Origin of the sequence: Rhodococcus sp. 14-2470-1b (genome assembly GCF_002259415.1) — a bacterium.
GTDB lineage: Bacteria > Actinomycetota > Actinomycetes > Mycobacteriales > Mycobacteriaceae > Rhodococcoides.
Genome location: NZ_NPFY01000035.1, coordinates 115,344 through 230,686 on the forward strand (window position 1 = coordinate 115,344; position 115,343 = coordinate 230,686).

General features: G+C 65.2%; 102 protein-coding genes and 2 pseudogenes (2 of these 104 cut by a window edge). 22 read left to right on the top strand and 82 right to left on the bottom strand.

Going from position 1 to position 115,343, the window contains the following annotated elements; all coding sequences use genetic code 11:
- Both CH293_RS23725 and CH293_RS23730 read left to right on the top strand, forming a co-directional pair.
- A protein-coding gene (locus CH293_RS23725; RefSeq protein WP_094721662.1) for a lycopene cyclase family protein crosses the window boundary here: on the top strand, window positions 1-885 show its 3' portion. The gene continues 234 nt to the left of window position 1, outside the view; 885 of the gene's 1,119 nt are visible here — the last part of the coding sequence; the start codon falls outside the window, past its left edge; it ends in the stop codon at window positions 883-885.
- Window positions 886-938: 53 nt separating this feature from the next.
- Complete coding sequence (locus tag CH293_RS23730) at window positions 939-1,883, top strand: Ku protein (RefSeq protein ID WP_094721663.1); 945 nt, start codon at window positions 939-941, stop codon at window positions 1,881-1,883.
- A gap of 57 nt (window positions 1,884-1,940) precedes the next feature.
- Here CH293_RS23730 and CH293_RS23735 read toward each other — a convergent pair whose 3' ends face one another.
- From CH293_RS23735 to CH293_RS23765, 7 genes and pseudogenes are all read right to left on the bottom strand, one after another.
- Window positions 1,941-2,330 carry a metal-sulfur cluster assembly factor gene (locus CH293_RS23735; protein WP_037113210.1) on the bottom strand — a complete coding sequence of 130 codons (390 nt, stop codon included), beginning with the start codon at window positions 2,328-2,330 and terminating at the stop codon, window positions 1,941-1,943.
- Between the two features lie 11 nt (window positions 2,331-2,341).
- Window positions 2,342-2,833: a Fe-S cluster assembly sulfur transfer protein SufU gene (gene sufU / locus CH293_RS23740; protein WP_037113209.1), complete on the bottom strand. Its 492-nt coding sequence runs from the start codon at window positions 2,831-2,833 to the stop codon at window positions 2,342-2,344.
- Window positions 2,834-2,952: 119 nt separating this feature from the next.
- Window positions 2,953-4,209: pseudogene (locus tag CH293_RS23745) on the bottom strand (cysteine desulfurase); the annotation flags it as partial.
- A 2-nt stretch (window positions 4,210-4,211) separates the two neighbouring features.
- Window positions 4,212-4,988, bottom strand: coding sequence for a Fe-S cluster assembly ATPase SufC (gene sufC, locus CH293_RS23750; RefSeq protein ID WP_020110107.1), 777 nt, complete (start codon window positions 4,986-4,988; stop codon window positions 4,212-4,214).
- 29 nt (window positions 4,989-5,017) lie between these two features.
- Window positions 5,018-6,235: a Fe-S cluster assembly protein SufD gene (gene sufD, locus CH293_RS23755; protein ID WP_094721664.1), complete on the bottom strand. Its 1,218-nt coding sequence runs from the start codon at window positions 6,233-6,235 to the stop codon at window positions 5,018-5,020.
- Entirely contained in the window at window positions 6,236-7,681 is a 1,446-nt protein-coding gene (gene sufB / locus CH293_RS23760; protein ID WP_019666341.1) for a Fe-S cluster assembly protein SufB, read from the bottom strand.
- Window positions 7,678-8,502: a metalloregulator ArsR/SmtB family transcription factor gene (locus tag CH293_RS23765; protein WP_094721665.1), complete on the bottom strand. Its 825-nt coding sequence runs from the start codon at window positions 8,500-8,502 to the stop codon at window positions 7,678-7,680. Before CH293_RS23765 ends, sufB begins: the two co-directional genes overlap by 4 nt.
- A gap of 269 nt (window positions 8,503-8,771) precedes the next feature.
- Between CH293_RS23765 and mptB the strand changes: the two genes are divergently transcribed.
- Genes mptB through CH293_RS23785 form a run of 4 tightly spaced genes read left to right on the top strand, consistent with a single transcriptional unit; the run spans window position 8,772 to window position 13,223 of the window.
- On the top strand, window positions 8,772-10,427 hold the full coding sequence (gene mptB, locus CH293_RS23770) for a polyprenol phosphomannose-dependent alpha 1,6 mannosyltransferase MptB (protein WP_241483930.1): 1,656 nt from the start codon (window positions 8,772-8,774) through the stop codon (window positions 10,425-10,427).
- Window positions 10,424-11,386, top strand: coding sequence for an ABC transporter ATP-binding protein (locus tag CH293_RS23775; RefSeq protein ID WP_241483920.1), 963 nt, complete (start codon window positions 10,424-10,426; stop codon window positions 11,384-11,386). Before mptB ends, CH293_RS23775 begins: the two co-directional genes overlap by 4 nt.
- Window positions 11,383-12,183 carry an ABC transporter permease gene (locus tag CH293_RS23780; protein WP_094721666.1) on the top strand — a complete coding sequence of 267 codons (801 nt, stop codon included), beginning with the start codon at window positions 11,383-11,385 and terminating at the stop codon, window positions 12,181-12,183. Before CH293_RS23775 ends, CH293_RS23780 begins: the two co-directional genes overlap by 4 nt.
- A 56-nt stretch (window positions 12,184-12,239) precedes the next feature.
- Window positions 12,240-13,223 carry a heme A synthase gene (locus CH293_RS23785; protein ID WP_052059557.1) on the top strand — a complete coding sequence of 328 codons (984 nt, stop codon included), beginning with the start codon at window positions 12,240-12,242 and terminating at the stop codon, window positions 13,221-13,223.
- 119 nt (window positions 13,224-13,342) lie between these two features.
- Here the strand turns inward: CH293_RS23785 and CH293_RS23790 are convergent, their stop codons facing one another.
- Window positions 13,343-13,726: a hypothetical protein gene (locus CH293_RS23790; protein WP_094721667.1), complete on the bottom strand. Its 384-nt coding sequence runs from the start codon at window positions 13,724-13,726 to the stop codon at window positions 13,343-13,345.
- A 73-nt stretch (window positions 13,727-13,799) separates the two neighbouring features.
- Between CH293_RS23790 and CH293_RS23795 the strand changes: the two genes are divergently transcribed.
- Entirely contained in the window at window positions 13,800-14,765 is a 966-nt protein-coding gene (locus CH293_RS23795) for a quinone oxidoreductase (protein ID WP_176460099.1), read from the top strand.
- A gap of 7 nt (window positions 14,766-14,772) precedes the next feature.
- Here CH293_RS23795 and CH293_RS23800 read toward each other — a convergent pair whose 3' ends face one another.
- Window positions 14,773-15,804, bottom strand: a complete 1,032-nt coding sequence (locus CH293_RS23800) for a heme o synthase (protein ID WP_037113199.1) — start codon at window positions 15,802-15,804, stop codon at window positions 14,773-14,775.
- A 293-nt stretch (window positions 15,805-16,097) separates the two neighbouring features.
- On the opposite strand from CH293_RS23800, the gene tkt reads away from it, so the two are divergent.
- The 5 genes from tkt to pgl are packed head-to-tail and all read left to right on the top strand — an operon-like array spanning window position 16,098 to window position 22,532.
- A complete protein-coding gene (gene tkt / locus CH293_RS23805) occupies window positions 16,098-18,197 on the top strand; it encodes a transketolase (protein ID WP_094721669.1) in 2,100 nt (699 codons plus the stop codon).
- Between the two features lie 3 nt (window positions 18,198-18,200).
- Window positions 18,201-19,325, top strand: coding sequence for a transaldolase (gene tal / locus CH293_RS23810; RefSeq protein ID WP_094721670.1), 1,125 nt, complete (start codon window positions 18,201-18,203; stop codon window positions 19,323-19,325).
- Between the two features lie 3 nt (window positions 19,326-19,328).
- Window positions 19,329-20,885, top strand: coding sequence for a glucose-6-phosphate dehydrogenase (gene zwf, locus CH293_RS23815; RefSeq protein ID WP_037113194.1), 1,557 nt, complete (start codon window positions 19,329-19,331; stop codon window positions 20,883-20,885).
- Window positions 20,882-21,790: a glucose-6-phosphate dehydrogenase assembly protein OpcA gene (opcA, locus tag CH293_RS23820; protein WP_342585482.1), complete on the top strand. Its 909-nt coding sequence runs from the start codon at window positions 20,882-20,884 to the stop codon at window positions 21,788-21,790. The genes zwf and opcA overlap by 4 nt, the downstream gene beginning before the upstream one ends.
- Complete coding sequence (gene pgl / locus CH293_RS23825) at window positions 21,783-22,532, top strand: 6-phosphogluconolactonase (protein WP_037113191.1); 750 nt, start codon at window positions 21,783-21,785, stop codon at window positions 22,530-22,532. The genes opcA and pgl overlap by 8 nt, the downstream gene beginning before the upstream one ends.
- Before the next feature lie 262 nt (window positions 22,533-22,794).
- Here the strand turns inward: pgl and ppc are convergent, their stop codons facing one another.
- From ppc to CH293_RS28675, 19 genes are all read right to left on the bottom strand, one after another.
- A complete protein-coding gene (ppc, locus tag CH293_RS23830) occupies window positions 22,795-25,626 on the bottom strand; it encodes a phosphoenolpyruvate carboxylase (RefSeq protein WP_094721671.1) in 2,832 nt (943 codons plus the stop codon).
- Window positions 25,627-25,716: 90 nt separating this feature from the next.
- Window positions 25,717-25,950 (bottom strand): preprotein translocase subunit SecG, encoded by a 234-nt coding sequence (gene secG, locus CH293_RS23835; RefSeq protein ID WP_019666357.1) that lies wholly within the window; start codon window positions 25,948-25,950, stop codon window positions 25,717-25,719.
- Window positions 25,951-26,076: 126 nt separating this feature from the next.
- On the bottom strand, window positions 26,077-26,862 hold the full coding sequence (tpiA, locus tag CH293_RS23840; protein ID WP_094721672.1) for a triose-phosphate isomerase: 786 nt from the start codon (window positions 26,860-26,862) through the stop codon (window positions 26,077-26,079).
- 3 nt (window positions 26,863-26,865) lie between these two features.
- Entirely contained in the window at window positions 26,866-28,077 is a 1,212-nt protein-coding gene (gene pgk, locus CH293_RS23845) for a phosphoglycerate kinase (protein WP_094721673.1), read from the bottom strand.
- 4 nt (window positions 28,078-28,081) lie between these two features.
- Window positions 28,082-29,101 (bottom strand): type I glyceraldehyde-3-phosphate dehydrogenase, encoded by a 1,020-nt coding sequence (gap, locus tag CH293_RS23850; protein ID WP_019666360.1) that lies wholly within the window; start codon window positions 29,099-29,101, stop codon window positions 28,082-28,084.
- Between the two features lie 157 nt (window positions 29,102-29,258).
- Window positions 29,259-30,242 carry a DNA-binding protein WhiA gene (gene whiA, locus CH293_RS23855; RefSeq protein ID WP_094721674.1) on the bottom strand — a complete coding sequence of 328 codons (984 nt, stop codon included), beginning with the start codon at window positions 30,240-30,242 and terminating at the stop codon, window positions 29,259-29,261.
- Window positions 30,233-31,231 carry a uridine diphosphate-N-acetylglucosamine-binding protein YvcK gene (gene yvcK / locus CH293_RS23860; protein ID WP_094721675.1) on the bottom strand — a complete coding sequence of 333 codons (999 nt, stop codon included), beginning with the start codon at window positions 31,229-31,231 and terminating at the stop codon, window positions 30,233-30,235. Before yvcK ends, whiA begins: the two co-directional genes overlap by 10 nt.
- Window positions 31,228-32,079 carry an RNase adapter RapZ gene (rapZ, locus tag CH293_RS23865; protein ID WP_241483929.1) on the bottom strand — a complete coding sequence of 284 codons (852 nt, stop codon included), beginning with the start codon at window positions 32,077-32,079 and terminating at the stop codon, window positions 31,228-31,230. Before rapZ ends, yvcK begins: the two co-directional genes overlap by 4 nt.
- Window positions 32,080-32,231: 152 nt before the next feature.
- Complete coding sequence (gene uvrC, locus CH293_RS23870; RefSeq protein WP_094721741.1) at window positions 32,232-34,358, bottom strand: excinuclease ABC subunit UvrC; 2,127 nt, start codon at window positions 34,356-34,358, stop codon at window positions 32,232-32,234.
- A gap of 41 nt (window positions 34,359-34,399) precedes the next feature.
- Complete coding sequence (locus tag CH293_RS23875) at window positions 34,400-34,855, bottom strand: PH domain-containing protein (RefSeq protein ID WP_037113419.1); 456 nt, start codon at window positions 34,853-34,855, stop codon at window positions 34,400-34,402.
- Window positions 34,852-35,349, bottom strand: a complete 498-nt coding sequence (ribH, locus tag CH293_RS23880) for a 6,7-dimethyl-8-ribityllumazine synthase (protein WP_094721677.1) — start codon at window positions 35,347-35,349, stop codon at window positions 34,852-34,854. Before ribH ends, CH293_RS23875 begins: the two co-directional genes overlap by 4 nt.
- Window positions 35,346-36,599, bottom strand: a complete 1,254-nt coding sequence (locus CH293_RS23885) for a bifunctional 3,4-dihydroxy-2-butanone-4-phosphate synthase/GTP cyclohydrolase II (protein ID WP_019666367.1) — start codon at window positions 36,597-36,599, stop codon at window positions 35,346-35,348. Before CH293_RS23885 ends, ribH begins: the two co-directional genes overlap by 4 nt.
- Before the next feature lie 81 nt (window positions 36,600-36,680).
- Window positions 36,681-37,295 carry a riboflavin synthase gene (locus tag CH293_RS23890; RefSeq protein WP_037113179.1) on the bottom strand — a complete coding sequence of 205 codons (615 nt, stop codon included), beginning with the start codon at window positions 37,293-37,295 and terminating at the stop codon, window positions 36,681-36,683.
- A gap of 25 nt (window positions 37,296-37,320) precedes the next feature.
- Window positions 37,321-38,346 carry a bifunctional diaminohydroxyphosphoribosylaminopyrimidine deaminase/5-amino-6-(5-phosphoribosylamino)uracil reductase RibD gene (gene ribD / locus CH293_RS23895; protein ID WP_094721678.1) on the bottom strand — a complete coding sequence of 342 codons (1,026 nt, stop codon included), beginning with the start codon at window positions 38,344-38,346 and terminating at the stop codon, window positions 37,321-37,323.
- A complete protein-coding gene (rpe, locus tag CH293_RS23900) occupies window positions 38,346-39,023 on the bottom strand; it encodes a ribulose-phosphate 3-epimerase (protein ID WP_037113176.1) in 678 nt (225 codons plus the stop codon). The genes ribD and rpe overlap by 1 nt, the downstream gene beginning before the upstream one ends.
- A 132-nt stretch (window positions 39,024-39,155) precedes the next feature.
- Complete coding sequence (locus CH293_RS23905) at window positions 39,156-39,491, bottom strand: MmcQ/YjbR family DNA-binding protein (protein ID WP_170945366.1); 336 nt, start codon at window positions 39,489-39,491, stop codon at window positions 39,156-39,158.
- Between the two features lie 51 nt (window positions 39,492-39,542).
- Entirely contained in the window at window positions 39,543-41,018 is a 1,476-nt protein-coding gene (locus CH293_RS23910) for an RsmB/NOP family class I SAM-dependent RNA methyltransferase (protein WP_037113172.1), read from the bottom strand.
- Window positions 41,015-41,938, bottom strand: coding sequence for a methionyl-tRNA formyltransferase (gene fmt, locus CH293_RS23915; protein ID WP_176460100.1), 924 nt, complete (start codon window positions 41,936-41,938; stop codon window positions 41,015-41,017). The genes CH293_RS23910 and fmt overlap by 4 nt, the downstream gene beginning before the upstream one ends.
- Before the next feature lie 87 nt (window positions 41,939-42,025).
- Window positions 42,026-42,667, bottom strand: coding sequence for a PadR family transcriptional regulator (locus CH293_RS28675; RefSeq protein WP_255122968.1), 642 nt, complete (start codon window positions 42,665-42,667; stop codon window positions 42,026-42,028).
- A 158-nt stretch (window positions 42,668-42,825) separates the two neighbouring features.
- Between CH293_RS28675 and CH293_RS23925 the strand changes: the two genes are divergently transcribed.
- Window positions 42,826-44,580 (top strand): GGDEF domain-containing protein, encoded by a 1,755-nt coding sequence (locus CH293_RS23925; RefSeq protein WP_094721680.1) that lies wholly within the window; start codon window positions 42,826-42,828, stop codon window positions 44,578-44,580.
- Here CH293_RS23925 and CH293_RS23930 read toward each other — a convergent pair.
- The 17 genes and pseudogenes from CH293_RS23930 to CH293_RS24010 form a co-directional block, all read right to left on the bottom strand.
- Window positions 44,496-45,347 (bottom strand): cyclase family protein, encoded by an 852-nt coding sequence (locus CH293_RS23930; protein WP_094721681.1) that lies wholly within the window; start codon window positions 45,345-45,347, stop codon window positions 44,496-44,498. The genes CH293_RS23925 and CH293_RS23930 overlap by 85 nt on opposite strands.
- A gap of 92 nt (window positions 45,348-45,439) precedes the next feature.
- A complete protein-coding gene (locus CH293_RS23935; protein ID WP_176460109.1) occupies window positions 45,440-47,476 on the bottom strand; it encodes a primosomal protein N' in 2,037 nt (678 codons plus the stop codon).
- Window positions 47,473-48,690, bottom strand: a complete 1,218-nt coding sequence (gene metK / locus CH293_RS23940) for a methionine adenosyltransferase (RefSeq protein WP_094721683.1) — start codon at window positions 48,688-48,690, stop codon at window positions 47,473-47,475. The genes CH293_RS23935 and metK overlap by 4 nt, the downstream gene beginning before the upstream one ends.
- A gap of 97 nt (window positions 48,691-48,787) precedes the next feature.
- Entirely contained in the window at window positions 48,788-50,062 is a 1,275-nt protein-coding gene (gene coaBC / locus CH293_RS23945) for a bifunctional phosphopantothenoylcysteine decarboxylase/phosphopantothenate--cysteine ligase CoaBC (protein WP_094721684.1), read from the bottom strand.
- A gap of 22 nt (window positions 50,063-50,084) precedes the next feature.
- The gene (gene rpoZ, locus CH293_RS23950) at window positions 50,085-50,390 is read right to left on the bottom strand and encodes a DNA-directed RNA polymerase subunit omega (protein WP_019666381.1); all 306 of its coding nucleotides are present in this window, start codon (window positions 50,388-50,390) and stop codon (window positions 50,085-50,087) included.
- Between the two features lie 64 nt (window positions 50,391-50,454).
- A complete protein-coding gene (gene gmk / locus CH293_RS23955; protein ID WP_037113157.1) occupies window positions 50,455-51,051 on the bottom strand; it encodes a guanylate kinase in 597 nt (198 codons plus the stop codon).
- Between the two features lie 18 nt (window positions 51,052-51,069).
- Window positions 51,070-51,390: an integration host factor, actinobacterial type gene (gene mihF, locus CH293_RS23960; protein ID WP_019666383.1), complete on the bottom strand. Its 321-nt coding sequence runs from the start codon at window positions 51,388-51,390 to the stop codon at window positions 51,070-51,072.
- Window positions 51,391-51,550: 160 nt separating this feature from the next.
- Window positions 51,551-52,375, bottom strand: a complete 825-nt coding sequence (pyrF, locus tag CH293_RS23965) for an orotidine-5'-phosphate decarboxylase (RefSeq protein ID WP_170945339.1) — start codon at window positions 52,373-52,375, stop codon at window positions 51,551-51,553.
- Entirely contained in the window at window positions 52,372-55,713 is a 3,342-nt protein-coding gene (gene carB, locus CH293_RS23970; protein WP_094721685.1) for a carbamoyl-phosphate synthase large subunit, read from the bottom strand. The genes pyrF and carB overlap by 4 nt, the downstream gene beginning before the upstream one ends.
- Complete coding sequence (carA, locus tag CH293_RS23975; RefSeq protein ID WP_094721686.1) at window positions 55,713-56,849, bottom strand: glutamine-hydrolyzing carbamoyl-phosphate synthase small subunit; 1,137 nt, start codon at window positions 56,847-56,849, stop codon at window positions 55,713-55,715. The genes carB and carA overlap by 1 nt, the downstream gene beginning before the upstream one ends.
- Window positions 56,846-57,358 carry a transporter gene (locus tag CH293_RS23980; protein ID WP_094721687.1) on the bottom strand — a complete coding sequence of 171 codons (513 nt, stop codon included), beginning with the start codon at window positions 57,356-57,358 and terminating at the stop codon, window positions 56,846-56,848. Before CH293_RS23980 ends, carA begins: the two co-directional genes overlap by 4 nt.
- Complete coding sequence (locus CH293_RS23985) at window positions 57,358-58,695, bottom strand: dihydroorotase (RefSeq protein ID WP_094721688.1); 1,338 nt, start codon at window positions 58,693-58,695, stop codon at window positions 57,358-57,360. The genes CH293_RS23980 and CH293_RS23985 overlap by 1 nt, the downstream gene beginning before the upstream one ends.
- The gene (locus tag CH293_RS23990; protein WP_094721689.1) at window positions 58,692-59,672 is read right to left on the bottom strand and encodes an aspartate carbamoyltransferase catalytic subunit; all 981 of its coding nucleotides are present in this window, start codon (window positions 59,670-59,672) and stop codon (window positions 58,692-58,694) included. The genes CH293_RS23985 and CH293_RS23990 overlap by 4 nt, the downstream gene beginning before the upstream one ends.
- A gap of 119 nt (window positions 59,673-59,791) precedes the next feature.
- Window positions 59,792-60,388, bottom strand: a pseudogene (gene pyrR, locus CH293_RS23995) (bifunctional pyr operon transcriptional regulator/uracil phosphoribosyltransferase PyrR); the annotation flags it as partial.
- Window positions 60,389-60,519: 131 nt separating this feature from the next.
- Window positions 60,520-61,008: a transcription antitermination factor NusB gene (nusB, locus tag CH293_RS24000; RefSeq protein ID WP_037113414.1), complete on the bottom strand. Its 489-nt coding sequence runs from the start codon at window positions 61,006-61,008 to the stop codon at window positions 60,520-60,522.
- Between the two features lie 43 nt (window positions 61,009-61,051).
- Entirely contained in the window at window positions 61,052-61,615 is a 564-nt protein-coding gene (gene efp, locus CH293_RS24005; RefSeq protein WP_019666392.1) for an elongation factor P, read from the bottom strand.
- A gap of 48 nt (window positions 61,616-61,663) precedes the next feature.
- Window positions 61,664-62,767 carry a Xaa-Pro peptidase family protein gene (locus tag CH293_RS24010; protein ID WP_094721691.1) on the bottom strand — a complete coding sequence of 368 codons (1,104 nt, stop codon included), beginning with the start codon at window positions 62,765-62,767 and terminating at the stop codon, window positions 61,664-61,666.
- A 73-nt stretch (window positions 62,768-62,840) separates the two neighbouring features.
- Here CH293_RS24010 and CH293_RS24015 point away from each other — a divergent pair, with 73 nt between their 5' ends.
- A complete protein-coding gene (locus CH293_RS24015) occupies window positions 62,841-63,491 on the top strand; it encodes a B-4DMT family transporter (protein ID WP_094721692.1) in 651 nt (216 codons plus the stop codon).
- Window positions 63,492-63,572: 81 nt separating this feature from the next.
- Here CH293_RS24015 and aroB read toward each other — a convergent pair whose 3' ends face one another.
- From aroB to CH293_RS24080, 13 genes are all read right to left on the bottom strand, one after another.
- Window positions 63,573-64,685 carry a 3-dehydroquinate synthase gene (gene aroB, locus CH293_RS24020; RefSeq protein ID WP_037113142.1) on the bottom strand — a complete coding sequence of 371 codons (1,113 nt, stop codon included), beginning with the start codon at window positions 64,683-64,685 and terminating at the stop codon, window positions 63,573-63,575.
- 5 nt (window positions 64,686-64,690) lie between these two features.
- Window positions 64,691-65,221, bottom strand: a complete 531-nt coding sequence (locus CH293_RS24025; RefSeq protein ID WP_019666396.1) for a shikimate kinase — start codon at window positions 65,219-65,221, stop codon at window positions 64,691-64,693.
- Window positions 65,218-66,405, bottom strand: coding sequence for a chorismate synthase (gene aroC / locus CH293_RS24030; RefSeq protein ID WP_037113412.1), 1,188 nt, complete (start codon window positions 66,403-66,405; stop codon window positions 65,218-65,220). Before aroC ends, CH293_RS24025 begins: the two co-directional genes overlap by 4 nt.
- 13 nt (window positions 66,406-66,418) lie before the next feature.
- Complete coding sequence (locus CH293_RS24035; RefSeq protein ID WP_170945340.1) at window positions 66,419-66,850, bottom strand: A24 family peptidase; 432 nt, start codon at window positions 66,848-66,850, stop codon at window positions 66,419-66,421.
- A 145-nt stretch (window positions 66,851-66,995) separates the two neighbouring features.
- Window positions 66,996-67,805 (bottom strand): shikimate dehydrogenase, encoded by an 810-nt coding sequence (locus CH293_RS24040; RefSeq protein ID WP_037113139.1) that lies wholly within the window; start codon window positions 67,803-67,805, stop codon window positions 66,996-66,998.
- A gap of 3 nt (window positions 67,806-67,808) precedes the next feature.
- Window positions 67,809-69,134, bottom strand: a complete 1,326-nt coding sequence (mltG, locus tag CH293_RS24045) for an endolytic transglycosylase MltG (RefSeq protein WP_037113138.1) — start codon at window positions 69,132-69,134, stop codon at window positions 67,809-67,811.
- A complete protein-coding gene (gene ruvX / locus CH293_RS24050; protein WP_094721693.1) occupies window positions 69,131-69,703 on the bottom strand; it encodes a Holliday junction resolvase RuvX in 573 nt (190 codons plus the stop codon). Before ruvX ends, mltG begins: the two co-directional genes overlap by 4 nt.
- Before the next feature lie 2 nt (window positions 69,704-69,705).
- Window positions 69,706-72,375, bottom strand: a complete 2,670-nt coding sequence (gene alaS, locus CH293_RS24055) for an alanine--tRNA ligase (protein ID WP_094721694.1) — start codon at window positions 72,373-72,375, stop codon at window positions 69,706-69,708.
- 55 nt (window positions 72,376-72,430) lie between these two features.
- Entirely contained in the window at window positions 72,431-73,837 is a 1,407-nt protein-coding gene (locus CH293_RS24060; RefSeq protein ID WP_037113134.1) for a replication-associated recombination protein A, read from the bottom strand.
- 7 nt (window positions 73,838-73,844) lie between these two features.
- Window positions 73,845-75,035 carry a kinase gene (locus CH293_RS24065; protein WP_094721695.1) on the bottom strand — a complete coding sequence of 397 codons (1,191 nt, stop codon included), beginning with the start codon at window positions 75,033-75,035 and terminating at the stop codon, window positions 73,845-73,847.
- Window positions 75,036-75,115: 80 nt separating this feature from the next.
- A complete protein-coding gene (locus CH293_RS24070; RefSeq protein WP_094721696.1) occupies window positions 75,116-76,024 on the bottom strand; it encodes a transglutaminase family protein in 909 nt (302 codons plus the stop codon).
- Window positions 76,021-78,756 (bottom strand): circularly permuted type 2 ATP-grasp protein, encoded by a 2,736-nt coding sequence (locus CH293_RS24075; RefSeq protein WP_094721697.1) that lies wholly within the window; start codon window positions 78,754-78,756, stop codon window positions 76,021-76,023. Before CH293_RS24075 ends, CH293_RS24070 begins: the two co-directional genes overlap by 4 nt.
- 48 nt (window positions 78,757-78,804) lie before the next feature.
- Window positions 78,805-82,203 (bottom strand): DUF2126 domain-containing protein, encoded by a 3,399-nt coding sequence (locus CH293_RS24080; RefSeq protein ID WP_094721698.1) that lies wholly within the window; start codon window positions 82,201-82,203, stop codon window positions 78,805-78,807.
- Window positions 82,204-82,409: 206 nt separating this feature from the next.
- Here CH293_RS24080 and CH293_RS24085 point away from each other — a divergent pair, with 206 nt between their 5' ends.
- From CH293_RS24085 to CH293_RS27980, 3 genes are all read left to right on the top strand, one after another.
- Window positions 82,410-83,063, top strand: coding sequence for an RDD family protein (locus CH293_RS24085; RefSeq protein WP_249300158.1), 654 nt, complete (start codon window positions 82,410-82,412; stop codon window positions 83,061-83,063).
- Window positions 83,064-83,207: 144 nt separating this feature from the next.
- Window positions 83,208-84,137: a hypothetical protein gene (locus tag CH293_RS24090; RefSeq protein ID WP_094721699.1), complete on the top strand. Its 930-nt coding sequence runs from the start codon at window positions 83,208-83,210 to the stop codon at window positions 84,135-84,137.
- A 144-nt stretch (window positions 84,138-84,281) separates the two neighbouring features.
- Entirely contained in the window at window positions 84,282-85,418 is a 1,137-nt protein-coding gene (locus CH293_RS27980; protein WP_141217215.1) for a hypothetical protein, read from the top strand.
- 63 nt (window positions 85,419-85,481) lie between these two features.
- Here the strand turns inward: CH293_RS27980 and aspS are convergent, their stop codons facing one another.
- Window positions 85,482-87,293 (bottom strand): aspartate--tRNA ligase, encoded by a 1,812-nt coding sequence (gene aspS / locus CH293_RS24105; protein ID WP_037113122.1) that lies wholly within the window; start codon window positions 87,291-87,293, stop codon window positions 85,482-85,484.
- A gap of 177 nt (window positions 87,294-87,470) precedes the next feature.
- Here aspS and CH293_RS24110 point away from each other — a divergent pair, with 177 nt between their 5' ends.
- Window positions 87,471-88,397 (top strand): neutral zinc metallopeptidase, encoded by a 927-nt coding sequence (locus tag CH293_RS24110; RefSeq protein ID WP_094721702.1) that lies wholly within the window; start codon window positions 87,471-87,473, stop codon window positions 88,395-88,397.
- Between the two features lie 18 nt (window positions 88,398-88,415).
- Here the strand turns inward: CH293_RS24110 and CH293_RS24115 are convergent, their stop codons facing one another.
- Window positions 88,416-89,447, bottom strand: coding sequence for an Rv2578c family radical SAM protein (locus tag CH293_RS24115; RefSeq protein WP_037113119.1), 1,032 nt, complete (start codon window positions 89,445-89,447; stop codon window positions 88,416-88,418).
- 98 nt (window positions 89,448-89,545) lie between these two features.
- Between CH293_RS24115 and CH293_RS24120 the strand changes: the two genes are divergently transcribed.
- Complete coding sequence (locus CH293_RS24120) at window positions 89,546-90,013, top strand: DUF3237 family protein (protein ID WP_037113116.1); 468 nt, start codon at window positions 89,546-89,548, stop codon at window positions 90,011-90,013.
- Between the two features lie 3 nt (window positions 90,014-90,016).
- Here the strand turns inward: CH293_RS24120 and CH293_RS24125 are convergent, their stop codons facing one another.
- The 3 genes from CH293_RS24125 to CH293_RS24135 are packed head-to-tail and all read right to left on the bottom strand — an operon-like array spanning window position 90,017 to window position 92,599.
- Entirely contained in the window at window positions 90,017-90,643 is a 627-nt protein-coding gene (locus CH293_RS24125) for a hypothetical protein (RefSeq protein ID WP_094721703.1), read from the bottom strand.
- Window positions 90,633-91,904, bottom strand: coding sequence for a histidine--tRNA ligase (gene hisS, locus CH293_RS24130; protein WP_094721742.1), 1,272 nt, complete (start codon window positions 91,902-91,904; stop codon window positions 90,633-90,635). The genes CH293_RS24125 and hisS overlap by 11 nt, the downstream gene beginning before the upstream one ends.
- Window positions 91,905-91,906: 2 nt before the next feature.
- Window positions 91,907-92,599 carry an MBL fold metallo-hydrolase gene (locus CH293_RS24135; protein WP_037113112.1) on the bottom strand — a complete coding sequence of 231 codons (693 nt, stop codon included), beginning with the start codon at window positions 92,597-92,599 and terminating at the stop codon, window positions 91,907-91,909.
- 220 nt (window positions 92,600-92,819) lie between these two features.
- Between CH293_RS24135 and CH293_RS24140 the strand changes: the two genes are divergently transcribed.
- Both CH293_RS24140 and CH293_RS24145 read left to right on the top strand, forming a co-directional pair.
- Window positions 92,820-93,677, top strand: coding sequence for a peptidylprolyl isomerase (locus CH293_RS24140; protein WP_037113111.1), 858 nt, complete (start codon window positions 92,820-92,822; stop codon window positions 93,675-93,677).
- Entirely contained in the window at window positions 93,674-94,471 is a 798-nt protein-coding gene (locus tag CH293_RS24145; RefSeq protein ID WP_255122969.1) for a peptidylprolyl isomerase, read from the top strand. Before CH293_RS24140 ends, CH293_RS24145 begins: the two co-directional genes overlap by 4 nt.
- Before the next feature lie 51 nt (window positions 94,472-94,522).
- On the opposite strand, the gene CH293_RS24150 is transcribed toward CH293_RS24145, so the two are convergent.
- The 12 genes from CH293_RS24150 to CH293_RS24205 form a co-directional block, all read right to left on the bottom strand.
- Window positions 94,523-96,916, bottom strand: coding sequence for a bifunctional (p)ppGpp synthetase/guanosine-3',5'-bis(diphosphate) 3'-pyrophosphohydrolase (locus CH293_RS24150; RefSeq protein ID WP_037113108.1), 2,394 nt, complete (start codon window positions 96,914-96,916; stop codon window positions 94,523-94,525).
- A gap of 119 nt (window positions 96,917-97,035) precedes the next feature.
- The gene (locus CH293_RS24155) at window positions 97,036-97,581 is read right to left on the bottom strand and encodes an adenine phosphoribosyltransferase (RefSeq protein WP_037113106.1); all 546 of its coding nucleotides are present in this window, start codon (window positions 97,579-97,581) and stop codon (window positions 97,036-97,038) included.
- Complete coding sequence (locus CH293_RS24160) at window positions 97,578-99,290, bottom strand: ABC transporter substrate-binding protein (protein WP_094721704.1); 1,713 nt, start codon at window positions 99,288-99,290, stop codon at window positions 97,578-97,580. Before CH293_RS24160 ends, CH293_RS24155 begins: the two co-directional genes overlap by 4 nt.
- A complete protein-coding gene (secF, locus tag CH293_RS24165) occupies window positions 99,290-100,483 on the bottom strand; it encodes a protein translocase subunit SecF (RefSeq protein ID WP_037113102.1) in 1,194 nt (397 codons plus the stop codon). The genes CH293_RS24160 and secF overlap by 1 nt, the downstream gene beginning before the upstream one ends.
- 1 nt (window position 100,484) lies before the next feature.
- The gene (gene secD / locus CH293_RS24170) at window positions 100,485-102,254 is read right to left on the bottom strand and encodes a protein translocase subunit SecD (RefSeq protein ID WP_170945341.1); all 1,770 of its coding nucleotides are present in this window, start codon (window positions 102,252-102,254) and stop codon (window positions 100,485-100,487) included.
- A 142-nt stretch (window positions 102,255-102,396) separates the two neighbouring features.
- The gene (gene yajC, locus CH293_RS24175) at window positions 102,397-102,813 is read right to left on the bottom strand and encodes a preprotein translocase subunit YajC (RefSeq protein WP_037113099.1); all 417 of its coding nucleotides are present in this window, start codon (window positions 102,811-102,813) and stop codon (window positions 102,397-102,399) included.
- Between the two features lie 150 nt (window positions 102,814-102,963).
- Entirely contained in the window at window positions 102,964-104,040 is a 1,077-nt protein-coding gene (gene ruvB / locus CH293_RS24180) for a Holliday junction branch migration DNA helicase RuvB (protein ID WP_037113098.1), read from the bottom strand.
- Complete coding sequence (ruvA, locus tag CH293_RS24185) at window positions 104,037-104,645, bottom strand: Holliday junction branch migration protein RuvA (RefSeq protein ID WP_037113097.1); 609 nt, start codon at window positions 104,643-104,645, stop codon at window positions 104,037-104,039. Before ruvA ends, ruvB begins: the two co-directional genes overlap by 4 nt.
- The gene (ruvC, locus tag CH293_RS24190; RefSeq protein ID WP_037113096.1) at window positions 104,642-105,271 is read right to left on the bottom strand and encodes a crossover junction endodeoxyribonuclease RuvC; all 630 of its coding nucleotides are present in this window, start codon (window positions 105,269-105,271) and stop codon (window positions 104,642-104,644) included. Before ruvC ends, ruvA begins: the two co-directional genes overlap by 4 nt.
- A gap of 92 nt (window positions 105,272-105,363) precedes the next feature.
- Window positions 105,364-106,119 carry a YebC/PmpR family DNA-binding transcriptional regulator gene (locus CH293_RS24195; RefSeq protein ID WP_019663995.1) on the bottom strand — a complete coding sequence of 252 codons (756 nt, stop codon included), beginning with the start codon at window positions 106,117-106,119 and terminating at the stop codon, window positions 105,364-105,366.
- A 101-nt stretch (window positions 106,120-106,220) separates the two neighbouring features.
- Window positions 106,221-106,823 (bottom strand): pyridoxal 5'-phosphate synthase glutaminase subunit PdxT, encoded by a 603-nt coding sequence (pdxT, locus tag CH293_RS24200; protein WP_037113095.1) that lies wholly within the window; start codon window positions 106,821-106,823, stop codon window positions 106,221-106,223.
- Window positions 106,820-107,671, bottom strand: coding sequence for an acyl-CoA thioesterase II (locus tag CH293_RS24205; protein ID WP_094721705.1), 852 nt, complete (start codon window positions 107,669-107,671; stop codon window positions 106,820-106,822). The genes pdxT and CH293_RS24205 overlap by 4 nt, the downstream gene beginning before the upstream one ends.
- 121 nt (window positions 107,672-107,792) lie before the next feature.
- On the opposite strand from CH293_RS24205, the gene CH293_RS24210 reads away from it, so the two are divergent.
- Complete coding sequence (locus CH293_RS24210) at window positions 107,793-108,359, top strand: hypothetical protein (RefSeq protein ID WP_094721744.1); 567 nt, start codon at window positions 107,793-107,795, stop codon at window positions 108,357-108,359.
- Window positions 108,360-108,363: 4 nt separating this feature from the next.
- Here the strand turns inward: CH293_RS24210 and pdxS are convergent, their stop codons facing one another.
- The 7 genes from pdxS to thrS form a co-directional block, all read right to left on the bottom strand.
- Window positions 108,364-109,311 carry a pyridoxal 5'-phosphate synthase lyase subunit PdxS gene (pdxS, locus tag CH293_RS24215; RefSeq protein WP_052059556.1) on the bottom strand — a complete coding sequence of 316 codons (948 nt, stop codon included), beginning with the start codon at window positions 109,309-109,311 and terminating at the stop codon, window positions 108,364-108,366.
- A gap of 117 nt (window positions 109,312-109,428) precedes the next feature.
- Complete coding sequence (locus CH293_RS24220) at window positions 109,429-110,454, bottom strand: NUDIX hydrolase (protein ID WP_094721706.1); 1,026 nt, start codon at window positions 110,452-110,454, stop codon at window positions 109,429-109,431.
- A complete protein-coding gene (locus CH293_RS24225) occupies window positions 110,454-111,578 on the bottom strand; it encodes a glycosyltransferase family 4 protein (RefSeq protein WP_094721707.1) in 1,125 nt (374 codons plus the stop codon). Before CH293_RS24225 ends, CH293_RS24220 begins: the two co-directional genes overlap by 1 nt.
- A complete protein-coding gene (locus tag CH293_RS24230; RefSeq protein WP_094721708.1) occupies window positions 111,575-112,480 on the bottom strand; it encodes a phosphatidylinositol mannoside acyltransferase in 906 nt (301 codons plus the stop codon). Before CH293_RS24230 ends, CH293_RS24225 begins: the two co-directional genes overlap by 4 nt.
- The gene (gene pgsA / locus CH293_RS24235) at window positions 112,477-113,163 is read right to left on the bottom strand and encodes a phosphatidylinositol phosphate synthase (RefSeq protein WP_094721709.1); all 687 of its coding nucleotides are present in this window, start codon (window positions 113,161-113,163) and stop codon (window positions 112,477-112,479) included. The genes CH293_RS24230 and pgsA overlap by 4 nt, the downstream gene beginning before the upstream one ends.
- Before the next feature lie 25 nt (window positions 113,164-113,188).
- Complete coding sequence (locus CH293_RS24240; protein WP_037113086.1) at window positions 113,189-113,731, bottom strand: HIT domain-containing protein; 543 nt, start codon at window positions 113,729-113,731, stop codon at window positions 113,189-113,191.
- Window positions 113,732-113,733: 2 nt separating this feature from the next.
- Window positions 113,734-115,343: the 3' portion of a threonine--tRNA ligase gene (gene thrS / locus CH293_RS24245; protein WP_037113085.1), read on the bottom strand. Its footprint extends 451 nt past the window's final position; 1,610 of the gene's 2,061 nt are visible here — the last part of the coding sequence; its start codon lies beyond the right edge, outside the window; its stop codon occupies window positions 113,734-113,736.

Here is a 115,343-nt window from a genome sequence, read left to right on the forward strand (position 1 = left end):
TCGATCGAACGCCCGTATTGCGTTCTCGACACTGCTGCACTGCAACGCAGCCTCCGCTCCGACGCCGTTCAGGAGGTGCAGGCTCACGCCGAGTCCGTCCGTGCGCATTCGGTGACCCTCGCCGACGGCACGCTGCTCGGTGCCGGAACCGTCGTCGACGCCCGCGGAACGATCGGCGAGATCGGCCTCGCCGAACAGACCGCGTTCGGAATCATGGTGCCGAGAGACATCGCGGCACCGGCACTCGACGGCGTCGACGCGTGGTTCATGGACTGGCGCCGCGACAACGGTGCGGCACCGACGGATGTCCCCAGCTTCCTGTACGCGGTGTCGACCGACCCCGAGACCGTATTGCTGGAGGAGACCTGTCTGGTGGGACGTCCGGCGTTGAGCTTCGCCGTCCTCGAAGAGCGCCTACGGACTCGTTTGCGGAACAGAGGCGTAGTCGTCTCGGGCACAGAACCTGTCGAGCGGGTCAGATTTCCCGTCCAGCCGCCACCGGCGAACGGTGCGGAACGCGGGGTGGTTCGATTCGGAGCCCGATCGTCGATGATGCATCCTGCAACCGGCTACAGCGTCGCGGCCTCGCTCACCGCAGCCGACGAGGTGGTCGACTACATCAGGCGAGGTGAGCGCGTCGGCTCGCTGTCGATCTGGGCGGTACAGAAGCTGCGCAACCTCGGACTTCGAACCGCCCTCGGACTCCAACCGGAGCTCGTTCCACACTTCTTCGCAAGCTTCTTCGATCTGCCGGTGGCGCTGCAGCGCGCCTACCTGTCCGGACGGGCGGACCCCAAGGGCACCGCACTGGCGATGACCCGCATGTTTCCAACGCTGCCCACCGAGGCCAGGATTGCGATAGCGCGAACAGTTGCAGGCCGATAGTTTTCTGCCCATTGGGGTCGACTGACGCACGTATCTCGTGAATCATGAACCCCATGCGTTCCATTTGGAAGGGATCGATCGCCTTCGGGCTCGTCAACGTCCCGGTGAAGGTCTACTCCGCGACCGAGACACACGACATCAGGTTCCACCAGGTGCACGCGAAGGACGGCGGCCGCATCAAGTACGACAGGGTGTGCTCCGAGTGCGGTAACTCGGTGCAGTTCGCGGACATCGACAAGGCCTACGACTCCCCCGACGGTGAACGCGTCATCCTCACCGACCAGGATTTCGACAAGCTACCTGCCGCGGAGAAACACGAGATCCCCGTGCTCGAGTTCGTTCCGACGGAGCAGATCGATCCGATTCTGTTCGACAAGAGCTATTTCCTCGAACCCGATTCGTCGTCCCCCAAGGCGTACGTTCTGCTGCGCCAGACCTTGCTCGAAACCGAGCGAACCGCGCTCGTGCATTTCACTCTCCGGCAGAAGACGCGTTTGGCCGCCCTGCGCGTACGCGACGACGTTCTGGTGATCCAGACGCTGCTCTGGCCCGACGAGGTTCGAGCCGCCGAGTTCCCGTCGCTCGACGACGCCCCCAGTGCGCGCCCGCAAGAAGTGAAGATGGCGACGTCGCTGGTGGAAAGCATGTCGTCGGATTTCGATCCCACCGAGTTCACCGACGACTACCAGATCGAACTCCGCAAGCTCATCGACGACACCATCGCCAACGGTGGGGAAAAGGTAATACAGACCGACGAATCGTCGTCCGACGACGGCGAGGACGCCGAGGTGGTGGACCTGGTCGCCGCGCTACAGCGGAGTGTCGAAGCTGCGGGCAAGAACGCGAAGAGTTCCAGCAGTTCGTCGCAACCCGCTGAGAAGACAGCCGGGAAGAAGGCTCCGGCCAAAAAAGCGGCAGCCAAGAAGGCACCCGCAAAGAAGGCGGCTGCTGCAAAGAAGACCGCCGCCAAAAGTACTCAGGCACGCAAAGGAGCCTGAGTACTTCCTGCTCCGTGAACTTCGTTCGCCGCGAGCTCGGTCCTCGGAGCGCTGTCGCTACACCGTGAAGCCGAGCGCCCTGAGCTGCTCTCGACCGTCGTCGGTGATCTTGTCCGGGCCCCACGGCGGCATCCAGACCCAGTTGATCTTCAGGTCCGAACACAGTCCGCTGCGGACGAGCGCACCGCGCGCCTGATCCTCGATCACGTCGGTCAACGGGCATGCCGCCGACGTCAAGGTCATGTCGATCGTGACGATCTCCTCGTCATCGATCTTGATGTCGTACACGAGACCCAGGTCGACGACATTGATGCCCAGTTCCGGGTCCACGACGTCACGCATCGCTTCTTCGAGATCCTCGAGGACCTTGATCTCCTCCGGGGTCAACGGTGCAGGCACCTGGTCGGTCTCGGTCGTCTCTGTCACCGTGGTGTCAGTTTCGGTCATTCTTGCCGTCCCTACGATCGTGCGGGTTCAACAGGCCCCGCTGTGTTCTCGTTCTGTGTCGGGCTCTCGTCCACTATTCGAACAACCGCGTCCTTGAAAGCCATCCATCCCAGCAACGCGCACTTCACACGCGCGGGATACTTCGACACTCCGGCGAAAGCGATTCCGTCACCGATGACCTCCTCGTCACCTTCGACGGTACCCCGGCTGCCGACCATCTCGTTGAACGATTCGACGATCTTCAGCGCGTCCCCCACCGACTGCCCGACGACCTGATCGGTCAGCACAGACGTCGACGCCTGACTGATCGAGCACCCCTGACCGTCGTAGGACACATCGTCGACGGTGCCGTCATCGGAGATGTGCACGCGGAGCGTCACTTCGTCACCACACGTCGGATTGACGTGATGGACCTCGGCACCGAACGGCTCACGCAGGCCGCGGCCGTGCGGATGCTTGTAGTGATCCAGGATCACCTCTTGATACATCTGCTCCATTCGCATCAAGCACCCCCAGCCTCTCGAGCCACTCCTGCAGGCTCCGCTCCCACCCCACTACGGGTCACTCCTGCAGGCTCCGCTCCCACCCCACTACGGGTCACTCCTGCAGGCTCCGCTCCCACCCCGAAGAACGTCTGCGCCCGGCGTATTGCATTCGCCAGGACAGCGACCTCGTCCACAGTGTTGTACAGAGCGAAGGACGCCCGTGCGGTCGCGGCGACGCCGAACCTGCGGTGCAGGGGCCAGGCGCAGTGGTGACCGACTCTGATGGCAACACCCTCGTCGTCGAGGATCTGCCCCAGGTCGTGGGCGTGGATCCCGTCCACGACGAACGAGACTGCGGAACCTCGGTTCACGTTCTCGGTCGGCCCGATCACTCGGACGCCGTCGATCGCTGCGAACTCGGCCAAAGTAGCTGCCACGAGGGTCTTCTCGTGCGCCGCAATGGCGTCGATACCGATGCGCTCGATGTACTGCACTGCCGCACCGAGTCCGACGACCTGCGATGTCATCGGCACGCCCGCTTCGAACCGCTGCGGCGGCGGCGCGTACGTCGTCTTCTCCATCGTCACGGTCTCGATCATGGAACCACCGGTGATGAACGGCGGCATCGCTTCGAGTAGCTCACGTCTGCCGTACAACACACCGACCCCGGACGGTCCGAGCATCTTGTGCCCGGAGAACGCCGCATAGTCGACGTCGAGCGCGTGGAAATCCACGCTCATGTGGGGCACCGACTGGCATGCGTCGAGTACGACGAGCGCACCTACGGCCCGCGCTCGCCGCACCAGCTCGTCGACCGGCGCCACTGCGCCGGTGACATTGGACTGGTGGGTGAACGCGACGACCTTCACGCGCTCGGTGAGCTCGAGTGAATCCAGGTCGATTCGTCCGTCCTCGGTCACGCCGTACCACCGCAGTGTCGCACCGGTTCGTCGTGCGAGTTCCTGCCACGGAACGAGATTGGCGTGGTGCTCGAGCTCGGTGATCACGATCTCGTCGCCAGGACCGACCCGTCGATCGAACCGGTCGTCACCGAGCACGTGCGTCACGAGATTCAACGACTCGGTCGCGTTCTTCGTGAACACGACCTCGTCCACGTCGGAACCGACGAAGGATGCGATCAGCGCCCGGGCACCCTCGTACGCATCGGTGGCTTCTTCGGCGAGTTGGTGTGCGCCGCGGTGTACGGCAGCGTTGCACGTGACGAGGAAGTCCCGCTCGGCGTCGAGAACCTGCACCGGGCGCTGCGAGGTAGCCCCGGAATCCAAGTACACCAACGGTTTGTCGTCACGAACGGTCCTCGCCAGGATCGGAAAATCCGCGCGGATCGACGTGACGTCGAAGGCGCTGTCTTTCAGAGCAGCCGGCGCGACCATCCTCACGCTCCTGTCGGTGCAGCCTGAGTGAACCCTGCGTATCCGTTGGCCTCGAGCTCGTCGGCGAGCTCTGCTCCGCCGGACTGAACGATCTTGCCGCCGACGAACACGTGCACGAAGTCCGGCTTGATGTAGCGCAGGATGCGGGTGTAGTGGGTGATCAGCAGCACGCCGCCGTCCTCGCGCTCCTTGTACGTGTTCACGCCCTCGGACACGACACGGAGGGCATCGACGTCGAGCCCGGAGTCGGTCTCGTCGAGGATCGCGATCTTCGGCTTGAGCAGGCCGAGCTGCAGAATCTCGTGGCGCTTCTTCTCGCCGCCGGAGAATCCTTCGTTGACACTGCGCTCGGCGAATTCTTCCTTGATCTCGAGTTCGCCCATCGCGGTCTTGACCTCTTTGACCCAGTGACGGAGCTTGGGTGCGTCGCCACGCACGGCAGTTGCCGCGGTACGAAGGAAGTTGGACATCGAGACGCCGGGAACCTCGACGGGGTACTGCATCGCGAGGAAGAGTCCGGCGCGAGCACGCTCGTCGACGCTCATCTCCAGAACGTCCTCGCCGTCGAGAGTGATCGTTCCCGACGTGACGGTGTACTTGGGGTGGCCTGCGATGGCGTAGGACAGCGTCGATTTGCCGGATCCGTTGGGACCCATGATGGCGTGCGTCTCACCGGAACGCACCGTGAGATCGACGCCATTGAGAATGTCGATCGGCTCTGCAGTGGCATCGGAGTTCGCGACGCTGACGTGGAGGTCGCGGATTTCGAGCGTGGACATGAAAATTCCTTACGAAGTTCGATGAATGACTAGGCGCCGGTGACAGCGAGTTCGGTCTCGATCGCAGCGTCGAGACGCTCGCGGACCGCAGGAACCGGGATGCGGTTGATGATCTCGTGGAAGAAGCCGCGCACGATCAACCGTCGTGCGGCGTCCTCGGAGATGCCACGAGCGCGCAGGTAGAACAGCTGCTCGTCGTCGAAACGGCCGGTGGCGCTTGCGTGCCCGGCACCGAGGATTTCACCGGTCTCGATTTCCAGGTTCGGCACCGAGTCGGCGCGTGCACCGTCGGTGAGTACGAGGTTGCGGTTGAACTCGAACGTCGAGGTGTCCTCGGCTTCGGCGCGAATGAGGACATCGCCGATCCAGACTGTGTGTGCGTCGACTTTCCCCGGGCCTGCTTCGCCTTGCAGAGCGCCCTTGTAGAGCACGTTGGACTTGCACTTGGGTGCAGTGTGATCGACCAGCAGTCGCTGCTCGAGGTGCTGACCGGCATCTGCGAAGTAGAGACCGAGCAGCTCGGCGTCGCCGCCCGGCGCGTCGTAGTGCACCGTCGGGCTGACCCGAACCAGGTCGCCGCCGAGGCTGACGTTGAAATGTCGCAGCACTGCGTCACGACCGAGCCGGGCGTGGTGCGCCGCGACATGCACTGCGTCGGATTCCCAGTCCTGGATCAGCACGACCGTGAGCTGCGCGCTGTCGTCGACAACGAATTCGATGTTCTCGGCGTACGTTCCGCTACCGACCTGGTCGATGACGACGGTCGCGACGGCGAACTTCTCGAGCCGAATCTGCAGGTGCCCGTACGCGATCGCGTCGGCACCGGGGCCGGTGACGGTGATCTCGATGGGCTCGGCGACTTCGTTCTCCGAGGCGACGGTCACGACCGTCGCGTCGGAGAACGACGAGTACGCCTGCGCTGCAATGCGATCGGCCGGCACGCCGGCCACACCGATCCGAGCGTCGTCGCGGGCCACGGTCTCGACAGTCACGCCGGCGGCGTCGGACACCGTGATGTTCGCACCCGCCGTGGCAACCGCCGAGCCGTCGTGGAGCCCGCGAAGGCGCCGCAGAGGCGTGAACCGCCACAGCTCGTCCCGACCGGACGGAATTTCGAACGCGTTCACGTCGTAGGAGGTGAACTGGGCGCCCTTGTTGGCGACCAGCTTGGACTTGTCTTCACGAGCCGGATTCTCCGACGTCACTGCGTCGATCACACCGTTCGCGGGTACCGCTGGGTTGCTCACTTAACCGACCGATCCTTCCATCTGAAGCTCGATGAGCCGGTTGAGCTCGAGCGCGTATTCCATGGGTAGTTCGCGGGCGATCGGCTCCACGAAGCCGCGGACCACCATCGCCATGGCCTCGTCCTCGGTGAGACCGCGGCTCATCAGGTAGAAGAGCTGATCGTCGCTGACCTTCGACACTGTCGCCTCGTGGCCCATCGACACGTCGTCTTCACGGATGTCGACGTACGGGTAGGTGTCCGAGCGCGAGATCGTGTCGACCAGCAGCGCGTCGCACTTCACCGTCGAACGCGAGCCGTGCGCACCCTTGTTGATCTGGATCAGACCTCGGTACGAGGTACGTCCGCCACCGCGGGCCACCGACTTGCTGACGATGTTCGACGACGTGTGCGGCGCGAGGTGCAGCATCTTGGAACCGGTGTCCTGGTGCTGGTCCGGTCCGGCGAACGCGACCGACAGAACCTCACCCTTGGCGTACTCGCCGGTCATCCACACGGCCGGGTACTTCATGGTGACCTTGGAGCCGATGTTGCCGTCGATCCACTCCATCGTCGCGCCTGCCTCTGCCTTGGCGCGCTTGGTGACCAGGTTGTACACGTTGTTGGACCAGTTCTGGATGGTCGTGTAGCGGCACCGACCGCCCTTCTTCACGATGATCTCCACGACCGCCGAGTGCAGCGAGTCCGACTTGTAGATCGGCGCCGTGCATCCCTCGACGTAGTGCACGTATGCGCCCTCGTCGACGATGATCAGCGTCCGCTCGAACTGCCCCATGTTCTCGGTGTTGATGCGGAAGTAGGCCTGCAGCGGAATGTCGACGTGCACGCCGGGCGGCACGTAGATGAACGATCCGCCGGACCACACTGCGGTATTCAACGCGGAGAACTTGTTGTCACCGGCAGGAATCACGGTGCCGAAGTACTCGCGGAACAGCTCGGGCTGTTCCTTCAGCGCCGTATCGGTGTCGAGGAACAGGACACCCTGCGCCTCGAGATCCTCACGAATCGAGTGGTAGACGACCTCGGACTCGTACTGCGCCGCAACTCCGGACACGAGGCGCTGCTTCTCTGCCTCGGGGATGCCGAGCTTGTCGTACGTGTTCTTGATGTCCTCGGGCAGGTCGTCCCACGTCGCCGCCTGCTTCTCGGACGAACGCACGAAGTACTTGATGTTGTCGAAGTCGATGCCGTCGAGATCGGAACCCCAGTTGGGCATCGGCTTACGGTCGAAGGTCTTGAGCGCCTTCAACCGAGCCTCCAGCATCCACTCCGGCTCGCTCTTCTTCGCGGAGATGTCCCGCACGACGGCCTCGGACAGGCCTCGCTGCGCGCTCGCGCCTGCGACGTCCGAGTCCGACCAGCCGTAGCCGTAGTTGCCGAGCGAGGCAATGGTCTCGTCCTGAGTCATCGGCACTGCTGGTGTCACCTGATCTGGTGTGACGGTCATGCGAGCTCCTTCCGGAGGCTTGTGCGATGTCCGGTACTGGGCTGAGCACCGGACGGGGTGGAGGGGGTGGACAGATCGACTGGGTTGGTCAAGGGCACGTGCGTGGTGCAGGCGCAGTCACCGTTGGCGATGGTGGCCAGACGCTGCACGTGAGTACCGAGCAGCTCGGCGAAGGCCTCGCGCTCGGCGTGGCACAACTCGGGGAATTCGGATGCCACGTGCGACACCGGGCAGTGGTGCTGGCAGATCTGGACGCCGTTACCCACCACCCGCGTCGATGCAGCGAAGCCGGCCGCGGTGAACGCGTCGGCGATGCGATCTGCGGCCTCCTCGATGTCCGACGGCTCGTCGCCGCTGATCGGTTCGAGGTCCGCGACGATCGCGTCGACTCGCTGGCGCGCGAAAGTTTCGATCGCTGCGTCTCCGCCGATCTTTCGCAGCTGCCGCATCGCGGCACCGGCCAGATCGTCGTACGTGTGTCCCAGCTTGTTCCGCCCGGCCGCTGTCAACTGGAAGTGCTTGGCAGGGCGGCCTCGGCCTCGCTGCCGGAGGGCAGCGGCGGGCGCGACCCGAGCTTCTCCGTTGTCGATCAGGGCTTCGAGGTGACGGCGAACACCGGCGGCGCTCAGACCGAGCCTGGTACCGATGTCCGACGCGGTGATCGGGCCCTCTTCGAGAAGTAGAGTCACCACAGCACTCCGGGTTTGACCTTCGTGGCCGACGCCGGAAGTGCCGACACCACCAGCAGGCGTGTGAGCAGGAGCGATTGTGCCGTTGCCGGCGCTTTCGCGTGCGCGCGCCGCGGTAGTCGTGGTTTTCACAACACCAGTGTGACGGAATTGATTGCACTGGTCCAGCAAGGGTGCCCTTCTTCACCTGGTGGCGTCACCAGGGAATATCGCAGGCCGAGCTCGTGTTGAGGTGCCGCTCTCATCCGAGAGGTCGAGTCGTTCGAGTGGCATGCATCGCGGCCGCGCGGCACCGCTACGCTCTTTTGGTGCCACCGACCGCTGACGAGCAGAACATCGAACCGAAGTCCGCGGTCTCCTCCGTCGACGTCGTGCGTCCGGTATCCGGTGTCGAGCGACGCGTGGTGCGGCCACTGCGTCGCCTGGTCGGGCTCGATGCCGATCAGCGTCAGTCGAGTGTGTCGATCCTTCACGGGGACGAGGCCGAATCACCCGGCCTGAATGCCACCGAGACCGGTCAGCTCCGCAGTATTCGCAGGTTCGGTGCTGCCGGCGCAATTCTGATGGCCGTGGGTGCTCTCGGCGCGGGAGCGCAGCCGGTGCTGCAGAACCCGGTTGTCGGCGTTCGAATCCTCAGCCTGCCGTCCCGGATGGCCACCACTGCGCTGACCGTGACGATGACCGGCACGGTGATGGTGGTGTTGGCCTGGCTGCTACTCGGCCGGTTCGCCGTCGGACGCCTGCGCGGCGGCACGGCTCCGCGGCGCTTGACGCGATCGCAGTTGGACAGAACCCTGCTGCTGTGGATTCTTCCGTTGTGTGTCGCTCCGCCGATGTTCAGCCGCGACGTCTATTCCTACCTCGCGCAGAGCGAGATCACTGCTCGAGGCCTCGACCCCTACGAGATCGGCCCTGCCGGTGCATTGGGCGTGGACAACGTTCTCACGAGAACTGTCCCCAACATCTGGCGTGAGACGCCTGCGCCGTACGGTCCGCTGTTTCTCTGGATGGGCCGCGGGATCACGTGGTTGACCGGTGAGAACATCGTGGCCGGGATCTTCCTGCATCGACTTCTGGCGATCGCCGGTGTCGCGCTGATCGTCTGGGCACTGCCCAGGCTCGCGAAACGGTGCGGTGTGGCTGCGGTGAGCGCCCTGTGGCTGGGCGCGGCGAATCCTCTCCTGTTGTTCCACCTGGTGGCGGGTATTCACAACGAAGCGCTGATGATCGGATTGATGCTGGCGGGTACCGAGCTCGCGCTGCGCGCCATCGAGTCCGCGGATCCATTGAAGAAGACATCCCTGCTCCTGTTGTTGTCCGGCGCTGCTCTGATCGCGCTTTCCTCGACGGTGAAAATCCCCTCGCTCATCGCACTGGGGTTCGTGGGCATGGCCCTCGCTCGCAGGTGGGGAGGCAGCTTCCGGGCGGTCGCGTCGGCTGCCGCTCTGCTGGGAGCGGTGAGCGTCGTCATCATCGTCGGCGTCAGCGCGGTCAGTGGTCTCGGATTCGGGTGGGTGCACACCCTCGGCACCGCGGGAGTCGTGCGGAGTTGGATGTCCATCCCCACCATTCTCGGCCTGGGCACTGGGTTCGTCGGCGTACTTCTGGGGCTCGGTGACCACACCACCGCAGTGCTCAGCCTCACGAGACCGATCGCAGCGCTCGTCGCCGGCTTCATCGCACTGCGAATGCTCGTCGCCGTGCTGAAGGGACGCCTGCATCCGGTCGGCGCCCTCGGAGTGTCGCTCGGTGCCCTTGTGTTGCTTTTCCCCGTCGTTCAGCCCTGGTACCTGCTGTGGGCGGTCACTCCCCTTGCCGCCTGGGCGACGACACGGGCGTTCCGCGGGCCCGCCATCGTCTTCTCGTCGATCGTCAGCGTCATACTGATGCCGAACGGCAGCGAGTATCTTCCGTTCCAGATCGTTCAGGCTGCACTGATGACCATCTTGACCATCGGCATCCTGTTCCTGCTCACACGTTCACGGCTGCCGTGGCGAGGCGAGACCGGACCACCGGAACCCGGTCGACCGGTCGGGGAATACGCTGGTTCCTCGTGATCGCCGGTGCGCAGACCAGAAGCGGGGCGTCGAACTCGACGCAGCCCGCAGTGCAGCTGACAGACGTGACCAAGACGTACGACGGCACCGTAGCCGTGGACGGACTCGGATTCACCGTCGAGCGCGCCCAGGTACTCGCCCTTCTCGGACCCAACGGCGCGGGCAAGACGACGACGGTGGAGATGTGCGAGGGTTTCGTCGCACCCGAGTCCGGCTCCGTGCGCGTGCTCGGCCTCGATCCGATCACTCAATCGGCACAGCTACGGCCCCGCATCGGAGTGATGCTCCAGGGCGGAGGCGCCTACCCGGGTTCGAAAGCCGGCGAGATGTTGAAGCTCGTCGCCTCGTACTCGAACGACCCGCTGGACCCCGACTGGTTGCTGGACTGCCTCGGCCTCACGCAAGCGACGAAGACACCGTATCGGCGGCTGTCCGGTGGTCAGCAGCAGCGCCTCGCGCTGGCTTGTGCCATCGTCGGCCGCCCCGAACTGGTGTTTCTCGACGAGCCGACGGCCGGTCTCGACGCGCAGGCACGTCTGCTTGTCTGGGAACTCGTCGACGCACTTCGTCGTGACGGAGTCAGCGTGTTGTTGACCACACATCTGATGGACGAGGCCGAGCAGCTCGCCGACGAACTCGTCATCATCGACAACGGCAAGATCGTCGCGTCCGGGACGGCATCGGAACTGACGAAGCAGGGAGCGGAGGGGCGACTGCGATTCAGCGCGCCCGCCGGACTCGAATTGTCTTTGCTCGACGCGGCACTTCCGGCCGGGTACCACCCGGTCGAGGAAAGTGCCGGTTCGTACGCGATCGAGGGCGTGATCGAACCGTCGATACTGGTGACGGTGACGTCGTGGTGCGCCGAACAGAACGTACTGGCAACGGAACTGCAGGTGGATCAGCGACGGCTGGAAGACGTCTTCCTCGAATTGACCGGCAGGGAGCTCAGGAAATGACAGCTCGCAAAGACGTGCGGCTCGCGAGCAACAGGTTCGCCGAGGGACTGTTCGCACCGAAACCCGAACCCAGCTCGCCGATCACGATGTTGTCCGCTCAGGCGATGCTCGAGCTGAAGTTGCTTCTGCGCAACGGCGAACAACTGTTGCTGACGATGTTCATTCCGATCACCCTGCTGATCGGGCTCACGCTGCTGCCACTGGGTGCGATGGGCAACGAACCGGTGAATCAGGTCGTGCCCGCAGTGATGATGGTCGCGGTGATGTCCACGGCGTTCACCGGCCAAGCCATCGCCGTCGGATTCGATCGCCGCTACGGAGCACTCAAACGACTGGGTGCGACCCCACTGCCCAAGTGGGGAATCATCGCCGGAAAGTCCATCGCCGTTCTGCTCGTGGTGATTCTGCAGTCCGTGGTTCTCGGCGGAATCGGGCTGGCCCTCGGCTGGCGGCCGGAGGTCACCGGCCTGCTGCTCGGCGCCGTCGTGATCGCGCTGGGTACGACGACGTTCGCCACCATGGGTCTGCTGCTCGGCGGCACCCTCAAGGCAGAGATCGTCCTGGCTCTCGCGAACATCCTGTGGTTCGTGATGCTGGGAATCGGCTCTCTCGTCGTTCTCGCCGACGACCTGCCGACGACCCTGCACACGATCGCACGATTGGTGCCGTCGGGCGCGCTCGCGGAAGCACTCGGCCAGGCGGTCACCGGTTCCGTCGACGGGTTCGGAATCGCCGTTCTTCTCGGCTGGGCAGGACTGTGCGGCGTGTTCGCGAGTCGCTCGTTCCGCTTCACCTGAAATACCCCGCCGGGGTCAACGACAGCGTGTAGTTGATCGCCGTCTACCATCGCTACGTGCTGTATCGAGCGTATTTGCGCATTGTCGACCGCTTGCCGCTGCCCTCGGTGCGAGCGCAGAAGATCCTGGCGTTCGTCGTCATCCTGACTCAGGGCGGCATCGCCGTGACCGGCGCTGTAGTGCGTGTCACCGCGTCGGGTCTTGGTTGCCCGACGTGGCCGCAGTGCTTTCCCGGTAGCTTCACTCCCGTCGGAGTGTCCGAGGTCCCTGTACTCCACCAGGCCGTCGAGTTCGGCAACCGGCTTCTGACATTCGTCGTCGTGCTCGCCGCGGCAGCCATCGTTCTCGCTGTCACCCGGGCGCGCAGACGCAACAACGTGATCCTGTTCGCGTGGTTCATGCCACTGGGAACGGTCGTTCAGGCGATCCTGGGCGGTATCACAGTACTGACCGGCCTTCTGTGGTGGACTGTCGCCATCCACCTCTTGGCCTCGATGGCCATGGTGTGGCTCGCGACCCTTCTGTACTTCAAGGTTGCCGAATCCGACGAGGACACCGTAGTCGTCAAGACTGTCCCCGAACCGCTACGCCTGTTGACGGGCCTCTCCGGCGTCGTCATGGCAGGTGTGTTGGTGGCTGGGACGATGTTGACGGGCGCAGGACCGCACGCCGGCGACAAGAGCATCGACGAACCCGTCCCTCGTTTCGAGGTGGAGATCGTCACACTCGTGCACCTGCACGCGCAGCTCCTCGTGGCGTACCTCGCACTCCTGGTCGGTCTCGGGTTCGGCCTGTACGCAGTCAAGGCGACGCAGAACGTGACGACGCGGTTGAAGGTCCTGATCGCCATCGTGGTGGCGCAGTCTCTCGTGGGGGTTGTCCAGTACCTGAACGACGTGCCTGCCGCGCTCGTGGCCATTCACGTTGCGGGGGCGGGCGCGACGACTGCTGCTACCGCCGCCGTCTGGGCGGCCTGCAGGGTACGTACACCCGGCGAGGGCCGGACCGCCGAACACGCCGAAAACCTCGGCCCTGCATGACCCCGAACTAACGAGAGGAGAGGTAGCCGGTCTCCCCCTCAGACGACCGACTACCTCTCCCACTTAGATTTGACGGACCCGAACCCCGATCGGTTCCACCTCCACCGAAATCTTTCGAACTATTTCTCCAGAGCCGCGTTACGCGCCTTCGGGTATCGAGTCTGGCGAGCAACCCATCCCGCCATTTTGCGGTAATGCCCGGGAGCAGGGGTGACTGCGCTGACGAGTTCGCGATCCCACTCCGATTCGGTCAAACCGTCGACGGCGGCGACGAGGGCGTGCGCGACGTCGTTGTTCTCGACGACCTGATCGCCCAGCACGCCGTCGGCACCGACCAGGGTGACGCGCGTTCCGGCACGTCCGATCGGTTGGATCACGACATTTCCGGTTCCGCCGTGCTCTCCGACGAACGCCTTGACTGCCGAGAGGGCACCCGCGGGCACCTCGACCTTCGGCTCGGCCGCGTCGGTCTCACGCGATGTTGTCTCTGTTTCGGTCGCCATACCCGAAGACGATACCGCTCGGTAACTTCGCGTGGCCAGAACCCCTGGGAATCGGCAGGTGTACAAAGACACCATGCGTGCACTGGAGATCCGTGAACATGGTGGACCGGAGGTCCTCGTCCCCGTCGACATCGCCGAGCCGACTCCCGGCCCCGGCCAGTTGCTCGTGCGGCTCGAAGCCGCAGGCGTCAACTACATCGACACCTACTACCGCACCGGCCTGTACAAGCGCGAACTGCCGTACGTGCCCGGAGACGAGGGCTCGGGGGTGGTGGAGTCCGTCGGCGACGGGGTCGGCGAGTTCGTCGTCGGTCAGCGCGTTGCCTGGGCGACCGCGCCGGGTAGCTACGCCGAGAAAGTGATCGTTCCGGCGTCGGCCGCGGTAGCGGTACCCGATGGTGTTCCAGCCGAGCAGGCCGCATCCGCACTCCTGCAGGGCATGACGGCCCACTATCTCCTGAACTCGACCTACCCGGCCGCTGCGGGCGACACCGTGCTCGTGCACGCGGGAGCGGGTGGCGTCGGGCTCATCCTCACCCAACTCGCCGTCGCGGCGGGTGTTCGCGTGATCACGACGGTATCGACGGACGCCAAGGCCGAGCTGTCCCGACAAGCGGGTGCTTCGGAGGTCCTGAAATACAGCGACGACGTCGCAGCGAAAGTACGAGAATTGACCGACGGGGACGGCGCACACGCGGTGTACGACGGTGTCGGCGCCGCGACGTTCGAGCAGAGCCTCGCCTCGCTGCGCATACGTGGGACGCTCGCACTGTTCGGCGCAGCCAGCGGCGCGGTTCCGCCGTTCGATCCGCAGCGGCTCAACGGCGCCGGATCACTGTTCCTCACCCGGCCGACGCTGGCCCATCACTTACGAGATCGCAGCGAACTCGAATGGCGTGCGGGCGAGGTGTTCAAAGCGATAGCCGACGGAATTCTGACCGTTCGGGTGGGTGCGGTGCACCCGTTGTCCGACGCAGCGACGGCGCATACCGAGCTGGAAGGTCGCCGCACCACCGGCTCGGTCGTACTCGTTCCGTGAAAACGGCTCAGGAAAGGAGCTGGCTCACAGTGTCCCACCCGACGACCGAGTCCACGGCCAGACCACAGAACACCAGCGCCAAGTACTCGTTCGACAGGATGAACAACTTCAGCGGCTTGACCGGGGTGCCCGCGCGCACCCCGGCATACAGCCGGTGCGCCACGACGAGGAACCAGATTCCCGACGCGAGAGCGACCGCCGCGTAGATGACTCCCGAACCGGGCGCGAGTGCAAACGTCGCGACGACGGTGGCCCACGCGTACAGGACGATGTGCTTGGTCACCTTCGTTTCCGACGCCACTGCAGGCAGCATCGGGACATTGGCCGCCTGGTAGTCCTCCTTGTACCGAAGCATGAGGGCCCAGGTATGCGGCGGGGTCCAGAGGAAGATCACGAGGAACATGACAACGGCCTGCCAGCCGATAGTCCCGGTGACCGCGGACCAGCCGATCATCACGGGCATGCAGCCCGCGGCGCCGCCCCAGACGACGTTCTGAGACGTACGACGCTTGAGGACGAGGGTGTAGACGAAGATGTAGAAGCAGATCGTGACGACCGCGAGGATGCCGCTGAGCAGGTTTGTCGTGAACCACAGCCAGAAGAACGAGACGATTCCCAGGGTGACACCGAACACGAACGCGTGCGACACCGGCATCGCGCCACGCGCGAGCGGGCGTTTGGCTGTGCGAGCCATCACCTTGTCGATGTCCGCGTCGGCGACCATGTTGAGACAGTTGGCCGACGCGGCGGCCAGCATTCCACCGAACAAAGTGGTCAGGATCAGACCTGGCTGTACCTGGCCGCGATCGGCAAGAAGCATTGCCGGGATGGTTGTGACGAGCAGAAGTTCGATGACACGAGGCTTGGTCAGCGCGACGTACGCCATGACGAGAGCAAGCGCCCGCCGAGAAGCCGACTTCGCCGGCTCAGCTGAACCGTCCCGATGCCCGTCCTCGGTTCCACCAGCGGATCCGTCGTGCTCGGGATGACTGGGACCGCCTGCGAATCCGTGGCCGCCCGGCTGCTGCCCAATTCGCACTACGTCTCCTTGCACGGGCTCGACACTCATGAACGAGCAGCACGCACACCGGCACAAGACGTGAGGCGAGCGCACTACTAAAAGCGATGGTAGACGTGAACCACCTGCACTCCAATTCTCAGGGCACCCAAAGTGAAGAGACAGAGCCCCGTGACGACACAGCCCGGGGCTCGATGGGGGGAAGGCACGACAGCCGACGCGGACGGAACTAGGCTGGTAGTCGACGTGTTTCGATCTGCGACTGATCGAGCGCGTTCTGCCTCACTCGTACGAATGTCAGGAGATCTCTGCTCGTGTCGATCACAGACGATATTGACGTCCTCATTACAGCGCACCATCCCAGCGACTGGACGGACCTGGACACCAGGGCGGTCGACACTGTCAGAGTCCTCGCTGCCGATGCAGTGCAGAAGGTCGGCAACGGCCACCCCGGTACAGCGATGAGCCTCGCCCCGCTGGCCTACACCCTGTTCCAGCGGACCATGCGTCACGACCCGAACGACACGCACTGGATCGGGCGCGACCGATTCGTTCTCTCCTGTGGACACTCGAGCCTGACGCTGTACCTGCAGCTGTACTTGGGTGGCTTCGGCCTCGAACTCGTCGACATCGAGTCGTTGCGCACGTTCAAGTCCAAAACTCCAGGTCACCCGGAATTCCGCCACACGGATGGCGTGGAGATCACCACCGGACCTCTAGGCCAGGGATTGGCCTCCGCGGTGGGTATGGCCATGGCGTCGCGTCGCGAGCGTGGCTTGTTCGATCCCGAGCCCGCGCTCGGGACGAGTCCGTTCGACCATTACATCTACGTCATCGCATCCGACGGCGACATCGAAGAAGGTGTGACCTCGGAGGCGTCGTCGCTCGCCGGCACCCAGCAGCTCGGCAACCTCATCCTGTTCTACGACGACAACAAGATCTCCATCGAACACGCCACCGACATCGCGCTGTCGGAGAACACCGCCGCACGTTACGAGGCGTACGGCTGGCACGTCCAGGTAGTCGAAGGCGGCGAGAACGTCACTGCCATCGAGGAAGCAATCGAGGCTGCGAAAGCCGTGACCGACAAGCCGTCGATCATCGTGCTGCGCACCATCATCGGCTACCCGGCGCCGACGATGATGAACACCGGCGCTGTACACGGCGCCGCCCTCGGCGACGAGGAAATCGCCAAGGTCAAGAAGGCACTCGACTTCGACCCGGAAAAGACCTTCGAGGTCACCGACGAGGTCATCGCCCACACGCGCGGCCTGCAGGAGCGCGGCCGCAAGGCACACGCGGAGTGGAACACGGAGTTCGACGCGTGGGCTGCACGTGAGCCCGAGCGTAAGAAGTTGCTGGATCGCCTGACCGCGGGCGACCTCCCCGAGGGCTGGACCGACGTCCTGCCGACGTGGGAGCCCGGCAGCAAGGCAATCGCGACCCGCGCCGCGTCCGGCGACGTTCTGAGCGCGGTCGGACCTGTTCTTCCGGAACTCTGGGGCGGATCCGCCGACCTTGCCGGCAGCAACAACACCACGATCAAGGGCGCGAAGTCCTTCGGGCCGACGTCCATCTCCACCGACGATTGGGATGCCGAGCCCTACGGACGGACTCTGCACTTCGGTATCCGTGAGCACGCGATGGGCTCGATCCTGTCCGGCATCGTCATGCACGGGCCGACTCGGGCGTACGGCGGAACCTTCATGCAGTTCAGTGACTACATGCGTCCCGCTGTCCGGCTCGCGTCGTTGATGGACATCGACCCGATCTACGTCTGGACGCACGATTCCATCGGCCTCGGTGAAGACGGCCCGACGCATCAGCCCGTCGAGCACCTTGCCGCCCTGCGCGCCATTCCCAACCTGTCCGTCGTCCGCCCGGGTGACGCCAACGAAACGGCGTACGCCTGGCAGTCGACCCTCGCTCGATCCAGCAGCAGCGGACCCGTCGGCCTGGCGCTGACACGTCAGGGCATCCCGGTTCTCGAGGGCACCAGCTACGAGGGAGTCTCGAAGGGCGGGTATGTCCTCGTCGAGTCGTCGAAGGCTGCTCCGGACGTGATCCTGATCGGAACGGGTTCCGAGCTCCAGTACGCGGTCGAGGCACAGAAAACTCTGGAAGCCCAGGGAATCGCCGCACGGGTCGTATCCATGCCGTGTGTCGAGTGGTTCAACAGCCAGGACCAGAACTACCGCGACCAGGTGCTTCCGCCCACGGTCAAGGCGCGCGTCTCCATCGAGGCGGGCATCGCGATGCCGTGGTACCCGATCGTCGGCGGCTTCGGCGAGATCATCTCGCTCGAGCACTACGGCGAATCGGCCGACGCCAAAACGCTCTTCCGCGAGTACGGATTCACGGCCGACGCAGTGGTCGCCGCCGCGCAGCGCTCCATCACCAATGTGAAGGGATAACCCATGACCCAGAACAAGAACCTCGCAGACCTGTCCGCAGCAGGCGTATCCGTCTGGCTCGACGATCTGTCCCGCGACCGCATCACCTCCGGGAACCTGAAGGAGCTCATCGACAGCAAGAGCGTCGTCGGTGTCACCACCAACCCGTCGATCTTCCAGGCGGCTCTCAGCAAGGGTGATGCGTACGACGCTCAGGTCACCGAGCTCGCCGAGCGCGGAGCGGACGTCGACGCGACGATTCGCACCGTCACCACCGACGACGTGCGCAACGCCTGCGACATCTTTGCTCCGATCCACGAGTCCTCAGCAGGCGTCGACGGACGAGTATCGATCGAGGTCGATCCGCGTCTGGCCCACGACACCGAGAAGACGATCGCGCAAGCCGTCGAGCTGTGGAAGATCGTCGACCGGCCCAACGTGCTGATCAAGATCCCCGCGACCGAGGCAGGTATCCCTGCGATCGCCAAGGTCATCGGCGAGGGCATCAGCGTGAATGTCACGCTCATCTTCTCGGTCGAACGCTACGAGGCCGTCATCGGCGCGTATCTGGAGGGCTTGGAAGCTGCACGTGCGGCCGGCCACGATCTGTCGAAGATTCACTCCGTCGCCTCGTTCTTCGTCTCACGCGTCGACACCGAGATCGACGCTCGGCTGGACAAGATCGGCACGCCCGACGCCGAGGCGCTCAAAGGCAAGGCCGCACTCGCCAACGCTCGCCTGGCGTACGTCGCCTACCAGCAGGCGTTCGAGGTCGGGCCCCGCTTCCACGAGCTCGCAGGCTCGGGAGCACGCCCGCAGCGGCCGCTGTGGGCCTCCACCGGGGTCAAGAACCCGGCCTACCCCGACACGCTGTACGTGACCGACCTGGTATCGCCCAACACGGTCAACACGATGCCGGAGAAGACTCTGGATGCCGTCGCCGACCACGGCGAGGTATCGGGAGACACCATCTCCAGTAAGGGCCCCGAATCCCAGGAGGTCTTCGACCAGCTGTCCGCGATCGGAATCGACGTGACGGATGTGTTCCTCACTCTCGAGAACGAGGGCGTGCAGAAGTTCGAGGCGTCTTGGAGCGAGTTGCTCGAAGCCACCGGCGAGCAGCTGCGTCAAGCAGGCCAGAAGAGCTGAGACGTGGCCACCGCAGAAACCGATCAGAAGGATTCCGCGGAGTGGCACAACCCACTTCGCGATCCACGTGACAAGCGTCTTCCGCGGATCGCGGGGCCCTGCAGCCTCGTGATCTTCGGTGTCACCGGCGACCTCGCCCGTAAGAAGCTCATGCCTGCGGTGTACGACTTGGCGAACCGGGGGCTCCTGCCCCCCGGTTTCGCCCTCGTCGGATTCGCGCGGCGAGAGTGGGAGAACGAGGACTTCGCGCAGATCGTGCACGACGCGGTCCGCGATCACGCCCGCACGCCGTTCAGCGAGGAGGTGTGGAACACCCTCGCGGAGGGATTTCGATTCGTTCAGGGATCGTTCGACGACGACGCGGCGTTCGACAGCCTGTCGGCCACGCTCGCCGAACTGGACGAAACCCGCGGCACCGGGGGAAATCACGCCTTCTACCTGTCGATCCCTCCCGGCGCCTTCCCTGTCGTTCTGGAACAGCTCTCCCGCTCCGGCCTCGCTCAGCGTGAGGAAGGCAAGTGGCGCCGAGTCGTCATCGAGAAGCCGTTCGGGCACGATCTGGACAGCGCCAAGGAACTGAACGCGGTCGTGAACAGGGTGTTCCCCGAGGACACCGTCTTCCGCATCGATCACTACTTGGGCAAGGAAACCGTCCAGAACATTCTGGCTCTGCGCTTCGCGAATCAGTTGTTCGATCCCATCTGGAATGCCCACTACGTCGACCACGTGCAGATCACGATGGCCGAGGACATCGGATTGGGCGGTCGCGCAGGGTATTACGACGGTATCGGCGCGGCCCGGGACGTCATCCAGAATCACTTGCTGCAGTTGCTGGCGATCACGGCGATGGAAGAACCGGTGAGCTTCAGCCCGTCGGAGCTGCAGTCGGAGAAGATCAAGGTTCTCTCCGCCACCAAGGCCGCCGAACCGTTCGCCGAGACCACCGCCAGGGGTCAGTACGCAGCCGGGTGGCAGGGCAGCCAGAAGGTCAAGGGGCTCAAGGAGGAAGAGGGATTCGACCCCGAGTCGAACACCGAAACCTACGCCGCCATCACACTCGAGGTCGACACGAGACGCTGGGGCGGAGTTCCGTTCTATCTGCGGACCGGAAAGGCTCTGGGACGCAGGGTCACCGAGATCGCCATGGTGTTCAAACGCGCGCCACACCTGCCGTTCGATGCCACCATGACCGAGGAACTCGGCCAGAATGCGCTCGTCATCAGGGTCCAGCCCGACGAGGGCGTGACCATGCGATTCGGTTCGAAGGTGCCTGGGTCGAGCATGCAGGTCCGCGACGTCAGCATGGACTTCAGCTACGGTCAGGCCTTCACCGAATCTTCACCGGAGGCGTACGAACGGCTCATCCTCGACGTACTGCTCGGCGAACCGTCATTGTTCCCCGTCAATGCCGAGGTCGAGTTGTCCTGGAAGATCCTGGATCCGATCCTCGACTTCTGGGCGTCGGGCGGCACCGCTGAGCCGTACGAGGCGGGCACCTGGGGTCCGGAGACAGCCGACGAGATGATGCAACGCACCGGACGCGAATGGAGAAGGCCGTGATTGTCGACATTCCTTCGACGACGACAGCCGAGGTGGGAAAGCAACTGGTCTCCCTCCGGGAGTCGGGCGGTGCCGTGACCATCGGGCGTGTGCTGACGCTGATCGTCGTCAGCAAGGACGCCACGAAGGCGGAGTCCGCGATCGAAGCGGCGAACGAGGCGTCACGGGAGCATCCGTGCCGCGTCATCGTGCTGATCCACGGAGACCGGTCCGCGGAGTCGAGCCTCGACGCGCAGATTCGTGTCGGGGGCGACGCAGGAGCGTCCGAGGTCGTCGTCCTTCGCCTCAACGGCGAACTGGCGGATCACGAACACAGCGTCGTCATACCGTTTCTGCTGCCGGACACCCCGATCGTCGCCTGGTGGCCCAACGAAGCACCTGCCGTTCCTGCTCAGGATCCCTTGGGCCGGCTCGCAATTCGCCGTATCACCGATGCGACCAATGCACCGGACACGACGGCGGCGATCAAGAGCAGGTTGTCCAGTTACACCGACGGAGACACCGACCTGTCGTGGAGCCGAATCACGTATTGGCGTGGGCTACTCGCCACGGCCCTGGATCAGGCACCGCACGAATCCGTCGTCTCCGCGGTGGTCTCGGGTCTGGCCGAGGAGCCTGCACTGGACATTCTCGCCGGTTGGCTCGCTGCCAAGCTGGAGGTACCGGTCCATCGTCGAACGGGCGAGCTGAAGGTCGTGTTGGATCGCGAGACCACCAGCATCTCGATCACCCGTCCGCAGACCGGAAAGACGGCCACGCTGCGCAGAACCGGCCAACCCGATGCGGAGGTCGCGCTCGCTCGACGTGGCACCCGCGAGTGTTTGGCCGAGGAGCTCAGGCGCCTCGATACCGACGAAATCTACGAACTGGCCTTGAAGGGTCTGTCGAAGGTGAGCTATGAGTAAGAAATCCGTCCTGCAGTTTCTCGACGCCCAGTCACTGGTCGACGCAGCTCGATCCCGCTTCGTCGACGTGGTCGTGGCGGCTCAGGCCGAACGCGGCGTCGCGTCGGTCGTGCTGACCGGCGGCGGCACCGGCGTCGCGCTTCTGGAGGCTCTCCGCGCGGATTCCGGAGCCATCGACTGGGGACAGGTCGACGTCTACTTCGGCGACGAACGTTTCCTTCCCGCAGGCGATTCCGAACGCAACGAGGTGCAGGCCTCGCAGGCTCTACTAGATCATGTGGGTGTGCACCCGGACCGAGTGTTCCGCATGGCGGCGTCGGACGGTCCACACGGCAGCGATCCCGAGGTGGCTGCGGCAACGTACGCGCAGATCCTCGGCGCCCGCTCCAACGGTGAGCACACACCGGAATTCGACGTGCACCTGCTCGGTATGGGCGGTGAGGGACATATCAATTCTCTGTTCCCGCACACCGACGCCGTTCGCGAACAGCATCGGTACGTGGTGGCCGTCGAGGATTCTCCGAAACCGCCGCCGGTACGAATCACGCTGACGTTGCCTGCCGTCCGACGTGCGAAGCACGTGTGGCTGTTGGTCTCCGGGGACGCCAAGGCGGACGCGGTGGCCGCAGCGGTCGGCGGCGCCGACTCCGACGACGTCCCGTCGGCGGGGGCGGTCGGATCGGAATCGACCGTGTGGTTCCTCGATGCAGGTGCGGCGTCGAAGCTGGAGAACAGCAACTAGATTCGAGCAGCGGCAGACGACCCGGCGGCGCCGGTACCCGATTCGTCACGGGGTACCGGCGCCGTCGGCGTCCGAGTCGCGTGTGCTCGCTGTGTCGTCCGCGTCCTTCGCTGTCGGTGGTGTCCGACGCGCCGACCGGGCAGAACGGTACGCCGAGCCGTCGCGCCAGGACTTGGCGTCAGTTCTGCACTGCCTCATACCTAGTCAGACGCAGCCGACACGGCGCCGGTTCCAGACTCGATCAGGACTGAGCCGTACGTGACTAGCCGCTGTTGCGCAGGGCCGTCGCCAGACCGTTCATCGTCAGCAGGATGCCGCGTTTGACTCGCTCCTCCTCGTCACCGGCACGGTAGCGTCGCAGCATCTCGACCTGCATCTGGTTGAGGGGCTCGAGGTACGGGAACCGGTTGTGCACCGACCGTTCCAGGGCAGGATTGTCCTCGAGCAACCTCGAGTGACCGGTGATGGAGAGGTACATCTCGATGGTTTTCGCGTGCTCTGCTTCGATCATTCCGAAGATCCTGGTGCGCAGTTCCGTGTCCGGGACGAGTTCGGAGTAACGAGCAGCGATCCCCAGATCCGATTTGGCCATGACCTGCGCGAGGTTCGACAGCACCGTTTGGAAGAACGGCCACTTCCGGTACAGGTCCGTCAGTACCGCCAGCTTGTTCTCGTCGCCGCCGACCCATTCCTCGAACGCCGTACCGGTTCCGTACCAGCCGGGCAGCATCACACGGCACTGGCTCCAGGACATCACCCATGGGATCGCGCGCAGATCGTACACCGAGTTGGTCGGCTTGCGTGAGGCGGGGCGGCTTCCGATGTTGAGCTCCCCCACCTCCGCAACCGGAGTGGACATTCGGAAGTACTCCACGAATCCAGGCTCCTCGTGCACGAGCCGACCGTACGCAGCGCGGGCTTTCGCCGCCAGGTCGTCGAGCACCTCGTAGGCAGGCTCGGCACCGTCGCCGAGACCTTCCACATCGAGCAGGGTCGATTCGAGCGTGCCTGCCACCAGCGATTCGAGGTTGCGACGAGCCATGGACGGCTCGGCGTACTTGGCGGCGATGATCTCGCCCTGTTCGGTCAGACGCAGGGACCCCTGCACGACGCCCGGAGGCTGCGCGAGGATGGCGTCGTAGCTCGGGCCGCCACCGCGGCCGACGGTGCCACCTCGACCGTGGAAGAGTCGCAACCGAATTCCGGTCTTGCGCGACGCCTCGAGCAGATCCAGTTCGGCGCGGTACAACGCCCAGTTCGCCGCGAGGTACCCGCCGTCCTTGTTCGAGTCGGAGTACCCGAGCATCACTTCCTGGTTCATACCGCGGCCCGCGACGAGAGCTCGGTAGACCGGAACGTCGAGAGTGGCCACGAGTGTGGCTGCGCCTTGCTGCAGGTCCTCGATGGTTTCGAACAGAGGCACTACGCCCACAGTCGACGTCGGCGCGGATCCGTCGGTGCCGGGGTCGAAGATTCCGGCTTCCTTCAGCAGCAGGGCGGCTTCGAGCATGTCGCTCACCGACTGGCACATGCTGATGATGTAGTTCTGGATCGTGTCGGGCCCGAGGTGATCGATGGCTATCTTCGCAGCGCGGACGATGCCGAGTTCCTTGGTCGCGAGTTCGCTCAGCTGGGCCGTCGGGCCCACGAGGGGTCGTCGAGTGGTCAGCTCCCGTGCCAGCAGAGCGACCCGTTCGTTCTCGTCGAGCGAGGCGTAATCGGAGTGAACACCGGCCCATGCCAGGAGTTCGGCAACGACTTCCTCGTGCGTCTCCGAGTTCTGGCGCATGTCCAGTGCCTGCAGGTGGAAGCCGAACGTCTCGACTGCTTGGCGCAGCGCCAGTAGACGGTCGTCGGCGATGAGAGCATCACCGTCGGCACGCAGCGCTCGGTCGATCGTGTCGAGATCGTTCAGTACGTCCTGGGGCGCGGCGTACGGGGTGGACCCGACATCGAGGCCGGCGACGGGAACGGAGTCGAGAACCCGCGCGGCGGTGGCCGTCAGCCGTGCTCGGATGCCGCGCACGGCGACGCGATACGGTTCGTCGTTGCGGGTGTCGGCCGGATCGCCGGATTCTGCCGCCAACGTCAGCAGTTCGTCGCTGACCGCGACGAGTCGCGCGGACATCGACAGTTCCCTCTCGAGCGCGACGAGCTCGTCCAGATAGTGGGCGAACGCGGTGTACCCGGCCTGATGTGTGGCGGTGTGTACGACCTCGGCTGTGACGTTCGGATTTCCGTCGCGGTCTCCGCCGATCCACGAACCGGGACGAAGAATGGGCTGCGGCAGCAGGTCACTCGACGGCCACCTCTGCCGCAGGGCCTGACGTACGTCGGCGTTGAGTGCCGGAATGACGTCGAACAGTGACGTCTCGAAGTAGCGGAGGCCAACCTCGATCTCGTCCTGGATACGGAGCCTGGACAACCTGATCAGGGCCGTCTCCCACAGAGTGAGGACCTGGCGACGGATCTGAACATCTACCGCAGCAAGCTCTTTGGCAGCGCTCGACGCGTTGTTCGCTGCCGCGGACGAGGCAACCTCGCGCCGCCGCATGAGCTCGGTGATCCTGGATTGAACGTCGAACACCGTGCGTCGACGCGTTTCCGTCGGATGCGCAGTGATGACCGGCGCCACGAGCGCATCGGTCAGTGCATCGGCCACTTGCTGCTGAGTGAGGTCGGCAGTATCGAGTTTGATCCACGTCGCGTCGAGACTGCTGTCCTGCGGCGGATCCTCGCGATCGAGGTGAATTGCGCGGCGACGCTCGCGGTGCAGATCCTCGGCGAGATTGGCCAGCAGCGAGAAGTGGCTGAACGCGCGGATGAGCGGGACTGCCTGCGCCACATCGAGGTCGGCGTAGATCCCGAGCGAATCGTCGCGCTCACCCTCCGAGCGACGGACGGCGAAGGATTCGACTCGGGCACGCTCGACGAGGTCGAACACGGCTGGGCCCTCGTGCTCGCGGATGATGTCGCCCAGAATGCCACCGAGGTATCGAATGTCTTCCCGCAGCGGCTCGGTCAACTCACGACCTTGCGTCGTGGGTGTGACGAAGGCGGGAGATCCTGACGACTCCAAAGGGGTTTCGCTCATCCCCCGATTATCGTGCACCCACCGGCGTCATGCAGCCCGAGGTCCTGTACGGGCCCGGTACCGCAACATGATATGTAAGGACAAACCGGATCAGGAGAACTTGATCTCCAGACCGATTCCGAGGATTGCGATCAGCCACACGACGCCGGTGAAAATGGTCAACCGATCCAGGTTCTTCTCCACGACCGTCGAGCTCGACAGAGACGACTGGACACCACCGCCGAACAGACTGGACAGGCCGCCGCCCTTGCCCCGGTGCAGCAGCACCAGAAGAATCAGCGCCAAACTGGTGACCACCAGCAAAATATCCAGGAACAGTTCCATGTCCGCCTCACAATAGTCTCAGCTCACAACCCGTGACAGCCTACCTGCACGACGCACACTGCCGTGCCACCGCCTCGGTGGCGGTAACACGGCAGTGTCCGATCTGTTGCTCGATCAGCTGTGCGATCAGGGCAGAGGGCCACCCGCGGCGATGGCCGACAATGTGGCGAACTCGTCCGCTTTGAGGGAGGCTCCACCGACGAGTGCACCATCGACGTCGGGCTGGCCGACTATCTCACCCACGTTCTTCGCGTTGACGGAGCCGCCGTAGAGGACTCGAACGCCTGCCGCCACCTCGGCGGAGGCGAGCGTCTTCAGCTCATCGCGGATTGCCGAGCACACTTCCTGCGCGTCCGCGGCACTGGCAACTCGGCCGGTGCCGATGGCCCACACCGGCTCGTACGCGACCACGATCTTCGCGATGTCCTCGGCCGACAACCCGGCCAGCGAACCGCGAAGCTGCGTGATGTTGTACGAGACGTGCTCGCCCGCCTCACGGATGTTGAGACCTTCACCGATGCACACGATCGGTGTGAGTCCGTGCTTCAGCGCGGCCTTGGTCTTGGCCGCGACCGCGGCGTCGTCCTCGCTGTGCAAGGTGCGACGCTCGGAATGCCCGACGACGGCGAACGTGCAACCGAGCTTCGCGAGCATCGACCCACTGATCTCACCGGTGTATGCGCCGGACTCCTGTGCGGAGACGTCCTGGGCGCCGTAGGTGAGCAGGAGCTTGTCGCCCTCGATGAGCGTCTGCACACTGCGGATGTCCGTGAACGGCGGAATGACCGTCACGTCCACCTTGTCGAAGTACTTCGCGGGCAGCGAGAACGCGATCTTCTGCACCAGCGAGATGGCCTCGAGGTGGTTCAGATTCATCTTCCAGTTGCCTGCGATGAGCGGCTTACGTGCCATGGTTCATCCCTCCAGCGCTGCGATGCCGGGAAGCTGCTTGCCTTCGAGGTACTCGAGGGATGCTCCGCCTCCGGTCGAGATGTGCGAGAAGCCGTCGTCGGACAGTCCGAGTGCACGGACGGCGGCTGCGGAGTCCCCGCCGCCGACGACACTGAACGCGCCCTTCTCGGTGGCACCGACGATTGCCTCGGCGATTCCACGCGTTCCTGCGGAGAACTTCTCGAACTCGAAGACACCGGCTGGGCCGTTCCAGAAGATCGTCTTCGCGTTCGCGAGTACGGCGGTGAATCGGCTGACGGACTCCGGTCCGATGTCCAGTCCCATCCAGCCGTCCGGGATCTCCGATGCGGCAACGGTCTCGGCTTCCGCGTCCTTGGAGAACGAGTCACCCACCACGATGTCGACCGGCAGGTGGATGACGTCGCCGAATCGCTCGAGCAGGTCCTTGCAGACGTCGATCTGGTCTTCCTGCAGAAGCGAAGAACCGACCGAGTAGCCCTGTGCGGCAAGGAAAGTGAACGCCATTCCGCCGCCGATGACCAAGGTGTCGACCTTGGGTGCGAGCGCCTCGATGACACCCAACTTGTCCGAGACCTTCGACCCGCCGAGCACGACCGCGTACGGGCGTGCCGGATCCTCCGTCAACTTGGCCAGCACGTCGACCTCGGTGGCGACCAGACCACCTGCGTACGACGGGAGCAGCTTCGCCACGTCGTACACCGAAGCCTGCTTGCGGTGCACGACGCCGAAGCCGTCGGACACGAAAGCACCATCACCATCGGTGAGCGCGACCAATTCGGCTGCCAGCTGAGCACGCTCGGCCTCGTCCTTGCTGGTCTCGCGCGGATCGAACCGGATGTTCTCCAGCAGCAGTACGTCGCCGTCGGTCAGCCCTTCGGCACGAGCCTGAGCATCTTGGCCGACGACGTCGCCCGCCAACTGAACGTGGCGACCGAGCAGTTCCCCGAGCTTCGACGCCACCGGCGCGAGCGAGTACTTCGCCTCGGGCTTGCCGTCCGGCCGGCCGAGGTGCGCGGTGACGATGAGCTTCGCACCGGCGTCGAGCAGTGCGTTCAACGTCGGAAGCGACGCGACGATGCGACCGGGATCGGTGATGACACCGTTCTCGATCGGCACGTTGAAGTCAGAGCGCACCAGAACCGGGCGACCCGACACACCGGCGTCGATCAGGTCCTGCAGAGTCTTGACTGCCATGTGATCAGAGGGACTTTCCGACGAGACCGATGAGGTCGGCCAGGCGGTTGGAGTAGCCCCACTCGTTGTCGTACCAGGACACGATCTTGACCTGGTCGTCGATGACCTTGGTCAGCGGTGCGTCGAAGATCGACGAGTGCGGGTCGGTGACGATGTCCGAAGACACGATCGGGTCGGTGCTGTACTTCAGGATGCCCTTCAGCGGGCCTTCCGCTGCTGCCTTCATGGCGGCGTTGATCTCGTCGACGGATGCCGACTTCTTCAGGTTCGCCGTGAGGTCGGTGACCGAGCCGGTCGGGATCGGCACACGCAGTGCGTATCCGTCGAGCTTGCCGAGAAGCTGCGGGAGCACCAGGCCGATGGCCTTTGCTGCGCCGGTGCCGGTGGGGACGACGTTGAGGGCCGCTGCGCGTGCGCGACGCAGGTCGCTGTGCGGGCCGTCCTGCAGGTTCTGGTCCTGCGTGTAGGCGTGCACCGTGGTCATGAGGCCCTTGACGATGCCGAACTCGTCGTCGAGAACCTTGGCGATGGGGCCGAGGCAGTTGGTGGTGCACGACGCGTTGGAGATGATGTTCTGGCTGCCGTCGTACTTGTCGTCGTTGACGCCCATGACGATCGTGATGTCCTCACCCTTGGCAGGTGCGGAGATGATGACCTTCTTGGCGCCTGCGTCGAGGTGGCCCTTGGCCTTCGAGGCGTCGGTGAAGATACCCGTGGACTCGACGACGACGTCGACGCCCAGGTCGCCCCACGGAAGAGCAGACGGTCCCTCGCGCAGCGACAACGCCTTGATCTTCTGATCGCCGACGACGATGGTGTCGTCGCCTTCGAGGCTGACGTCGTGCGGCAGACGGCCCAGGATCGAGTCGTACTTCAACAGGTGCGCCAGGGATGCGTTGTCGGTGAGGTCGTTGACAGCCACGATCTCGATGTCGGTGGTGCCCAGAGCTTTCTGCGCATCGACTGCCCTGAAGAAGTTACGTCCGATGCGGCCGAAGCCGTTCACGCCTACCCGGATCGTCACTGTTCGCTCCTAAGTTGTTGAACCGATTGTCGTATTTCACGCATGGGGCAAGTCCCTACGTGCGTTTTCCACCCTAGTGTGCGCACTGCGTTCGCGCGCGCATCGCCCTCCACCTGCAGATATCCGAGCAGTCGCGTCGTCAGCTCTCGCCGGTGCCTCAGGCCTCGTCGAGTAATTCGGCGGTGACGGCGGACTCGGTGTCCGGAATGCCGGTGTCCTTCGCCTTTCGATCGGCCATGGACAGCAACCTGCGGATACGCCCGGCGACCGCATCCTTGGTCATCGGTGGGTCCGCGAGTTGGCCGAGTTCCTCCAGCGATGCCTGCCGATGCTGGACGCGCAGCGACCCGGCCGCGGCCAGATGATCCGGCACGTCGTCGCCGAGAATCTGCAGCGCTCGTTCGACCCGCGCCGCCGCGGCCACGGCTGCCCTCGCCGACCGGCGCAGGTTGGCATCGTCGAAGTTGGCAAGCCGGTTGGCGGTGGCACGCACCTCACGACGCATGCGCCGTTCTTCCCAGACGAGCCTGGTGTCCTGCGCTCCCATCCGAGTGAGCAGCGCGCCGATGGCCTCTCCGTCGCGCACGACGACCCGGTCGGTGCCTCGTACTTCTCGTGCCTTGGCGACGACGCCGAGTCGGCGCGCCGCACCGACCAGCGCCAGCGCTGCCTCGGGCCCGGGGCAGCTGATCTCGAGCGCCGAGGACCTACCCGGCTCCGTCAGAGAACCGTGAGCCAGGAACGCCCCGCGCCACGCCGCTTCGGCGTCGCCGACCGTGCCGCCGACCACCTGGGCCGGCAGCCCTCGAACGGGACGACCACGCATGTCGAGAAGTCCGGTCTGGCGGGCGAGGGCCTCCCCGTCCTTGGCGACTCGGACGACGTACCGCGAACTCTTTCTCAGACCACCGGCGCTGAGAACGTGCACGTCGGACGCGTATCCGTACAGGTCCAGGATCTCGCGGCGCAACCGGCGTGCCGTCGAACCGAGGTCGATTTCAGCCTCGACGACTACTCGTCCGGCAACGATGTGAAGCCCGCCGGCGAAACGCAGCAGCGCCGACACTTCGGCCCTCCTGCAGCTCACCTGGGTGACAGCCAGCCTGCTCAGCTCGTCCTTCACCTCAGCTGTCATGGCCACGAAGTGATCCCCTCTCTGCGCGGCCCGTCGGACGCGTCGTTCTCCTGCGAGGAGACGATGCTACCGAGTGCCGCAGCCAACTTTCCGAAATGATGTGCGTGGGTGCCCGGTTCCGCGACGTCCACGTAGACGACGTCTGCTCCCAACCGTGCTGCCGCTCGGGCGAGATGTTCGCGTTCGCCACCGACCGGTACGAACGCGGAGTCGACGACGATGTGGTCGACCCTGAAATCCGGTGCGTGCTGGGACAGTACGTGCAAGTGCCGCTCGGCGGAGAATCCGGTCGTCTCCCCCAATTCCGGTGCCAGATTGAGTACGAGCACCTTGACCGCGGACGACCGCGCCAATGCGTCCAGCAGATCCGGGACGAGTACGTGGGGAATCACACTGGAGAACCACGAGCCCGGTCCCAGTACGACCAGATCGGCCTCGTCGATCGCGTGGACGGCTTCCGGGGTCGCGGGCGGATCCGATGGCAGTAGTCGCACGCGCCGTACCTTGCCCGGTGTCGTCGCGACGGCGACCTGTCCGCGGATGACACGCGAGACCCGTGGATCGTCTTCCAACCCCGAGACGTCGGCCTCGATGTCCAGCGGGATCGGAGCCATCGGCACGACGCGGCCCTCGATTCCGAGCAGGCGTGCTGCTTCGTCCAACGCGAGCACCGTGTCGCCGAGGACCTTTGTCAGGCCCGCGAGGATCAGGTTCCCGACGGAATGGCCCGCGAGCGCACCCGATCCGCCGAACCGATGCTGCATGACATCTGCCCACATGCGCGTGCGTGGTTCCTCCGACGACAGCGCTGCCAACGCCATACGGAGGTCACCCGGCGGAACCAGCCCGAGCTCCGCGCGGAGCCGACCCGATGACCCTCCGTCGTCCGCGACGGTCACGATTGCCGTCACGTGGGATGCGAGCCTCCGAGCCGCACTGAGGGTTGCATACAGGCCGTGTCCGCCGCCGAGGGCAACGACTTTCATGTCGCTCATTCGCGGCCCGCGTCTCGGTGCAACACCCGCACCGACAAGTCGTTCTCTCGCGCCAACATGTCTGCCAGCGCTTCTGTCATTGCCACACTTCGATGCTTGCCACCCGTACACCCGACCGCGACGGTCATGTAGCTCTTGCCCTCCCTGCGATACCCGTCGACGGTCAACTGCAACAAGTGCCGAAAGGTCTGCAGATAGTCTTGGGCACCGTCTTGACCCAGGACGTAATCACGCACTGCAGGCTCTTTGCCAGTATGTTCGCGTAGCTCCGGGACCCAGTGCGGATTCGGTAGAAATCTCACGTCGCACACGAGATCGGAATCGATCGGCAGACCGTACTTGAAGCCGAAGGACTGGACGGTCACACCGATCACCGCGATGTCGGTTCCTCCGAACGAGGCCTCCACTCGGCGACGCAATTGATGCACCGAGAGCGACGTCGTGTCCACGACCACGTCCGCGACGGATTTCACCTCGGCGAGCCGGGCACGTTCGGCGTGTATCCCCTCGGACAAGGTGCCGTCCTGGCCGTCGTTCTGCAGTGGGTGGCTTCGACGGTTGGACTCGAATCGTTGAATCAGCACAGCATCCGCAGCTTCCAGGAACAGGACTCGATTCCGAATCCCCCGCGAGTTCAGTTCACGGACGACCCATCCGAGATCACCGGTGAACAGGCGACTACGGACGTCCATGACCAACGCGAGGCGTTCGAGCGGAGGTTCCGACTCGAGCGCCACGTCGATCATCTTCGAAATCAGCTCGGGTGGCAGATTGTCCGCCACGTACCACCCCAGGTCCTCCAGCACCTTCGCGGCCGTGCGCAGACCCGCACCGGACAGACCGGTCACGAGCGCAACCTCGAAGGAGTGAACTGCGGTCGCTTGAACCGCGGTCGCCTGAACTGCGGTCGCTCGAACCGCACGCACGTCCTGAACGGCATCTACGTCTCGAACCGGATCGTTCACCTGAACTTCGTCGTCCTGCCGAACATCCGGTTCGCTCACGTCACAACCTGCCCTGTCGAAGTCGTTTCCTCCAGATCTTCCCCCACCGGCGCCGCCGATGCCGACATATCGCCCTCGACCTCGGTCGACGACACGTCGTCGACAGCTCCCCCTGTCTGGTCGACTCTCGTCTCGGCCGCACCCGCTCCCAGCGCGTCCAGAACCGCCCTGGCGGTGGTGGCTCCGATTCCCGGGACCTCGACGATGTCCTCCACCGTCGCCTGTTTGAGTTTCGCGACGGATCCGAAGTGCGTCACCAACGCTGTCCGCCTGGTCTCGCCGAGACCTTTCACGGAGTCGAGGGCCGACGCGGTCATCCTTCTGGAGCGCTTGCTGCGGTGGAACGTGATGGCGAACCGGTGTGCTTCGTCTCGAACCCGCTGGAGCAGGTACAGCGACTCGCTGGTTCGAGGAAGGATAACCGGGTCCGATTCGCCGGGAACCCACACTTCCTCCAGTCGCTTCGCGAGGCCGACCACCGCGACGTCGGTCACACCCAACTCGTCGAGTACCTCGGACGCGGCAGCGACCTGCGGCGCTCCACCGTCGACGACGAACAGGTTGGGCGGATACGCGAATCGTCGTGGACGCCCGGTCTGAGGATCCAATGCGGCCTCCGGCGACAGGTCGCCGCCGGACTCGTTTCCCGAGGCGTCGGAGCTATGGCGTAGAAAGCGTCGCCGAGTGACCTCGGCGATGCTCGCGACGTCGTCGGAATGCCCGTCTCCTGCGGCTTCCTTGATCGCGTAGTGCCGGTAATCACTCTTGCGCGGCAAACCGTCCTCGAACACGACGAGCGACGCGACGACATCAGTGCCCTGGACGTGCGAGATATCGATGCACTCGATGCGCAGCGGCGCGGAATCCAGATCCAGAGCCTCCTGAATTCCCTGCAGCGCAGCAGATCTCGATGTGAAATCACCAGCTCGCTTCAGCTTGTGCTGTTGCAGAGCTTCTTTCGCGTTTCGTTCGACGGTTTCGGCGAGCGCCTTCTTGTCTCCGCGCTGCGGAACCCTCAACTGCACGTTCGATCCGCGCAGTTCGCTGAGCCACTGCTGCACCTCGTCCGCGTTGCCCGGTAGTACCGGAACGAGCACTTCCTTCGGCACCGCGTTGGCTCCCGCGTCGTCGACGCCGGGAGTGCGTGAGGACAACGCTGCTTCCTGACCGTAGAACTGGGTGAGAAACTGCTCGACCAGAGCCGGAAGGTCGGACTGATCGTCCGCCACCGTCTCGATGACCTCACCAGCCTTCTCCACGACCCATCCGCGCTGTCCGCGAACCCGGCCGCCACGCACGTGGAAGACCTGCACTGCAGCCTCCAGCGGGTCGGTCGCGAAGGCCACCAGGTCTGCGTCGGTTCCGTCACCGAGCACCACGGCCTGCTTCTCCAGCGCACGCTTCAATGCGCCCACGTCGTCGCGGAGGCGGGCCGCGGATTCGAAGTCCAGGTTCTCCGAAGCGTCCTGCATCTTCTTCTCGAGCTGCCGAACGAGCTTGTCCGTCTTGCCGGACAGGAAGTCGCAGAAGTCCTCGACGGTGCGGCGATGCTCGTCGGCCGACACTCGTCCTGTGCACGGCGCGGAACACTTGTCGATGTAGCCGAGCAGACACGGACGGCCGATCTGCTTGTGCCGTTTGAGGACTCCTGCCGAACACGTACGGGCCGGGAACACACGCAACAACAGATCGAGAGTCTCGCGAATCGCCCACGCGTGTGCGTAGGGACCGAAGTATCGAACGCCCTTACGCCTGGGCCCGCGGTAGACGAACAACCGCGGGTACTCCTCGTTCATCGTGACTGCGAGCATCGGGTAGCTTTTGTCGTCGCGGTACCGGACGTTGAATCGAGGATCGAACTCCTTGATCCAGTTGTACTCGAGCTGCAGCGCCTCGACCTCGGTCGTGACCACGGTCCATTCGACGGATGCCGCCGTGGTGACCATCTGACGAGTGCGCGGATGCAGGGACGCGACGTCCGCGAAGTACGAATTGAGGCGGCTTCGAAGGCTTTTGGCCTTGCCTACGTAGATCACGCGTCCGTGAGGATCACGAAATTTGTACACGCCGGGCTCCACCGGGATGGTTCCGGTAGCCGGGCGATATGTAGCTGGGTCGGACACGGTGTCCAGGTTAGCCGCAGCCACCGACCGGCTTCGGCGAGCTAGCGGTCCGAGCCCGCATACTTCGCTTCCAGGCTGCGAAAGGACCGGACCGCGGCGACCGCGTGATCCCGATCGTTCGACTGGATGGCCATCACCGGAATGAACTCGTCATCCGGAATGTCCACGCGCGCCCACATGGCCCCGTCCGGGAACGACAGACCTCGAACCAGGTCCCATTCGATGAGGCGCTCGGACAGGATGTTCCTGACCGCAACGCCCTTCTTGCCGACCCGCACGCGTGGTCGCGTCAACAGCAGTGCGATACCCGCCAACAGCACACCGATTCCGGCCAACGCCAGTTGATCGGCAGTACGGAAATACACCCCGGTGGGCGAGACCCGCAGCAGAATCGCGACGGTCGTGTGCGCCACTACCAGCAGTACAGCGGCGGCGATCGCGTAGCGTGCGGACTTCTTGGACCGGACCTCGAGATCCCAGTCTGCGTTCTCCGTCATCGGAATTCCTGGTTCGTCCACGGTTGCCGCAGATGCTTGAGGGTCAACGCGGTGTCGATCGCCGCCGCCGCAGCCTGACCGCCCTTGTCCTCCTTCGAACCGGGAAGACCGGACCGATCGAGAGCCTGCTGCTCGTCGTCCGTCGTCAGCACGCCATTGGTCACAGGCGTGCTCTCGTCGAGCGACACTCGCGTCAGACCGGCCGTGACGGCGTCGCACACGTACTCGAAATGCGGAGTACCGCCTCTGATCACGACACCGAGGGCGATCACGGCATCGTGGTCGCGGGCCAAGGTCTGCGCGACGACCGGAAGCTCGATCGCGCCCGCCACACGAACAACAGTGACCTCTGTGACGCCGGCTTCCTCGACCTTCTTGCGTGCGCCGTCGAGCAGAGCATCGGAGATGGTGCGGTGCCACTGACCCGCGACGATGGCGACCTTCAGGTCACTCGCGCCCTCGAGTTGTAGCTGCGGTTCGCCTTCCCCGCTCATGAATGCTGCCCCTTCTCGTACTCGTCCAGCCCGGCCAGGTCGTGGCCCATGCGGTCGCGCTTGGTGCGCAAGTAGGTCAGGTTCTCCGCATTCGCCCGCAGCGGCATCGGGACGCGCTCGGTGACGTGAAGGCCGTATCCGTCGAGACCGACCCTCTTGGCTGGATTGTTCGTCAGCAACCGCATCGAGGAGATGCCGAGATCCACCAGTATCTGAGCGCCGATTCCGTAGTCCCGCGAATCGGCGGGAAGCCCGAGCTGAAGATTGGCGTCGACGGTGTCCGAGCCTGCGTCCTGCAGCTGGTACGCCTGCAACTTGTGCAACAGACCGATGCCGCGGCCTTCGTGGCCTCGCATGTACAACACGACGCCTCGCCCCTCGGTGGCGATCATGTCGAGCGCGGCATCGAGCTGAGGACCGCAGTCACACCGGAGCGAACCGAAGACGTCGCCGGTCAGGCACTCCGAGTGAACGCGGACCAGAACGTCGCTGCCGTCACCGTCCGGCCCGGCTATATCTCCGCACACCAGGGCGACGTGCTCCACCTCGTCGTACACGCTCTGGTAGCCGACGGCGCGGAATGTGCCGTGAGCGGTGGGAATCCGAGCATCCGCAACGCGCACGACGTGCTTCTCGTGCTTGCGACGCCACGCGATGAGATCGGCGATGGAGATGAGCGCAAGGTCGTGATCGTCCGCGAAGACCCGCAACTCGTCGGTCTGCGCCATCGAGCCTTCGTCCTTCTGGCTGACGATCTCGCAGATCACGCCCGCAGGCCGCAGATCGGCCATCCGCGCCAAGTCGACGGCCGCCTCGGTGTGACCGGGTCGACGCAGGACTCCGCCGTCCTTCGCGCGCAACGGAACCACATGCCCCGGCCGTGTGAAATCGCCCGCGCCCGTGGTCGGATCCGCCAGCAGCCGCATGGTCGCAGCCCTGTCCGACGCGGAGATTCCGGTCCCGATGCCCTCCCGGGCGTCGACCGTCACCGTGTAGGCCGTGCCGTGCTTGTCCTGGTTGGTCGCGTACATGGGAGGAAGGCCCAGGCGGTCGCAATCGTCACCGGACAGCGGTACGCAGAGGTACCCCGAGGTGTATCGCACCATGAACGCGACGAGTTCCGGCGTCGCCTTCTCGGCCGCGAAGATGAGGTCGCCCTCGTTCTCACGATCCTCGTCGTCGACCACAACCACAGCTTTACCTGCGGCGATGTCCGCAACCGCACGCTCGATACTGTCGAACCTTGTCACGTCCTACGCTCCATACGTCTTGTTCACACCCCAGACGAATTCAGGCATGAATACTTCTTCAACAGTAACTTTCCGGCATTCCTACTCCGCGGCGAGGGTCTGCAGCCGTTCGACGTATTTGGCGATCACGTCGACCTCGAGGTTCACCGGCGTCCCGACGTCCGAACTGCCGAGCGTGGTCAGGTCGAGCGTCGTCGGAATGAGCGAGATCTCGAACCAGTGCCCTCCGTCGTCGTCGCGACCCAGCGCGGAGACCGTCAGAGACACTCCGTCGACCGTGATGGAGCCCTTTTCGACGACGTAACGCGCGACCGAGGTGGGCATCGCGATCCGAACGACCGTCCAATTGTCCGAAGGAGATCGGTTCACGACCGTTCCGGTGCCGTCGACATGCCCCTGAACAAGGTGACCACCCAGCCTGCTGTTGAGCGCTGCCGCACGTTCGAGGTTGACCCGGCTGCCCACCTCCAAGCGCTGCAAGCTGGACCGATTCAACGTCTCCTGCATGACATCGGCCGTGAACGCGCCGTCGGCCAGCACATCGACGACCGTCAGGCACACACCGTTGACGGCGATCGAGTCGCCGTGCCCTGCATCCGACGTGACGAGCGGACCCTTCACTGTGAAGCGGGCTGCATCGGTCAGATCGTCCTTGCCGACGATCTCCCCGAGTTCCTCGACTATTCCGGTGAACATTGGATCTCCACTCTCTTGTTTCCGGTCATTCCTGCAGCTTCACCGCGCTGACGACCACGTCGGTTCCCAGTGGGACGACACTCTCGATCGAGAACCGCAGGGCGTCGGAAATTGTTCCGACGCCTGCATTCTCCACCGCCGACGTTCCCGCGCCGAGCACGACGGGAGCGATGTACGCCACGATGCGGTCGACGATGCCCGCGGCGAGAAAGGCACCGGCCAGGGTGGGACCACCCTCGACGAGGACGTCGGTGTACTCGCCGAGCGCGTCGACGACGTCGTGCGGATCGTGCGATCGGACGAAGATCGTCCGTGCCTGATCGCCGCGGATGCGCGCCTCGGGAGGGATGTCACGACGGCCGACGACGACGCGGACGGGTTGGTGCGGTGCGGTGGTTCCGTCGGGAAGCCGGGCCGTGAGCAGCGGATCGTCGGCAACGACGGTTCCGGTCCCGACGACGATTGCGTCCAGAGTCGCGCGCTGCGCGTGCACGTGCGCACGAGCGTCGGGTCCGGTGATCCACTGACTCGTGCCGTCTTGTGCTGCGCTGCGGCCGTCGAGACTCGCCGCGTACTTCAACGTGATGTGAGGGCGTCCGGTTCGTTGCTTGTGCAGCCACGCGCGCAGTGGACCGCGCTCGACGGCGTCGGACTCCAACCCGGACGAGACGTCGACGCCTGCCTCGACGAGAGTGCCTGCTCCCCCTTCGGCCAGAGGGTTGGGATCGGCCACCGCATAGACGACACGGCGAACGCCTGCCGCGATCAGCGCCTGCGAGCACGGACCGGTCCGACCGGTGTGATTGCACGGTTCGAGCGTGACCACTGCCGTTCCGCCTCGTGCGCGCTCACCTGCCTCCGCAAGAGCGACCACCTCGGCATGCGGACCCCCGGGCGGCCGCGTCGCCCCGGTCCCCACGACGACACCGTCGGCGTCGAGGATGACGGCTCCGACCGGCGGATTGGGGCTGGTCGACCCCCGGGCCGTTTCCGACGCGGCAATGGCGAGCGCCATGGCGGCGGTCTCGCTCACAGCGGCGCCGGATGTCATCAGTGTGCGAGGTGGTGCGACGCCCCGGCTGCACGGTCGCGCAACGCGCGCACGGTCGCGGCGGGGTCGGCGGTGCCGTACACGGCGGACCCGGCGACGAAGCAATCGACGCCGGCTTCCGCGGCCTGCTCGATCGTGTCGGCATTGATGCCGCCGTCGATCTCGACCACCAGGGTCAGCTCACCGGAGTCGACGAGGTTTCGTACGGTGCGAGCCTTGCTCAACACCTCCGGAATGAAGGACTGCCCACCGAAGCCCGGCTCGACGCTCATGACGAGCAGCGTGTCGAAATGCCGGAGTATCTCGAGGTACGGCTCGATCGGGGTGCCGGGCTTCACGCTCAGACCTGCTTTGGCTCCCGCAGCGCGGATGTCCTTCGCAACGGCGATGGGATCGTCCGCTGCCTCCGCGTGGAACGTGACGTTGTAGGCACCCGCTTCTGCGTACGGCGGCGCCCACCGAGCCGGATCCTCGATCATCAGATGGCAATCGAGGGGTATGTCGGTGGCCTTGACGAGGCTCTGCACGACGGGAAGGCCGAGCGTCAGATTGGGAACGAAATGCGCGTCCATGACGTCGACGTGAAGCCAGTCGGAGCCTGCGACGGCCTCTGCTTCCTCCCCCAGACGGGCGAAGTCGGCGGAGAGGATGGACGGAGCGATCATCGGAGCTGCCACGATGAGACAGCTTAAAGGGTCGGCAGACGCGCTCCTGCGGCGCGTGATTTCTTCGTGCCGGATTCAGAGCCGCTTCAGTGCCCGATTCAGAGGCGCTTCAGTGCCCGATTCAGAGGCTCTTCAGGGCCCGATTCAGAGGCTCTTCAGGGCCCGCTTGGGGGCCTTCGCACGCCACGCTTCGGTGAGCAGCTCCTGCACTTCGGTGGCGTCGGCCCTGTCCAGGTCCACGATGATCGAGCCGTGCCCGTCGTAGTGATCCGTGGTGTAGTACGCCGAGCCCGGCGAGGCCAGCAGAGCTTCTTTCTCCGCGAGGCTGCACATGACGACCACGCCGCCCTCTGCTTCGGCCCGTAGGCGAGCGATCAACTTGTTCGCCACCTTCAACGCGGGAGTGTTATAGGACGTCGACTCCTCGGTCTCCGGAAGGGTCACGGCGAACGAAACGAGGTCTTCCCACACAAGTGCCATGGGGACAGTCTCCGCCATGTCTGCCCACCGCACTTGTACGAATGGGCAGTGTCAGTCGAGCGGACGACGAAGCGCAGCGAGGAACATCGCGTCGGTTCCGTGGCGGTGTGGCCACAGCTGCGCCGACGCACCGTCACCGAGCTGCGGAACGTCCGGTAGCAGCGCATGGGTGTCGAGCTGCTGAGCGCCATAACGGCGCACCGCGTCCGCGACGACGGCCGTGGTCTCGGACAGGTGCGGCGAACAGGTCGAATACACGACGACGCCGCCTGGCCGTACCAGCTTCAGCGCGGAGGCGAGCAGTTCCTTCTGCAACGCCACCAGCCCCGCCAGGTCGGACTGCGTGCGACGCCACCGCGCCTCCGGCCTCCGGCGCAGCGCTCCGAGTCCGGTGCAGGGCGCATCGACCAGAACGCGGTCGTATCCGCCGTCGAGACCCGGGTCCCGGCCGTCCACGACGTGAACGGTGACCGGGAGCCCCTTCGTCGTCTTCGACACGAGGTCGGCACGGTGCGGGGTCGGTTCGACCGCGTCGACGCGCGCGCCGTCGATCTCGGCGATCGCCCCGAGCAGAGCCGCCTTGCCTCCGGGACCTGCACACAGGTCCAGCCAGCGGCCGCCGTCCTCGCCCTCGATCGGTGCCAGCGTCAGCGCGCGCGCCACCAGTTGGCTGCCCTCGTCCTGCACACCGGCCAGGCCGTCTCGGACTGCGTCGAGCTTGCCGGGATCACCGCCGTCGAGATAGACGGCGTACGGGGAGTACTTGCCCTCCTCCCCTCCGGTGACGAGGGCGAGCTCCTCGGCGGAGATCTCCCCCGGTCGTGCGACGAGATGGACCGCGGGCCGGGCATCGTCGGCGGCCAGCACATCAGCCAGTTCTGCGGCGTCCGCCCCGAGCGCGTCGGCGAAGGCCTGCGCAATCCACTTGGGATGCGCGTACTCGAACGCCAGATGTCCGACGGGATCCTTGTCTGCTGCGGGAGCTAGCTCGTCGACCCATCGATCGGCGGACTTCTCCGACACTCGCCGAAGCACGGCGTTGACGAATCCTGCCTTACCGCTGCCGAATTCGGCCCTGGTCAGATCGACCGACGTCGCCACGGCCGCGTGGGGCGCCACGCGGGTACGGAGCAGTTGGTAAGCACCCAGCCTCAGGATGTCCAGCAGACCACCGTCGATCTCCGATATCGCACGGCCCGAACCGCTTTCGATGACCGAGTCGAGGAATCCTCGGGCTCGCGACGATCCGTAGGCAAGTTCGGTCGCCAGGGCAGCATCACGCGTGTCGAGTTTGCGCTCGCGCAGCAGCCCCGGTAGCACGAGGTTGGCGTAGGCATCCCGCTCGCGTACCGCCTTCAGTACGTCTCTGGCTGCGAGTCGCGCAGGGTCGACAGGCGGGGTCGAGCCCGGCCCTCCCCCACGATTCGGCCGGTTGCCAGCCCCCCGACGGGAACCTGAGGTGCGCGTCGGCCCGCTGTTCACGTTGCCGCGTCGGCCTGCTCGGCCCTGGTTCTTCTCGGAGCTCACAGGGCAACCGCCGTTTCCGTCAGCCGGGCACCGCGCGCCCAGTCGAGTGCTTTCATGAGTTTCTTGCCCTGGGGTTGGACGTCGCCCAGAGCTACCGAGGTCGTTGCAGTCCCGACGAACACCCCGTCCTTCCGGACTAGAACGTGCCCAGCTTCGAGGTCCACGTCCGACACTGTGACCGGGGCTACTTTCAGTCGAACGTCTCCGATCGTCGTCCACGCCCCGGGTGACGGGGTCACCGCGCGGACGTGCCGGTCGATCGACGACGCCGAGGAGGTCCAGTCGATCCGCGCGGAGTCCACGGTGATCTTCGGTGCGTAGGACACGCCGTCGGCCGGTTGCGGAACTGCGGAGGCCTCACCGGCCTCGATCGCGTCGAGCGTAGCTTCGAGCAGTTCCGCACCACTGAGCGCAAGGCGGCCCAACAGGTCGCCGGCCGAATCGTTCGACCCGATCGTTTCGGTGACGACGCCCAGGACAGGACCGGTGTCCATGCCTTCCTCGAGAAGGAACGTCGATGCGCCCGTCACGTCGTCGCCCGCGGCGATCGCTGCTTGAACCGGGGCTGCACCCCGCCACGCGGGGAGCAGCGAGAAGTGCAGATTGATCCATCCGAATTTCGGTACGTTCAGCACCGGACGCGGTAGCAGTGCTCCGTATGCGACGACCGGGCACACGTCGGGTTCGAGCGCTGTGAGAGCGTCGAGGAACTCCGGCTCCGACGGGCGCTGCGGCGTCAACACCGGAATTCCGTGCTCGTCTGCGAGCAGTCCGACGGGCGAGCGTCCGATCTTGCGTCCGCGACCTGCGGCCGCATCCGGACGCGTGATCACCGCGACCACGTCGTGCCGGTCCGACGAGATCAGTCGCGCCAGCGACGGAACTGCCGGGTCGGGCGTACCTGCGAACACAACGCGCACCAGAGGGCTCCCACGAATAGGTAGAACGGATTTCTCACGAACCACCCATTCTAGGGACCACCCACCGGGCACGAGCACGCCCGTCGATCATGCGTCGGACTCACCGGCGTCCGGTGTCTCCTCCTCGGCCAGAATCCGGTACAGACGCCTCCGCGCATCGACGAGAACCTCGCTCGCGGCCGCGACCTGACCCGGCGTCCCGACCGCGGCGACCTGACCTGCGGCACCCATCAGCAATCCGATCAGACCCCGCAGGTCCATCGCATCACCTCCGACCGTTCCGCGTACGTCGTCCCACGGAGAACCCAGCTCTTCCCGGTGTTCGTCGACGAACGTCCGGCCGGTCTCGGTCAGACGAGCCGTCTTGCGGCCGTCGACCTTCTCGATCAGGACGAGACCTTCGTCCTCGAGCTGTGAGAGCGCGGGATAGATGGACCCCGGGCTCGGCTTCCACGCGCCCTCGCTCTTCGCGACGATCTGCTGAATCAGCTCGTACCCGTGCATCGGCGACTCGGCCAGGATCAGCAGGACTGCAGCTCGAACGTCACCACGACGACCTCGCCCTCCGCGGCCGCGGCCTCGGCCGAGGTTACCCGCAGGCCCGAAACCACCGGGACCGAAACCACCGGGACCGAAACCGCCCCGATGATGGGGACCGCCCCGGTGGTGGTGCGGTCCACCGCGCCGTGCGTGTCCGTGGACGTGCTCTTGTTCGTAGAAGTTTTCCATGTCCGTCTCCTTCTGTATCGTATGGACGTATTGACGATATATCGCCAATACGTTTTCAGCAAGAGTAAGTGTCGAGCAGTTCACTGGACGGCGGCCGACAGCTGCCACGAGCGGCTAGCCTGTTCGCACCGAGGTTCGTGTCGATACGAGGGGGCGCCATGGCGAACTCACTGAGGAAGCGCATTGTCGCTTCCCTCGGTGCGGTCGCCCTCGTGGTGGCGCTCGCGAGCTCGGGACTTCTCCCCAAAGCCGCGTCGGTCGCCCTCGACGACGCAGGTCAACTCGCCGGGGGTATCGCTGCGACCGTCGTCTGCTGGCGCACCGGCAGACGCCGATCCGGCGCACAGCGTCGGTGGCGCCTGCTGATGGCCGCCGGCATGGCGTGCTGGACCGGCGGGATGCTCGTCTGGGCCCTCTACCGATCCGTCCTGGACGTGCCGTTGCCGTCACCGTCGTACGCCGATTTCGGTTTCTTCCTCTTTCCCATCTTCGCGGTACCCGCCCTGCTGTCGGTGATGCGTCGTGCACCGCACCAGTCCGAAGACGGCAGCAGGTACCACTGGCTCACGTCGCTACTGGACGGCCTGATAGTCGTCGGTTCGCTGTTCGTGATGTCCTGGGCCACGGTTCTGGGTCCGGCAGCACGCTCGGATCGATCGGACTCGGTGCAGTTCCTCATCGCGTTGATGTATCCCATCACCGACCTGGTGCTGCTGGTCATGGTCGGGTTGCTTGCCGTGATACCGCGTGTGTTGCGCCGATACCGGGCGCAGCTCACTTTGCTGGGCGCGGGCCTGACCTGCCTGGCGATCTCGGACAGCCTCTACGCGTACCTTGTTGCGGCGGGCGCCGACGAGATGCCGCTGATCGCCGACGCCGGTTTCATCGCCGGCCCTGTCCTCATCGCACTCGCAGCGTCGGCGCCGTCGGTGGCGGTGGCGGTGGCGGTGCCCACCGTGTCCGTCCCGGACTCCGTCCCGAAATCCGCCGACACACCGCCCGGACCCCCAGGTGGACGAGAAGGTGAACGCACTCGACTCTTGGTGCCGCATGCACTGATGGCGCTGACCGGAGTGTCCGTCGCGATACAGCGATTCACGCAAGGGACCGTGGATCCTATCGCCTTCGGGCTCTTCCTCACCGTGATCGTGCTCGCGGTCGTACGGCAGGTCATGACCCTCCTGCAGAACGACGCACTCCTGCGCACGCTCTACGCCGCCCAGAACGAGCTGACCTACCGTGCACACCACGACGGATTGACGGGGCTGCTCAATCGCTCCGCCTTCGACGAACACCTGACCGCCGCGATCGACCGACACAACGACAACGGCGATGTCGGAGTACTACTGCTCGTCGACCTCGACGACTTCAAAGCCATCAACGACAGGCTCGGTCACGGAGCGGGTGACCGGTCGCTCAAGACACTGTCGAGTCGGCTCGTCGATACTGTGAACGCCCAGGGCAACGGAGGTGTCGTCGCACGCTTCGGCGGAGACGAGTTCACCGTTCTGATCCCTGCATCGATCGACGCCGGCTGCACCACGGCCAGATCGATCGTGGACGCACTGCGTGCACCACAGGACATCGAAGGCCACACCGTCTCGATCGGTGCCAGCGTCGGCGTCGTGGAACTCGACGTGTTCGAGCAAGCCGTCACCGCCGACACGCTGCTACGCAACGCCGATCGAGCCATGTACGAGGCCAAGAAGAACGGCAAGGCCGGTGTGTTCGCGTACGACTCCGACGGCACCCTCAGGATGGTCTACAACCTGTCGGTGCAGGCCGCGCCGTTCAACTGGTTCGGTCACGGGCACGCCACTGCAGACGCTCAGGGCAACCGTGGAATGAGTCCGAATATCGTTGCCGGAGAACCCGATCCAGCACGATTGATCGGGCCGCCGACCAGAACGTAGGCGCCGGTGGTCGGCAGTTCGCCCAGGTTGCGAAGATTTTCGAGGCTGATGCGATGGAAGTCGTACAGCTTCACCGACACCGGATAGGTGTCGTCGTTGCCGAGATCCGGTCCGAAGGTGTCGGTCCCCAACGCGCCTCGCTCCGCCAGCCGACCTGTGTCGATGAGCCACTGCGCCGCATCAGCGGAGAACCCCGGCTGGTGAGTGACACCGTCGGCGTCGGCATTCACGTATGCGTCGGTCCCCCAACGCGATTCCCACCCCGTCCACAGAACGACGGCGGCGCCCGACGGAATGCGACCGTTCGACGCCTCCCACTCCTGAAGATCAGCGATCGTCACCGCGTAATCGGCATCCGCCGCGGCCTTGTCCCGAATGTCGATCTTCACCGCGGGTAGAAACAGATCCTCCGGAACCAGCTGATCTGCCGTCAAACCGCCGTCCTGGAAATGAGCAGGTGCGCCCCAATGTGTTCCGGTGTGTTCACCTTCACGAACGTTCTGAAGGTAGTAGCCGTCCTCGGCCACCGTCGCTGCCGTCTCGAGCGCGAACTCCGGATCGCCGGGGAAGATGGGCGTCGTCGCCGGGTCGTTGACATGCGACAGCGACACGATCTTCAGCAGGCGATCCAGGGGGATTCCGAACCCCGGCAGATTCGACGACCCCGACCCCGGTGCCGCCTGGGCGACCGCGGGTCCGGCGAGTTTCGCACCTGCAACGACGGCCAAGCCCGTCGCGACGCGCCTGATCAACTGTCTACGTTTCATTTCCCCGACCCCGCTCCGATGTACGACTCGATGTCCAGTCCGACTCGACTGCCGGTATGGACTCTAGGCGCTGAGGGGCGCTGAGGGGAGCGTCAACCGATGCGGATCGGATCGATCTGTACGCGAACCGCTTCTGTGTTCTTACGAGCACTACTGGCGGCTTGCGCGTCTGCGAGCGCACGCGCAAGCGATCCTCCTGCACGACGGGGCACACGGAGCAGTATCCGTTGAACGTCGCCAGGAAGTCGGTCTTCTCCCCCTCCGGCGGGCAGTCGCTGCCCGTCGGGGAGCTCCACGGGTCCGAGGACTTCGGTGTCGGACGGGAGGGCCGTGGATTCGACGAGAGCCGTGATCGCGGCCGTCGTTCCGTCGACTGCGGCGACGTGGACGGCAGGGGGAAATCGAACCTCGGCGCGCTCGTCCAATTCACTTCGGGCGTGGCCGACCGGATCCCACCGCACCAACGCCTGAACGGTGGGCAGCTCGGATTCCGCGACGACGACCACCCTGCCGCCGTCGGCACCCGGGCGTACGAGGGCGGACGCCGTCATCCATCGTCTGAGGGTTTCCTCGGCGGCTCGGAGGTCTGCGCGCCCGAGCAGCGCCCACCCGTCGAGGAGCAGCGCCGCCCCGTACCCGCCGACGATCGTCGGTTCTGCGCCTACTGTCGAGATCACCAGCGACGCACCAGCATCCACGGAGTCCAGGACAGCGCTGCCACCGGATGTGCGCACCGGAACACCGGGAAATGCCCGACCCAATTCCTCTGCGGTGCGGTGCGCCCCGACCACGACCGCGCGCAGGGCCCTCGACCCGCAGACGGCGCATTTGTGATTGGTGTCCGCAGCGCCGCACCACCGGCAGGTAGGGCTACCCGCTCCGTCGGCACCCGGCGCGGACGGCAACGCAAGCGGTCCGTTGCACCGTCTACATCGAGCGGGGTTGCGACACTTCGCGCATGCGAGCGACGGCACGTATCCGCCACGCGGAACCTGGACGAGCACCGCCGTGTCGTTCTTCAGCGCCGTTCTCGCGGCGTCGAATGCAATGGCGGGCAGTCGCGCAGCGCGCGCCCCTGGATCGCGCGCCAGAGCGTGATCACTGTCCGCCAGCGCCACTATGTGCGGCTGCGCGGCCCGCACCGTCTCACGCGACGCCAACAGGTCATGAGCCCACCCCGAGTCGACGAGGGCTTCCGCTTCCGCGGTGCGCGCATGCCCGGCCAGGACCACACCGCACCCGGTACCGTGCGCGCGGAGCAACGCCACCTCGCGCGCATGCGGATACGGCGAACGAGGTTCGGCGTAACCGTCGTCGCCGTCGTCCCACAAGACCATCAAACCGAGGTTCTGCACCGGGGCGAACACTGCACTCCTGGTCCCGACCACCACAGACACGTCGCGCCGTAATGCGGCGAGCCAGCGTCGATAGCGTTTAGCCGGGCCGAGACCGGCCGACAATGCCACCACCGCGTCGTCGCCGAGGGCGGCCTGGCACGCCGACGCCACCCGGTCCAGATCTCGCTGGTCCGGCACCACGACGACGACACTGCGACCCGACGCTGCCGTCACGGCCGCTATCTCCGCTATACGCCCCGCCCAGTCCTCGCCCGGGAGCGCCTGCCAGACCGCTCTGGGGCCACGGGCCGCTGCCAGGGCGTCCACGAACGCGGTGCCGTGTGTGTACCTGTCCCACGCCGAGGCGTCGACAACTGTGTGGTCGGCAGCTGTGGAGATGGAGGGAACATCCGGCACCGGTTCCGATTCGACCTTGGCGTGACGCGGCGGAACGGCAAGCCTCAGTACGTCGGCACGCGTGCCCGCGTAGCGATGCGCAACAGCATCGACCAGCGTCGCGATCTCGGCGGTGAGGACCCGTTCGGGTGAGACGACACGATCGAGAAAGCCGAGTTTGCCGGTGTGGTCGCTCGTGGCGACACGTTCCACGATGTACCCGTCGACCAGTCGGCCGGCGAATCGGATGCGCACTCGCACACCGGGATTCGCATCCTCCGAGAGCTCCGCCGGAACGAGGTAGTCGAACTCGCGGTCGAGATGCGGGAGTGGGAGAAGCGGCAGCACCCGAGCTACGGGTAACTCGGGTGCTGCCGCTTTCGGTGCGCTGCTCAGGCGAGTCCCGCTGCTGCGCGGAGCTTGTCTGCGCGATCCGTCGACTCCCACGGCAGGTCGATGTCGGTCCGGCCGAAGTGGCCGTACGCGGCGGTCTGCGCGTAGATGGGGCGGAGTAGATCGAGATCGCGGATGATGGCGCCCGGACGCAAGTCGAAGACCTCGGAGATCGCGGCCTGGATACGAGCGGGATCGGCCTTCTCGGTTCCGAAGGTCTCCACGAACAGTCCGACGGGCGCAGCCTTGCCGATGGCGTACGCGACCTGAACCTCGATGCGGTCCGCGAGACCTGCCGCGACCGCGTTCTTGGCGACCCAACGCATCGCGTACGCGGCGCTGCGGTCGACCTTGGACGGGTCCTTGCCCGAGAACGCGCCGCCACCGTGCCTAGCCATACCGCCGTAGGTGTCGACGATGATCTTGCGGCCGGTCAGTCCCGCGTCACCCATGGGCCCGCCGAGAACGAATTTACCGGTGGGGTTGACCAGGAGGCGGACGTCGGACGTGTCGAGGGACGGGACGTTCAGTTCCGCCAGGACCGATCCGAGCACCTTTTCGCGGATGTCCGGCGTCAGCAGATTGTCCAGATCGATGTCCGCGGCGTGCTGAGTGGAGACGACCACCGTGTCGAGCCGGACCGCGTTGTCACCGTCGTATTCGATGGTGACCTGAGTTTTGCCGTCGGGACGCAGGTACGGCAGCACTCCAGTCTTCCGCACCTCGGTGAGACGTCGAGAAAGCCTGTGCGCCAACGCAATCGGCAGCGGCATGAGCTCAGGAGTGTCGGTGTTGGCGTACCCGAACATCAATCCCTGGTCGCCCGCGCCCTGACGATCGATCTCGTCGTCGGACAATCCCTCGACGCGCGCCTCGTGCGAATGATCGACGCCCTGCGCGATCTCGGGAGACTGGGCACCGATTGCGACATTGACTCCGCAGGAGTTGCCGTCGAAGCCCTTCGCCGACGAGTCGTATCCGATCTCGAGCACCTTGTCGCGCACGATCTTCGGGATGTCCGCCCACGCCGTCGTGTTGACCTCACCGGCGACGTGAACCTGGCCCGTTGTCACGAGCGTCTCGACGGCCACGCGTGCACGTGGATCCTCTGTCAGTAGCGCGTCGAGAATCGAGTCGCTGATCGCGTCACAGATCTTGTCGGGGTGGCCCTCTGTTACCGACTCACTGGTGAAGAGCCGACTACCGGACTTGCTCACGTGTTTCCTCTCGACGTGTCGAAATCGTTCACTTCAGCCAAGCTTTCTACAAATATTCGACACTAGCCGTGCACGGGATGCCTGTGCACCCTTGCAATCACGGCTGATTCGAACCCCTGGGCAGTGTCGAACCGCTGGGCAGGGTCGAACCGCTGGACAGTATGGCGCCGACCGCATCGAGGACGCGGCCTGCCAGTAGTGCCTTCGATCCCTCACCCAGAGCGGACTCGGATCCGTCGGCGCCGAGCAACCATCCGTCGTTGTGGTCGACCTCGAAGGCTTTGCCTTCACCGACGGCGTTCACCACCAAGAGATCGCAACCCTTGCGAGCCAACTTGGCCCTGGCATAGGTCAGTACATCGCCGTTCTCGTCACCCGTCTCGGCAGCGAACCCGACGATGACGGTGGCAGCGGGGATCTCACCCGCTCGCCGCGCGTCGACGAGCCCCGCGAGAATGTCGTCGTTCTTGACGAGGGGAATCGAATTCGGCTCGTTCGCACCCTTCTTGATCTTGCTTCCCGCGACGCTGGAGGGACGGAAGTCTGCAACGGCCGCAGCCATGACGATCGCATCAGCGTCGGGTGCGAACTTGCGGACTGCGGCCTGCATCTGCTGCGCCGTCTTCACCTCGACGACATCGACGGCCGCCGGGTCCGCCAAACTTGCGGTGTATCCCGAGATCAAGGTCACATCGGCACCACGCTGTGCGGCTACTCGGGCCAGCGCGTACCCCTGCTTCCCGGAACTCCGATTTCCGAGGAATCGAACCGGATCCAACGGCTCGCGCGTACCGCCGGCCGTGACGACGAGCTTCCGACCGGTCAGATCACGCGGAAGCGCGTCCGCGCGCTCGGCGAGCAACAGCGCGAGACCGTAGATCTCGTCGGGGTCGGGCAGTCTGCCTGCCCCCGTGTCGCGACCGGTCAACCGACCGGACGCGGGTTCGAGAACGGTGACGCCGCGACTGCGCAGTGTCTCGACGTTGGCAACGGTCGCCGGGTGTTCCCACATCTCGGTGTGCATCGCCGGAGCGAGCAGCACGGGACACCGAGCGGTGAGAAGCGTTGCAGTCAGGAGATCGTCCGCGCGGCCCCCGGCGAGTCGGGCCATCAGGTCCGCCGTTGCAGGTGCGACGACGACTAGGTCCGCTTCCTTGCCGAGCCGGACGTGCGGAACCTCGGGCACGTCGGCGAAAACACCGGTGTGCACCGGGCTACCGGACAGCGCTTCGAACGTCGCGCGTCCGACGAACTCCAGCGCGGACTCCGTCGGGACCACGCGAACGTGGTGGCCGGCCTCGGTGAAGCTACGGATGATGGAACAGCTCTTGTAGGCGGCGATTCCCCCGCCTACCCCGACGACTACGCGCAACGGACCCGGCCCTATCCGATTCTCATTCGCCTTCGGTGTGCTCGAGCAGGTCTTCGTGGATCTCGCGAAGCGCGATCGACAGCGGCTTCTCCTGAAGACCGGGCTCGACGAGCGGGCCGACGTACTCCAGGATGCCGTCACCGAGCTGGTTGTAGTAGTCGTTGATCTGACGCGCACGCTTGGCCGCGTAGATCACCAGTGCGTACTTCGACGACGTGCGAGCGAGGAGCTCGTCGATGGGAGGATTGGTGATTCCGAGCGGCGTGTCGTAAGCCGGAAGTGCGCTACGCGCGTCGAAGTCGGAACCGGCCAGAGAACTACTGCTCACTATGAATCTCCTGAGTTGTACATCGTGTGTGCTGCGGAGCGCTTTCGTCGATTGCAGGGCGCAGTCAACCGACCGACGACCTACCGACCAACAAGGATACCAACTGAGCGCAAGAATGGTCGACATCGGTATTGACAACCACCGTGTCGAACTCTTCCTGTGCGGCCAGTTCGACCTTCGCCGTCTCGAGTCTACGTTCGGTGACAGCCGGATCTTCGGTCGCACGCGAGGTCAGGCGCTGCACCAGGTCTTCCCACGTCGGCGGAGCCATGAACACGAGCGTCGCCTCCGGCTTCGACACACGTACCGCGCGCGCGCCCGCAAGATCCAGTTCGAGGAGAACAGGCTTGCCGTCCTCCAACGCTGCCTCCACCGGCGCCGCAGGCGTACCGGAACGGTGCAGACCACTGTGCACGCTCGCCCACTCGAGCAGTTCGCCCGCCTCGATCATGCGGTCGAACTCGGCCGCGGTCACGAAGTGGTAGTCCTCACCGTCGACCTCACCGGGGCGTGGATCCCGCGTCGTCACCGACACGCTGAACCACAACTCGGGGAGTTCACGTCGCAACACGCGAACGACGCTGGATTTGCCGACACCGGAGGGACCGGCCAGAACGATCAGCCGGCCCCTCCCGTGCGGTGACGCGTCACTGTCGGACACGTGCCGTACCTCCGTAGATCACGCTTCGAAATCGAATTTGGTCAACAACGCTTTACGCTGACGATCGCCGAGGCCGCGAATCCGCCTCGACGGAGCGATCTCCAGTTCCGTCATCAATTCTTGAGCCTTGACCTTACCCACCTTCGGCAATGCCTCCAGCAGAGCCGAGACCTTCATCTTGCCGAGAATCTCGTCGGTCTCCGCATCCGCGAGCACCTGCTTCAGATCGGTCCCACCTCGCTTGAGCCGTTCCTTGAGCTCGGCACGTACTTTTCGGGCTGCAGCCGCCTTCTCTAGAGCGGCGGCACGCTGCTCCGGCGTCAATTGGGGAAGCGCCACGATTCCTCCGTAACTCGTTCGTCGGTGAACCGTGCACCTGCGGTCTCCTGGTGCACGTCGCTGCTGACAGACCAGCGGTAACCAGCAACGAAAGCGACGGTACCGACGCGCAAGCCTCGCCGCTAACTCACCCCGTAGCCGACGGGATCCGCAGTATCGGCTATGACAACCCCGCCTCGACTTCGTCGCGGAGCGCCGCCGCGGCGCCGCGGAGCGCCGCAACCGACGGACCGGCGGCGAGAACACCACGCGACGAGCTGGGAAGAAGCAGTTCGGTGGACCCGTCGAATATCTGTGCCAGATCGGCCACCGTTGCGCCCTGCGCGCCGAGCCCGGGCGCGAGAATCGGTCCGTCGAAGGCAGACAGGTCCAGTCCGTGATCACGGGTGGCGCCGACGACGAGGCCGACGGTCGCCGTTCCGTCTGCGTCGGCCGCGGCCGCACCGTCGACGATCGACTGCGCAACCGTCGTCGAACCCGCCGCGGCGTTCTGCAACGTTGCGCCTTCGGGGTTCGAGGTGCGGGCCAGAACGAACACTCCCCGGCCTCCCCCGCGGGCCAGGGAGATCGTGTCCTGGAGCGATTCGAACCCGAGGTACGGCGAGACGGTCACCGCATCCGACGACAGGTCGGTGCCGTCCCCGAGCCACGTCTGTGCGTACGCACTCATCGTCGTGCCGATGTCGCCTCGTTTCGCGTCGGCGATCACGAGAGTCCCGGCATCCCGCAGCACCGAGATGGTGCGCTCGAGGACTGCGTACCCCGCACTCCCGTAGGCCTCGAAGAATGCGACCTGAGGCTTCACGACAGCGACCTCGCCGACGAACGCCTCCACGCACTTCTCCGCGAACACCTCGAGCCCTTCGGCATCCACCGACAGTCCCCACTGCTCGAGCAGTGCAGGGTGAGGATCTATCCCCACGCACAGTCGACCGCGGTGCTCGATCGCACGACGGAGCCGTCCGAGCCACCCGTCACGGCTCATGACGCCCCGGCACCGCCCGCGAGCGCCGTATGCAGATCCTGCAGCGAACGCACGCCGATACCGCCCGCGATACCTGCCTCGATCCCCAGCACCGCAGCGGACGCGCCCTGCACGGTGGTGATGCACGGAATGTTCTGCGCAACGGCCGCGCTTCGGATCTCGTAACCGTCCACGCGAGGGCCCGAATTGCCGTACGGAGTGTTGATCACCATGGCCACGTCGCCGGCGAGAATGCGATCGACGATGGTCGATTCGCCCGCAGGGACGTCCTCGCCCGATTGCTTGTAGACCTGTTCGCACGCGATGCCGTTGCGTCGCAGCACCTCTGCAGTCCCTTCGGTCGCCAAAATCGTGAAGCCCAGGTCCGTGAGTCGTTTGACCGGGAAGATCAACGAACGCTTGTCCTTGTTGGCCACCGAGACGAACACGGCGCCCGAGGCCGGAAGCGAGCCGTATGCCGCCGTCTGGCTCTTCGCGAACGCGGTACCGAAGTCCGCATCGATGCCCATGACCTCACCGGTGGACTTCATCTCGGGGCTCAACAGCGTGTCGACGCCCGTTCCGTCGGCGCGGCGGAATCGGTTGAACGGGAGCACGGCTTCCTTGACTGCGATCGGCGCGTCCAGCGGCGTCGTTCCTCCGTCGCCTTCGGCCGGAAGCATGCCACTGGCACGCAGGTCCGCGATCGACTCACCGAGCATGACGCGGGCGCACGCCTTCGCCAACTGCACTGCCGTCGCCTTGGACACGAACGGGACCGTGCGGCTCGCGCGGGGGTTCGCCTCCAGCACGTACAGGATGTCGTCCTTGAGGGCGTACTGGACGTTGAGGAGGCCTTTGACGCCGATGCCCTTGGCGAGCAGCTCCGTCGAGCGACGCACGTTCTCGATGTCCGCTCGACCCAACGTGATCGGCGGCAACGCACACGCCGAGTCACCGGAGTGGATCCCGGCTTCCTCGATGTGTTCCATGACGCCGCCGAGATAGACCTCGGTCCCATCGCACAACGCATCGACATCGATTTCGACGGCATCCTCGAGGAAGCGGTCGACGAGGACGGGGCGGTCGTGCGAGATCTCGGTGGCGCGCGAGATGTAGTCGGCGAGGGATGCCTCGTCGTACACGATCTCCATGCCCCGTCCGCCGAGAACGTACGACGGACGCACCAGCACGGGGTATCCGATGCCACCGGCGATGTCGCGGGCACCGTCGAACGTCGTCGCGGTGCCGAACTTCGGTGCAGGCAACCCTGCTTCGGTGAGGACGCGCCCGAACTCACCGCGGTCCTCCGCGAGATCGATGGCCTCGGGACTGGTACCGACGATGGGCACACCGGCGGCCTTCAGTCGCTTGGCGAGGCCCAGGGGCGTCTGACCGCCGAGTTGCACGATGACGCCGCGCACGGTTCCCGACGCAGCCTCGGCGCGGTAGACCTCGAGTACGTCCTCGAACGTCAACGGTTCGAAATAGAGCCGATCGGCGGTGTCGTAATCGGTGGAGACGGTCTCGGGGTTGCAGTTGACCATGACGGTCTCGTACCCGGCTTCCGACAACGTCTGTGCCGCATGGACACACGAGTAGTCGAACTCGATGCCCTGCCCGATTCGGTTCGGGCCCGAGCCCAGAATGAGCACCTTCTCACGTTCACGCTGCTCGGCGACCTCGGACTCCGCCTCGGGGTCGAGTTCGTAGGTTCCGTAGTGGTACGGCGTCTTCGCCTCGAACTCCGCCGCACAGGTGTCGACCGTCTTGTAGACGGGATGGACGCCGAGCTCGTCGCGCAGCGCGCGCACACCGTCCTCGTCCACGAGTTCCGGACGCAGCGCAGCGATCTGGCGGTCCGACAGCCCGTGGTACTTGGCCTGTCGCAACAGCGTCTCGTCGAACTTCTCGGCGGCACGTAGTTGGTTGCCCAGCTCGTGGATCTGCTGGAACTGATCGAGGAACCACGGATCGATCTTCGTGGCGTCGAACAACTGCTCGAGAGTCGCACCGAGCGCGAAGGCCTTCTCGATGCCGTACATCCGGCCGTCCTTCGGGACCGAGATGTCCTCCAGCACAGCCTCGAGGCTCACGGCTTCGACCTCGGGGCCGGTCCAGTAGCCTGCGCGTTTGGTCTCGAGCGACCGCATGACCTTGCCGAACGCCTCGGTGAAATTACGGCCGATCGACATGGCCTCGCCGACGGACTTCATCGTCGTCGTCAGGGTGCCGTCGGCGCCGGGGAACTTCTCGAACGCGAACCGAGGTGCCTTGACCACGACGTAGTCGAGTGTCGGCTCGAAGCAGGCCGGCGTTTCCTTGGTGATGTCGTTGACGATCTCGTCGAGCGTGTAGCCGATGGCGAGCTTGGCTGCCATCTTCGCGATCGGGTATCCCGTCGCCTTCGAGGCAAGGGCAGACGACCGCGACACGCGGGGGTTCATCTCGATGACGACGAGGCGTCCGTCCGTGGGATCCATGGCGAACTGGATGTTGCAGCCACCGGTGTCGACGCCGACCTCACGGAGGATGTCGATCGAGAGGTCGCGCATCTTCTGGTATTCGCGGTCGGTGAGCGTCATCGCGGGAGCGACCGTGACCGAGTCTCCGGTGTGCACACCGACCGGGTCGACGTTCTCGATCGAGCAGACGATGACCACGTTGTCGCGGCCGTCGCGCATCAGTTCGAGCTCGTATTCCTTCCATCCGAGGATGGATTCCTCGATCAGCACGTTGGCCGTCGGCGACGCGGCGAGCCCGCCGCCCGCGATGCGGGCAAGGTCCTCGTCGTTGTAGGCCATACCCGAGCCGAGGCCACCCATCGTGAAGGACGGGCGGACGACGACCGGGAATCCGAGATCGGCAACCGTCGCGCGAACTTCGTCCATGGTGTAGCAGACAGCCGAACGAGCCGATTCTCCACCGACCTTGGCGACGATGTCCTTGAACTTCTGCCGATCCTCACCGCGCTGAATGGCGTCGAAATCAGCGCCGATGAGCTCGACATCGTACTTCTCGAGAATTCCCTGCTCGTGCAGTGCCACCGCGGCGTTGAGCGCCGTCTGGCCGCCGAGCGTCGCCAGCACGGCGTCGATCGGGTTCCCCTGCAGGGCTTCGCGAGCGAAGATCTTCTCGATGAAGTCGGCCGTGATCGGCTCGACATAGGTGGCGTCGGCGAACTCGGGGTCGGTCATGATGGTGGCCGGGTTGGAATTGACGAGGCTGACGCGCAGTCCTTCCTCGCGGAGCACCCGGCATGCCTGGGTTCCGGAGTAGTCGAACTCGCAGGCCTGTCCGATGACGATCGGTCCCGATCCGATGACCAGGACGTGTCCCAGATCTGAGCGGCGTGGCATTACTTGTCAGCTCCCTCGAGGGTGGATGTGAACCGATCGAACAGGTAGGCGGCGTCGTGCGGGCCTGCCGCTGCCTCCGGGTGGTACTGGACCGAGAACGCGGTGCCGCTCAGCAGTTCCACGCCCTCGACCGTTCCGTCGTTGGCGCAGGTGTGGCTGATACGAGCCCGACCGAAGTCGGTGTCGAATTCCTCGCCCGCTTCGCCTTCGAGGGCGAATCCATGGTTCTGGGCGGTGATGGCGATACGTCCGGTGGTGTGTTCGACGACCGGGATGTTCATGCCGCGGTGGCCGAACTTCATCTTGTACGTGCTTCGCCCGAGCGCACGTCCGAGGATCTGGTTACCGAAACAGATGCCGAACAGTGGCAGCTTCCTCGCCAGCACCTCGCGAGTGAGTGCGACGTTGGCGTCGGCCGTGGCCGGGTCGCCCGGTCCGTTGGACAGGAACACCCCATCCGGTTTCAGTTCCAGGATCTGCTCGATCGAGGTGGCCGACGGGACGACGTGCACGCGGATGCCGCGCTCGGCGAACATCCGTGGGGTGTTGGTCTTGATTCCCAGGTCCACCGCGACGACGGTGTAGCGGGCCTCGCCGGCCGTCGGCTCGATGACGTAACCGGACTTCGTGGTGACTTCACCCGCCAGATCGGCGCCGAGCATGGACGGCTGGTCCAGGACTTGCTGCAGCATCTCGTCCTGGGTGCCCAGAGCATCCCCCGAGAAGACGCCCGCACGCATGGATCCGCGTGTACGCAGGTGACGCACGAGCGCCCTGGTGTCGATCCCCGCGATGCCCACGACGCTCTGCGCTTCGAGCTGGTCCTGCAAGGAACCGGTCGCGCGCCAACTCGACGTGCGCCGAGCCGGGTCACGAACGACGTAGCCGGCAACCCAGATCTTGTTGGGATCCTGAGCGCTGGCCGCTTCGCCGTCCTCCTGGTTCCAGCCTGTGTTGCCGATCTGCGGCGCCGTGGCGACGACGATCTGGCGGTGGTAGCTGGGGTCGGTCAGGGTCTCCTGGTAGCCGGTCATGCCGGTGCAGAACACGGCCTCTCCGAGCGTCCGGCCCTGTGCACCGAAGGTGGTGCCGCGGAAGGTCCGGCCGTCCTCCAGAACAAGAACTGCGCTGCTCACGCCGTTGTCTCCTTCGAATCGTGTCGATCGGTATCGGTGTCCACCCAGATGGGGTAGACAAGTTTGTCGTCGGCGCGGAAGCCTGTGTCGATCTCGGTGCCGGTGGGAAGCGTCCAGCGGATGACGAGCAGTCCGTCCTTGCTCATGACCTTGCCCGCGAGCCCGCGTTCGGTCCGTATCGCCGTGATCGACTTCTGCGGGATCCAGATGGTGGACTCCCCGGAACGCTCGAGCAGAATTCCGCGTTCGTGTCGGGACAGCTCACCGGTCGCGCGGTGGCCGATGTCGCCGACGGCGATGCGGTCCTGCCAGCTGGGAGCGATGGTGCTGCCCACGTACAGCCCGGTGGAGGGTTCGATCAGAGTCGCGCCGAGGTCGTCCGGAACCGGTGGGAACGAGCCGATCGAGTCGGCTTGACGCTTCTGCCTGCCTCGCCAACCCCAGAAGATGAGGCCGATCATCGCGATCCAGAAGACGATGAACGCGATGACGATGAGAACTCTGTCCATTACTCGCTCACCTTCCGGTCTTCGACACGGCCGAGTCCGAGACGATCGGGGCGTCGAACCACACCGTCGCGGGCGGTGATTCGTCCGCGCAGAAGCGTAGTGGTCACCTTGGCGGAGAAGGTCATCTCCTCGAACGGTGTGTTGTGCGACAGGCTGGCCAGGCCCTTGCCTCGCACCGTCCACGGCGAAGCGGGATCGACGAGGACGAGGTTGGCGACCTCCCCCACTTCCACGGGCCGTCCTTGATCCGGGAGACCGACGATCTCGGCCGGACGCTCGCTCATCACCCGGGCAACGCCGCGCCAGTCCAGCAGGTCGGTGTCCACCATCGTCTGCGCGACGATCGCAAGCGCGGTCTCGAGCCCCAGCATTCCTGGACGTGCCTGGGAGAATTCGCAGCACTTCTCCTGCTCCGCATGCGGTGCATGGTCGGTCGCGACGCAGTCGACCGTGCCGTCCGCCAGTCCTCGCCGGAGAGCCTCGACGTCCGATGCTTCGCGAAGCGGTGGGTTGACCTTGTTGATCGCGTCGTACGTCTCGAGCCGCGAATCGTCGAGCAGCAGGTGATGAGGCGTCACCTCGGCGGAGATCGAAATCCCCTGCCCCCGTGCCCACTTCAGGATCTCGACCGTTCCGGCGGTGGACGCGTGGCAGATATGCACCTTGGCACCCGCGTCACGCGCCAACAACGCGTCACGGGCGACGATGGACTCCTCCGCAGCGCGCGGCCAGCCGGCCAACCCGAGCCGAGCAGCAGTCGGGCCCTCGTGAGCGACGGCTCCGACGGTCAACCGCGGCTCCTCCGCATGCTGTGCGACGAGGACACCCAGAGAGCTCGAGTACTCGAGCGCCCGGCGCATGAGCAACGGATCGTCGACGCACTTGCCGTCGTCGGAGAACATCCGCACCTTGCCGACGCCACCGGCCATGGTCGCCATCTCGGCGAGCTGCGTACCACCGAGGCCGACAGTCACCGCCCCGACGGGATGAACGTCGACCAAGCCGACTTCCTGCCCGCGTCGCCACACGTGGTCGGTGATGACGACGGAATCGGCGACGGGTGCCGTGTTGGCCATCGCGAACACCGCGGTGTACCCGCCCAGTGCCGCAGCAGCCGATCCGCTGTCGATGGTCTCGGTGTCCTCGCGACCCGGCTCACGCAGATGGGTGTGCAGATCCACGAATCCGGGGAGCAGAATCTGACCGCTCCCCTCGACGACCTCCGCATCCCCTGCGTCGAGATCGGTTCCGATCGCGGCGATCTGGCCGTCGGACACGAGCACGTCGGTGGCAGGTTGCTCGCCGTAGACGAGCACGTTGCGCAGGAGCACGCTCACAACGCACCCCCGTCCGAGCCGACGAGCAATCGAAACAGCACCGCCATGCGCACATGAACTCCGTTCGTAACCTGTTGCAATACAGCAGTCCTCGGTGAATCCGCTACCGACGACGCAATTTCCATGCCGCGCAGCATCGGACCGGGATGTAGAACGACAGCGTGCTCGGGCAGAAGATCGAGCCGCTTCTGCGACAACCCGTAGGTGATCGAGTACTCCTTCGCCGAGGGGAAGAACCCACCGTTCATACGCTCCGCCTGTACACGCAACATCAGCACCGCATCGAGCGCGGGTAATTCGGCGTCGATGCTGTGAGACACCCGAACAGGCCACGTCGACGCACCGACCGGGAGCAGCGTGGGCGGTGCGATGAGCACGACCTCGGCCCCGAGCGTCGACAGCAGAATCGCATTCGATCGCGCCACACGACTGTGCAGAATGTCCCCGACGATTCCGATGCGCTTGCCGTCGATGTCGCCGAGTCGCTGCCGCAACGTCAACGCGTCCAGAAGCGCCTGCGTCGGATGTTCGTGAGTACCGTCGCCTGCATTGATGACCGACGGGCCGCCGGACGTGGAGGCTGCAGGGTCTTCGAGGGATCCACCGGTTCCCTGCCCCGCCGTCCACTGCGCGATCTGATGCGCAGCACCCGACGCAGGGTGACGAACGATCAACGCATCCGCGCCCGCCGCCCGCAACGTCATCGCCGTGTCACGAAGAGACTCACCCTTGGACACCGAAGAACTGCTGGCGCTGACATTGATGACATCGGCACTCATCCACTTGCCCGCCACCTCGAACGACACCCGCGTCCGAGTCGAGTTCTCGAAGAACACCGTCATCACAGTGCGTCCCCGCAACGTCGGAAGCTTCTTCACCTCCCGGCCCAGCAACGCCTGCTCGAACCGATCCGCGTCGTCGAGCAATTCAGTCGCGCTCTCACGGCTCAGATCCGCAACCGACAACAAATGCTTCACCGAGCGTCCTTCCCGTCTTCCTCCAGGCCACTCCTGCGGGCTCCGCTCCCGTCTACTTCCGGGTCACTCCTGCGGGCTCCGCTCCCGTCCATTTCCGGGTCACTCCTGCGGGCTCCGCTCCCGTCCGAAATGCTGACGCGATCGTGCCCGTCGTGCTCGATCAACTGCACCGACACGTCCTCGGCACGTGCGGTCGGCACGTTCTTGCCGACGTAGTCCGCCCGGAGGGGTAGTTCGCGGTGCCCACGGTCGACCAGGACCGCCAGTTGAACGGCACGCGGCCGGCCGAGGTCGCGCAGTGCGTCGAGGGCCGAGCGGACCGTGCGGCCGGAGAAGAGGACGTCGTCGACGAGGACCACGAGGGCGTCGTCGACGCCGCCCGAGGGGACGGACGTGCGTTCGAGGGGGCGATGCGGCTTTCCGCGAAGATCGTCGCGGTAGAGGGTGATGTCCAGCGAACCGACGGGCGGGCGGACGCCGGTGAACGTTTCGATCCGCTCGGCGAGGCGCTCGGCCAACGTGGTCCCGCGAGTCGGAATTCCGAGTAGAACAACGCGGGGCGCGTCCGCGGAGTCGAGTGCCGTCTTCTCGATGATCTGGTGTGCCATTCGAGACACGGTCCGACCCACGTCGGCGGCGGAGAGAAGCTCACGCGACGAGCTGGGTGACGACGAATCAGGCGTCGTGGGACCAGGCGTCGAGGGATCAGGGGGCACAACGGGCGCAGGCAAACTACGACCTCCTTCTCCGCCTCTCTGGACGGATCGTTAAAGGATGTCTGACGGTGTAACAGCCTAGCAACGACGCTCCCCGACGGCGTAATTCGGGGAGCGTCGCGTGAGCGGTATTACTCGCTGTCGGTGCGGCTGTTCGCGTCGTCCCGGGAGGACACCGCAGCGGCAGCTGCGCGGACCTGTGGGGCGACGAGAACGATCTGTCCGAGTACACCGTTGACGAACGACGGTGAATCGTCGGTGGACAGCTGCTTGGCCAACTCGACCGCCTCGTCCACGGCGACGACCGGAGGCACGTCGGTGGCGTGGAACAGTTCCCATACCGCCACACGCAGGATTGCCCGATCCACCGCGGGAAGCCTGTTCAGTGTCCAGTCGGTCAGGTGATCGGAAATCACACTGTCCAGCCGATCCAGGTTCTCCGCAACTCCGCCGACGAGCGTCTCGGTGTACTCGCTGACCGGCGCGATCGAGTCGTCGCCGCGAGCGAGTTCGACGCGTTCCTTTGCCAAGTTGACGGGATCGGTGTCCCGAGCCTCGGCTTCGAACAGGAAGTCCACGGCCCGCTTGCGGGCTTTGTGGCGTGCACCGAGCTTTTTCACCGGCTCACCTTTGCCGGCCGAATGGTTCTTCTTCGACGACACGTCAGGAATTCACACGCCCGAGGTAGTTGCCGTCACGCGAATCGATCTTCAGCTTGTCGCCGGTGTTGACGAACAGCGGAACCGACACCTCGGCACCGGTCTCGAGGGTGGCGGGCTTGGTGCCGCCGGTGGAGCGATCTCCCTGGAGGCCGGGATCGGTGTGCTTGACCTCGAGCTCGACCGTGACGGGCAGCTCGACGTAGAGCGGTGCGCCCTCGTGCGTCGCGACCTGGACCTTCATGTTCTCCAGGAGGAAACGCGAACTCTCGCCGACGGTGGCCTCGCTGATGGAGATCTGGTCGAACGTGTCGCCGTCCATGAACACGAAGTCCGAACCGTCGTGGTACAGGTACGTCATGTCGCGGCGGTCGACGGTCGCGGTGTCCACCTTGACGCCCGCGTTGAAGGTCTTGTCGACGACCTTGCCCGACAGGACGTTCTTGAGCTTGGTGCGCACGAACGCGGGGCCCTTGCCCGGCTTGACGTGCTGGAACTCGATGATCGACCACAGCTGGTTCTCGATGCTGAGGACAAGACCGTTCTTGAAATCGCTTGTGGAAGCCACTGGCTCTTACGTCTCCTCGTGTTTCTCGTGTTCAGGAACTGCCGTGCGTCACACGAGAGTAAGTTCCTTGCTGGTCATGGTCAGCAGCTCGGGACCGCCGTCACGGACGATGAGCGTGTCTTCGATCCGGACGCCACCGCGTCCCGAGAAATACACTCCCGGCTCGACGGTCACAGCTGCACCGCTCAGCAGTGTACCGGTGCTGGTGCGGGCAATTCCCGGCGCTTCGTGGATTTCCAGTCCGACGCCGTGGCCGAGCCCGTGGAGGAAGAACTCGCCGTAACCGGCGTCCTCGATCACCGAACGCGACGCAGCGTCGACGGACGCCGTGCTCACACCGGGTGCGAGAGCGTCCCTGCCTGCCGTCTGCGACTGCAACACCAACGCGTACAGATCCTTCTGCCAGTCCTGCGGAGCGCCGAGGACGACTGTGCGCGTCATGTCCGAGTGGTAGCCACCGACCAGTGCTCCGAAGTCGAACTTCACGAAGTCACCGGCCGCCAGAACCGCCGGGGTCGGACGGTGATGCGGAACGGCGGAGTTGGGCCCGGCAGCCACGATGGTCTCGAACGAGATCCCGTCGGCTCCGTGCTCGACCATCAGCGATTCCAGTTCTCGGGCAACCTCGAGTTCGGTACGTCCAGCAGCGACGGATCCACGCCCCAGCAGCACCGCGAACGCGTCGTCGGCTGCCCGGCATGCATCGCGCAGCAGGCCCACCTCGTACTCGTCCTTGACCATCCGCAGGTCCTCCACCAGACCGGGACTACGAACGAGATTCAGGGCGGAGTCGAGGCCCGTCCAAGCCCGATGCTGGTCGACGGTGACGACGTGGGATTCGAACCCGATCGGTGCGTTCCTGGGCGCGAGTTCGCCGCCGAGGAGGTACGACGCGGACGCACGGTCGATCACGGCTCGCAGATCCGGCACCTGATCGGCGACCTGGGTCACGTAACGCCCGTCCGTGCAGACGACCGTGTTGTCCTCGCGGCCCGGCGAATCGTGAACCGACACGATCAGCGCGGCGTTGGACCCGGTGAACCCGGTGAGGTAGCGGATGTTGAGAAGGTCGGTGACGAGCAGGGATTCGAGATCGTTCGCTTCCATGCTTCGCCGGAGAGCGGCGCGTCTGCCGCTGTGATCTACAGGCATTCCTACAAACTACCGCCGGACAGTTCTGTGGGGTCGGACACACCTACTGGTGCGTAGGACTAGGCTGTCCCCCATGACAGGGTGGGTGGTACGCGGAATCGGCATGTGCTTGATCAACGTGGGGGTGCGAATTGTTCTCGGCGTCACTGTGACTCAGTGGCCGCTGCACGGATCGCAACTCCGATGGCTGGGCATCGCGGTCGTGTTGATCGCCGTCGTCGTCTGGGCGGGGTTGGACGGTATACGGGACCGACGGAAGAACCCTGATCCGGATTACGGCGACGACCTGACCATGGTCTGGCTCAAGGCCGCGGCCTTGGGCGGCCTGGCTGCGGGCCTGGTGACCTGGCTGGTCCAGCTCATCGTCGACTTCAGCGTCGGCCAGAACACCCTCTTCTTCGAACTGACCTCCGGTGCCGCGTTCACGGTGCTGGTCATCTTCATCCCTGCCACCATCGCGGTCTTCCTGGGCCGGCTTCTGGCAGGACGAGAAGCCAACAAGAAACTCGCGGCCGCGGACGCGGAGCACGCCAAGGAACGTCACGACCGCCATCCGGTGGACAGCACCGCGGGCGCTTCTCAGCAGTCTGGACGGCATCAGTCCGGTCGCGATCAGTCCGGTCGCGATCAGTCCGATCGCGATCAGTCCGATCGCGATCAAACGCAGTGGTCGGGCGACAATTCCGACACCGAGGTATTCCCGGCGGTCGAGAAGGACAAGTAGTACCCGGGCAACGGACTGTGGGCATGCGTGCACGTGCACGCATGCCCACAGTGGTCGGTGCGGGTGGCCAGTGCAGGAGGGTCAGAGCAGGATGCCGGTAGACGACGAACCCGAGTTGTCCTTCGCGATGGCCGAGTAGGCCGCCACCAGCAAGGACGGGTCCGGGCCTTCCAGACGACCAGGCTTGGCCAACCCGTCGAGCACGACGAAACGCAGCAGCCCCGCACGGTTCTTCTTGTCGGACTGCATTCCCTTGAGCAGGTCGCCGAATGCGTCGCCGTCGTACCCCACGGGAAGTCCCACCGATTCGAGCACACTGCGATGACGGTCCGCGGTCGCGTCGTCCAGACGGCCCGCGAGCCGGCCCAGTTCGGCTGCGAACACCAGGCCCACTGCGACAGCTGCGCCGTGGCGCCAGCGGTACCGTTCACGACGCTCGATCGCATGGCCGAGTGTGTGTCCGTAATTGAGGATCTCGCGCAGGTTGGACTCCTTGAGGTCCGCGGCCACCACACGTGCTTTCACCTCGACGGAACGCCGAATCAGCTCGGGCAATACGGCGCCCGACGGGTCGAGCGCGGCCTCCGGGTCGGCCTCGATCAGGTCGAGGATCACCGGGTCGGCGATGAAGCCAGTCTTGATGACCTCGGCGAGACCCGCCACTATCTCGTTGCGCGGAACCGTTTCGAGGGTGGCCAGGTCGACCAGGACCGCCGACGGCTCGTGGAACGACCCGACGAGGTTCTTGCCCGCTTCGGTGTTGATGCCCGTCTTGCCGCCGACGGCAGCGTCGACCATCGCAAGCAGAGTCGTCGGGACGTGGACGATCTTCACGCCGCGCATCCAGGTCGCGGCGACGAAACCCGCCAGATCTGTGGCCGCACCGCCGCCGAGGCTCACCACGGCGTCGGATCTCGTCAGTCCGATGCGCCCGAGAACCTCCCAGCAGAAGCCGGCCACGGCCAGCTCCTTACCGTCCTCGGCATCGGGAATCTCGATGCGGTGAGCATCGATTCCCTTCGCCGCCAACGATTCGCGTACCACTTCGGCGGTCTCGGCCAGAGGAGGTTGATGGAAGATGGCAACGGTCGCCACACCGGCGAGTTCGTCGACCAGATCGTTCAACAATCCCCGTCCGATGATCACCGGGTAGGGAGCAGCCGTTTCGACCATGACGCGCACAGGTTCGGTCATATCGGTCACCTCACACTTTTCTGCTCGTGGTACTGGGTCAGTTTCGAGACGACCTGTCCGACGACCCGCGCCGGACTTCGACCGTCGGTGCGTACACGTATGGATGCGACTCCGCGGTAGAGAGGTCGTCGTGTCCGCATCAGATGCTGGTATTTCGCGCGGGGATCGGGCCCGGCCAACAGAGGCCGAGCGGTGTTGGCGCCGGTGCGTCGCAAACCCTCGGCGACACTGATCTCGAGGTACACGACGGGCAACGGTGCCAGAAGTGCTCTGGTCCGTTCGGACAACACCGAACCGCCTCCGAGGGAGACGACGCCGGAATGCGTCGCCAGTGCCTCCGCGACGACGGTCTCCTCGATGCTTCGGAAGGCCGGTTCCCCATCTTGCGAGAAAATGTCTGCGATCGTGCGCCCCGTGGTCCGTTCGATGGCCACGTCGGTGTCCAGAAGCTCGAGCTCCAGCGCCGCGGCGACCCGTCGACCGATCGTGGACTTGCCGGCGCCGGGCGGGCCGACCAGCACCGCGTACGGAGTCATCGCGGAGGTCGGGCAGCTGTGCCCTTCACGTAATGATCGACGTTGCTGACCGTCTCCGCCAACGAATCTCCACCGAACTTCTCCAACGCTGCCTGCGCGACGACGAGAGCCACCATGGTCTCGGCGACGACCCCCGCGGCGGGCACGGCGCACACGTCGGAACGCTGGTGAATGGCGACGGCTTCGTCGCCGGTGCTCATGTCGACCGTCGCGAGAGCACGAGGCACCGTGGAGATGGGCTTCATCGCCGCACGGACGCGGATGGCTTCACCGTTGGTCATGCCGCCCTCGAGGCCACCGGCCCGGTTGGTGGAACGGAGAATGCCGTCGGGCCCGGGCGTCATCTCGTCGTGCGCGGCGCTGCCGCGTCGTCGGGCAGTCTCGAATCCGTCGCCGACCTCGACACCTTTGATGGCCTGAATCCCCATGAGCGCGGCGGCGAGTCGCGCGTCGAGCCGCCTCTCGCCGCTGACGAACGACCCGAGACCCACGGGCAACCCGTGCACGACGACCTCGACGATGCCGCCGAGGGTGTCGCCGTCTCGCTTGGCTGCTTCGATCTCGGCGATCATCGATTCCTCGGCCGCCTTGTCGAACGCGCGCACCGGACTTGCGTCGATGGCGTCGAGGTCGTCACCGTGCGGCGGCGGGCCGACGTAAGGGTCGGATGCACCGATGGAGACGACGTGCGAGACGACGTCGACACCGAAGGCCTGCTTCAGGAATCGACGGGCGACGGTGCCGATCGCGACGCGGGCCGCGGTCTCGCGCGCACTCGCTCGCTCGAGGACCGGGCGGGCGTCGTCGAATCCGTACTTGAGCATGCCGGAGTAGTCGGCGTGGCCCGGCCGCGGGCGTGTCAGCGGTGTGTTGCGTGCGAGGTCGGACAGCACGCTCTGATCGATGGGATCGGCCGACATGACCTGCTCCCACTTCGGCCACTCGGTGTTGCCCACCTCGATGGCGATGGGACCACCGAGGGTGCGACCGTGCCGCACACCACCGGTGATGGTGACCTTGTCCGCCTCGAACTTCATCCGCGCACCTCGGCCGTACCCGAGACGGCGACGAGCGAGTTGAGTGGCAATGTCCTCGGAGTTCACCTCGACACCCGCCACCATTCCTTCGAGAATGGATACGAGAGCGGGACCGTGGGATTCTCCGGCAGTTATCCAGCGCAGCACAGCACCCATCTTTTCACGTCGGGGCCACGGTGATCGCCAGCAGGGTCGCCGCGCACATCGCCGGGCCGTGGGGTACCGCGAGATGACGTCGTCCAGCAAGGACACAGGCTATCCCTGCCGCCCCGGTGAGCAGCGGCGCCGTCACGGCCGCCATGGCCCATGCGTCCATACCGAACTGCCCGGCAACGCCTCCGACCGTGAACGCCAACTTGACGTCACCGGCACCGAACGCGCGTGGCACCGCCAGATGCACCGCCAGGTAACACCCGAACAAGGCACCGGCGCCTGCGGCCGTCGCCCCGTACTCGTCACCGGTGAGCGTCCATCCGATCAGCCCGACTGCCCCGACACCGGTAAGGAGGTTCGGGAGCCTACGAGTCGCGAGGTCGACCGCGCTGGACCCCACGCACCACAGGACGAACAAAGCACACCACGTCACGGGCATCACTCTGGACCGGGCACACCACGGAGCCGACGCAACATCCCTGCTCGGACATTGCCCTGTGCACAACCGACGCCCTGTGCACAACCGACGCCCTGTGCACAACCAACGCCCTGTGGATCACGTGCACACCGTTCGGACGAGGGCGCTACGGTGCGACGAGCGCTGCGCGCATCTCTTCCTTGGGTGCGGGCATGCCGGTGAATTGCTCGACCTGCCCGTACGCCTGGTTCAGCAGCATGGCCAGACCGGAGACGACCGTGCCGCCTGCGCCGCGGACTGCGTCGGCCAGCGGGGTCGGCCACGGGTCGTAGATCGCGTCGAGCACGACGGGAGCCTGCGCCATCGCACGCGCGTAAGGTGCAGCGCCGTTCGCCGGGACGGTACTGACCAGGACCGACGAGGCGGCCGCAGTGTCGGCGAGTTTCGGATCGTCGACGGCCAGAAAATTCGCGCGGACTCCCGACGCCACCGCACAGTCGAGTGTGTCCTGTGCCCTCTCGCGCGACCGTGCGACGACGGTGACGGACACCGCACCCAATTCGGCCAAGGCGACGATCGCCGGCCTCGACGTGCCACCTGCTCCGACTACGGTGACGGCCGTCCCCGTCAGATCAAGGGTCCCGGCTTCTCGCAGCGCGCCGAGCACTCCGTCGACATCGGTGCAGTCCGCTCGCCAGTGCCCGTCGACACGAACGAGAGTGTTGGCCGATCCAGCGAGCACGGCACGTTCTGTGCGTTCGTCGGCGTAGGTGAGGGCGGCGACCTTGCCCGGCATCGTCACCGACAGACCGATCCAGTCCGAGGCGAGCCCGTCGACGAGTCCGGGAAGCTGCTCGCCCGTGCATTCGATCTTCTCGTACGTCCAGTCGGTCAACCCGAGCGCGTCGTACGCGGCACGGTGGAGAAGCGGAGATTTCGAGTGCCCGATAGGGCTCCCCAGAACCGCGGCGTGCACCGGTCAGCGACCGCTCTCGAGGAACCCGTCCTCGACCAGTCCGATGTTCGCGAGGTGCTCGTCGTAGCTGCGTGTGAACAGGGTGTCACCTGCAGCGTTGATGGTGACGAAGTACAGCCAGTCACCGTCGGCGGGCGCTTCGACCGCCTCGACTGCCGCGACACTCGGCGCGGCGATCGGAGTCGCCGGAAGCCCTTCCATGGCGTAGGTGTTCCACGGAGTGACGGTCGCTCGGTCGAGATCGGTCGTCGCGACCTCGGTGGTGTCGAGCGCGTAGTTCACCGTCGAGTCGAACTCCAACTTCTGGGGCTCGGCCAGTCGGTTGATGATCACACGCGCAACCTTGCTGAAGTCCGCAGGCAGCGACTCACGTTCGACGAGGGATGCGGCGACCAGCGTCTGGTAAGGGTCGAGGCCGGAATTGGTTCCGGCGGTCAGGATTCCGGTGCTCTCGTACGTCGTGGCGCTCTCGGACACGAGTTGATTCAGGATCTCGCCCGGCGTGGCGGTGGGATCGATGTCCCAGCTGCCTGCCGCGATCAAGCCTTCGAGCTGACGGTCACGATCGGGCACCCCGCGTACCTGATCGGTCGCCCACGCCGGGACCCCGAGCGCAGTCGGGTCGTCGACGCCACCCGCGGCGTTGAAGTCCTCGTAGGAGATGCACGTCGGGGTTCCGCTTCCCGTCGCGTCGACGCAGCTGGCCTCGGACAACAGCGTGTAGATGCCCTTCTTGACAGCGTCGGTGTTGACGTCACGTGAGTCGTGCAGCTGACGTCCCTCGGAGATCACCAGACTTCCGACGCGCGACGCCGGGTCCACCAGAGTGGCGACGGCTTCGGATGCCGGCACGTTGCTGGGTAGCAGGTAGTAGCCCGGCTGCACCGATGCCATTGCGGAGTTCTGGACTGCGGCGCCCATGAACGCGCCCTCGCTGGCGACGACGCCCTTGGCGACGGCCTCGCCGCCGATCTGCTGCGCCGTGTCACCGGGGTGGACCCGGACGACGACGGAGTCACCTCGGGAGCCGGCCGGGTAGTCCTCCGCGACGACGGCGCCGCCGGAGAACTTGTCGTACACGAAGTAACCTCCGCCTGCGAGCACGAGAATCAGAATGAGGCCGAGTGTGGCCCCGACGATGCGACCACGCTTGCGCCGACTACCGGCTTTGCGTGCGTGCCTGGTCTGCGCCCTGCTCCGGCCGACCTCCCGCGGCACGCCCCTGGGGGCAGCGCCCTCGTGTACGGCGCGGTGGAACTCGCTGCCCTCCCCTGTCGGGTAGCCGATCGGGTCGGTGTGGGCCTCGTCCTCGTGCTGCCTGTAGTTCACTCGCCGACCTCCGGGATGCGACTCTGCTCTTCCGACGGGGTGGAAATTGGGTGTTCTTGCCGAGCGAGATGCGCCGAACGTTCGTCCAACCATCCCTGGAGGATCGCGACAGCCGCAGCCTGATCGATCACTCCGCGTTGAGCTTTCGCTCGAACGCCGCTCTCGCGCAGCGCACGCGACGCGGTCACCGTAGTGAGGCGTTCGTCGGCCATGCGGATCGGAACGTCCGGTATGTGCCGTGCGAGCACGCGAGCGAAACCCTGAGCCGCCTTCACGGCCGAGCCGCTCTCGCCGCGCAAGGTCCGCGGCAACCCGACGACGATCTCGACGACGTCGTACTCGCGGGCGAGCTCGACGACACGAGCGACATCGGACGCGTCGGCGCCCTTGGCCTTGGATCTGGCGACGGTCTCCACCGGTGTGGCCAGTACGCACCCCGGGTCGCTCGACGCGACCCCGATACGAACACTGCCGACGTCGATGCCGAGCCGTCTGCCGGGTCCCGGGTCGTCGAACCCTGGCCGATCCGGCGTCCGACCAGTGCCGGATCGGGCTGTGGATTCACTCACGATCAGGCGTCGACTGCTTCGGCGATGCGGGCACGGACGGCCACCAGAGCCTGGGCGATGCCGTCCGGATCGGATCCGGAACCCTGCGCGGAATCGGCTTTTCCGCCACCGCGTCCACCGATCGCCGGACCGAAGCTGCCGACGAGCTCTCCGGCCTTCACGCCTGCGTCCTGAGCGGCCTTGTTGGTGACGACGACGAACGGGACCTTGCCGTCCACGGAGCCGAACAGTACGACGACAGCCGGATCGCTGCCCAGCCTGCCGCGTACGTCGGTTGCGAGGGTCCGCAGGTCGTTTCCGCCCACACCGTCCGGTGCACGGGAGATGACCGCTCGAACGCTGCCGATCCGCTCCGCGCCGGCGGCCAGATCTCCGGCCGAGGACAGAACCGCAGCAGCTTTGACTGCCTCGAGCTCCTTCTCCGCGACGCGGAGCTTCTCCACCAGCGTCTCGATTCGGGCCGGCACTTCCTCGCTCGGAACCTTCAGCGACGACGCGACCCCCGCGAGAAGTGCACGTTCCTTGGCCAAGTACCGGTACGAGTCGAGTCCGACGAATGCCTCCACGCGGCGCACACCCGACCCGACCGATGACTCGCCCAGCAAGGTGACGGGCCCGATCTGCGAGGAATGCTCGACGTGCGTGCCGCCGCACAGCTCCATCGAGAACGGCCCGCCGATCTCGACGACACGCACCTCGTCGCCGTAGTTCTCACCGAACAGTGCCATTGCCCCCATGGCCTTGGCGCTTGCGAGATCCGTCACCGACGTGTTGACCTGGAAGTCGGCGCCGATCGCATCGTTCGCGACGGCTTCGATGTCGCTTCGCTGCGATTCCGTCAGTGCACCCTGCCACGAGAAGTCGAACCGCAGATATCCTGGCTTGTTGAGCGACCCGGCCTGAGTTGCATTGGGGCCCAGAATCTGTCGGAGTGCGGCATGCACCATGTGCGTACCCGAGTGGCCCTGAGTCGCACCCTTGCGCCACGCCGGATCGACGGACACGCACACCACATCGCCTTCGGTGATCTGCCCTGTCTCGACCGTCACCTTGTGCGTCCACACCTTCTTGGCGATCTTCTGCACATCGTCGACCTTCACGGACAGTCCAGGCGCCGTGATGGAGCCGATGTCCGCGATCTGACCACCGGACTCCGCATACAGCGGGCTCCGGTCGAGGATCACCTCGACCGATTCTCCGGCAGTAGCCGTCGGGACTCGGACGCCGCCGGAGATCAAGGCCAGAACGTTCGCCTCGGAGGACAATTCGTCGAAGCCGGTGAACTCGGTCGGTCCACGATCGACGAAATCCTTGTACACCGACAGGTCGGTGTGCGCGTGCTTGCGGGCCCGAGCGTCGTCCTTGGCGCGTTGACGCTGCTCGGCCATGAGCGACCGGAACCCGTCCTCGTCGACGGTCAGCCCTGCCTCCGACGCCATCTCGAGAGTCAGGTCGATCGGGAATCCGTAGGTGTCGTGCAACGCGAACGCTTCGGCGCCGCCGATCGTCTTCCGGCCCGAGGACTTGACCGTCTCCGCGGCTGTGTCGAACAGCTTGGACCCCGACGTCAGGGTCTTCAGGAATGCCGTCTCCTCGCCGACCGAGACATTGAGGATGCGGTCGAACCCGGTGACCAGTTCGGGGTACGACTCGGCCATCGTGTCACGGACGACGGTGATCAACTGAGCCATCGTTTGATCCGGCGCACCGAGCAGGCGTGCGGACCGCACGATTCGGCGCAACAGACGCCGCAGAACGTAGCCGCGTCCGTCGTTGCCGGGGTTGACGCCGTCCGAGATCAGCAGTGCTGCCGTGCGCGCGTGGTCCGCGATGACACGGAACCGAACATCGTCGGTGTGGTCGACGCCGTACTTGCGTCCGCTGAGCTCCTCGGCCTTGGCGATGACCGGACGCACCAAATCGGTCTCGTACACGTTGTCGACACCCTGCAGCAGGAACGCGACACGCTCGACGCCCATACCGGTGTCGATGTTCTGCTTCGGCAACGGACCGAGGATCTCGAAATCGTCCTTGCTGATTCCCTGGCCGCGCTCGTTCTGCATGAAGACGAGGTTCCAGATCTCGATGTAGCGATCCTCGTCGGCCTCGGGGCCGCCATCGACTCCGTACTCGGGCCCACGGTCGTAGTAGATCTCCGAGCACGGACCACACGGCCCGGGGATGCCCATCGACCAGTAGTTGTCCGCCATCCCGCGGCGCTGGATCCGCTCGTCCGGAATTCCGGCGAGTTCCTTCCACAGCGCAATGGCCTCGTCGTCGTCGAGGTATGCCGTCACCCAGATGCGCTCGGGATCGAACCCGTAGCCACCGTCCTCGACGCGTCCCGTCAGCAGCGACCACGCGAACTTGATGGCGTCACGCTTGAAGTAGTTGCCGAACGAGAAGTTGCCTGCCATCTGGAAGAAGGTGTTGTGGCGCGTCGTTATCCCGACGTTCTCGATATCCAGTGTGCGGACGCACTTCTGGACGCTGGTGGCCGTCGCGTACGGCGGAGTCTGCTGACCGAGGAAGTACGGAACGAACTGCACCATGCCCGCATTGACGAACAGCAGGTTGGGGTCGTCGAGCACGAGCGAGGCACTGGGCACTTCGGTGTGCCCTGCCTTCACGAAGTGGTCGAGGAAACGCCTGCGAATGTCATGGGTTTGCACTGGTACAGGTTAACCGGAGAACCACGGCGCCCGTGCATGCGCCGCGACCTGCGCGTCATCCACCGCGCACGATCCTGCGGAGCTTGCCGACGCGTGTACCGATCTCCCGTTCGACTCCATGATCGGTGGGTTCGTAGTAGTTCACCCCGACCAGCTCGTCGGGTGGGTACTGCTGGCGAAGTACCCCACCGGGATCGTTGTGCGGGTACTTGTATCCAACCGCGTTACCGAGCGCCTCGGCGCCCTTGTAATGGCCATCACGTAGATGCGGAGGGACAGTCCCGGACTTGCCTGCCGAGACGTCGGACATGGCTGCACCGAGCGCAGCGATCACTGCTCCCGATTTGGGCGCCGTCGCCAGATGAATGGTGGCCTGAGCCAGCGCCAGCCGCGCCTCCGGCATACCGATCAATTGCACCGCGGTCGCTGCGGCCGTCGCGGTCTGGAGCGCAGTGGGGTCCGCCATACCGACGTCCTCGCTTGCGTGAACGACGAGTCGCCTGGCGATGAACCTAGGATCCTCGCCTGCCGTGATCATCCGCGCCAGATAATGCAGTGCCGCATCGACATCGGAACCACGAATCGACTTGATGAACGCGCTGATGACGTCGTAGTGCTGATCTCCGTCACGGTCGTACCTGACCGCCGCCTTGTCCACGCTGGCTTCGACGGTCGCCAGATCCAGCACCGGACCGGTAGCCGCACCCGCCGCGGCCTCCAGCGCGGTCAGTGCGCGTCGGGCATCGCCTGCAGCGAGCCGGACAAGATGTTCCATCGCGTCCTCGTCGATGGACACGGCACCGTCGAGTCCGCGTGGATCGTTCGCCGCGCGGGTCAGCAACATCTCGATGTCCGACGACGCCAGAGGCTGCAACTGCAGCACGAGCGACCTCGACAGCAACGGCGACACCACCGAGAACGAGGGATTCTCCGTTGTCGCGGCGACCAGAAGCACGATGCGGTTCTCCACTGCGGCGAGCAACGCGTCCTGCTGTGTCTTGGAGAACCGGTGCACCTCGTCGATGAACAGGACGGTCTGTTCACCCGCAGTCAGTCGACGCCGCGCGAGATCGATGACCCCACGGACCTCCTTCACGCCGGCCGACAACGCGGACAGTGCCTCGAACTTGCGTCCGGTCGCGCCCGAGATGAGCGAGGCGAGCGTGGTCTTGCCCGTCCCCGGAGGTCCGTAGAGCATGACCGACGACGCGCCCGAACCGTCGACGAGCCGCCGCAGCGGAGCTCCCGGCTTCAGCAGATGACTTTGGCCGACGACCTCGTCCAGCGTGACGGGCCGCATGCGCACCGCCAAGGGCGCCTCGGGTGGCGTGTACGGACGCGTCTGAAACGACTGTTCGGGAACCGAATCCAGTTCACCCGTCGTGGTTGGCTCGTCGGTCGGCGCGTCGAACAAACCGTGTTCGTCGTTGTCGTCCAACCCGGAGCCGAAACTCGCGTTCATTCCCCGATCAGCGATCCCACTTGCTCTCCAGCGCCGTGACGACGCGGAGGGCGAACGCGGCGACATCGGTGTCGCCCGTCCGAGTTGCTTGGTCGACGAGTACGTTCCACCGCGAGATCAGCGCGTCAGAGCGAGGCACGGACAGATGATGCGCGCGTGCAGCAGCGATACGCGTGTGGTCGTTCGGGAGGAACCAGTACGTCGTCAACCAGACCCAGATGAGCTGGGCGTCCAGAATCTTCGACGCCAGAACACCGTCGTCGGCCAGATGCGGCCAGATGCCGACGACCTCTGCACGCCACGCGTCGATCATGGCCTGCGCCCGGTCTGCCGACAGCTCGAAGTGGCACAGGCAGCCGGGGAACGACGCCAGCGCGTACGTGATGTCCAGTGTGGCGTCGCGGAAGCCGCCCCACTCGTAGTCCAGGAAACGGACGCCTTCGTCGTTGACGAGGATGTTGTCCGGGCAGAGGTCGGACGGGCTGAACGCACGAAACGCACCGTGTGCGAACAGACGGCCGCTGCGCTCGACACGTTCACGCACGGCGTCCGGAGTGTCGGTGATGCCGAGGTCCTCCTCGAGCATCCGGGGGACGGCGACGAGAGCGTCGGGGATCTGCGCCGAGATACCGTCGGCGCTGTTCGGCACACCGGCCCGACGCAACAGTGCCGCGAAATCGTCCTCCCGGCCCACTGTTGCAGCATGCATTCGCCCGAGCGCTTGAGCCATGGCCATGAGCGAGTTGGTGACCGACGCTGCGTCGGAGTGCTTCAACAACGCCGTGATCGGACTCGCGTCGCCGAGGTCGCTGAGAATCAGCAAGCGCGCACCCAGATCGTAGGCAAGCAGGTCCGGACCCGGCCTGCTGTCGGTGGCCAGCGCAGTAGCGAATTGATACGACGCAGCCTCACGAAGAAAAGCGGAGTGTCCGCCGGACTCCGAATCGGACGCAGAATCGGACGCCGAGTCGACCTCGGAACCGGATTCCGCCGACGCTTCCCTGACCTGCTTGATCACCAGAGTGCGCGGTAGTTGAAACGGATTTTCCGCCACCCGAACTCGGAGAACGGTTGCTTGACCACTGCCTCCGAGATCGACTGGGTCCACCAGCCTGACAGGTGCGCCGGTGCGCCTCGTCAGCAAGTGCTGAGCGGCGGCCACCACCTCGGATACAGGGTCTGCCAATGTTGCGGTCATCGGGTACCAAGATACCCGGTACTTCCGACAGACTGTGGCGCCTGACGGCACCTACTGGAGGAACCTACGTACCGATTTCGTCACGACGCAGGGAAATCGACCGGAGCCACGTCCACGGACACCGAGATGCTGCTTTCCTCTGCCTCGGTGTAGATGACGCCGCGCAGAGGCGGGACGTCGGCGTAGTCACGGCCCCATGCCACCGTCGTGTATCGCTCGTCGACGAGTTGGTCGTTGGTCGGATCGAAAGCCAGCCACCCACTCGCGCCAGTCCACACCGCGGCCCAGGCATGGGTCGCGTCCACCCCGATCATTCGTTCCTTGCCCGGTGGGGGTTCGGTGGCGAGATAACCGGACACGTACCGAGCAGCAAGACCTTTCGCACGCAGACACGCGATCGCCAGGCGAGCGAAGTCCTGGCACACTCCCGATCGTGCCTCGAGCACGTCGGCAACTTTCGTCGATACGGTCGTCGACCCGGACTGGTAGGTGAAATCGGTGAAGATGCGGTGCGTCAGGTCGACGATCGCCTCCCTGAGCGGTCGACCTGCCGGAAAGCTCGCGTCCGCGTACGCCACGACCCCGTCGGTCACCTCCGGGGTGTCGAGGTCGAGAACGAACTCCACTGCCGAGGCACGGGCACCGGAGGCGGTGTACTCCCCCGGAGCCAGTGGTCTCGCTGTCTCCCACGCCTCCGCCGCACCCAGCCGAAGGTCTCTCGGAGACGGCTCGTCGACCTCCACGAGTGAATCGGCCGTGACGATCAACTTGTCGTGGTCGCTCGTCACATGGAAGTAGACGTCCTCGTTGCCGAACACGTCGACACCGTAGGACTGATCCGTCGGCGCCGGCTGCACCTCCACCGACTTCTCGACGCAACGCTGGCCGTCGAACTCTCGCGGAGCGAGAAATCCCCGCCCGTAGGAGGACGTCACGCGATCCGAGTACGTGTAGGTGGTGATGTGGCGGATTCGATACTGCCTGCTCATCGGAAGTCACCGCTTCCCGTCGTCTGACGCTGCGTGCGGTTGCCGCGGACGGTCCCCCACAACGGCTGCGTGCCACCGGGAAGCACCATGTGCGTCGCCAGCACCACCCGAGAGAGCTCCTCGAGCTGGTCGTGGATGCCGTCGACCAGTTCGACGAGGTCCACGCGCCTGCCCGAAGCGTCGACGCTTTCGAGGTCGCCCGGGTCGACGCGACGCAGCCGCACTGCAATCTGTTCGACGAGTTGTTCCGCGCGTGACGTGCCCGACGCGTCGGGCAGCGCCCCGAGATCGTCCTTGACCCGATCCAATTGGTAGACCAGCGAACGTGGGTTGTGCTCGTCGAACAACAGCAATTGAGCGACTGCAGCGGGGCGCGCACGTCCCCGATTGCGACGACGATAGATCACCGACGATTCGGCTGCGCTGAGCACGGAATCGATCACCGCCTGCTCCGTCGACGGTGTCAGTGCGTGGCTCAGCGTCGCTGACAGTAGCGCAGTCAATTGCAGCCCTCGCTCGATCCGTCGGCCGCAGTCCATCAGGTACCAGCCCGCGTCACGGACCATCGACTCCGACGCCAGACCGGACAGCGACAGCAGACCACGCAGCACCGACGACTGCGACGCCGCCAGTTGCGCACCGTCGGAACCGTCGGCGTCCGACAGATCGTCGAGCGCCGTCTCGATCCGGCTCAGAACAGCCCACGTGTCGTTGGACAGCTGATCCCTGACGCCTCTCGCGGCTTGCTGGAGACGATCCACCGACTGCGCGACCGAGCCGAGTCGGTCCACGGCGAGCATCAGAGACCGAAGCTCGGTGACCGCGTCGGCGCACACGTCCTCGTCGAAGAACCCAGGGCCGGTACGAGACACCTTGGTCACGGCCTGCAGCAGGATCGGCAGGCTGTCACTGCCGTCGAGCCACGGCATCGAGCGGTAATCCTGGTGTCGTTCGCGCGCCGCGATCAAGAGGCGTGTCATGTCCTCGGCGCGTTCGCTGTAGCGACCGAACCAGAAGAGATCACCGAGCACACGAGGCGAACTGACCACGTCGACGTTCTCCGTCGCCGCGTATTGCGGAAGCTCCTCCACCGAGGCGGGCGGCGTGTGGGCAGCCGAATCTGCCGTCGTCACCCGCTCGGCAGAACGCACCCACACGTCCTTCGACGCCACCGTGATCAGGGGGTCGGCCACCGGCGACGTGACGAGGACCTGACCCAGGCCGCCCGTCATCGGCGTGTACCCGGTGCGCTGGGCGACGCTGAACAGCCTCATCCCCACTTCGGCGGCCCCGATCGTGCCGCCGAAACCCGACCCTGCGGGCGCGATGGAGAACTCCGGGACTTCCTGCCCGGCCCACGCCCACGGCTGTGCGCGCAGGCGGTCGACGAATTCGGCCGCAGCGACATCGGTCAGGTCGTGGCCGACGACGGTTTCGCGAGTAGTCACCGACCGGAAGATCATCGAGCGAACGCCCGCCGTCAGGCGCGAGACTCCGTGATGCTCGCCTCCCCAGATCGACGGCGTCGACTCGAGCAGCAGGTCCTCGTCGAGCAACGCACGACTCAGCGCGGGCAGTAGGGAAGGAAGTGCCGGATTCTCGAGCACGCCACTGCCGAGAGTGTTGACTACCGTGACCGCACCGCGACGCAGAACCTCCACCAGACCCACGACACCCAACCGTGAATCGGGGCGCAGATCCAACGGGTCGGTGAATTCGGCGTCGACGCGCCGCAATACGACGTCCACCCGACGAAGTTTGCCGAGCGAGCGCATCCACAAGCATCCGTCGCGCACCACCAAATCCGCGTTCTCCACCAACGGGAATCCGAGTACAGTCGCGAGATATGCCTGGTCGAAGGCAGTCTCCGAGTGCGATCCAGGACTGAGAACCACGACGACGGGGTCCTCGGCCGCCGCCGGAGCCGCGTCGATGAGCGCAGACCGGACAGCGCGAGCGAACGTCGACAACGGGCGCGGATTCGTGTCCTGGAACAGCTCGGGCGTCGCTCGCGACATCACACGTCGATCCGCGAGCGCATACCCGATTCCCGAAGGCGCCTGGGTCCGATCGGCGATCACTCGGAACCGGCCGTCGGACGCCCTACCTACGTCGGCTGCGTGGAAGAAAAGCTGCCGTGGACCGGGAACGGTGATGCCGTGCGCCTCGCGGACGTACCCCGGGTCGCCGAACACCAATTGTGGAGGAATCACCCCGCCGGTGACTGTGCGCATGTCGCCGTAGAGATCGGTGAGAACCGCATCGAGCAGACGTGCACGCTGAATCAGACCGGCTTCGAGAACGTCCCAGTCCCCTGCGGCCAGCACAAGGGGAATCCCGTCGAGGCCCCACCTGACCGGAGTCGTGAGGGCCTCGGAACCGCCGACCGAAACTGGGTTGTACGTGATCCCGTGTTCGTCGACGAGACTGCGAACTCGATTCTGCAGAGCGCGTTCGCCTCCGCGACCGGCCCGGTCGAGACCGGCGATCAGTTCCGACCACTGCCGCCGAAGACCCGCAACGTGCGTATGTTCTTCGCCGCCGGCGTCGCTCAGCAGTTCGTCGTACCGTCCCTCCGTTCCCGGAAGCTCACGTCGACGGGTCCGATAGGCCTCGATCGCTTCCATCGAACCGAACTCGTCCGCCGAACCGGGCTGAACTGGCGTTGTCGACGAACCGGACGACGAGCCGACCGGGGCCGCGCTGCTCGGTGTCGCATCCACGGGCACCATCGAGTCGTCATTCCTTCCGTCGGGCGTCGCGGGTGGCCACGCGGGCCACTAGCCGGCGTAGACACCCGTACGCCGGAGATCGAGCATCCCAGGCGCCGTCACGTCGATCGATTGGCGCGCCTGCAACTCGAGCAATCTTGCTACGTCCACCTTGCCGGAGGTGAACCCACCCTCCTCGAAACGACCGTTGCGACGCGCCTCGGCCTCGACGGAGTTCACCGGCGGCCCGTTGTACGACCGTCCACCTGGGTGGACCACGTGGTACGTGCAGCCACCGACTGCTCGTCCCGTTTGCTTTTCCACGAGGTCGAACCGAAGTGGACTCTGTACCTCGATGGTCGGGTGCAGTGCACTCGGTGGCTGCCACGCGCGGTAGCGGACGCCGGCGACCTGAACGTCCTGCCGTTCGGTTCGCAGCATCGGCACCGGAACGCCGTTGCACGTGACCATGTATCTGCCCTCGTCCGCGCCGGCGATCTTCACCTGAAGTCGCTCGACGGACGAGTCGACGTACCGTGCGGTGCCGGACGACGTCGACTCCTCACCGAGTGTGTTCCACGGCTCGATCGCGCCGCGCAGTTCCAATTCCGCATCACCGATCACGGTGGTCCCCAGCCGCGGGAACCGGAATTCGGTGAAGGGGTCCAACCAGCTGGTGTCGAATTCGATATCGTGCTCTCGCAGGTCCTCCGCGACTCGGCCGATGTCGCTGATCACGAAGTGCGGCAACATGTATCGGCCGTGCAGGTTCGACCCGTGCCGAATCAGCGGTGCGTCGAGCGGCGTGTCCCAGAACCTCGACACCATCGACCGCACGAGCAGTGACTGCACCATCGCCATCTGGTGGTGCGGCGGCATCTCGAATCCGCGCAGTTCCAGCAGACCCAACCGCCCGCGTGTGCTGTCCGGGCTGTAGAGCTTGTCGATGCAGAACTCCGCACGATGAGTGTTCCCGGTGATATCGGTCAGCAGGTGGCGAAGCGCGCGATCCACCACCCACGGCGATGCCGTTCGGTCCGACCCCGTCAACCTTCGGATTTCGCTGAATGCGACCTCCAGTTCGTACAGCGCCTCTTCGCGGCCTTCGTCGGCGCGCGGCGCCTGCGACGTCGTTCCGATGAAGCGACCCGAGAACAGATACGACAACGACGGGTGCCGCTGCCAGTGGGTCAGGAGCGACACCAGGAGGTCCGGCCGGCGCAGAATCGGCGAATCCGACGGTGTGACGCCGCCCAGAGTGATGTGGTTTCCGCCGCCGGTCCCCCGCGTCGTGCCGTCGTTGTCGAATCCTTCCGTGCTCAGCCGTGATCGGCGTGCTTCGCGGTACAGCGTCTCCATCAGCTCGTTCTGTTCCGCCCAGGACGACGACGGCTGAACGTTCACCTCGATGACGCCGGGATCGGGGGTGACGGTCAATGTCTGCACGCGTGGGTCCGACGGAGGCCCGTAGCCCTCGATGACGACGGGAGTCTCGATCGCCGACGCGGCGTCCTCCACCCGAGCCACCAGATCGACGAAGTCCTCCAACCGGTCCACGGGAGGCATGAACACATGCAGGACGCCCTCCCGCACTTCGGCGACGAGCGCCGTCACGCCGTTGCCGCCGACGACGCCCCGATTCGACTCGTTCGCCTGTGCGAGTCGCGCGTATCGCGCCTCGGCCGGGTCGACGGGCCGAGGCGGGCGCTGCGTCATCTGACGCGCGGGCAACGGATCCTTGCGGTCGGTCGGGTCCGACGGATTCTCCGGCGGACCACCGGTCCACGAGATGGCACTGAGCGGAAGCCGCAAGCCTGCAGGCGAGTCGCCCTCCAGAAGCACGATGCGACCACGGCGGAGAGTCCAATCGGCGCTGCGCCACCCCGTTCCGTCGGGCGTCCTGCCGATGGGCAGAACGAACGCCGCTGGTTCGTCGGTACTGGACTCGAGCTTCGCCAGCAACGCCGCACGGGCGTCCGGGGTGTCGGTGCCGGGTTCGATGTCGGCGTCGACGGGTGGATCACCGTACGGCTGCCGGACGTAGTCGAGCAGCCGCACCAACGGATCCTCGAACGCCGGTCGTGCCTGCTCGGCCGGTAACCCCAGGCCTTCCACCAGTTTTTCCACCAGAGCCCGCGACGCAGAGTTGTCGACATCGGCGGGCCGCTCGTCGGCGGGAAGCCACGGATCGGCGATGAGATCGGAATCGCTCCACAGCGATTCACCATCGGTCCGCCAATACAGACCGACCTGCCACCTCGGCAGAGGCTCACCGGGGTACCACTTGCCCTGGCTGCGTTGGACCAACCCGTCGGGTGCGTAGATGCTGCGCAGACGCTCGGCGAGTGCGCTGGCCAATATGCGTTTGTGCGGGCCGTCGGCGGTGGTGTTCCATTCGGGCGCATCCTGATTCTCGATGGCGACGAACGTCGGCTCACCTCCCACCGTCAATCGAATGTCCTGCGCACTCATTCGCGCATCGAGCGTCGATGCGGTCCGCCGGATGGCGTCCCACTGTTCTCGGGTGTACGGCAACGTCGTGCGTGGGTCCTCGTGTACCCGAACCACGGTGTTGGAGAAGTCCAGCTCTGCAGTGCACTTGCTCGTGGCGCCGGAAATGGCTGCCGCCGTGGACGGGTGGGGTGTCGCGGACAGTGGGATGTGGCCTTCGCCCGCGAACAATCCGGAGGTCGGGTCCATCCCGACCCACCCTGCACCAGGGAGGTAGACCTCTGTCCATGCGTGGAGGTCGGTGAAGTCGGCTGCAGGCCCGGACGGACCGTCGAGAGACTTCACGTCGGACGCGAGTTGCACGAGGTACCCGGAGACGAACCGCGCGGCCAATCCCATCTGGCGCAGAACGGATACCAGCAACCACGCCGAGTCTCGACACGAACCGACCGCCGTGGTCAACGTGTGGTCCGGGCTCTGCACACCCGGTTCCATCCGCACCGAGTAACCGACGTCGCCGAGGACGGCTTGATTCGCCATCACCAGAAAATCGATGGTGCGCAGTGTGTCCCCGCGTTCGCGTACCGCCGCCTCCAGCTTTTCCACCCAGGTGGACACGACCGGCCCTGGGCCACTTCCTTCTTCGTCCTCGTCGACGGGCCGCAGATACGGCTCCAGATCCGGCAGGTCGGCCTTGTCGTACCGAAAACCGAAATGCTCCGCCCAGTCCTCGACGAAGAAATCGAGCGGGTTGATGACGGCCATGTCGGCGACGAGCCCGACAGTGATCGACATGTGGTCGGTTCGTTCCGGAAAAACGACGCGTGCCAAAAAGTTTCCGAATACGTCCTGCTGCCAATTCACGAAATGTTCGGCAGGTTCGATCTTCAGCGAATACGCTTCGATGGGTGTCCGAGAATGCGGCGCAGGCCGCAGCCGGATCTCGTGCGGAAACACTTGGACGGTGCGGTCGAACGAGTAACTTGTTCGATGTTCCAGAGCGACCTTGATGCCCACGGCGAGCCCCTCACAAATCTCGAATCGGTAAGAACTACCAACCTTAGAGGTCCCCAGCTGTGCCCGCTCGGTGGAGAAACGGCCACGGAACGAAATGCGCGGTGAGCGCGTAGTGCTTGACACGCACCCCCGGGTGCGGTTCGCTCAGCGTCGAAATCCAGACATTTGTCAACGACTCAACATCACGTCAGTCGAGGGGAACATCAGTGAGCGAGAACCCGCCTAACGGACCGCAGTACGGTTCGGATCCGAATCAGCCTCAGTATCCCCAGAACCCCGCCGGTGGGTACCCGCCTCCCGGAAACGCCGGCGGATACCCGCCTCCCGGTAACTACCCTCCCCCCGGCAACTACCCACCACCTCCGGGCAACTACCCGCCGCCGCCGGTCGGCGGTAACGCCGCATACGGGTCCGGTTCGCAGCTGCCCGGAGGCGGACAACCCGGAAGCCTCGGATTACGTTTCGGCGCACGTCTCATCGACGGCATCATCGTCGCGATCCCAGTCCTGATCATCGGGCTGTTCCTGCCCTCCGGTTTCGTCGGAACGTTCGTCTACGGCGTTCTCTCGGCCGCCGCCACGTTCGGATACTTCGTCTACCTCGAATCGTCCCGCGGTCAGACGCTGGGCAAGCAGTTGCTCGGCCTACGCACCGTCGGTGCCGCAGGCGGCAACCCCACTCAGGCGGAAGCGGCGCGACGCAACGCCTTCGTACTCCTCAGCGTCATTCCGTTCCTGATCGGCAGCGTGCTGGTGTTCATCGCATGGATCGTCATCGCGGTGACCATCAACTCCAGCCCCACGAAGCAGGGCAAGCACGACGAGATCGCCGGCGGAACCCAGGTCATCACCGCCAGGTGATGACCTGCTGAACGATCAGCGAGCGGGCCCGCCTACACATCGGCGGGCCCGCTCGCTGCGTTTCACCCTTCGATTCACCTGCAGGTTCGGTCCGCGGACGCGGATCGGTGCGGCACAATCGATCAACCACCGATGAGGAGAATTGTGAGCGAGAACCCACCGAACGGACCCCAGGACGGCAAGGACACGAATCCCGAGCAGTCCGGAGACCCGGGCAAAACACCACCCGGCAACTACCCGCCACCTCCGGGCAGCTATCCCCCGCCGCCCGGCAACTACCCGCCACCGTCCGGCGGCTACCCACCACCGCCCGGAAACTACCCGCCACCTCCGGGCAGCTATCCCCCGCCGCCCGGCAACTACCCACCGCCGCCCGGCAACTACCCACCGCCCCCGGGTTTCGGCGGACAGGGTTACGGCGGACACGGCGCCGGCCTGCCGCCGACGCTGAACGTCGGTGACGCACTCTCGTTCGGTTGGAACAAGTTCAAGGACAATGCTGGCGTCTGGATCGGCATCGTCGTCATCGCCGCAGTCATTCAGGTGATCCTGAACCTCGTTTTCGGTCGCTCGGGGAGTTCGGGTGACGTGTCCGCCTTGTTCGGAATCTGGTCGATCATCGGTACCGTCGTCTCCGCGATCGTGGGGTACATCATCAATGCGGCGTTCATCCGAGGCGCACTGCACGAGGTCGATGGCAACAAGCCCGCCATCGGGTCCTTCTTCCAGTTCGCCAACGTCGCCTCGATCATCATCGCCAGTGTTCTCGTCGCCATCATGGTTCTGGTCGGATTCGTCCTGCTTGTCATCCCGGGACTCGTCCTCACCTTCCTGTCATGGTGGACACTGCAATTCGTCATCGACCGCAACGAGGACGCCGTCACCGCCATCAAGTCCAGTTTCCGAGCGATCTCCTCGAACGCAGGACAACTGTTCCTCCTGGCCCTCGCAATCATCGGAATCAACATCCTCGGAGCCATCCCCTGCTTCCTCGGGTTGCTCGTGACCATTCCGATCTCGGCCATCGCGTCGACCTACGCGTATCGCATCGTGTCCCGCACGGCTGCGGTCTAGATCCCGGCGCTGTACCGAGCATCAGACTGCTCGGTATCGAAATCGTCGGTCACTCGCCGTATTGTTCTGTCGTTGCCTGGGTCCACCGTCCGAGAACGGGCCGGTCCAGGCGACGACAGACAAGTAGATTCCGGCGAGAGGGAGATGTTGAACGACCACGACGGCGGCGGTACGAGCAACACCGGGGGCGGCGGACCGGATCCAGAGCAGGGCGCACCGCAGGGTCAGAACCCGCAAGAGGAGTACACCCAGCAACCGTACGACGCCCGGCAGCAAGGCATCGGCGGCTACCCTCAGCAGCCCGTACATCCGACACCGCCCCCGTATCAAGGCCAGCCCACGTACCCAGGACAGCCCCAGTACCCAGGACAGCCCCAGTACCCAGGACAGCCCCAGTACCCAGGACAGCCTGAGTACTACCAGTCGCAACCGGGTTCCGGGCCGCCACCCGCGTACGGCCAACAGCCTGGCTACGGACCGTCCGGCGGTGGGTATCCCTCGTACCCGTCGGCGCAGCCCTGGGGTGGCCCCCCGTTTCCACAGCCGTACTCGCACCAGCAGTATCCACAACAGCACTACACGCCACCGACGTCACTGAGTGTCGGTGCGGCTCTGAGCTACGGCTGGAAGAAGTTCGGCGCCAACATCGGTGTGTGGCTCGGCGTCATGGGGCTCTTCGCGGCGGTGACCGTCTTGGGATATGTCGTGTTCTTCGCCGTCATCATCGCCGGTATCTCGAGCTCGACCGAGTTCGAGGACACCATGTTCGCTGCGGCCGGCGACGGTGAGTTGTCGTTCGCCCTGATCGTGGTCACCTTCGTGGCCGGCCTCATCGGGTTCTATGCGGGAGCCCTGCTCATCCGGGGTGCGCTGCTGGAATTGGACGGTGCGAAGCCCGGCTTCGGCGAGTTCTGGCGTCTGCCCAACCTGGTGCAGCTGACCCTGTTCGGAGTCGTAGTCTCGTTGATCAGCGCAGTGGCCCCGTCGCTGCCCACCCTGGCATCCCTGTCGATCAGTCTGCTACTCGGTATTCTGATCTGGTTCGGTCCGCATTTCATCATCGACCGTGGCGCATCGGCGGTGATCGCGTTGACCGCCAACATCAGGTTGCTCGGTGTCAGCCCGGGCAAGCTCGTCCTGCTGTACCTGGCGGTGGCCGGAATCAACATCGTCGGAGCAGTACCCTGTGGGCTGGGACTTCTGTTCACCATTCCCGCGAGCGTGATCGCGGTGACCTACGCGTACCGCGTTCTGTCCGCGGGAGCTGTCTCGCCGGCGTAGGCCTTCGAACAAAAGAACCCCCGCAGCTCCGGCGGCTGCAGGGGTTTCTGCTGCGCTGGGCTTCTATTCCGCGGAAGGCGCGTCCGCAGTGTCGTCCTTCTTCTCCTGTGCGACCTTTTCCGGCTTGGCATCGATGCCGGATTCCTTGCGCTGCAACGGGGTGATCGGTGCCGGGGCATCCGTCAACGGGTCCACGCCACCGCCGGACTTCGGGAAGGCGATGACCTCGCGAATCGAGTCGACGCCTGCCAGGAGCGCGGTGATGCGGTCCCACCCGAACGCGATTCCGCCGTGCGGAGGCGCGCCGTAGCTGAACGCGTCGAGCAGGAAGCCGAACTTCTCCTGCGCTTCTTCGTGGCCGATGCCCATGATCGCGAACACTCGCTCCTGAATGTCCTTGCGGTGGATACGAATGCTTCCGCCGCCGATCTCGTTTCCGTTGCACACGATGTCGTACGCGTACGCCAGTGCCGAACCCGGATCGGTGTCGAAGGAATCGATCGATTCCGGCTTCGGGGATGTGAACGCATGGTGGACCGCGGTCCAGGCACCCGAGCCGACCGCGACGTCGCCGCTCGCGGTGGCGTCGGACGTCGGCTCGAAGAGCGGTGCGTCGACCACCCACACGAACGCCCATGCTTTCGGGTCGATGAGGTCGAGCTTGCGAGCGATCTCGCCTCGTACAGCGCCGAGGAGAGCTCGCGAAGACTTGACGGCACCGGCGGAGAAGAAGATCGCGTCACCGGGCTTCGCGCCCACATGGGCAGCGATTCCGTCCCGCTCGGCATCCGTGAGGTTCTTCGCGACGGGCCCACCCAGCGTTCCGTCTTCGGCGACCAGAACGTAGGCCAGACCCTTGTGTCCACGCTGCTTCGCGAACTCCTGCCACTTGTCCAACTGCTTGCGTGGCTGCGACGCCCCGCCCGGCATGACGACGGCACCGACGTACGGCGCCTGGAACACGCGGAACTCCGTGGCGGAGAAGAAGTCCGTGCATTCGACAAGTTCGATGTCGAACCGCAGGTCGGGTTTGTCGGACCCGTAGCGACGCATCGCGTCGGCATAGGTGATGCGCGCAATGGGCGACGTGATGTCATGTCCGACGAGCTTCCACAGCGCGGCGAGGATCTCCTCGGCAAGCAGAATGACATCGTCCTGGGTCACGAAGCTCATCTCGACGTCGAGCTGAGTGAACTCCGGCTGACGGTCGGCGCGGAAGTCCTCGTCGCGGTAGCAGCGCGCGATCTGGTAGTACCGCTCGATACCGCCGACCATCAGCAGCTGCTTGAACAGCTGGGGGCTCTGCGGCAACGCGTAGAAACTGCCGGGCTGCAGACGCGCAGGGACCAGGAAGTCGCGGGCACCTTCTGGCGTCGACCGCGTCAGCGTCGGTGTTTCCACCTCGACGAACTCGTGATGCGCCAGGACACCACGCGCCGCCGCATTGACCTGCGATCGCAGCCGGATCGCATGACCGGGGCCTTCCCGACGCAGGTCCAAGTAGCGGTACTTCAGCCTCGCTTCCTCACCCGGCTGATCGTCGAGCTGGAAAGGAAGCGGCGCGCTTTCCGACAGAACCTCGATGTCGGTGGCATCGACCTCGACCGCACCGGTGGGGATTTCGTAGTTCTGGTTGCCTTCGGGGCGACCCTCGACCTTGCCGGTGACCTTCACGACGTACTCGGCGCGCAGACGATGCGCCTTCTCGGCCACGTCGCCCTCGCGGAACACGACCTGGGCGACGCCCGACGCGTCACGCAGGTCGATGAAGATGACACCGCCATGATCGCGGCGACGCGCAACCCAACCCGTCAGGGTGACTGTTCGGTCGACGTGCTCGGATCGAAGTGAGCCGGCGAGGTGGGTGCGCAGCACTGGTGTCCTTTCACAAAAATGGAACAAAGCGTGTTCGTCGGTCACCAATCCTACGGAGGCGACCCCCGGACAGGAAACGCGATACCGCCTAGGCATGGGAAGCTGCTGATCGACAAACGTCGGATCGGGCCGCGCAACTCGCCCGGGGGGACGTTCTTCCTGGAAGGATGACGAGGCATGACGTTCAGAGAAGGCGCTCGACTCGACTCGAAGCGTGTGTCCTCCGGTGGCGGTGGACGAGGCGGCAAGATCGCGCTCGGAGGAGGTGCGGGCGGCCTGGTGATTCTGGTGCTGGCGCTGCTGTTCGGCGGAGACCCGGGATCGATCCTGGGGCAGTTGACCGACGGAACGGACAGTTCGTCGCAATCCGCCGGGACCGACGGCGTGCTCGACAAGTGCCAGACAGGAGCCGACGCCAACAGGGACGTCGATTGCCGCATCGTGGGAACGGTCGGGAGCCTCGACGATGTCTGGCAGTCCGAGCTCGGCGCCCAAACTGGTGTGGCGTACGTCGAGCCCGCAGTTCAGCTGTTCAGTGGCTCGATCAACACCGGCTGCGGCAACGCGACCAGTGCGGTCGGGCCGTTCTACTGCCCCGCAGATTCGTCAGCATACTTCGACACGAGTTTCTTCCAGGTCCTCGTCGATCGGTTCGGATCCAGCGGCGGTCCGCTGGCGCAGGAATACGTCGTCGCCCACGAGGTCGGCCATCACATCCAGAATCAGTTGGGCGACATCGGACGAGCACAAGCCGATCCGCAGGGCGCCGAATCCGGTGCGGTGCGGGTGGAGCTGCAGGCCGACTGCTACGCCGGCATCTGGGCGCACCACGCCGCCCTCATCCCCGACCCGAACACCGGTGAACCCTTCCTCGAACCGCTGACGGACAACGACATTCGCGACGCACTCTCGGCGGCGTCGTCGGTGGGTGACGATCGGATCCAGCAAGCATCGAGTGGTCGAGTGAACCCGGAGGGCTGGACTCATGGTTCCTCGGACCAACGCCAGGCGTGGTTCGTGGCTGGTTACAGGACCGGGCAGGTAAGCGCCTGCGACACATTCGCGGCTCGCGATCTGAACACTCCATCTGCACTGACCCGCTGACCCACGAACGGCGCGATCTCAGAAGAGGGTGAGGGCGGGATCGCTCGCTTTCGACGTGGATGAACTCGATTCAGCGGGAAAGTTCTTGGGCATGGAACGCTCGTCGCCGACGTCGAACCCGTGGCGCTCCAGCATGGGATCGATCCGTCCTCGCAGCCACGTCTTGTACTCGGGCGTCACGTAAGCGCCGTGACCGTACAGCTGCCGGTAGCGACGAACCAACGCGGGATGCTGTTCCGCCAACCAGGACATGAACCAGTCCTTCGTCGACGACCTCAGGTGCATCGGCATCGCGGACACCGAGGTTGCTCCCGCATCGGCGAGCGCTTGAATCAGAGATTCGAGCTGCCGCGCCCCGTCGGTGAGGAACGGAATCACCGGCGCCACCAGAACGCCGCACGGCAACCCGACGTCGCGGACTGCTCGGATCAGGTCGAGACGAGCCTTGGGGCTCGGCGTACCCGGCTCGATCTGCTTCTGCAAACCGGCGTCGTGGATAGCGAGACTGATGTTGATGTGCACGTCCACCTGACGGGAGGCAAGGGCGAGCAGAGGCAGATCCCGGCGCAGGAGCGTTCCCTTGGTCAGAATCGAGAACGGCGTGCCGGATTCCGCAAGCGCGCCGATGATTCCCGGCATCAGGCGATAGCGCCCCTCGGCACGCTGATAAGGATCGGTGTTGGTGCCCAACGCAACCGGTTCCCTCTTCCAGGACTTACGGGCGAGCTCCTTACGCAGCACTGCAGCGATGTTCGTCTTCACGACGATCTGCGAATCGAAGTCGCTACCCGCATCGAGGTCGAGATACTCGTGGGTGGGCCTGGCGAAACAGTACGTGCATGCGTGCGAACACCCCCGCGCAGGATTGACCGTCCACGAGAACGGCAGCGAATCACCATCGATCTTGTTGAGCGCGCTCTTGCACAGCACCTCGTGAAACGTGATGCCCTCGAACTCGGGGGTCTGTACGCTGCGAACCAGACCGGCGCGTTCGAGCCCCGGCAGTGCGCCGTCGTCCGCGGCGTCGAGTGTCTGTCCCGCCCATCGCATGCACACAGTCGAACATGTGTTCTATATCGGTGTCAAGGCGACACCCGGCTCACGTCAGCCGCTGCTACACCTGTCGGCCCTGCCGCTACGGTAGAGCTGTGACCGCACCTATCGCCCCGACACTCGAACCGATTCTCCGCCTCGGACTCAGCCTGGGTAGCGCCATCGACGTCGGCACGGTACCCGACGGAGAACGAGTGGTGACGCCCATCCTCGGCGGCGCCGCTCCAGGACCGGACATCGAAGGCACGGTTGCTGTTTCGACGTCCCTCGCCGGGGTGACGCGTGTCGACGGCCGCACCGAGTTCACTGCCGACATCGTCCTCGAACTCGCCGAGGGCGGGCATCTCGCTCTGTCATTCCGCGGATTTCAGTTCGGCCCTGCTGAAGTCGTCGAGTCGCTCGCCGGAACCGAAGAGGTCGACCCCGCCACGTACTACTTCCGCGGCACCCTCGAAATTTCCACCGCGGTACCGCAATTCACCTATCTGAACCGCGCCCTGGTCGTCACCTCGGGCACTCGCTCCGCAGAATCGATCGTCCTCGATGCTTTCCTGGTCACGTAGCCGCTAGTTGCCCAACTCGGCGACCTCGCGGTCGGTCAGTGTGGCGAGAGGGGTTCTGCCCGCCGCCTTGACGAGCTCCGCCGCTCGATAGAGCGGCCGCTCCCCCAGCCCAGCGTCGCGGGCCTCGGCTTTCAACTGGTCGACTAGGAGCGAGGCAATCGCTGCAGCCGGCACCAGTTCGCTCGTCCACAATGCGTCGGCGAGCTTGCGGAGCGACAGAATGGGGAGCTCACGGCCCCCGCCGTTCGTGTACAGCGCCAACGCGAGAGTCAGTTTCACGTTGCCGTCGTACAACCGCAGAGAAATCTGATCTATCCTCGCCGTTCTGACCTGCAGCTCCGCCGACACCAAGTCGGGCACCGACAGAGCGCGTGTGCGCAGTCCACCGCGGGCGTGAACGATGTTGCCGTCGAGCCATGTTCGACGTCGGATGCCCACCCACGCCGACGCCGCGGCCGGTAACCCGACGACGACGCCGAGGACGACTGCAACGGCGGTGGGCAGAAAGAACGAGCTGATCACGGCGACGAGGATGCCGACCACCAGCGAACCGATCGCTACCTTCCTGAGCCGCGGAACGATCAGCTCGGTAGGTATCAGATCCAGGTCGACGAGCTCGTCACCGGCCAAGTCGAGCCTCCAGGTGCGACACGATCTCGGACAACGCCACGTCGTGCTGCTCTCCCGTCGCCAGTTCCTTGACGACGACGTTGCCGTCGGCCAGTTCCTTGTCGCCGAGGACCAGGGCGAACTGTGCGCCGGAACGGTCGGCGGCTTTCATCGCGCCCTTGACTCCACGGTTGCCGTAGGCGAGATCGACGCTGACTCCCTTGCCCCGCAGTTCGCCTGCGATCGCCACGATGCGCGCTTTCGCGTCGGCTCCCAGCGGTACGCCGAACACGTCGCAGCGCGCGGGAGATCCGGCCGACTTTCCTTCGGCTGCGAGCGCCAGCATGGTTCGGTCGACCCCGAGCCCGAATCCGATGCCGGACAGTTCCTGGCCGCCCAGTTGCGCCATCAGCCCGTCGTATCGGCCACCGCCGCCGATTCCGGATTGCGCGCCCAGTCCGTCGTGCACGAACTCGAACGTCGTCTTCGTGTAGTAGTCGAGTCCGCGGACCATCCGTGGGTTCACGACGTACGGAACCTTCAACGCGTCGAGGTGTGCGAGCACCTCGTCGAAGTGCGCCCGTGCGGTGTCGGACAGGTGGTCGAGCATCAGCGGGGCGTCCGCTGTCATCTCGCGCACCTCCGGCCGTTTGTCGTCGAGGACTCGAAGCGGGTTGATGCGTGCGCGCGTGCGGGTGGCCTCGTCGAGCGGAAGGCCGAAGAGGAACTCCTGCAACAATTCTCGATACTGCGGGCGGCACGTGTCGTCCCCCAGCGACGTGATCTCCAACCTGAAGTCCGTCAGACCGAGTGACCGAAATCCGTTGTCCGCCACAGCGACGACCTCGGCGTCGAGCGCGGGATCATCCATTCCGATGGCTTCGACTCCGACTTGCTGCAGCTGCCGATAGCGTCCCGCCTGCGGGCGTTCGTAGCGGAAGAACGGTCCCGCGTACGCGAGTTTCACAGGGAGAGCTCCCCGGTCGAGGCCGTGTTCGATGACGGCGCGCATGACGCCTGCCGTGCCCTCCGGGCGCAGGGTGACGGATCTGTCGCCCCGATCGGCGAAGGTGTACATCTCCTTGCTCACGACGTCCGTCGACTCGCCGACACCGCGGGCGAACAGCCCGGTGTCCTCGAAAATGGGCAGTTCGATGTGCCCGTACCCAGCGTTGCGAGCCGCGGTCAGCAACCCCTCACGGACGGCGACGAACTCCGAGGAGTTCGGGGGGACGTAGTCGGGAATGCCCTTGGGCGCAGAAAAGGTACTCGGCTTGCTCACGGTCACAGTTTTCCTTGTTCGGGGCCTGCGAGTCCAACGAGAAAGGGATTGGAGGCGCGTTCCTGGCCGATGGTGCTCTGCCCGCCGTGTCCCGGCAACACCACGGTGGCGTCGTCGAGCGGCAGCAGCGTCGTCGCGATCGAGCGAAGCAACTGTTCGTGGTCTCCACCGGGAAGGTCGGTTCTCCCGATGGACCCTGCGAACAGCGTGTCGCCGGTCAACGCGATCGCCAGTGTGCCGTCCGGTGTCTCGACGTCGATGGAGAACACGACCGACCCCTGCGTGTGGCCGGGAGTGTGAAGCACACCGAAATGGATTCCGGCCAGTTCGAGCGAGGTCTCGCCGCTCAGGTCGACCACACGTTCGGGCTCGTGGAACTCCGCGTCGCCGAGCAGGGCGGCGAGGGTCGGTCCGGTGCCGCGCAGTGGATCGGACAGCATGAATCTGTCCTCGTCGTGGATGTAAGCGGGTATACCGAACTTCTCGCACACCGGTTCCACAGACCACGTGTGGTCCAGGTGACCGTGCGTCAGTAACACCGCCTGGGGAGTCAGGCTGGATTCGCTCAGGAACCGCAGAAGCGGTTCCGTCGCATCCTGTCCCGGGTCGACCACGACACAGTCCGACGAGCCCTCCTGCGCGAGCACGTAACAGTTCGTCTGAAACATTCCCGCCGGGAATCCGGTGACGAGCACAGCTGCCGCTCCTAGTTGTCGTACGCCAAGGTCCGTTCCACCCTAGTTGGACCGTGTTCACCTGCGTGTGTGCAGTCGGCCGACCGTGCGACGCCGCCATGCCGGTCGGGAACTTCTCAGGTAGTGATGGCACACTCACTCACGGTCGGTTTCGGCTCGCCGACCGGCAGGAAGACACGTAGGCCGAGCCGGTGGACGACACAAGCGGGAGGACACGCAATTGCCCAGCAACGAGCAGCGGCGCGAGGCAGCGAAGAGGAAGCTCGAGCGACAACTCGAACGCCGAGCCGAACGAGCGAAGAAGCGTAAACAGCTGACCATCGCCGGATCGGTGCTGGGTGTGGTGGTCGTGGTCGGCGCGGTTGCCGTCGTGTTCGCCCTCACTCGCGGCGGAGACGAACCCGAGACGACGGCGTCGTCGACGCCCAACGGCGACACACTGATCGCCGACGGTCGGGCCGAGGCACTGCCCGAGACCGTCGACTGCAGCTACCCCGCGGCCGCGCAGCCCGCTGCGAAGGAAAACACTCCGCCGCGCACCGATGGCGTGCCGACGAGTGACGAAGCACTCAGTTACAGCATGGAGACGACCCAGGGCAACATCGGCCTGACGCTGAACAATCCGCAGTCGCCGTGCACTGTGAACAGTTTCGTCTCGCTCGCCAACCAGGGCTACTTCGACGGCACGCAATGCCACCGCCTCACCACGGGCGCGGGTCTGCAGGTTCTGCAGTGCGGCGATCCCGCGGGCACCGGCATGGGCGGGCCTGGCTACCAGTTCGCCGACGAGTTCCCGGCCGATCAATACGCAGAAGGCGACCCGGCCGCCGAGCAGCCGATCAGTTACCCGCGCGGAACGATCGCGATGGCCAACGCGGGCCCCGGCACCAACGGCAGCCAGTTCTTCCTCGTCTACGGCGACTCCACGCTGCCGCCCGCGTACACGGTGTTCGGCACCATCGACGAGACCGGTCTGCAGACACTGGACAAGGTCGCGGCGGCAGGCGTCGAAGGTGGCGCTGCAGACGGCAAGCCTGCGCTTCCGGTGGACATCACCAGTCTCGTGAGTGACCTGTGAAGCGCACGCTAGCGGTGCTCGCCGTGTCGGGCGCGGCCGTTCTCCTCGCGGCAGGCTGTTCGTCGGACAACTCCGAGACTGCGGCGACGACCGAGTCACCGACGGCGACTACGAGTGCCGCGGCCCCGACCACTCAGCCGCCGCTGGATCTCAGCCTGTTCGGGGTCCTCCCCCCGGTTCCTGCGCAGGAAGTGTCGACCACCACCTGCGAGTACCCGGAAGCGACGCCTGCGATTCGCGAGAACACCGCGCCGCAGCAGTACGGGGTGTCCACCGTCGGACTCGTCGACGTTGCCGTGACGACGAGCCAGGGCCCCGTCGGCCTGTCGCTCGACCGCGCCGAAGCTCCCTGCACCGTCAACAGTTTCACGTCGCTTGCCACGCAGGGCTACTTCGACGACACCGTCTGTCACCGGCTGACCACCACCGAGGGCCTGCAGGTCCTGCAGTGCGGTGATCCTTCCGGACAGGGAAACCGTGGTCCCGGTTACGAGTTCGCCAACGAGTACCCCACGACGGCGTTCCCGGCCGGCGACCCGGCACTGTCGAGCCCCGTCGTCTACCCCCGCGGGACCGTCGCCATGGCGAACGCCGGACCCGACACCAATGGAAGCCAGTTCTTCCTGGTGTACGAGGATTCCGTCCTTCCGCCGCAGTACACCGTGTTCGGAACGATCGACGAGGCCGGGCTGGCGACGCTCGACGCGGTGGCAGAGGCCGGAGTCTCCACACCCGGCAACGACGGACCACCCAACGCCGAGGTCACCGTTCAGTCGGTCGTCGCCGCTCAGTGACCGTGAGTGGAAATGTAGGTCCCGACCTACATTTCCACTCACGTAGGGTGGTCAGGCAGCGGACGTCAGGCGATAGACGTCGTACACCCCTTCGACGTTGCGCACGACGTTCAGGACGTGGCCCAGGTGCTTCGGGTCGCCCATCTCGAACGTGAACTTGCTGATCGCCACACGGTCCCCCGACGTAGCCACCGACGCGGACAGAATGTTGACCTTCTCGTCCGCGAGTGCTTTGGTGACGTCCGAAAGCAGGCGATGCCGGTCCAGTGCCTCGATCTGAATCGCGACCAGAAACACCGACGACGCGGACGGGGCCCATTCGACGTCGATGAACCGTTCCGACTGCTCGCCCAGCGATTTCGCGTTGGTGCAGTCGGTTCGGTGCACACTGACCGACCCCCCGCGGGTGACGAACCCGAGGATTTCGTCGCCGGGAACCGGGGTGCAGCACTTGGCCAGCTTCGCGACGACCCCCTCGGTGCCCGACACGAGTACACCGGCGTCACCGACCTGACGCGGACGAGTCGGGATGGTGGACGGTGTCGACCGCTCCGCCAGTTCTTCTTCCACGTCGCCGACGCCGCCGAGGTGAGCAACCAACCGCTGCACCACGTGCTGCGCGGACACGTGACTCTCGCCGACCGCGGTGTACAGCGCCGAGACGTCGACGTAACGCAGTTCGTGCGCGATCGTGGACATCGACTCGGCATTCATCAACCGTTGCAGCGGTAGTCCACCGCGGCGCACTTCCTTCGCGATGGCGTCCTTGCCTGCTTCGAGCGCTTCCTCGCGACGTTCCTTGGCGAACCACTGGCGGATCTTCGTCTTCGCGCGGGGCGAGACGACGAAGCCCTGCCAATCGCGGCTCGGACCGGCGGTGACGGCTTTCGAGGTGAACACCTCGACGACCTCGCCGTTCTCGAGCGTGCGTTCGAGCGCCACCAGTCGACCGTTCACACGGGCTCCGATACAACGGTGGCCCACCTCGGTGTGCACGGCATACGCGAAGTCGACGGGACACGAACCCGCAGGCAGCGTGACGACGTCACCTTTCGGAGTGAAGACGAAGATTTCCTTGACGGCCAGGTCGTAGCGCAACGATTCCAGGAATTCGCCCGGATCCGCTGCCTCACGCTGCCAGTCGAGCAACTGGCGCATCCACGCCATGTCGTCGACCTCGGCGTTGTCGTTGCCGTGTTTGCCGCGTGTCTCCTTGTACCGCCAGTGCGCGGCGATGCCGAATTCGGCCGTGCGATGCATGTCCCTCGTGCGGATCTGCACCTCGAGCGGCTTGCCTTCGGGGCCGACGACCGTGGTGTGCAGCGACTGGTAGACGCCGTACCGGGGCTGCGCGATGTAGTCCTTGAACCGGCCTGCCATCGGCTGCCACAGCGAGTGCACGACGCCCACGGCGGCGTAACAATCGCGGATCTCGTCGCACAGGATGCGTACGCCCACCAGATCGTGGATGTCGTCGAAGTCGCGACCCTTGACGATCATCTTCTGATAGATCGACCAATAGTGCTTGGGGCGTCCTTCGACGGCCGCACTGATGCGGGACGCCGACAGCGACGCATTGATCTCGGCGCGCACTTTCTCGAGGTACGTGTCGCGGGAGGGTGCACGATCGGCGACGAGTCGAACGATCTCGTCGTACTTCTTGGGGTGAAGAATCGCGAATGCGAGATCTTCGAGTTCCCACTTGACCGTCGCCATGCCGAGACGGTGTGCGAGCGGCGCGATGACCTCGAGGGTTTCCTTCGCTTTGCGCGCTTGCTTCTCGGGCGGCAGGAAGCGCATGGTGCGCATGTTGTGCAGGCGGTCGGCTACCTTGATGACCAGAACGCGAGGATCGCGAGCCATGGCGATGATCATCTTGCGAATGGTCTCGCCCTCGGCCGCGGTGCCGAGAACCACCTTGTCGAGCTTGGTCACCCCGTCGACGAGGTGCGCTACTTCCTCACCGAACTCCTCGGTGAGCTGCTTCAGCGAGTACCCGGTGTCCTCGACGGTGTCGTGCAGGAGAGCCGCGACCAGAGTCGTGGTGTCCATGCCCAGCTCGGCGAGAATGTTCGCCACCGCCAATGGGTGCGTGATGTACGGGTCCCCGGATTTGCGCATCTGAGTGGCGTGGCGCTCGTCGGCGACGTCGTACGCCCGCTGAAGCAACGCGAGATCCGCTTTGGGATACAGCTCGCGGTGCAGACTCACCAAAGGTTCGAGGACAGGCTTGACTGCGGCGTTGCGGCCGGCCGTGATGCGCCTGGCCAAGCGGGCGCGGACGCGTCGGGACGCGGACGTCGGGACGGCAGGTGCCGAGCCCTTTCCGACGACCGGTGGAGCAGAGTCCGGTGTTGCTTGCGGCGTGTCCGCAGTAGCCGCCTTACCCGATTCCGGTTCGGACGCGGGTCGATCCGGCAAGGGTTGGTCGAGGTAACGGGTCACAATGTTCGCCTCCTGCCGCGTGGTCTGCTCTCGTTCGCTTGGCTCATGGCCCCTCGGTCGACTGGCATCGACCTCGGTTACGGATCTTCGACAACAGCAGTGTTCACCAACTTTAGTCCTCAGACCTGCCGAAGGCAGACAAGCGGGTAGCCCTCGCACTTGCCTCGACCCGCGAGGACCGCGATCTCGAGCGCGACCGCGGCACCGACGATCTCGGCACCGCACGCTCGCAACAACTCCGCGGTGGCCGCGATGGTGCCACCGGTGGCGAGAACGTCGTCGACGATCAGGACCTTCCGGCCCGAGATGTCGACGTCGGCCGGGATTTCGAGTTCCGCCGACCCGTACTCCAATTCGTAGCTCTGCGCCACCACGGGTGGCGGGAGCTTGCCTGCCTTGCGGACCGCGAGAATGCCGGTGCCGAGTTCCAACGCCACACCCGCGCCCAGCAAGAAGCCGCGCGCGTCGATTCCTGCAACGAGGTCAGCCCCCGAACCGGCTTCGGCCAGTGCCGCAACCACGGCCTTCAGACCGTCCGGATCTGCGAACACCGGCGTCAGATCGGCGAACCTCACCCCGTCGACCGGGAAATCATCGGCCCAACGGGTGAGCCGGTCGATGTGGTCCGACGCGATCGACGCTCTCTCTTCCGAAACTCTGTTCACCTGTGCAGTATCCAACGATCCATGTTCCACCCCGCACCCGCCACCGTCGGATTCGCGACGACGTTGGTCATGCCGTCCGCCACGGCCAGTGTTCGCGGCTGGTTGAACAGTGGAAGCGAGGGCATCTCGTTCCAGAGGATCCGCTCCCCCTCGGTCGCGAGAGAAAGCACGGTCCCAGCCGACGGCGCTGTGGCCAGCTCGTCGACGATCGCATCGATTCTGCCGTTGGTGTATCCACCGACGTTGCTGCCGTTCCCACTGTGCACGCTGTAACGCGCCGCTTCCTCGGACACCGCTCCCGACGGTCCCGAGGCAGACGCAGTAGCTCCGAGAACGGCGTCGACCGCCCCGGTGCGTAGTGCACTCGGCGAGAAGTCCGGAGACCCTGCATCGGTGACGGTGATTCCGGCCGGCGCGCATGCGGCCGCAATGTCGGCGACGATCTGTGCGCGGCGCGGATCGGGAGCGAGGTAGCCGATTCGAACGGCGAGGCTGTCCAGATCGGCGTTGTTTCGCTCGGTCGTCGACGCCGCGACGTCCGCTTGCCGGTAGCGGCCGTCCGCGGTGGCGGCTACCGGTCCGTAGAGCAGCGCGCTCGGACGGACGAGCCGGGAATCGACGACGGCCGAGCCGATGCCTGCGGACTCGTCGTATCCCGGGTGGCCGACGCCCTCGAACAGTTGCTCCCGCGGCACACAGGCGGCAAGTGCGCGGCGCGCTGCGGACGACGCGAGCGAACCGCTGGTCGCGAACGTCAGTTGCTCCACGCCGTGGGACGGAAAGTCGGTGCGCTCGAAGCCGTCCGACGGGATGTCGCCGCCTGCACCGTGATCGACGACCTCGAGGTCACCTTCGGTTGCGCGTGCGGCGACGTCGGTTCCCTTCGGCCACACGACGATGCGTTCGGTCTCGGGCGGGACTCCCCACCACGACTCGTTGGCGACGAGTACCAGACCGTCTTCCTGGGTGTACGAGTCGACGCGGTACGGCCCGTTCGATGGCAGCAGGGACGTGTCGATCTGTCCAGGGACGAGGTTCCATCCCGTGTTCCAGAACTCGGCGATCCTCCCGACGGCCGCGAGGTCGCCGGACAGGATCGGGTCGACGACGTTGGGGACCCCGGCGACGCGAGCTGCAACGTGGGAGGGCAGTAGGTCGGTGGCGCCGAACAAGGACCGCCAGCCGTCGTAGTTGCGACCCGCGCGGTAGACGACCGTGGCGTCCTTGCTTCCCGGGACGCAGTCGACTCGTTCGATGTCTCGGTATCCCGCGCTCGACGCAGCATCGAACAGGGGCAGGTCGTTCTCCCCCGCCACGAAGCGTCCGCTGTTCGCCGCCCAGGTCAGAACCAGGTCGTCGCAGGTCATCGGAACACCGTCGGAATAGGTGGCCTGTGGCGCGATCGTGTACGACACCGTGAGGACGTCGCCCGGTACGACCGACATCCCTCCGACGTCGTTGTCGGCCAGCGCTTCGCCTTCGGGTCCGACGTAGCCGAAGCCGGTCTGGACCCGAGGAAAAGCCTGCCGGGCCGCCGACGCTGCGCCGTCGACCGTATTGGCGTTGTACGTGGTCAACACCGTATCGACAGCGTATCCGATGGACGGAACCTGGTCCTCTGCCGTCGAGCACGCGACGAGAGCGCCTGCCGCGACGGCGACGACCGCCACGGCTGCCGTCGTCCGCGACCTCTGGACTCGCACGTTCATCAACGCCTCTTCTTGGCACGCTTTCCGGTAGGCCGCGAGCCCACCCGAGGGGTCACCGGCGCGTCGGGGACAGTGCCCGACCCTGCCACGACCGGGGTGTCCGACCCTACGCGCTTCGCAGCTTCGGCACGCTTGCCCAACACCTTCTTGGTGTGGGCCGCGACGGGACCCCACTTCTCCTTGATGGACACCAGCAACGGCGTCGCGAAGAAGATCGACGAGTACGCGCCGACGATCATGCCGACGAGCTGCACGAGCGCGAGGTCTTTGAGAGTGCCGACACCGAGCAGCCAGACGGCGACGATCATCAGCGCCAACACCGGCAGAACGCCGATGACGGTGGTGTTGATCGACCGCATCAGGGTCTGGTTGACGGCCAGGTTGGCCTGCTCGGCGTAGGTCTTGCGGCCCAGGTGCAGGATTCCGCGCGTGTTCTCCTCGACCTTGTCGAAGACCACGACGGAGTCGTACAGCGAGAACCCGAGGATGGTGAGCAGGCCGATGACCGTCGCGGGCGTGACCTCGAACCCGACGAGCGAGTACACACCGGCGGTGACCAGCAGGTCGAAGAACAAGGCAGCGAGTGCAGCTATCGCCATGTCCCTCTCGTATCGGATCGCGATGTAGATACTGACGATGACCAGGAACACGACGAGCGCGATCAGTGCCTTCTGCGTGATCTGCCCGCCCCACGTCTCGCTGACGTCGGAGAAACTGATGGCGTTGGGGCTCGCCGTTCCTGTGCTGTCCACCGGCTGGAAGGCGTCGAACAGTGCAAGACGTACCTGGTCGACCTGTCCTGCGTCGAGTGCCTCGGAACGCACCTGCACCGTGGCAGCCGCTCCGGAGCCGACGGTCTGCACCGCTTCCGGACCGAAGCCGAGAGTGTCGGTGAACACCGTCTCCACCTGCTCGGAGGTGACACCGCCGTCGGCGGGTACTTGAATCTTGGTGCCGCCCTCGAAGTCGATCCCGAGGGTGAACCCACGGAAGACCATGCTGAGCAGGCACACCAAAACGATCGCTGCGGTGAGGATGTAGTAGAACCGGCGCCTACCGACGACCTCGAACGCGCCCGTTCCGGTGTACAGCCGCGAGAGCCAGCTACGCGTGGGTTGCGCGCTCTGATCGACGCCGGAGTCCTGCAGCAGGACCGAGCCGGTGCCCTCGGTGTTCTCTGATGAATCGGACATCTCAGGCCCCCTTCGTCGCAGCATCGGATGCGGACTTGCTTGCCATGGCACGTGCGGCGGCACGCTTGCGTTCCTGCGCGATCTGCGCGACGGCGCCGAGCCCGTTCACACCGGGCTTGGACCAGAACTTGGACTTCGACGCCAGGTACACCAATGGCCAGGTGACCAGGACTACCACCATGACGTCGAGGATCGTGGTGAGGCCGAGCGTGAACGCGAAGCCCTGCACCTGCCCCACGGCCAGTGCGTAGAGCACCGCTGCGGCGATGAAACTCACGGCATTACCGGACAGAATTGTCTTGCGGGCACGCGTCCAGCCTCGTGGAACGGCGGATCGGAAGCTTCTGCCCTCCCGGATTTCGTCCTTGATGCGCTCGAAGAACACGACGAACGAGTCGGCCGTCATGCCGATGCCGATGATCAGACCGGCGATCCCGGCGAGATCGAGGGTGAAGTTGATCCATCGGCCGAGCAGAACGAGAATCCCGTAGACCATCGCACCCGCGAGCACGAGCGACAACGCGGTGAGGAATCCGAGCGCACGGTAGTAGACGAGGCAGTAGACCAGCACGAGAGCGAGGCCGATCGCTCCGGCAAGCAGACCCGCTTCGAGCGAAGCCAGCCCCAGCGTCGCGGACACCGTTTCTGCTTCCGACGATGCGAAGGACAACGGAAGCGATCCGTACTTCAAGGTGTTCGCGAGATCCGACGCACCTTGGGCGGTGAACTGCCCGGTGATGGACGTCGCGCTACCGGCGGGCGTCGCGCCCTGGATCACCGGTGCGCTGACGACCTTGGAGTCGAGTGTGAACGCAGCCTGGCTGCCGATGTTGGCTCCGGTGAACTGCGCCCACGTGTTGCTGCCTTCGGAATCGAAGCTCAGGCTGACCTCGTGACGTGACTGCTGGGAGTTGAATCCGGAGGTCGCATCGGAGATCTGCTGGCCGTCGATGATGCTCGGCCCGAGGACGTACACGGCGGCACCGTCGGTGGAACATGCGACCAACGGCAAGGCCGGGTCGTCGTTGCCCTGCAACGGGTCGGGAGCGTTGCAGTCGATCGTCGCGAGCGCAGCCTGCTGGACCTGAGGGTCCTCGCTCTGACGAAGCGCCTTCGCTTCGGCGATCTGGTCCGCAGCCTGCTCGGCTTCGGTGCCCGCGGGCTCGTCCGCAGCCGGGTCCTCAGCAGCAGGATCACCTGCGGGGTCGGCCGCCGGCGCCGCGGGAGTGGGCGCGGGTGTCGGATCGACCGCGCTGGGATCCTGTGCCGGGAACGGGCGACCCTGAGGCACCGCATCTCCGGACGGCGCAGGAGTGTCGGCAGCAGGTGTCTCGGCCGGTGTTCCGCCTGCCGGGGCCTGCTCGGTTCCCCCCGCGGGAGCGCCCGCCGCGGGCTGTGCAGCTTGAATCACCGGGCGAATGAACAACCGCGCGGTCTGGCCCAGAGTGCGTGCCTGCGAGCTGTCGTCACCGGGAACAGTGATCACGAGGTTCTCGCCGTCGATGAGCACCTCCGAGCCCGCGACACCGAGACCGTCGACGCGAGTGGTGATGATCTGCTGTGCCTGGATCAGGCTCTCACGGCTCGGCGCGCTGCCGTCCGGTGTTCGCGCCGTCAGCGTGACACGGGTGCCGCCTTCGAGATCGATACCGAGCTTCGGCTCGGGCGACTTGTCTCCGGTGAAGAAGACCAAGGCGTACACAACGGCCATCAGGACGCCGAACACGGCGAGATAGCGGGATGGATGCACCGATCCGCTTGAAGGTGCCACGGTGTGTGATTCTCCTCTTGGCGTTTGAGGGTGAGTGACGAAAAGTAACTCGCGGGAGGTTCAGGGCATACCGGACGCCTGGACCCTCGCACGCGAAACCGCTGCCGGACCGTGTCCGACAGCGGCTGCGATCATCGCGAAGTCACTCCTTGTCGAGGCGACGCGTGCTCTGTTCCACGGTTTCGTCGGCGGAGGGCTGCGACGAGACGGTCTTGTCGAGCGACGGACCTGCGCCCTCCACACCGGACAGGTCGTCGGGTGCGGTGATCGCGTCGCCTGGATGATTGTCGAACTCGTCGTCGGTCTCCGGTGGGAGAACCTCACGGACGACTGCCCGCGACCAAGTGGTGATGATGCCGTCGGCGATCTCGAGGTCGACGGTGTCTTCTTCCACCAATGCGACGCGGGCGTAGAGGCCTGCGGTCGTCACGACCTCGTCACCGACCTTCAGCGAGTCCTGCAGAGCCTGGGTGTCGGCGAGGACCTTCTTCTGCTTGCGCACGTTGAGGAACATCGGTACGAGCAGCGCCACGATCAGCAGCGGAAATAGCAGTTCCATCTTCTACGTCAGTCCTAAGAGGTGTCGTTGTTCTTGTCGTGTCGGCGTCCGACAGAGAGTTCGTCGCTCACCGTCGAAGTGCCGTGCGTCGGGTCCAGTGTGCCATTACCTCACCGCCGACTTGTCCGGCTCCTGAGCTTTGCCGCGCAATTATTCGAATAATCCCTGCTGAGCTTCGTTCGTCCGGACGGAAATGCCGCCGATGGCGAGGTCCGGCGGCGGTACGAGACCGAGATGCTGCCACGCTGCGGCGGTCGCGACCCGTCCCCGGGGAGTCCGTGCGACCATGCCCGCGCGGACCAGGAACGGTTCGCAGACCTCTTCGACCGTCGACGGTTCCTCGCCGACGGCGACTGCGAGTGTCGACACCCCGACGGGCCCGCCGCCGAAACTCCTGATCAGTGCGCTGAGAACTGCACGGTCCAGCCTGTCGAGACCCAACTGGTCGACGTCGTACACGACGAGTGCTTCCTGCGCCGTCTGTTTGGTCACGGTGCCGTCCCCGCGCACCTCGGCGTAGTCACGCACACGGCGAAGCAGACGGTTGGCGATACGAGGGGTGCCGCGCGAGCGTCCGGCGATCTCGGCGCATCCTGCCGCGTCGATCGGTACGCCGAGGATGCCTGCCGAGCGCACGAGTATCCGCTGAAGTTCCTCGGGTTCGTAGAAATCCATGTGCGCGACGAAACCGAAGCGATCCCGCAGCGGTCCGGTCAGAGCGCCCGATCGGGTGGTGGCTCCGACCAGTGTGAACGGCGCGACTTCGAGTGGAATCGAGGTTGCGCCCGGCCCCTTGCCCACCACAACGTCGACTCGAAAGTCCTCCATGGCGAGGTACAGCATTTCCTCCGCCGGGCGCGCGATGCGGTGGATCTCGTCGATGAACAGAACGTCGCCCTCGACGAGGTTGCTGAGCATGGCGGCGAGATCACCTGCCCGTTCGAGCGCAGGCCCCGACGTCAGCCGCAGCGACGTACCCAGTTCCTGGGCGATGATCATCGCCATCGATGTCTTGCCGAGTCCGGGTGGGCCCGACATCAGGATGTGATCGGGTGTGCCGCCACGAAGCTTCGCACCGGTCAGGACGAGTTGGAGTTGCTCGCGCACTCGCGGCTGACCGATGAAGTCCGTCAGCGATTTCGGACGCAGACTGGTCTCGACGTCGACGTCGTCCGCGGTGACCTCGGCAGTCACCTGCGACTCCTCGAGGTCGGCGTCGTCGGTCATCTCGTCTTACCCAGGTACGCGAGCGCGGAGCGTAGAGCAGCCGACGTCGACGCATCGGGCTGAGCGGCCAGCACAGATGTTGTCGCGTCCTCGGCTTGTTTGACCGCGAACCCGAGTCCGGTGAGGGCTTCGACGATTTGGTCGTGCACTGCGCCGCCGCTCGCGCCTGCGGTCGGCGTCGCGGACGCTCCCCCTCCACCGACGATGGCGTCGACCTTGTCCCGCAGTTCGACGACCATCCGCTCGGCACCGCGTTTTCCGATTCCGGGTACACGCGTCAACGCGGTGACGTTGCCGTCCGCCAACGCGGTCCGCAATGCCGCCGGATCGAGCACGGCGAGGGTGGCCATCGCGATACGAGGCCCGACACCGGACACCGTCAGCAACAGTACGAACAGGTCCCGTGACTCGGTGTCCGAGAACCCGTAGAGGGTCATCGAGTCCTCGCGGACGATCATGGTCGTCAGCAGTCTCGACTCGGCTCCCCGAGTCAACGACGCAAGTGTCGAGGGTGTCGCGTTGACTCGATAGCCGACCCCGGACGCTTCGAGGACTGCGTGGTCGAGCGCGATGTCCAGTACTTCCCCGCGGATGGATGCGATCATCCGACGCCCGCCTCTCCGACAGCCCGAGCCGCTACGGCTCGGGCGCTCTTCTTCGCCGCGGCTGCCCGTGCTCTACGCTCCTCGGCCAGCCGTACCTCGTACTTGCGCCGCTGTTCCTTGGCCATCGCCTCGGCCTTCGCCATCCTCGCGATCATCGGCGCGCGCCAGCAGTGACAGATACCCAGAGCGAGAGCATCGGCCGCGTCGGCGGGAGTAGGGGCGGTCTGCAGTCCGAGAATCCGCATGACCATGGCTGTGACCTGCGCTTTGTCCGCACTACCGTTGCCGGTGACCGCGGCTTTCACCTCGCTGGGAGTGTGGAAGCAGACGTCGATACCTCGGCGGGCTGCGGCAAGCGCGATCACTCCCCCGGCTTGCGCCGTGCCCATCGCGGTGCGCACGTTGTGTTGCGCGAACACGCGCTCGACGGCGACGACGTCAGGCTTGTGAGTATCGAGCCAGTACTCCGCGGCCTCGGAGATTCGGAGCAACCGCTGCGCCAGATCCATGTCCGCCGGAGTACGCACGACATCGACGTCCAATGCGATGACACTGCGCCCCGAACCGCCCTCGATCAAACTCAACCCGCACCGGGTCAAGCCTGGGTCGACGCCCATCACTCGCACGTGTTCACCTTCCGCTTACGAACTGTTGTTCGATAGCGTAGCGGAGGGCAGGCCGAGCGGGCGTGTGCGACACCCGACCGGCCTCCGACGGGTCAGTCCTCGTCGAGTTGCGCGAGAACCTCGTCGGACAGTTCGACGTTGGAGTAGACGTTCTGAACGTCGTCGCTGTCCTCGAGCGCGTCGATCAACTTGAACACCTTGCGTGCGCCGTCGACGTCGACGGGAACGCTGACCGACGCCTGGAAGCTGGCCTCGGCCGAGTCGTAGTCGATCCCGGCCTCCTGCAGCGCCGTCCGGACCGCGACAAGATCGGTTGGCTCACTGACGATCTCGAAGGTGTCACCGTTGTCGGTGACTTCCTCGGCTCCGGCGTCGAGAACCGCCATCAGAACGTCGTCCTCGGACTGACCGTTCTTCTCCAACGTCACCAGACCCTTGCGCGAGAACAGGTACGACACCGATCCTGGGTCCGCCATGTTGCCGCCGTTGCGGGTCATCGCCACTCGGACCTCACCCGCAGCGCGGTTACGGTTGTCGGTGAGGCACTCGATGAGCACCGCCACACCGTTGGGTCCGTAGCCCTCGTACATGATGGTCTGCCAGTCTGCGCCGCCGGCTTCTTCGCCCGCGCCACGCTTGCGCGCACGCTCGATGTTGTCGTTGGGAACCGACGTCTTCTTCGCCTTCTGAATAGCGTCGAACAGCGTTGGATTACCCGTGGGATCGCCACCACCGGTGCGGGCCGCCACCTCGATGTTCTTGATGAGTTTGGCGAACGACTTGCCACGCTTGGCGTCGATCACCGCCTTCTTGTGCTTGGTGGTGGCCCATTTGGAGTGGCCGCTCATGCGATGGAGCCCCTTTCGTACTTACAACAAGTGTTCGTAGTTTACGCGTGCTTCAGCCGCACCGATTCCGTACACGTCGATGGACCTGCCGACGTCGCGGCTCAGAGCTCGCGCACGAGGTCGACGAAGAGGCCGTGCACGCGGCGGTCCCCGGTGACCTCGGGATGAAAGCTGGTTGCCATGACCCGGCCCTGACGCACTGCGACGACGCGCCCCGCCGCAGGGCCGTCGGGAACCGTGGCGAGGACCTCGACACCGTCGCCGACGCGTTCCACCCACGGCGCTCGGATGAACACGGCCCGCATGAGGTCACCCTCGAGTCCGGCGAACTCGAGATCGGTTTCGAAGGAGTCGACCTGACGACCGAAGGCATTGCGCCGCACGGTGATGTCGAGGGCATCCAGATGCTGGGCGTCCTCTCTGGTATCGAGAACTTCGCTCGCCAACATGATCATGCCCGCACACGATCCGTATGCGGGCAGCCCGTCACGCAGCCGGGCACGCAGCGGTTCGAGCAGTTCGAAGACCGTCAGAAGCCTGCTCATCGTCGTCGATTCACCGCCAGGAACGACGAGTCCGTCGACGGCACCCAGTTCCGCCGGCCGCCGAACCGCGACTGCATCGGCGCCGCTGGCACTCAGAGCAGCGAGGTGTTCTCGGACATCACCCTGCAACGCGAGGACGCCGATCCTGGGCCCGCTCACCTGGGCTTGAACGAATCAGTAGCCGATTTCGACTGGTCACGCTCGAAGCGCATCAAGCCCTCCTGCACGACGGCAGCGACCATGCGCCCCTGCCGGTCGAAGATTCGACCCTGGGCCAGAGCCCGCCCGAAGTCGGCGGACGGCGACGTCTGGTCGTAGAGAAGCCACTCGTCGGCACGAAACGGGCGCAGGAACCACAACGCGTGATCGAGTGACGCCGTCTGAGTCGCCACCCCCGGGTGCGGAACTTTCGCCGAACCGATCAGGGTCATGTCGGACATGTACGCGAGCGCGCATACGTGGAACACCTGGTTGTCCGGCAGACGGTCGCGGTAACGGAACCACACCCGCTGCTGGGCAGCGAGGCTCGCGTATTTCTCGGTCTGCTCGTCCGGGACTCTGCGGATATCCCATTCCTTCCACTCCTCGTAGAACGAATTGTCGAACTCCGGGAGTGTGCGCGGGTCCGGCAGGGTCTCCGGATCTACGACGCGGGGCATGGTGTCCTGGTGCGAGATGCCGTCGTCGTCGACATGGAACGACGCGGACATGGTGAAGATCGCCTTGCCGTCCTGAATTCCGGTGACGCGGCGGGTACAGAAGGACCTGCCGTCACGGATTCGATCGACCATGTAGACGGTCGGCTCCGTGGGCTTGCCGGGGCGGATGAAGTAGCCGTGCAACGAGTGCACGCGGTAGTCCTCGCCGACCGTGTTCACGGCCGACACCAGAGCCTGCCCGGCGACCTGCCCGCCGAACGTCCGCTGCAACATGCTCGGGAAGGTTCGACCACGGAAGATGTCGTTCTCGATACGTTCCAATTCGAGAATGTCCTCGATACTGGCCATTGTTCACCTCTCGTCGCTGCTGGTGAAGGCTAACAAGCGCGGAGACAGGCAAGATGAACCGGTGCCGAACCGCGACCTGCCGACGCCTGTGCCGATTTTTCCGGAACTACTCGCCCAGGCAGTGGCCGACCGAATTCCGAACGGCTGCCGCGCAATCGGTGTCATCGACGGCGTGGACGCCGCTCGTCCGGTCGAATTCGCCCTGTCGGTCCGTGACCTCGTCGGCGCGTCCGGACGGCATTGTGACGTAATCGATCTCCACGATTACGTGCGGCCTGCCTCACTGAGGTTCGAGTACTCTCGGACCGACGAATCGACCTACCGCACAGCCTGGTTCGACTTCGCTGCAGTGGAGCGGGAGATCGTCGCACCGATGCGCGCCGGAGGCCGAGGGACATTCCTCCCTCGGCTCTGGGACGAGTCGGCCGATCGGTCCGCGAGAGCGAGCCTCGTCGACGCGGCTCCCGATCATGTTCTGCTGATCGCCGGTCCGATGACCCTCGGCCGGATTCCCGATGTCGCGGTGACGGTGCACCTGAAGATCAGCGAAGCCACCATGCGGCGTCGGACCCCGGAGGCCGACGCGTGGACTGTTGCGCCGCTGCTCGAGTTCTACGCCGGTGCACCGACCGCGGACGTGGTGGTCCGCTGGGATCACCCGAACCGGCCCGCGATACTCCAGGCCTGAGACGTCACCAGCCGCGTTCGGCCAAACGGTGAGCAACCGGAAGATCGTCGACGTTGATTCCCACCATGGCCTCACCCAGCCCACGCGAGACCTTGGCGAGGACGTCGGGATCGTCGTGGAAGGTCGTTGCCTTGACGATCGCCTCGGCGCGCTCCTTGGGGTTGCCGGACTTGAAGATTCCGGATCCGACGAAGACGCCCTCGGCGCCGAGCTGCATCATCATCGCAGCGTCCGCCGGAGTCGCGATGCCGCCGGCCGTGAACAGTGTCACGGGCAGCTTGCCGGCACGAGCAACTTCGACAACGAGGTCGTAGGGCGCCTGAAGCTCCTTCGCGGCGACATACAGCTCATCCTCGGGCAACGACGTCAACCGGCGAATCTCGTCGCGGATCTTGCGCATGTGCGTGGTCGCGTTGGACACGTCGCCTGTTCCGGCCTCGCCCTTGGACCGGATCATCGCCGCGCCTTCGGTGATTCGACGCAGCGCTTCGCCGAGGTTGGTCGCGCCACAGACGAACGGGACCGTGAAGTTCCACTTGTCGATGTGGTTCGCGTAGTCCGCCGGGGTCAGCACCTCCGATTCGTCGACGTAGTCGACGCCGAGACTCTGCAGGATCTGCGCTTCGACGAAGTGCCCGATCCTTGCCTTCGCCATGACGGGAATGGACACGGCGGCGATGATGCTGTCGATCATGTCCGGATCGCTCATCCGCGACACACCACCCTGCGCGCGGATGTCCGCGGGAACGCGTTCGAGTGCCATGACCGCCACGGCGCCTGCATCCTCGGCGATCTTGGCCTGATCGGCGGTCACCACGTCCATGATGACGCCGCCCTTGAGCATTTCGGCCATGCCGCGCTTGACGCGTGCTGTCCCCCGGCCGTTGTCTTCGACGTCTGATGCCGGAACGATGGGCGTACTCAAAGGACTCTCCTGCAGCTGTGGGAACACGGGACGGCCTCGGTCGAGGCGTGCCCGACAGTAGACCGAACTGGCTTTCGTTCCCATAGCCAGTGGAGAATTGCTGGACCCCTGTCGGAGCGTTTCGTCCTGCTGTGTCCGACGGCCTCAGCGGATGGCGCGTACGTCCGGTTCCGTTCTGCGCGCGAGCACGATGTTGACCTCGTCGAGCAGTTCGGCGAGATCCTGCGGATACACCGTTTCACCGGTCGCCGCGAGTGACCTGATGTCGTCCTCGGTGCACCACTTGTGGCCCGTCACCGTTCGCCGTTCGAAGTCGGTGAATCCCGAATGTTCGGGCTCGAACTCCTGAGTCCTCAGCGCGAAGAACAGCTCCTCGGACCGCAGGAGCACTCCGTTGAACGGGAACGTCGCGACACGCCGCCACATCGGCCCCTTCAGCTCGGTCGATGCGACACCCAGTCCGGTCTCCTCCCGTACCTCGCGAACCGCGGCCTCCCGAAGATTCTCGCCGGGCTCGACCGCGCCGCCGATGGTGAACCAGAAGTAGACGTCGGGAACCGTCGGGTCGTGGCCACGCAGCAGCAGTACCCGTCCCCGTTCGTCGACGAGAACGACTCTCGCCGACGTGCGCTGCACCGCTCGACCCTCGGACCCGAAGGTATCGGCAGCAGACCGCTCGGCGATTTCGAAGTATGTCGGCAGAGGCGCGGTTCCGCCCAGGTGCAGCGCACGAACAGCCGCAGTCGTGCGCAGCGCCAACGTGTCTCGCACCGCGTCGTTGTGGAACCTACGTGCGATCAAGACCCGCGCCTCGGCGTCGGCTAGCTCGGCCACCAGCTGCGGGGGCAGATCGTCGGGGTCGAGCGTGGCCAACGCCACCGACACCGCGTTCTCGGCCGCCTCCCGATGTGCGCGGTCGGCCCGTTCGGCGGCGTCGGCGAGTGCCGCCAGTCGCCGGCTGTGCTCCAACTGTGCTCTGGTCGCCGACGCCACGGCTCTGGCCACCACCGCACGACGCGCCAGGGCGGAATCGAGTGACTGCCACGACAGGTCGGATCGTACGTGCAGCCGATCGAGCCGATTGGCCGTCGCATACGCCCACAGCCCGACCACGAGGACCAAGACCGCGACGAGGCCGACGATCAGAATCGTCAACGCGGACAGTGTCATCAGCTCGCCGCTCGCACTTTCTGACCCCCGACTGTCACCGTCTCGTACACCCGCATGATCTGCTCCGCCACGACGGGCCAATCGTATTCGGCGACAGCACGAGTCGCCGCCTGCACGACTCTGTCCCTGATGTCGTCCGAGGACAGCACCGAGTCGACAGCGTCTGCCAACGCGACATCGTCGTCGATCGGCACCAGCAGACCGGCGGTACCGTCGCGAAGAACCCGCCGGAACGCGTCGAGCTCGCTGGCCACGACCGCGGTCCCCGACGCCATCGCCTCGACGAGCACGATCCCGAAGCTCTCGCCGCCGAGGTTCGGGGCGCAGTACACGTCGGCGCTCCGCATCGCCGACGCCTTCTCCTCGTCGTCGACCTGCCCGAGAAACCGGATGTGCGACGCCGCCGCGCCCGCTTCTTTTCGTAGTCTGTCCTCGTCTCCGCGTCCCACGACGAGCACTTCCACGTCGGGGTGCCGCTCGACCAGTGTCGGGAGTGCGCGCATCAGGACCGCCATCCCCTTGCGGGGTTCGTCGAAGCGGCCCAGGAACAGTACTGTACCTCCGGCTCGGGGGTATCCGGGAAGCAGCGGTGCGCGGCGAAACGCGGGGACGTCGACGCCGTTGGGGATTTCGACGGCGTCGCTGCCGAGCGCTTCGACCTGCCACCTGCGAGCGAGTTCGGATACCGCGATCCGTCCGCTGATCTTTTCGTGGTACGGCCGCAGAACACCTTGAAAGGTACTGAGCACCAACGACTTCGTGGTGGAGGTGTGGAACGTTGCAACTATCGGGCCGTCGGCGGCCTTGAGTGCCAGCATCGACAGGCTCGGGGCATTCGGCTCGTGGATGTGCAGGACGTCGAAGTCGTTCTCGGCGATCCATTTTCGGATACGAGAGTACGTGACCGGCCCGAATCGAAGCCGCGCCACCGAACCGTTGTACGGAATGGCAAGGGCTTCACCGGCGGAGACGACGAAGTCGGGTAGTTCGGTGTCCTCGGACGCCGGTGCGAGGACGCTCACTCGGTGACCGCGTTCGATGAACACCTCGGCGAGTTGCTGCACGTGTGCCTGAACGCCACCCGGCACGTCGAAGGAGTACGGACAGACCATCCCGATCTTCACGTGCCCTCGATCCGTGCTCGCCTGGAATCGGACAGGTCGTCCATCCACAGAGGTTGGAGCATGTGCCAGTCAGCGGGGTACGTCGCGATGTTGTCCGCGAAGCGGTCGGCGAGCTTCTGGGTGGCGGTCTCGACTCCCTCGCCCACGTCGATGCGCGGTGAGATGGAGAAGCCCCAGGCATCTCCGTCGAAGTAGCAGTGGACCGGCAGCAAGTGCGCACCTGTGTCGATTGCGAGGCGGGCAGGTCCCGCTGCCATTCGTGTCGGTTCTCCGAAGAACGTGACGGGCACACCGTGCCTCGCCAGATCGCGTTCGCTCAGCAGGCAGACGACCTTGTTCTGCCGCAGACGGTCGGACAGGGCTGCGAACGGTGGCACCTCTCCTCCGCTGAGCGGGAAGATCTCGAAACCGAGGCTCTCCCGGTAGGCGACGAACCGCTGGTAGAGCGACTCGGGTTTCAACCGTTCCGCGACGGTCGCGAAGGTGCCGTGGGTTCGAGCCAGCCATACTCCTGCCATGTCCCAGTTCCCGCTGTGCGGTAGCGCGAGAACGGCACCTCGACCGTCGTTGAGCGCGGCGTTCAGGTGCTCCTGGCCGTGAATACTGGAATCGAGCGAGGCCGCCAACGCGTCCAGGTCCATCGACGGAAGTCGGAACGCCTCTCGCCAGTATCGGGCGTACGAGCGCAGCGACGCTCGGATAAGTTCGTCGGGCACCTGATCCGCTGTCGTTCCCAGCACGCGCGCCAGGTTTCGACGTAATTGGACCGGGCCGCCACCTCGCCGAGCCGCAACATCCGCTCCCGCGTCGAACAGCTTGGTCGCCAGTCCGGCCGGGAGCGATCGCACGAGCCGCCAGCCCGCGGCGTACCCTGCGTCGCCGACGCGCTCGCCGAGCGTCACGGCGTATCGGTCTTCGTGTCGCCGTCGGGCGTGGGCGAGGATTCCTTGCTGATGATGTCGCGGGCGCCCTCGGAGCGGCGCACGGCGAGTACCCGTTGAAACACGGTGACCGCACTGAGCACTGCGAGAACCCACATCGCCGGATAGATGAGGCTGTCGAGCCAGGGGACGTCGTAGTGACGACCGATCCCCGTCAGTCCGGCGCCGACGAGAACGATGACCAAGCGGTCGGGCCGTTCGATCCATCCACCGTCGGCCGACAGACCACTCGCTTCCGCTCGCGCCTTCGCATAGGAGATGACCTGCGATGTCACCAGGCACACGAGCGTGGCGATCAGCAGAAGCTTGTCTTGCTCGCTGTAGACCGCCCACCAGGCCAGGCCGGCGAAAATCGCGCCGTCCGCGACACGGTCACACGTCGCGTCGAGTACCGCGCCGTACTTCGTTCCTCCCCCGCGTGCGCGCGCCATCGCACCGTCGAGCATGTCGAACAGCACGAACAGCGTGATCACCATCGTGCCCCAGAAGAGGTACCCGGCCGGGAACATCGTCACTGCCGCAGCCACTGTCACGACGGTGCCGATCAGCGTAACCGAATTGGGAGTCAGCCCGGTGGCGTTGAGCGCTCGCCCGAGCGGTGCCGTCACCTTGGACATCGGAGTCCTACCCAGAATGCTCAGCACCGCGAACCCCCCTTTCGACGTGTGTTCATTCGGCCCAGGCCGACGCCAACAGCGCGCGCGTGTCACGCAGCAGCTGCGGCATGACCTTCGCTCCGCCGACGACCGTGATGAAATTTGCGTCGCCGCCCCATCGGGGAACGATGTGCTGGTGCAGATGTTCCGCAAGCGATCCCCCGGCCGCCGCACCCAGGTTGAGGCCGACGTTGAAACCGTGCGGGTTCGACACGCGTTTGATCGTTTTGATGACGTGCTGAGTGAAGGACATGAGCTCGGCGCTCTCGGCAGGCGTCAGGTCCTCCAACGCAGCGACGCGTCGATACGGAACGACCATCGTGTGGCCCGGGTTGTACGGGTACAGATTGAGCACCGCGTACACCTGCTCGCCTCGCGCGACCACGAGACCGTCCTCGTCGGTCATCTTCGGGATGTCCGAGAACGGCTCGCTCGACTTGCTCGTCGCACCGGGAGCTTCGGTGATGTACGACATGCGGTGCGGCGTCCACAGACGTTGGAGTCGGTCGGGGTCACCGAAGCCGGTGTCAACGATCGCCGCGTCCTTGTCGGGCATGGTCAGCTCACTCCTGAGGTCTCGGCGACGAGGGTTGCGGTGGGAGATGCATTGTTGCGTGAGCTGATCCAGTCCGCGATCAACTCGACAGCACGGTCGGTAGAGACTCCGTTGACCTGAGTGCCGTCGCGGAACCGGAAGCTGACTGCTCCGGCTTCGACGTCACGTTCGCCGGCGAGGAGCATGAACGGCACCTTCTGTGCGGTCTGGTTGAAGATCTTCTTCTGCATACGGTCGTCCGACGCATCGACCTCGGCCCGGATTCCGCGCTTCTTCAGTTCGGCCACCACGGCGAACAGATGATCCTGATGCACCTCTGCCACCGGGATACCGACGACCTGAACTGGGGACAGCCACGCCGGGAACGCACCCGCGTAGTGCTCGGTGAGTACACCGAAGAACCGCTCGATCGAGCCGAACAATGCTCGGTGAATCATCACCGGGCGTTCCTTGCTTCCCCCGGTTGCGGTGTACTCGAGCTCGAAGCGTTCGGGCAGGTTGAAATCGAGCTGGATGGTGGACATCTGCCATGTCCTACCCAGCGCATCCTTGGCCTGAACCGAGATCTTCGGGCCGTAGAACGCCGCGCCACCCGGATCGGGAACCAGATCGAGACCGGAAGCGGCTGCCACCTCGGCGAGCGTGTTGGTCGCTTCCTCCCACGCTTCGTCGCTGCCGACCGACTTGTCCGGGTTGCGGGTGGACAGCTCGAGATAGAAGTCGTCGAGGCCGTAGTCCTTCAGCAGACCGAGCACGAATTCGAGCGTCGTGGTCAATTCGTCGCGCATCTGCGCACGGGTACAGAAGATGTGGGCGTCGTCCTGGGTCAGTCCTCGAACGCGGGTGAGTCCGTGGATCACTCCGGACTTCTCGTAGCGGTACACGGTCCCGAACTCGAACAAGCGCAGGGGAAGCTCCCGATACGAGCGCCCCCGCGACCGGAAGATCAGGTTGTGCATCGGGCAGTTCATCGGCTTGAGGTAGTAGTCCTGGCCGGGTTTGCGCACAGCACCGTTCTCGTCGAGCTCGGCGTCGAGATGCATGGCCGGGAACATCCCGTCGCGATACCAGTCCAGGTGACCGGACACCTCGTACAGATGCCCCTTGGTGATGTGCGGGGTGTTGACGAAGTCGTACCCCTCTTCGATGTGCCGCTGCCGGGAGTAGTTCTCCAGCTCGTTCCTGATGATTCCGCCCTTGGGGTGGAACACCGGGAGCCCGGATCCCAGCTCGTCCGGGAAGCTGAAGAGGTCGAGCTCCGACCCGAGCTTGCGGTGGTCGCGGCGCTCCGCCTCGGCCAGCAGCTCCAGGTGGCGCTCGAGAGCTTCGGACGATTCCCACGCCGTTCCGTAGATGCGCTGCAGTCCAGCGTTGTCCTGATTGCCGCGCCAGTAGGCCGCGGAACTGCGGGTCAGTTTGAACGCGGGGATGTACTTGGTGGTCGGAATGTGGGGGCCGCGGCACAGGTCGCCCCAGATTCGATCTCCCGTCCGCGGATTCAGATTGTCGTACGCGGTCAGCTCGCCGCCACCGACCTCCATGATCTCGGGATCGTCTATACCGGACTTGTCGTTGACCAATTCCAGCTTGTAGGGCTCGTTCGCCAGTTCCT

Excerpts from the sequence above, each read along its gene's own strand:
- sufU (WP_037113209.1), bottom strand. The coding sequence starts at position 2,833 with ATGCGAATGGAGCAGATGTATCAAGAGGTGATCCTGGATCACTACAAG.
- CH293_RS23875 (WP_037113419.1), bottom strand. The coding sequence starts at position 34,855 with ATGACGGAGAACGCAGACTGGGATCTCGAGGTCCGGTCCAAGAAGTCC.
- pgl (WP_037113191.1), top strand. The coding sequence starts at position 21,783 with ATGAGTAAGAAATCCGTCCTGCAGTTTCTCGACGCCCAGTCACTGGTC.
- CH293_RS24220 (WP_094721706.1), bottom strand. The coding sequence starts at position 110,454 with ATGACACTGTCCGCGTTGACGATTCTGATCGTCGGCCTCGTCGCGGTC.
- yvcK (WP_094721675.1), bottom strand. The coding sequence starts at position 31,231 with ATGAGCGACATGAAAGTCGTTGCCCTCGGCGGCGGACACGGCCTGTAT.
- CH293_RS28675 (WP_255122968.1), bottom strand. The coding sequence starts at position 42,667 with ATGGAAAACTTCTACGAACAAGAGCACGTCCACGGACACGCACGGCGC.
- ppc (WP_094721671.1), bottom strand. The coding sequence starts at position 25,626 with ATGAGCGAAACCCCTTTGGAGTCGTCAGGATCTCCCGCCTTCGTCACA.
- ribH (WP_094721677.1), bottom strand. The coding sequence starts at position 35,349 with ATGAGCGGGGAAGGCGAACCGCAGCTACAACTCGAGGGCGCGAGTGAC.
- CH293_RS24060 (WP_037113134.1), bottom strand. The coding sequence starts at position 73,837 with ATGAACGCGAGTTTCGGCTCCGGGTTGGACGACAACGACGAACACGGT.
- secG (WP_019666357.1), bottom strand. The coding sequence starts at position 25,950 with ATGGAACTGTTCCTGGATATTTTGCTGGTGGTCACCAGTTTGGCGCTG.
- CH293_RS24205 (WP_094721705.1), bottom strand. The coding sequence starts at position 107,671 with ATGGCCAGTATCGAGGACATTCTCGAATTGGAACGTATCGAGAACGAC.
- CH293_RS24240 (WP_037113086.1), bottom strand. The coding sequence starts at position 113,731 with ATGCCCGACAAGGACGCGGCGATCGTTGACACCGGCTTCGGTGACCCC.
- tal (WP_094721670.1), top strand. The coding sequence starts at position 18,201 with ATGACCCAGAACAAGAACCTCGCAGACCTGTCCGCAGCAGGCGTATCC.
- CH293_RS23795 (WP_176460099.1), top strand. The coding sequence starts at position 13,800 with ATGCGTGCACTGGAGATCCGTGAACATGGTGGACCGGAGGTCCTCGTC.
- CH293_RS23925 (WP_094721680.1), top strand. The coding sequence starts at position 42,826 with ATGGCGAACTCACTGAGGAAGCGCATTGTCGCTTCCCTCGGTGCGGTC.
- secF (WP_037113102.1), bottom strand. The coding sequence starts at position 100,483 with ATGTCCGATTCATCAGAGAACACCGAGGGCACCGGCTCGGTCCTGCTG.
- CH293_RS23905 (WP_170945366.1), bottom strand. The coding sequence starts at position 39,491 with ATGGCACTTGTGTGGGAAGACCTCGTTTCGTTCGCCGTGACCCTTCCG.
- carB (WP_094721685.1), bottom strand. The coding sequence starts at position 55,713 with ATGCCACGCCGCTCAGATCTGGGACACGTCCTGGTCATCGGATCGGGA.
- pyrF (WP_170945339.1), bottom strand. The coding sequence starts at position 52,375 with ATGAGCCGTGACGGGTGGCTCGGACGGCTCCGTCGTGCGATCGAGCAC.
- CH293_RS23980 (WP_094721687.1), bottom strand. The coding sequence starts at position 57,358 with ATGGACAGAGTTCTCATCGTCATCGCGTTCATCGTCTTCTGGATCGCG.
- ruvB (WP_037113098.1), bottom strand. The coding sequence starts at position 104,040 with ATGACCGACGACGCCGACCTCGAGGAGTCGCAGGTGACTGCCGAGGTC.
- CH293_RS24110 (WP_094721702.1), top strand. The coding sequence starts at position 87,471 with ATGACGTTCAGAGAAGGCGCTCGACTCGACTCGAAGCGTGTGTCCTCC.
- aroB (WP_037113142.1), bottom strand. The coding sequence starts at position 64,685 with ATGACCGAACCTGTGCGCGTCATGGTCGAAACGGCTGCTCCCTACCCG.
- CH293_RS24065 (WP_094721695.1), bottom strand. The coding sequence starts at position 75,035 with ATGACCGCAACATTGGCAGACCCTGTATCCGAGGTGGTGGCCGCCGCT.
- CH293_RS24160 (WP_094721704.1), bottom strand. The coding sequence starts at position 99,290 with ATGAACGTGCGAGTCCAGAGGTCGCGGACGACGGCAGCCGTGGCGGTC.
- CH293_RS23730 (WP_094721663.1), top strand. The coding sequence starts at position 939 with ATGCGTTCCATTTGGAAGGGATCGATCGCCTTCGGGCTCGTCAACGTC.
- CH293_RS23930 (WP_094721681.1), bottom strand. The coding sequence starts at position 45,347 with ATGAAACGTAGACAGTTGATCAGGCGCGTCGCGACGGGCTTGGCCGTC.
- CH293_RS24075 (WP_094721697.1), bottom strand. The coding sequence starts at position 78,756 with ATGGTGCCCGTGGATGCGACACCGAGCAGCGCGGCCCCGGTCGGCTCG.
- CH293_RS24195 (WP_019663995.1), bottom strand. The coding sequence starts at position 106,119 with ATGAGCGGCCACTCCAAATGGGCCACCACCAAGCACAAGAAGGCGGTG.
- CH293_RS24010 (WP_094721691.1), bottom strand. The coding sequence starts at position 62,767 with ATGCCTGTAGATCACAGCGGCAGACGCGCCGCTCTCCGGCGAAGCATG.
- ruvA (WP_037113097.1), bottom strand. The coding sequence starts at position 104,645 with ATGATCGCATCCATCCGCGGGGAAGTACTGGACATCGCGCTCGACCAC.
- tpiA (WP_094721672.1), bottom strand. The coding sequence starts at position 26,862 with ATGGCACGTAAGCCGCTCATCGCAGGCAACTGGAAGATGAATCTGAAC.
- CH293_RS23735 (WP_037113210.1), bottom strand. The coding sequence starts at position 2,330 with ATGACCGAAACTGACACCACGGTGACAGAGACGACCGAGACCGACCAG.
- pgk (WP_094721673.1), bottom strand. The coding sequence starts at position 28,077 with ATGGCAGTCAAGACTCTGCAGGACCTGATCGACGCCGGTGTGTCGGGT.
- CH293_RS23890 (WP_037113179.1), bottom strand. The coding sequence starts at position 37,295 with ATGTTCACCGGAATAGTCGAGGAACTCGGGGAGATCGTCGGCAAGGAC.
- CH293_RS24035 (WP_170945340.1), bottom strand. The coding sequence starts at position 66,850 with ATGCCCGTGACGTGGTGTGCTTTGTTCGTCCTGTGGTGCGTGGGGTCC.
- CH293_RS24015 (WP_094721692.1), top strand. The coding sequence starts at position 62,841 with ATGACAGGGTGGGTGGTACGCGGAATCGGCATGTGCTTGATCAACGTG.
- CH293_RS24115 (WP_037113119.1), bottom strand. The coding sequence starts at position 89,447 with ATGCGATGGGCGGGACAGACACTCGACGCCGCGGACGACGGCGCACTG.
- CH293_RS23790 (WP_094721667.1), bottom strand. The coding sequence starts at position 13,726 with ATGGCGACCGAAACAGAGACAACATCGCGTGAGACCGACGCGGCCGAG.
- sufC (WP_020110107.1), bottom strand. The coding sequence starts at position 4,988 with ATGTCCACGCTCGAAATCCGCGACCTCCACGTCAGCGTCGCGAACTCC.
- ribD (WP_094721678.1), bottom strand. The coding sequence starts at position 38,346 with ATGACATCCGGCGCCGCTGTGAGCGAGACCGCCGCCATGGCGCTCGCC.
- yajC (WP_037113099.1), bottom strand. The coding sequence starts at position 102,813 with ATGGAACTGCTATTTCCGCTGCTGATCGTGGCGCTGCTCGTACCGATG.
- sufB (WP_019666341.1), bottom strand. The coding sequence starts at position 7,681 with ATGACCGTCACACCAGATCAGGTGACACCAGCAGTGCCGATGACTCAG.
- CH293_RS24070 (WP_094721696.1), bottom strand. The coding sequence starts at position 76,024 with ATGAGCAGGCAGTATCGAATCCGCCACATCACCACCTACACGTACTCG.
- CH293_RS27980 (WP_141217215.1), top strand. The coding sequence starts at position 84,282 with ATGTTGAACGACCACGACGGCGGCGGTACGAGCAACACCGGGGGCGGC.
- CH293_RS23780 (WP_094721666.1), top strand. The coding sequence starts at position 11,383 with ATGACAGCTCGCAAAGACGTGCGGCTCGCGAGCAACAGGTTCGCCGAG.
- CH293_RS24025 (WP_019666396.1), bottom strand. The coding sequence starts at position 65,221 with ATGACTCCGTACGCGGTGCTGGTCGGCCCGCCCGGCGCCGGCAAGTCC.